General features: G+C 41.0%; 93 protein-coding genes and 1 pseudogene (1 of these 94 running past the window's edge). 70 read left to right on the top strand and 24 right to left on the bottom strand.

The features are described from left to right. The 4 genes from Q4557_RS05715 to hrpA form a co-directional block, all read left to right on the top strand. A protein-coding gene (locus Q4557_RS05715; protein ID WP_102439883.1) for a transporter substrate-binding domain-containing protein crosses the window boundary here: on the top strand, window positions 1-794 show its 3' portion. The gene continues 130 nt to the left of window position 1, outside the view; 794 of the gene's 924 nt are visible here — the last part of the coding sequence; the start codon falls outside the window, past its left edge; the stop codon is at window positions 792-794. Window positions 795-800: 6 nt separating this feature from the next. Further along, entirely contained in the window at window positions 801-3,131 is a 2,331-nt protein-coding gene (locus Q4557_RS05710) for a bifunctional diguanylate cyclase/phosphodiesterase (protein ID WP_102439882.1), read from the top strand. A gap of 432 nt (window positions 3,132-3,563) precedes the next feature. Beyond that, the gene (locus Q4557_RS05705; RefSeq protein WP_076539977.1) at window positions 3,564-3,980 is read left to right on the top strand and encodes a CBS domain-containing protein; all 417 of its coding nucleotides are present in this window, start codon (window positions 3,564-3,566) and stop codon (window positions 3,978-3,980) included. 81 nt (window positions 3,981-4,061) lie between these two features. After that, window positions 4,062-7,937 (top strand): ATP-dependent RNA helicase HrpA, encoded by a 3,876-nt coding sequence (gene hrpA, locus Q4557_RS05700; protein ID WP_303411282.1) that lies wholly within the window; start codon window positions 4,062-4,064, stop codon window positions 7,935-7,937. Window positions 7,938-8,544: 607 nt separating this feature from the next. On the opposite strand, the gene Q4557_RS05695 is transcribed toward hrpA, so the two are convergent. The 3 genes from Q4557_RS05695 to ackA form a co-directional block, all read right to left on the bottom strand. Next, window positions 8,545-8,994 (bottom strand): hypothetical protein, encoded by a 450-nt coding sequence (locus Q4557_RS05695; protein WP_102439878.1) that lies wholly within the window; start codon window positions 8,992-8,994, stop codon window positions 8,545-8,547. Window positions 8,995-9,799: 805 nt separating this feature from the next. Beyond that, the gene (pta, locus tag Q4557_RS05690) at window positions 9,800-11,947 is read right to left on the bottom strand and encodes a phosphate acetyltransferase (RefSeq protein ID WP_102439877.1); all 2,148 of its coding nucleotides are present in this window, start codon (window positions 11,945-11,947) and stop codon (window positions 9,800-9,802) included. Window positions 11,948-12,018: 71 nt separating this feature from the next. Then, entirely contained in the window at window positions 12,019-13,218 is a 1,200-nt protein-coding gene (gene ackA / locus Q4557_RS05685) for an acetate kinase (protein WP_102439876.1), read from the bottom strand. 177 nt (window positions 13,219-13,395) lie between these two features. Between ackA and yfbV the strand changes: the two genes are divergently transcribed. Further along, window positions 13,396-13,839, top strand: coding sequence for a terminus macrodomain insulation protein YfbV (yfbV, locus tag Q4557_RS05680; RefSeq protein WP_102439875.1), 444 nt, complete (start codon window positions 13,396-13,398; stop codon window positions 13,837-13,839). A gap of 55 nt (window positions 13,840-13,894) precedes the next feature. Here yfbV and pflA read toward each other — a convergent pair whose 3' ends face one another. Together pflA and pflB are read right to left on the bottom strand one after the other, a co-directional pair. Next, the gene (gene pflA / locus Q4557_RS05675) at window positions 13,895-14,626 is read right to left on the bottom strand and encodes a pyruvate formate lyase 1-activating protein (RefSeq protein WP_102519459.1); all 732 of its coding nucleotides are present in this window, start codon (window positions 14,624-14,626) and stop codon (window positions 13,895-13,897) included. An 88-nt stretch (window positions 14,627-14,714) separates the two neighbouring features. Continuing rightward, window positions 14,715-16,997, bottom strand: a complete 2,283-nt coding sequence (gene pflB / locus Q4557_RS05670; RefSeq protein WP_102439873.1) for a formate C-acetyltransferase — start codon at window positions 16,995-16,997, stop codon at window positions 14,715-14,717. Between the two features lie 531 nt (window positions 16,998-17,528). Here pflB and focA point away from each other — a divergent pair. Both focA and yfcC read left to right on the top strand, forming a co-directional pair. Next, window positions 17,529-18,443: a formate transporter FocA gene (gene focA / locus Q4557_RS05665; protein ID WP_303411275.1), complete on the top strand. Its 915-nt coding sequence runs from the start codon at window positions 17,529-17,531 to the stop codon at window positions 18,441-18,443. A 352-nt stretch (window positions 18,444-18,795) separates the two neighbouring features. Beyond that, window positions 18,796-20,322, top strand: a complete 1,527-nt coding sequence (yfcC, locus tag Q4557_RS05660; RefSeq protein ID WP_102439871.1) for a putative basic amino acid antiporter YfcC — start codon at window positions 18,796-18,798, stop codon at window positions 20,320-20,322. 115 nt (window positions 20,323-20,437) lie between these two features. On the opposite strand, the gene Q4557_RS05655 is transcribed toward yfcC, so the two are convergent. Next, a complete protein-coding gene (locus tag Q4557_RS05655; RefSeq protein ID WP_303411273.1) occupies window positions 20,438-21,514 on the bottom strand; it encodes a methyltransferase in 1,077 nt (358 codons plus the stop codon). 277 nt (window positions 21,515-21,791) lie between these two features. Next, the gene (gene cysK, locus Q4557_RS05650) at window positions 21,792-22,757 is read right to left on the bottom strand and encodes a cysteine synthase A (RefSeq protein WP_102439869.1); all 966 of its coding nucleotides are present in this window, start codon (window positions 22,755-22,757) and stop codon (window positions 21,792-21,794) included. A 357-nt stretch (window positions 22,758-23,114) separates the two neighbouring features. On the opposite strand from cysK, the gene Q4557_RS05645 reads away from it, so the two are divergent. After that, window positions 23,115-24,236 carry a beta-ketoacyl-ACP synthase III gene (locus tag Q4557_RS05645; RefSeq protein ID WP_102439868.1) on the top strand — a complete coding sequence of 374 codons (1,122 nt, stop codon included), beginning with the start codon at window positions 23,115-23,117 and terminating at the stop codon, window positions 24,234-24,236. Window positions 24,237-24,375: 139 nt separating this feature from the next. Here the strand turns inward: Q4557_RS05645 and Q4557_RS05640 are convergent, their stop codons facing one another. Next, window positions 24,376-26,772, bottom strand: coding sequence for a carbohydrate binding family 9 domain-containing protein (locus tag Q4557_RS05640; protein WP_303411269.1), 2,397 nt, complete (start codon window positions 26,770-26,772; stop codon window positions 24,376-24,378). Window positions 26,773-27,114: 342 nt separating this feature from the next. Beyond that, entirely contained in the window at window positions 27,115-27,879 is a 765-nt protein-coding gene (cysZ, locus tag Q4557_RS05635) for a sulfate transporter CysZ (protein ID WP_076540003.1), read from the bottom strand. Window positions 27,880-28,083: 204 nt separating this feature from the next. On the opposite strand from cysZ, the gene Q4557_RS05630 reads away from it, so the two are divergent. The 16 genes and pseudogenes from Q4557_RS05630 to Q4557_RS05555 all read left to right on the top strand — a co-directional run bounded on the left by Q4557_RS05630 (window position 28,084) and on the right by Q4557_RS05555 (window position 51,563). After that, on the top strand, window positions 28,084-31,509 hold the full coding sequence (locus Q4557_RS05630) for a chromosome segregation protein SMC (protein WP_303411268.1): 3,426 nt from the start codon (window positions 28,084-28,086) through the stop codon (window positions 31,507-31,509). Window positions 31,510-31,538: 29 nt separating this feature from the next. Further along, entirely contained in the window at window positions 31,539-32,603 is a 1,065-nt protein-coding gene (gene zipA / locus Q4557_RS05625) for a cell division protein ZipA (RefSeq protein ID WP_303411266.1), read from the top strand. A 65-nt stretch (window positions 32,604-32,668) separates the two neighbouring features. Then, window positions 32,669-34,675 carry an NAD-dependent DNA ligase LigA gene (gene ligA / locus Q4557_RS05620; protein ID WP_303411264.1) on the top strand — a complete coding sequence of 669 codons (2,007 nt, stop codon included), beginning with the start codon at window positions 32,669-32,671 and terminating at the stop codon, window positions 34,673-34,675. A gap of 149 nt (window positions 34,676-34,824) precedes the next feature. Continuing rightward, a pseudogene (locus Q4557_RS05615) lies at window positions 34,825-35,277 on the top strand (DUF2919 domain-containing protein); the annotation flags it as partial. A gap of 282 nt (window positions 35,278-35,559) precedes the next feature. Then, on the top strand, window positions 35,560-36,765 hold the full coding sequence (locus Q4557_RS05610) for an HD-GYP domain-containing protein (RefSeq protein WP_303411262.1): 1,206 nt from the start codon (window positions 35,560-35,562) through the stop codon (window positions 36,763-36,765). Window positions 36,766-36,795: 30 nt separating this feature from the next. Further along, entirely contained in the window at window positions 36,796-37,617 is an 822-nt protein-coding gene (locus Q4557_RS05605) for an SDR family oxidoreductase (RefSeq protein WP_303411260.1), read from the top strand. 88 nt (window positions 37,618-37,705) lie between these two features. Continuing rightward, on the top strand, window positions 37,706-37,939 hold the full coding sequence (locus tag Q4557_RS05600; protein WP_102440416.1) for an RNA-binding S4 domain-containing protein: 234 nt from the start codon (window positions 37,706-37,708) through the stop codon (window positions 37,937-37,939). 10 nt (window positions 37,940-37,949) lie between these two features. Then, on the top strand, window positions 37,950-38,342 hold the full coding sequence (locus Q4557_RS05595; RefSeq protein WP_102440415.1) for a ribonuclease E inhibitor RraB: 393 nt from the start codon (window positions 37,950-37,952) through the stop codon (window positions 38,340-38,342). 131 nt (window positions 38,343-38,473) lie between these two features. Continuing rightward, window positions 38,474-40,459, top strand: a complete 1,986-nt coding sequence (locus Q4557_RS05590) for an NERD domain-containing protein kinase family protein (protein WP_303411250.1) — start codon at window positions 38,474-38,476, stop codon at window positions 40,457-40,459. A 107-nt stretch (window positions 40,460-40,566) separates the two neighbouring features. Further along, a complete protein-coding gene (locus Q4557_RS05585; RefSeq protein ID WP_102440413.1) occupies window positions 40,567-41,034 on the top strand; it encodes an N-acetyltransferase in 468 nt (155 codons plus the stop codon). 372 nt (window positions 41,035-41,406) lie between these two features. After that, window positions 41,407-41,760 carry a hypothetical protein gene (locus Q4557_RS05580; protein ID WP_102440412.1) on the top strand — a complete coding sequence of 118 codons (354 nt, stop codon included), beginning with the start codon at window positions 41,407-41,409 and terminating at the stop codon, window positions 41,758-41,760. A 558-nt stretch (window positions 41,761-42,318) separates the two neighbouring features. Next, entirely contained in the window at window positions 42,319-43,698 is a 1,380-nt protein-coding gene (locus tag Q4557_RS05575) for a DASS family sodium-coupled anion symporter (RefSeq protein ID WP_102440411.1), read from the top strand. 249 nt (window positions 43,699-43,947) lie between these two features. After that, window positions 43,948-44,709: a TSUP family transporter gene (locus Q4557_RS05570; protein ID WP_102440410.1), complete on the top strand. Its 762-nt coding sequence runs from the start codon at window positions 43,948-43,950 to the stop codon at window positions 44,707-44,709. 76 nt (window positions 44,710-44,785) lie between these two features. After that, entirely contained in the window at window positions 44,786-46,045 is a 1,260-nt protein-coding gene (gene sbcD, locus Q4557_RS05565; RefSeq protein WP_303411248.1) for an exonuclease subunit SbcD, read from the top strand. Further along, on the top strand, window positions 46,045-49,842 hold the full coding sequence (locus Q4557_RS05560) for an AAA family ATPase (protein ID WP_303411246.1): 3,798 nt from the start codon (window positions 46,045-46,047) through the stop codon (window positions 49,840-49,842). Before sbcD ends, Q4557_RS05560 begins: the two co-directional genes overlap by 1 nt. 446 nt (window positions 49,843-50,288) lie before the next feature. Continuing rightward, on the top strand, window positions 50,289-51,563 hold the full coding sequence (locus Q4557_RS05555; RefSeq protein ID WP_102440407.1) for a peptidoglycan DD-metalloendopeptidase family protein: 1,275 nt from the start codon (window positions 50,289-50,291) through the stop codon (window positions 51,561-51,563). Window positions 51,564-51,623: 60 nt separating this feature from the next. Here Q4557_RS05555 and Q4557_RS05550 read toward each other — a convergent pair whose 3' ends face one another. The 4 genes from Q4557_RS05550 to Q4557_RS05535 all read right to left on the bottom strand — a co-directional run bounded on the left by Q4557_RS05550 (window position 51,624) and on the right by Q4557_RS05535 (window position 54,769). Further along, window positions 51,624-52,058, bottom strand: coding sequence for an HNH endonuclease (locus Q4557_RS05550; RefSeq protein WP_102440406.1), 435 nt, complete (start codon window positions 52,056-52,058; stop codon window positions 51,624-51,626). Window positions 52,059-52,099: 41 nt separating this feature from the next. Beyond that, window positions 52,100-52,783 carry a M48 family metallopeptidase gene (locus Q4557_RS05545; RefSeq protein ID WP_368506488.1) on the bottom strand — a complete coding sequence of 228 codons (684 nt, stop codon included), beginning with the start codon at window positions 52,781-52,783 and terminating at the stop codon, window positions 52,100-52,102. A gap of 101 nt (window positions 52,784-52,884) precedes the next feature. After that, window positions 52,885-53,322, bottom strand: a complete 438-nt coding sequence (locus Q4557_RS05540) for a DUF3010 family protein (RefSeq protein ID WP_102440404.1) — start codon at window positions 53,320-53,322, stop codon at window positions 52,885-52,887. Between the two features lie 79 nt (window positions 53,323-53,401). Next, on the bottom strand, window positions 53,402-54,769 hold the full coding sequence (locus Q4557_RS05535; protein ID WP_102476081.1) for a DEAD/DEAH box helicase: 1,368 nt from the start codon (window positions 54,767-54,769) through the stop codon (window positions 53,402-53,404). A gap of 118 nt (window positions 54,770-54,887) precedes the next feature. On the opposite strand from Q4557_RS05535, the gene rssA reads away from it, so the two are divergent. The 6 genes from rssA (at window position 54,888) to Q4557_RS05505 (ending at window position 61,124) form a co-directional block, all read left to right on the top strand. Continuing rightward, window positions 54,888-55,862 carry a patatin-like phospholipase RssA gene (rssA, locus tag Q4557_RS05530; RefSeq protein WP_102476082.1) on the top strand — a complete coding sequence of 325 codons (975 nt, stop codon included), beginning with the start codon at window positions 54,888-54,890 and terminating at the stop codon, window positions 55,860-55,862. Between the two features lie 429 nt (window positions 55,863-56,291). Next, window positions 56,292-58,412 carry an anaerobic ribonucleoside-triphosphate reductase gene (gene nrdD / locus Q4557_RS05525; protein ID WP_102440401.1) on the top strand — a complete coding sequence of 707 codons (2,121 nt, stop codon included), beginning with the start codon at window positions 56,292-56,294 and terminating at the stop codon, window positions 58,410-58,412. 146 nt (window positions 58,413-58,558) lie between these two features. Beyond that, window positions 58,559-59,032 carry an anaerobic ribonucleoside-triphosphate reductase-activating protein gene (nrdG, locus tag Q4557_RS05520; protein ID WP_303411241.1) on the top strand — a complete coding sequence of 158 codons (474 nt, stop codon included), beginning with the start codon at window positions 58,559-58,561 and terminating at the stop codon, window positions 59,030-59,032. Window positions 59,033-59,171: 139 nt separating this feature from the next. Continuing rightward, entirely contained in the window at window positions 59,172-59,528 is a 357-nt protein-coding gene (locus Q4557_RS05515; RefSeq protein WP_076540062.1) for a YibL family ribosome-associated protein, read from the top strand. A gap of 86 nt (window positions 59,529-59,614) precedes the next feature. Further along, complete coding sequence (ribA, locus tag Q4557_RS05510; protein WP_076540064.1) at window positions 59,615-60,229, top strand: GTP cyclohydrolase II; 615 nt, start codon at window positions 59,615-59,617, stop codon at window positions 60,227-60,229. A 28-nt stretch (window positions 60,230-60,257) separates the two neighbouring features. Continuing rightward, entirely contained in the window at window positions 60,258-61,124 is an 867-nt protein-coding gene (locus tag Q4557_RS05505; protein WP_102476085.1) for a hypothetical protein, read from the top strand. 118 nt (window positions 61,125-61,242) lie between these two features. Here Q4557_RS05505 and Q4557_RS05500 read toward each other — a convergent pair whose 3' ends face one another. From Q4557_RS05500 to suhB, 5 genes are all read right to left on the bottom strand, one after another. Then, a complete protein-coding gene (locus Q4557_RS05500; RefSeq protein ID WP_102476086.1) occupies window positions 61,243-61,593 on the bottom strand; it encodes a VF530 family DNA-binding protein in 351 nt (116 codons plus the stop codon). Between the two features lie 114 nt (window positions 61,594-61,707). Further along, window positions 61,708-62,373, bottom strand: a complete 666-nt coding sequence (locus Q4557_RS05495) for an AAA family ATPase (RefSeq protein WP_303411235.1) — start codon at window positions 62,371-62,373, stop codon at window positions 61,708-61,710. A gap of 42 nt (window positions 62,374-62,415) precedes the next feature. Further along, the gene (locus tag Q4557_RS05490; RefSeq protein WP_102440396.1) at window positions 62,416-62,718 is read right to left on the bottom strand and encodes a PilZ domain-containing protein; all 303 of its coding nucleotides are present in this window, start codon (window positions 62,716-62,718) and stop codon (window positions 62,416-62,418) included. A 147-nt stretch (window positions 62,719-62,865) separates the two neighbouring features. Then, the gene (locus Q4557_RS05485; protein WP_076540074.1) at window positions 62,866-63,273 is read right to left on the bottom strand and encodes a phosphate-starvation-inducible protein PsiE; all 408 of its coding nucleotides are present in this window, start codon (window positions 63,271-63,273) and stop codon (window positions 62,866-62,868) included. 194 nt (window positions 63,274-63,467) lie between these two features. After that, entirely contained in the window at window positions 63,468-64,271 is an 804-nt protein-coding gene (gene suhB, locus Q4557_RS05480; RefSeq protein ID WP_076542340.1) for an inositol-1-monophosphatase, read from the bottom strand. A gap of 149 nt (window positions 64,272-64,420) precedes the next feature. Here suhB and trmJ point away from each other — a divergent pair, with 149 nt between their 5' ends. From trmJ to Q4557_RS05405, 15 genes are all read left to right on the top strand, one after another. Beyond that, window positions 64,421-65,158 carry a tRNA (cytosine(32)/uridine(32)-2'-O)-methyltransferase TrmJ gene (trmJ, locus tag Q4557_RS05475; RefSeq protein WP_102440394.1) on the top strand — a complete coding sequence of 246 codons (738 nt, stop codon included), beginning with the start codon at window positions 64,421-64,423 and terminating at the stop codon, window positions 65,156-65,158. Between the two features lie 24 nt (window positions 65,159-65,182). Continuing rightward, window positions 65,183-66,004 (top strand): serine O-acetyltransferase, encoded by an 822-nt coding sequence (cysE, locus tag Q4557_RS05470; RefSeq protein WP_303411231.1) that lies wholly within the window; start codon window positions 65,183-65,185, stop codon window positions 66,002-66,004. A 313-nt stretch (window positions 66,005-66,317) separates the two neighbouring features. Further along, window positions 66,318-66,779, top strand: coding sequence for a Fe-S cluster assembly transcriptional regulator IscR (gene iscR, locus Q4557_RS05465; protein ID WP_076542338.1), 462 nt, complete (start codon window positions 66,318-66,320; stop codon window positions 66,777-66,779). 79 nt (window positions 66,780-66,858) lie between these two features. Beyond that, window positions 66,859-68,073, top strand: a complete 1,215-nt coding sequence (locus tag Q4557_RS05460; protein ID WP_102440392.1) for an IscS subfamily cysteine desulfurase — start codon at window positions 66,859-66,861, stop codon at window positions 68,071-68,073. 39 nt (window positions 68,074-68,112) lie between these two features. Then, complete coding sequence (iscU, locus tag Q4557_RS05455; protein WP_076542320.1) at window positions 68,113-68,496, top strand: Fe-S cluster assembly scaffold IscU; 384 nt, start codon at window positions 68,113-68,115, stop codon at window positions 68,494-68,496. A gap of 14 nt (window positions 68,497-68,510) precedes the next feature. Further along, complete coding sequence (iscA, locus tag Q4557_RS05450) at window positions 68,511-68,834, top strand: iron-sulfur cluster assembly protein IscA (protein ID WP_102440391.1); 324 nt, start codon at window positions 68,511-68,513, stop codon at window positions 68,832-68,834. 60 nt (window positions 68,835-68,894) lie between these two features. Beyond that, window positions 68,895-69,419, top strand: a complete 525-nt coding sequence (gene hscB, locus Q4557_RS05445; RefSeq protein WP_102440390.1) for a co-chaperone HscB — start codon at window positions 68,895-68,897, stop codon at window positions 69,417-69,419. 89 nt (window positions 69,420-69,508) lie between these two features. Beyond that, window positions 69,509-71,371, top strand: a complete 1,863-nt coding sequence (gene hscA / locus Q4557_RS05440) for a Fe-S protein assembly chaperone HscA (RefSeq protein ID WP_303411227.1) — start codon at window positions 69,509-69,511, stop codon at window positions 71,369-71,371. A gap of 8 nt (window positions 71,372-71,379) precedes the next feature. Further along, window positions 71,380-71,715, top strand: coding sequence for an ISC system 2Fe-2S type ferredoxin (fdx, locus tag Q4557_RS05435; RefSeq protein WP_102440388.1), 336 nt, complete (start codon window positions 71,380-71,382; stop codon window positions 71,713-71,715). Window positions 71,716-72,002: 287 nt separating this feature from the next. Continuing rightward, the gene (locus Q4557_RS05430; protein WP_102440387.1) at window positions 72,003-72,410 is read left to right on the top strand and encodes a GFA family protein; all 408 of its coding nucleotides are present in this window, start codon (window positions 72,003-72,005) and stop codon (window positions 72,408-72,410) included. 15 nt (window positions 72,411-72,425) lie between these two features. After that, window positions 72,426-72,908: a Rid family detoxifying hydrolase gene (locus tag Q4557_RS05425; RefSeq protein WP_102532190.1), complete on the top strand. Its 483-nt coding sequence runs from the start codon at window positions 72,426-72,428 to the stop codon at window positions 72,906-72,908. Window positions 72,909-73,000: 92 nt separating this feature from the next. Next, the gene (locus Q4557_RS05420) at window positions 73,001-74,404 is read left to right on the top strand and encodes an amidohydrolase family protein (protein ID WP_102440385.1); all 1,404 of its coding nucleotides are present in this window, start codon (window positions 73,001-73,003) and stop codon (window positions 74,402-74,404) included. A gap of 126 nt (window positions 74,405-74,530) precedes the next feature. Continuing rightward, the gene (locus tag Q4557_RS05415) at window positions 74,531-75,178 is read left to right on the top strand and encodes a TetR/AcrR family transcriptional regulator (RefSeq protein WP_102519477.1); all 648 of its coding nucleotides are present in this window, start codon (window positions 74,531-74,533) and stop codon (window positions 75,176-75,178) included. Window positions 75,179-75,326: 148 nt separating this feature from the next. Further along, entirely contained in the window at window positions 75,327-75,758 is a 432-nt protein-coding gene (gene ndk, locus Q4557_RS05410) for a nucleoside-diphosphate kinase (protein WP_102440383.1), read from the top strand. A gap of 824 nt (window positions 75,759-76,582) precedes the next feature. Next, window positions 76,583-79,303: a TonB-dependent receptor gene (locus Q4557_RS05405; RefSeq protein ID WP_303411213.1), complete on the top strand. Its 2,721-nt coding sequence runs from the start codon at window positions 76,583-76,585 to the stop codon at window positions 79,301-79,303. Window positions 79,304-79,467: 164 nt separating this feature from the next. Here Q4557_RS05405 and Q4557_RS05400 read toward each other — a convergent pair whose 3' ends face one another. Continuing rightward, complete coding sequence (locus Q4557_RS05400) at window positions 79,468-79,830, bottom strand: TraR/DksA C4-type zinc finger protein (protein WP_076542304.1); 363 nt, start codon at window positions 79,828-79,830, stop codon at window positions 79,468-79,470. A gap of 333 nt (window positions 79,831-80,163) precedes the next feature. After that, a complete protein-coding gene (locus Q4557_RS05395) occupies window positions 80,164-81,120 on the bottom strand; it encodes a tRNA-dihydrouridine synthase (RefSeq protein WP_102476091.1) in 957 nt (318 codons plus the stop codon). A gap of 314 nt (window positions 81,121-81,434) precedes the next feature. Here Q4557_RS05395 and Q4557_RS05390 point away from each other — a divergent pair, with 314 nt between their 5' ends. The 16 genes from Q4557_RS05390 (at window position 81,435) to nadE (ending at window position 97,069) form a co-directional block, all read left to right on the top strand. Next, window positions 81,435-81,845 carry a hypothetical protein gene (locus tag Q4557_RS05390; protein WP_303411207.1) on the top strand — a complete coding sequence of 137 codons (411 nt, stop codon included), beginning with the start codon at window positions 81,435-81,437 and terminating at the stop codon, window positions 81,843-81,845. Window positions 81,846-82,000: 155 nt separating this feature from the next. Next, the gene (locus Q4557_RS05385) at window positions 82,001-82,834 is read left to right on the top strand and encodes a DUF692 domain-containing protein (protein ID WP_102436342.1); all 834 of its coding nucleotides are present in this window, start codon (window positions 82,001-82,003) and stop codon (window positions 82,832-82,834) included. After that, complete coding sequence (locus tag Q4557_RS05380) at window positions 82,834-83,583, top strand: DUF2063 domain-containing protein (RefSeq protein ID WP_102436340.1); 750 nt, start codon at window positions 82,834-82,836, stop codon at window positions 83,581-83,583. Before Q4557_RS05385 ends, Q4557_RS05380 begins: the two co-directional genes overlap by 1 nt. Window positions 83,584-83,932: 349 nt before the next feature. Further along, window positions 83,933-84,298 (top strand): YbaN family protein, encoded by a 366-nt coding sequence (locus tag Q4557_RS05375; RefSeq protein WP_102436336.1) that lies wholly within the window; start codon window positions 83,933-83,935, stop codon window positions 84,296-84,298. A gap of 158 nt (window positions 84,299-84,456) precedes the next feature. Next, window positions 84,457-85,008, top strand: a complete 552-nt coding sequence (gene apt / locus Q4557_RS05370) for an adenine phosphoribosyltransferase (protein ID WP_303411203.1) — start codon at window positions 84,457-84,459, stop codon at window positions 85,006-85,008. A gap of 219 nt (window positions 85,009-85,227) precedes the next feature. After that, window positions 85,228-87,942, top strand: coding sequence for a DNA polymerase III subunit gamma/tau (gene dnaX, locus Q4557_RS05365; RefSeq protein ID WP_303411201.1), 2,715 nt, complete (start codon window positions 85,228-85,230; stop codon window positions 87,940-87,942). A gap of 130 nt (window positions 87,943-88,072) precedes the next feature. Continuing rightward, window positions 88,073-88,402 (top strand): YbaB/EbfC family nucleoid-associated protein, encoded by a 330-nt coding sequence (locus tag Q4557_RS05360; protein WP_076542292.1) that lies wholly within the window; start codon window positions 88,073-88,075, stop codon window positions 88,400-88,402. Window positions 88,403-88,523: 121 nt separating this feature from the next. Continuing rightward, window positions 88,524-88,925 (top strand): GFA family protein, encoded by a 402-nt coding sequence (locus Q4557_RS05355; protein WP_303411199.1) that lies wholly within the window; start codon window positions 88,524-88,526, stop codon window positions 88,923-88,925. 107 nt (window positions 88,926-89,032) lie between these two features. Then, the gene (locus Q4557_RS05350) at window positions 89,033-89,530 is read left to right on the top strand and encodes a hypothetical protein (RefSeq protein WP_303411197.1); all 498 of its coding nucleotides are present in this window, start codon (window positions 89,033-89,035) and stop codon (window positions 89,528-89,530) included. Next, the gene (locus Q4557_RS05345) at window positions 89,523-89,753 is read left to right on the top strand and encodes a helix-turn-helix transcriptional regulator (protein WP_102436328.1); all 231 of its coding nucleotides are present in this window, start codon (window positions 89,523-89,525) and stop codon (window positions 89,751-89,753) included. The genes Q4557_RS05350 and Q4557_RS05345 overlap by 8 nt, the downstream gene beginning before the upstream one ends. A 219-nt stretch (window positions 89,754-89,972) precedes the next feature. After that, window positions 89,973-90,572: a recombination mediator RecR gene (recR, locus tag Q4557_RS05340; protein WP_076542258.1), complete on the top strand. Its 600-nt coding sequence runs from the start codon at window positions 89,973-89,975 to the stop codon at window positions 90,570-90,572. A 295-nt stretch (window positions 90,573-90,867) separates the two neighbouring features. Continuing rightward, the gene (htpG, locus tag Q4557_RS05335) at window positions 90,868-92,781 is read left to right on the top strand and encodes a molecular chaperone HtpG (RefSeq protein WP_102435782.1); all 1,914 of its coding nucleotides are present in this window, start codon (window positions 90,868-90,870) and stop codon (window positions 92,779-92,781) included. Window positions 92,782-92,855: 74 nt separating this feature from the next. After that, a complete protein-coding gene (locus tag Q4557_RS05330) occupies window positions 92,856-93,728 on the top strand; it encodes a tetratricopeptide repeat protein (RefSeq protein ID WP_102435780.1) in 873 nt (290 codons plus the stop codon). A 120-nt stretch (window positions 93,729-93,848) separates the two neighbouring features. Further along, window positions 93,849-94,493 carry an adenylate kinase gene (gene adk, locus Q4557_RS05325; protein WP_076542252.1) on the top strand — a complete coding sequence of 215 codons (645 nt, stop codon included), beginning with the start codon at window positions 93,849-93,851 and terminating at the stop codon, window positions 94,491-94,493. 249 nt (window positions 94,494-94,742) lie between these two features. Then, window positions 94,743-96,047: an inosine/guanosine kinase gene (locus Q4557_RS05320; protein ID WP_102435778.1), complete on the top strand. Its 1,305-nt coding sequence runs from the start codon at window positions 94,743-94,745 to the stop codon at window positions 96,045-96,047. Between the two features lie 191 nt (window positions 96,048-96,238). Further along, a complete protein-coding gene (gene nadE, locus Q4557_RS05315) occupies window positions 96,239-97,069 on the top strand; it encodes an ammonia-dependent NAD(+) synthetase (protein ID WP_303411190.1) in 831 nt (276 codons plus the stop codon). A gap of 17 nt (window positions 97,070-97,086) precedes the next feature. Here nadE and Q4557_RS05310 read toward each other — a convergent pair whose 3' ends face one another. Next, the gene (locus Q4557_RS05310; RefSeq protein WP_303411188.1) at window positions 97,087-97,686 is read right to left on the bottom strand and encodes a hypothetical protein; all 600 of its coding nucleotides are present in this window, start codon (window positions 97,684-97,686) and stop codon (window positions 97,087-97,089) included. 118 nt (window positions 97,687-97,804) lie between these two features. Between Q4557_RS05310 and Q4557_RS05305 the strand changes: the two genes are divergently transcribed. After that, window positions 97,805-99,250 carry a carboxylesterase gene (locus Q4557_RS05305; protein WP_303411186.1) on the top strand — a complete coding sequence of 482 codons (1,446 nt, stop codon included), beginning with the start codon at window positions 97,805-97,807 and terminating at the stop codon, window positions 99,248-99,250. Between the two features lie 65 nt (window positions 99,251-99,315). On the opposite strand, the gene Q4557_RS05300 is transcribed toward Q4557_RS05305, so the two are convergent. Continuing rightward, window positions 99,316-101,436, bottom strand: coding sequence for a diguanylate cyclase (locus Q4557_RS05300; protein WP_303411184.1), 2,121 nt, complete (start codon window positions 101,434-101,436; stop codon window positions 99,316-99,318). Window positions 101,437-101,881: 445 nt separating this feature from the next. Here Q4557_RS05300 and Q4557_RS05295 point away from each other — a divergent pair, with 445 nt between their 5' ends. From Q4557_RS05295 to Q4557_RS05280, 4 genes are all read left to right on the top strand, one after another. Further along, the gene (locus Q4557_RS05295) at window positions 101,882-102,148 is read left to right on the top strand and encodes a DUF4212 domain-containing protein (protein WP_076542242.1); all 267 of its coding nucleotides are present in this window, start codon (window positions 101,882-101,884) and stop codon (window positions 102,146-102,148) included. A gap of 10 nt (window positions 102,149-102,158) precedes the next feature. Beyond that, window positions 102,159-103,877, top strand: a complete 1,719-nt coding sequence (locus tag Q4557_RS05290; protein WP_102435770.1) for a sodium:solute symporter family protein — start codon at window positions 102,159-102,161, stop codon at window positions 103,875-103,877. A 243-nt stretch (window positions 103,878-104,120) separates the two neighbouring features. Continuing rightward, a complete protein-coding gene (locus tag Q4557_RS05285; protein WP_303411179.1) occupies window positions 104,121-105,971 on the top strand; it encodes a DUF294 nucleotidyltransferase-like domain-containing protein in 1,851 nt (616 codons plus the stop codon). A 73-nt stretch (window positions 105,972-106,044) separates the two neighbouring features. Then, window positions 106,045-106,722 (top strand): exonuclease domain-containing protein, encoded by a 678-nt coding sequence (locus tag Q4557_RS05280; RefSeq protein ID WP_241900982.1) that lies wholly within the window; start codon window positions 106,045-106,047, stop codon window positions 106,720-106,722. A 96-nt stretch (window positions 106,723-106,818) separates the two neighbouring features. On the opposite strand, the gene Q4557_RS05275 is transcribed toward Q4557_RS05280, so the two are convergent. Together Q4557_RS05275 and Q4557_RS05270 are read right to left on the bottom strand one after the other, a co-directional pair. Beyond that, window positions 106,819-107,892 (bottom strand): ketoacyl-ACP synthase III, encoded by a 1,074-nt coding sequence (locus tag Q4557_RS05275; protein WP_102435766.1) that lies wholly within the window; start codon window positions 107,890-107,892, stop codon window positions 106,819-106,821. An 86-nt stretch (window positions 107,893-107,978) separates the two neighbouring features. Beyond that, the gene (locus Q4557_RS05270) at window positions 107,979-108,650 is read right to left on the bottom strand and encodes a GntR family transcriptional regulator (RefSeq protein WP_303411174.1); all 672 of its coding nucleotides are present in this window, start codon (window positions 108,648-108,650) and stop codon (window positions 107,979-107,981) included. Window positions 108,651-108,806: 156 nt separating this feature from the next. Between Q4557_RS05270 and gmhB the strand changes: the two genes are divergently transcribed. The 4 genes from gmhB (at window position 108,807) to Q4557_RS05250 (ending at window position 114,857) form a co-directional block, all read left to right on the top strand. Next, window positions 108,807-109,361, top strand: a complete 555-nt coding sequence (gene gmhB / locus Q4557_RS05265; protein WP_303411172.1) for a D-glycero-beta-D-manno-heptose 1,7-bisphosphate 7-phosphatase — start codon at window positions 108,807-108,809, stop codon at window positions 109,359-109,361. A 145-nt stretch (window positions 109,362-109,506) separates the two neighbouring features. After that, entirely contained in the window at window positions 109,507-111,432 is a 1,926-nt protein-coding gene (locus Q4557_RS05260) for a hypothetical protein (RefSeq protein ID WP_303411170.1), read from the top strand. Between the two features lie 48 nt (window positions 111,433-111,480). After that, window positions 111,481-113,949 carry a hypothetical protein gene (locus Q4557_RS05255; protein WP_303411168.1) on the top strand — a complete coding sequence of 823 codons (2,469 nt, stop codon included), beginning with the start codon at window positions 111,481-111,483 and terminating at the stop codon, window positions 113,947-113,949. 38 nt (window positions 113,950-113,987) lie between these two features. Further along, entirely contained in the window at window positions 113,988-114,857 is an 870-nt protein-coding gene (locus Q4557_RS05250; protein ID WP_102528390.1) for a toll/interleukin-1 receptor domain-containing protein, read from the top strand. The last annotated feature ends 486 nt before the right edge of the window (window positions 114,858-115,343 follow it).

Below are 115,343 nucleotides of genomic sequence, written 5' to 3'. Positions count from 1 at the left end.
GCGTTCCCTATGCAAACTTTGTCATTCAATACCCACAAAACGAGAAAACAGTCCTAACAGGTCTCGATGTGGAGCTTATGCAAGGCTTTGCAGAATATTTAGATGTTGAATATCAATTTGTTGAAGCATCTTGGAGCAACCTAATTGGTAAAATTAATGGCCAAAATGCAATCTTTGTAGACAAAAATATTCAGTTAGGATCAAAAGAAGCAATACAAGGCGATGTTATTTCTAATGGATATACCATTCTTGATTGGAGGACTCAACTTGTCGATTTTTCCGAAGTGTATTTTCCATCGGCAGTATGGCTAGTCGCGCGGACAGATTCTAGCTTACAGCCAATTAAGCCTAGTGGTTCGATTACTACTGATATTCAAACGGTAAAATCAAAGCTTTTGGGAAGAGATGTTTTGGCAATGAAGCAATCTTGCTTAGATCCAGATTTATATAATATGGCGCAAACAGGGGCCAATATTATCTTGCCAGTAAAGGCGCGCAAGCTAAATGAAATGGTTCCCGCTATTCTAAATCAAGATGCTGAAAGTACCTTGCTTGATGTACCAGATACACTGATTGCACTGCAAAAGTGGTCGGGCGAAATAAAAGTCATTGGCCCAATATCTGAAGAGCAGCGTATGGCTGTCGCATTCCGTAAAAATTCACCTGAATTACGAAAAGCATTTAATACTTATTTTAAAACAACATTAGTTGACGGCAGTTACATAAAGTTAGTAAAAAAATATTATCCCGATGTCTTCTATTTTTATCCTCAATTTTTTGAAACGTTAGATTAATAGCTGATGAAAGTGATAAAGTTTTTTAGTACTAAAAGTATCATCATAATTGGTGCCGCTATTCTGATTGCGTATCTTGGGTTAATTCTTACTGTCACTCATTTTGGGCAGAGTAAACTCCAAAAATCTCAGGTTAACGTATTGCAGCTTGAGGTCAGTCAATATGTAAAAACCATTGAGTTTATTCTTTCAGTGAGTCAACAATATGTCATTGATTTAGAAGATGATAAAACGGTTAGTACTTTTTTTGCTAATCTCCATTCCGGTATGTCTATGGAGTATGGGCTTGGTTCAAGTTTAACTAATTTACAAAGGCAGTTAGGTTCTTTTGTTGTAAATAGTCAATTAGATGAGCATAAAATATTCAATCGTGTGGTGTTAATTGATTTGTCTGGCAATGCAATCGCAGATACTCATACTGATTTATTTTTTGATAAGGCGAACATTTCAAAGGAAAAAAGCCTAGAACAACAAAGTGAGATTTTTGTAGTAGAAGGTTCCAACGGATTAAAAATACAGTTACATAAAACCGTTTTTCATCAAAGAAAACCTGTTGGAGTATTTGTTGCTGACCTTAATTTACACTTGGTCATCAATCAACTTAAATTACAAAATACTGCTGACCGTCATAGTCGTTTGCAGCTGACAGCCCCTAATGGTAAATCATTACTCATCTGGGACTCTATTTCATCTGACAATAAAAATAATCTCACTTTAAAGCCTGAATTAGCCAATAACATTGCAATTGATAATGAAATTGCAGGTGTTGATTTGTATTTAGAGAGTTGGTTTGAACCTATTTTTGATCAAGATATTCTTACTTCTTCTAATTTCACTTTAATCCTTTCTTTTCTTGCTATCCCCTTGTTATTTGGTCTTTATTACTTATTGAAAATTGATAAGAGTAATACCATTTTACGCACTCAAATTAATGTTTCGGTTGAAGAGCAAGATAAATTAAGTCAGCAAAATGTTTTGTTAGAACGTGAAATAAAAAGGCGTAAACAGTCGGAAAGTCAACTCGCTTATCAAGCAACCCATGACGAACTTACCGGCTTGGTAAATAGGAATGTTAGTCATACATACTTAAGTCAAACTATTCAGCAATCACAAATAAACAACACTGAAATATTAGTCATGTTTATTGATTTAGATAACTTTAAGAAAATTAATGACACACTAGGCCATGCAGCTGGAGACGATATCCTTAAAATGGCAAGTCGTCGCCTACTTGATACCGTGTATGAAACGGATATGGTTGCCCGGTTGGGAGGTGATGAATTTTTACTCATTGCTCAGTCTCAAATGAATATAGGTAGAGCAACAGATCTGGCAACTAAAATTCTTAGTATTTTTGATGAACCATTTATCGTAAATGACTTTGAATTTTTTATAACGGCGAGCATTGGCATGTCTATGTATCCAATGGATGGATATGACCCTGAAACATTGCTGAAAAATGCAGATATGGCCTTGTATCGTGTGAAAGACTCTGGCCGGAATGACTTTAGTTTTTATGACTCAAGTTTAAATGAGTCTTTACAGCAGAGTGTTTTATTAGACAAGCGTTTACGCTTAGCCATTAACAATAATGACATTGAGATGTACTATCAACCGATTATTGAGCTAAAAAGTGGCAAAATTGTCGCAGCAGAAGCCCTTATGCGATGGCATGATAACGAGTTAGGCTTTGTTGCACCTGATATATTTATACCGTTGGCAGAAAAAAACGGTTTGATCCATCAACTTGGTGAATTGGCACTTTTGCAAGCTTGCTATAATACGGCAGAATGGCAAGAAATTACCCCAATAAATATAGCGGTTAATTTTTCTAGTGTGCAATTTAGGTATTGTAATGCTCTCCTCGAAAAAATTGAAACAGCCTTAAATGAGAGTCAACTCCCTGCAGATAAATTGACCATTGAAATTACAGAAAGTCTCTTGATCGATCATAATAAAGACTTACTTAATATGCTTAATAAGGTTGATAAACTTGGCATCGGTCTGTCTATTGATGATTTTGGTGTGGGGTATTCATCATTAAGTTACTTACAAAAATTTCCATTTTCAAAACTTAAAATAGACAAAGCATTTATGGATGGTTTGCAAACGAATGCAGCTAATCGGTCATTAGTGACAGCAATATTCGCAATGGCAAATGCACTAAATTTAAAAGTGATCGCTGAGGGAATAGAAGAGCCATATCAAGCGAAATATTTAGCCGATATGAAATGTGAATTTGGTCAAGGGTATCTGTTTAGTAAAGCGGTAACCGCTGATGAATTTAAACAGTTATTACTTAAAGATAAACAACACCCTTTAGGCTTGGTCATTTAACCAACGGATTATACATGGCTTACATAGTCATTTTATATGATTCAGCTAGACCCTTTCTAACTCCTATTGAATCTAGTCGTCATTCAGTGGTTTAGCGATTATCCATTTGCGACTATCCATTTGCGATTAACTGGCCAAAGGGGGTAGCGAATCAAAGTGACCAAACGTGTCTATCTAAATATGAGTTTTAACTAACTTCTCAAGCGGACAAAACGTAAACTAAACTCCCCCATGTATTCACAAACACAAATTCCTGTTACCGCAATCGACTTATTCAATCAACGAATGTTGTTAAATTTGACTACACTAAATAAGTGAACCGACAAATAGCAGTCACTGACGATCTCATTTTAGCCTGTTGAATTTAATGAATTAAGCTTCAGTGGTTCGGTCAAGCGTAAGCGCATAAAAACGATTTAAGGGGTAAATATTATGGATTCAATAAAAATATCTGATTATATGGATCGACAACCCGTACTGTTAAAAGCCGATATGTCACTGGCTACAGCTGTGGAGCATTTATTAAGCAACAAAAAAGCGGGCGCCGCCGTTATTGATAATAGCGGCGCATTGGTAGGCTTTTTATCTCAGCAAGATTGTATGTCGGTAATGCTTAAAAGTAGTTATCACTGCGATATGACAGAAACTGTGAAAGATTGCATGCAAACAGAGGTACTAACCGCATCGCCCGATGGCAGTATTTTACAACTTGCAGAGCAAATGCTGGGGGCGAAACCTAAAATTTATCCGGTAGTAGAAGGCGGTAAAGTGATTGGCACCATTAACCGAACCAATGTACTAAGTGCGATGAATTTGTACATGCAGCAATGTTATTTAACCCCAGCATAGGCAGGAAAAGTCTAAACTAATACCATTCAGTCTAGTTCCTTGCTAGGATCGCATTTTTGAAATACTTGCTAGGAATTAGATTTGAATTCAGATCAACACCCGCTCTCTAAAGCATACCTAAACTCATGTTATCAAACCGATGCGGCTAAAATTCGTCGTCGGTTGTTTCAGTTAAAAAAAGAGCCGCAATCTGAAAAGAAAGATCAACTCCTGGCTAAGTTATCAGAGCAAGCCGTTAAAGCGTTTGATAAAGCCCAATATAGGCTTAATAACATTCCTAAAGTGAGTTACCCTGACTCGCTACCTGTATCGCAAAAACGTCATGATATTGCCTCTGCCATTGCCAATAACCAGGTGGTGATAGTGGCGGGTGAAACCGGCTCAGGTAAAACCACTCAGTTACCAAAAATTTGTTTAGAGTTAGGCCTTGGTACCCGTGGCTTAATTGGTCATACCCAGCCAAGACGATTAGCCGCAAGAAGTGTGGCAAATCGCGTCGCTGAAGAGATAAACAGCCCGCTAGGCGAGGTTGTTGGCTTTAAAGTCCGTTTTGCTGATGCCATTAGTCCAGATAGTTACATCAAGCTAATGACCGACGGTATTTTATTAGCGGAATTGACCTCTGATAAGTTCTTGAATCAATACGATGCCATCATCATTGATGAAGCTCATGAGCGTAGCCTCAATATCGATTTCATTTTAGGCTACTTAAAACAAGTGCTTAAAAAGCGTCCTGATTTAAAAGTTATTATTACCTCAGCAACCATTGATGTTGAGCGCTTCTCGAAGCATTTCAATCAAGCCCCTGTCATTGAAGTATCTGGACGTACTTTCCCGGTTGAGACTCGCTACAGGCCATTAGTCCGTGATACCGATGCAGACCTAGATGTCAGTGACGGTATTTTTTCTGCTGTTGATGAGTTAATGGCAGAAGGCCCTGGTGATATCTTGATTTTCATGAACGGTGAGCGAGAAATTCGTGATACCACCGAAATGCTGCGTAAGCAAAACTATCGCGATACAGAAGTGCTGCCGCTATATGCGCGTTTATCCTATGGCGAGCAATCAAAAGTCTTTAAAAGTCATGTAGGCCGCAGAATTGTATTGGCAACCAATGTCGCTGAAACATCATTAACGGTACCTGGGATTCGCTATGTTATTGATCCCGGCACAGCGCGTATTAGCCGCTACAGTTACCGCACAAAGGTGCAGCGTTTACCGATTGAACCAATATCACAAGCCAGTGCTAATCAGCGCCAAGGTCGTTGTGGTCGTGTTGCGGCGGGTATTTGTATTCGTTTATACGATGAAATGGATTTTATGCAGCGTCCGGAATTTACCGACCCTGAAATCCTGCGTACTAACTTAGCATCGGTTATTTTGCAGATGTTAGCCATTGGTTTAGGCGATATCGCTGGATTCCCGTTTATTCAGCCGCCAGAAGAGAAACACATCCGTGATGGTTTCTTATTGCTTGAAGAGCTACAGGCGGTTAAAAAGCAGCGCAAAGATCTGGTGCTGACAAACTTGGGTCGAAATCTCGCTAAAATCCCGTTAGATCCTCGCTTAGCCCGTATGGTGCTTGAAGCAAAAGATATGAATTGTCTACATGAAGTGATGGTTATTGCTGCTGGTTTGTCGATTCAAGACCCACGCGAAAGACCCATAGATAAGAAGCAAGCGGCGGACGAGTGTCACATACGTTATACCGATAAAGACTCTGACTTTGCCAGTTGGGTTAATTTGTGGAATTACATTAAAGATCAAAAAAACGAGTTATCGGCAAGCCAATTTAGAAAGCAGTGCCGTGAAGAATATTTAGCCTATTTACGGGTACGTGAATGGCAAGATTTATACACCCAGCTTAAACAAGCCGTGCATGACTTAAAGTGGCGTTTAAATGATACCCCTGCAAGTTATGACAACCTGCATAAAGCCTTATTGTCAGGTTTGTTGAGTCATATTGGTTTTAAAGATGCCAATAACGAGTACCTTGGTGCCCGTAACCGTAAGTTTTTTGTGTTCCCGGGGTCACCACTGGCTAAAAAAGGCCCTAAGTGGATCATGGCAGCAGAGCTAACTGAAACCTCGCGTTTATTTGCTCGCTGCTGCGCCAAAATTCAGCCTGAATGGTTAGAGCCTCTTGCTGCGCATTTGATTAAGAAAAATCATATCGAGCCGCACTTTGAAGCCAAACCCGCCAGTGTTATCGCTTTTGAAAACCAAGTGCTTTACGGCTTAACCGTGGTTAATCGCCGCCGAGTGCAATATGGCCCGATAGAACCTGTGGAAGCGCGGGAGATATTTATTCGCAGCGCATTAGCAGAAGGGCAGTTACAAACCAAAGAACCGTTTTTTGTTAAAAACCAGCAGCTACTTAATGATATTGAATCCCTAGAGCACAAATCACGTCGCCGCGATATTTTAGTTGATGAACAAGTGCTGGTGGATTTTTACGAACCGATAATTCCGCAAGGGATTTATAACGCGCCACTATTTTTTAAATGGTGGAAAGAAGCCCGTAAAGCCTCACCTGAGTTACTTGATTTTAACCAAGAGCTGTTAATGCAGCGCAGTGCTGACCATGTTTCAGCATTGGATTTTCCTGAGATTTGGCATAAAGCCAACTTGGGCTTAAAAGTGAGTTATCACTTTGAGCCCGCGGCGGTTGATGATGGCGTGTCTATTCATATTCCTGTGGCGTTAATTAACCAAATTGATACTGCAGACTTTGATTGGTTAGTGCCGGGGTTACGCGAAGAAAAAGTAGTGGCGCTGATTAAATCATTACCTAAAACCCTGCGTCGTAATTTTGTACCCGCACCTGATTATGGCCGAGCTTGTGTACAAGCGATGGAGCCGTTTGCAATGCCAATGCTTGATTCTATGTGCAAACAGTTATTAAGAATGACAGGGACCCGTATTAGCGCTGATGATTTTGATTTAAGCCAGTTAAGCGCGCATTTGACAATGAATTTTAAAATTGAAGATGATAAACATCGCTTGGTAGATCAAGGTAAAGATCTCGATGCCTTGAAAGATAAACTGCAAGGTGTGGTGGCTAAAGCCATTCGCAATGTCGCTGAAGATGGCATTGAAAAGAAAGATATTACTACTTGGTCATTTGGCGACTTACCTAAGCAATATCAAAAACGCAGGGGCAACTATGAAGTTAAAGCATATCCAGCGCTAATTGACGAGAAAAGTCAGGTGTCGATTAAACTGTTTGATGATGAATTTGAGGCAGAGCGTTATCATAGAGCAGGTTTAAGACGCTTATTGCTGATTAACATTCCGTCACCGGTTAAGCATTTACAAAAAGCATTGCCTAACAAAGCCAAGCTTGCGATGTATTTTAATCCGTTTGGACAAGTACAGTTGTTAATTGACGATATAATTTCGGCATCAGTGCAGCAACTACTTGATGAAAAACAATTAGATGTGCGCAATGAACAGCAATTTGAGCAAGCTAAAGATTGGGTTAGACAAGAGCTTAATGGCTATGCTGAACAAATCTCACTGCAAGTGGAGCAAGTGCTGACTATCTATCAACGCATCAAAAAACGCTTAAAAGGCAAGATCAGCTTAGATATTGCCTTTGCGATGAGTGACATCAACAACCAGCTTGATAAGTTAGTGTTTAGAGGTTTTGTTGAGCATTGCGGTTGGAAACGGCTCGCTGATGTCGGCCGTTACCTTAAAGCGATAGAGAATCGCCTTGAAAAGCTGCCTGTTGACCCAACCCGTGATCGCTTACATATGGTGAGCATTAGTAAACTTCAGGACTTACTTTCAGCGCAATTAGCCAAGGTACCTAAAACTCAACCAGTGCCAGAAGCACTGCTTGAAGCCCGCTGGATGATAGAAGAATACCGAGTGTCTTGCTTTGCGCAGGTACTTGGTACAGCTTATCCTATTTCTGAAAAACGGGTCGTCATGCATATAAAGCAGGCATGATGGGTGACTAATCCTGTTTGTTAAGTTTAAATACCAATAAAAACGCGTAATTTACGCGTTTTTTTATGGGTAAATTTTGCGCCGCCGCGAGTGACAAGTGTTTAAATGCCCTGACAGTGAAATCTGTTGTTGAAGTTAAAATTCTAACAATTTAATGCTAATTTGTGATCTTTTATGAAAGACTTTCAGTTTTAGGAGCGTAAAAATCGTATATAAACGAATATCTTGTATGTTGAACATACGATTTGGTAAGTTTTTCGTAATTATTGGTATCATTAAAAGTGTTGGCTTGCTACAATTAGCCTTAAGAAGACCGATGGTTGCGCTTCTCTGTATTGGTAAATGTCACCCCTAATTATAGACATGCCATGCACCTTACAAACGACCTAAGATTGATAGGAGTTATTATGGAAGTTCATGAATATGATAATGCTTATTACCAAGTAAAAGACGATGTTTTAGAGTCGTTACCTACTGAAGAAGAATAAGCGGATCGAACTAATAGTATTAGCTCTTTCACAAGCATAAAAAAAGCAGCCTCAGCTGCTTTTTTTATGCTTAAAATTGGCGAGTCGAGCTAGCTTAACTCACGTTGGCTAAAGACCGCTTACAGGTCAATGCGGCCCTTTTCAGTTATTACGCCAGTGATGGTCCAACGGTTACCGTTTTTAATGAGTTTAATGGTACGGTCATCAACCCAAGGGTTGCCGCCTTTTAAGCCTTCCATTTTAACTTTTACATCAACTTCATCGGTAAATTTGCGGAAAAAGTCGATATTGATATCGTCAACACTCATATTAACCTCTGTCATGGACAGCCCCAACACATGGCGCTGTACTGCTGAGGCAATATGGTAATGGGAGATGATATCTTTTAATTCTTGATTGACATAAATCATGGCTTGATTGATATCTCTATCAACATAAATAGCATTAAAGAATCCCAATGATACTTCTTCAGGGGAGAGTGGTTTTTCTAATCGGCCTTGAGGGTTTTGTTCAGAAGGACTGCAGGCACTTAAAAGTAATAAACAGATAATAACAACGATTTTATGCATGATGAGTTGATAAGGTAAAATAAGATGATTGAGTATCGCTATTTAAAGGCTCAGACACAAGAATAACGCAAATATTCCAGAAAATATTAAATAGATCTTGACTGAAAAACTCAGCCGTGGCATATCTTAGTAACTCAATACTTCGACTGCTATGTATAACTTCATGTTATCCACAAAATCTGTGGACAACTATGTTGAAGACTATATTCTGCCTGCGTAACGTCATGAAAATTAACAGTTATCAATGCTGGTTAAAAAATAACATCATAATTTCCCTCTCGAATCTTTTTACTTTTCACTTGCTTTTTTATCATTTTATCCTTGCATTTGGGTAATAAATCCTTTTAGGTCGTTGAAAATTCAACCCTTGTTTAATGCTGAAACCCTATGCAGATTCATGTCATAAATGCAGTGTGAATAGCGGCGTTCTTGCTGGGGATATTTAGTGGCTTACAGACCACAACAGATTTTTATTACTCGATGACGTATGACGTGCATGGATGAGCAATTTACTGATAATGGCATAGGTTTTTTACCATAGAAGGTTACTGAGGTATTTTTAAGGTGGTAGCGGTTAATGGCAGGGTATTTTAAGTAGGGGAAGTGAGAGTAGCAAGTTGTAAAGTCGCCTGCTTGTTAGCTTAAATTTTGGTTTTACAGCCTAATAACAGTGCTGTCATTGTTCAGCTTTTGTAATTACGGCTTAGTTTTAAATGAATTTGGCCCAAAAAAAAGCACTAGCGTTAGACGTTAGTGCTTTTCGGCTTAAAACTTAGCGCAGCTTACATCGCGCTACTTAAAGTCATTAAGCTTGTTCGTTTTGTTTAGCTTGAATCGCAGTCAATGCTATGGTGTAAACAATATCATCGACCAATGCGCCGCGTGATAAATCGTTTACTGGTTTGCGCATACCTTGCAGCATTGGACCAATACTGATCAGATCAGCACTACGCTGTACCGCTTTGTAAGTCGTATTACCAGTATTTAAGTCTGGGAATACGAATACCGTCGCTTTACCAGCTACAGGGCTGTTAGGCGCTTTAGAACGGGCCACATTTTCCATCACTGCCGCATCATATTGTAATGGACCGTCAATGACTAAGTCAGGGCGTTTTTCTTTCGCGATACGGGTTGCTTCACGTACTTTATCAACATCAGAACCGGTACCTGAAGTACCCGTTGAGTAGCTGATCATCGCAACGCGCGGCTCAATACCAAATGCAGCAGCAGATTCAGCTGATTGAATGGCAATATCTGCTAATTGATCAGGGTTTGGATCTGGGTTAATCGCACAGTCACCATAAACAAGTACTTGATCAGGCATCAACATAAAGAAGATAGATGACACTAAGCTTGAGCCTGGCGCTGTTTTAATTAACTGCAGCGGTGGGCGAATGGTATTGGCAGTGGTATTTACTGCGCCTGAAACGATACCGTCAACTTCATCTTGCGCCAGCATCATGGTGCCTAACACCATGTTATCTTCTAACTGCTCTTTAGCGACAACTTCAGTAAGGCCTTTGTGACGACGTAAATCAAGCATACCTTCTACATAGCGCTCACGTGCTTGCAGTGGATCGATGATTTGTACGCCTTCACCTAAAACCACATCTTGTGATGCAGCAATACGTTGAATTTCTTCTGCATTACCTAAAAGTACACAACGGGCAATGCCACGTTCAGCACAAATAGCGGCAGCTTTAATGGTTCTTGGCTCTTCACCTTCAGGCAGGACAATGGTCTTTTTCGCAGCGCGAGCAAGTTCAGTTAACTTGTATCTAAATGCTGGTGGCGATAAACGATGTTCTCTTGGCGAGTTTTCAGTAACGCTTTCAATCCAGCTTTGATCAATATGACTGGCAACATATTCTTGAACGTAGTCAATACGTACAGCGTCATCAACCGGTACTTCATGGTCAAAACGTTGAATATTAAGCGATGTCTGCCATGTGTTACTGTCTACAAGGAATACCGGTAAACCGGTATCAAAGGCACGTTCACACAATGCCATGACTTCTGGTTCAGGCTCGTAACCACCAGTCAGTAATAACGCACCAATTTTCACGCCGTTCATGGCGGCAAGACAGGCTGCGACAATCACGTCAGAGCGATCCCCTGAGGTGACCAATAATGAGTCGGTGCGCATATGAGTAACCATGTTTGGAATACTACGGGCACAGAAGGTCACTTTACGTAAACGACGGGTGTTCATTTCACCGGCATTGATGATTTTGGCATGTAAATGCTTGGCTAAATCAGATGCACGTGGAGACACTAAGTCCAGGTTATATGGCACGCTACCTAAAATGCGTAATGGGCTTTTACCTGGCAGTTGGAACATCGCTGATGAATCAGCTTTGTTAATGTCGGTGTGATCAAATATCTCTGATAAGTCAGGACGTGTTGCGCCTTCTTCATCAACAGGTGCACCAATTTTATTGATGATAGAACCAATAAGACGTTTGTTTTTAACGCCGCCCCAAGAGTTATAAGCGATTTCTAAGCGGTTCATTAGACCGTTAGGTGAATCGTTACCCGGAGTCGCGATGAAAATGATATCCGCATCTAATGCTTTAGCAATTTCAAAGTTAATGTCATCTGAGAAAGGGTGGTTACGCGTTGGCACTAAACCTTCAATAACGATGGTCTCAGTGTTTGATGCACATTCACTCGCGCGAGCAATGATTTGCTCCATGAGTACATCAATTTGCTCTGCACGGATCAGGTTCTCAGCATGTTCCATTGAAAATGGCTCAAGCGGGTTAACCGTTGGAGAGTGACTTAAAATGGTGGTTGAACGTTCAGGGCCGGTATCGCCGTTACGGATTTGCGCGATAGGCTTGAAAAATTGAACTTTAACACCTTTGCGCTCTAAGGCACGTACCATCCCAAGGCTTAATGAGGTTAAACCTACACCTGTGCCGATTGGAATTAACATGATATTACGAGACATAAAAACCTCTAATATAAATTGAACAAAGCCTGTTTAATAACAGGCTTTAAAAAGAATTAAGCAATTAACGATTAAGCAGTGATCAGCTTGATAGCATCTTCTGCGATAACCCATTCTTCGTTAGTTGGGATAACCATCGCAACTGTGCTGCCTTCTTCAGTGATAATACCTTCATTACCGAAACGCGCTGCAGTGTTCTTTTCTGCATTCACTTGGAAGTTGAAAATTTGCAGCATATTAAGTACTTTTTCACGGATGAGATCTGAGTTTTCACCGATACCACCAGTGAAGATAACAGCATCTAAACGACCTAATGGCACAGTGTAAGAAGCAATGTACTTAGCTAAACGGTAGCAGAAAATTTCTAATGCTAAGGTTGCGCCTTTATGGCCATCTTTATAACCGTCTTCAATACCGCGGCAGTCGTTAGTCAGCTCTGAAATACCTAATAAACCACTTTGCTTATTGATTAAGTTATGAACTTCATCAAGGGTGTAACCTAATTGGTTCACTAAATGGAACACGATTGAAGGATCCATATCGCCACAACGTGTACCCATTACTAGGCCTTCAAGTGGTGTTAGACCCATTGAAGTATCAACGCTCTTTCCGCCTTTAATGGCAGTAACAGATGCACCGTTACCAAGATGGGCAACGACAACATTAGTATCAGCAACGTCTTTGTTTAATACTTTAGCGGCTTCGCGGCTAACAAATAAGTGGCTAGTACCGTGCATGCCATAACGACGAATACCATGTTCACGGTATAGTTTGTAAGGAAGTGCATAAACATAAGCACGCTCAGGCATGGTTTGGTGGAAAGCTGTATCAAATACCGCAACTTGAGGAAGTTTTGGGAATGATGCAATAGCAGCGCGGATACCAATTAAATGTGCAGGGTTATGAAGTGGTGCCAGTGATGCACAGTCTTCGATACCTTTGATCACATCTTCAGTGATAAGCACTGAACGAGAGTATTTCTCTCCACCATGAACAATACGATGACCAATAGCTTGGATTTGAGCAGCAAGTTCTGGCTGACCAGCAAGAATATCTTTAACAATAAATTCAACCGCTTCACGGTGAGCAGTAAATGCACCTAAACTAGCTTCATTTTTCGCGCCGTTTACTTTCCATTTAATACGTGAATCTTCTAAACCGAAACATTCCGCAAGACCAGAGATATAATCATCACCTGAAACGGCATCAATAACGGCAAATTTTAAAGAAGAGCTACCACAGTTGAGAACCAATACGAGTTTTTCTGACATGTTGAGACCTTTACATTCTAATCGAACAAAATTTAAATTGATGTGAAACCTTGTTATTTCAACAATCAATCATAGTTAATGATTTACAAATTAGCCGATAAATTTAGCTGAAATTTGGGGCTAAATAGGGCTGTGTGCTATTGTGCATGTATCTATTAATTGATTTAGGGCATACCGTTGAACGTAAAAGTATTCAAAATCATCGGCGATGGTCGACGTTATATGAAAACGTGGCCAATGATCCGACAACTTGGGTTTTATTTCCCTGAATACCGCGTTGTAAGGGCAACCCATTTAGGCATCATGTTCATGCCTTTTTTTGCTATTTTGGCTGCAATGAGCCAAGTGTATGTCAATGGATGGGCGTTTTTGCCCCAAGCCATTGCCATTTTATTATTTTTTATCAGCTTACCTGTTCAAGGCTTGCTGTGGTTGGGCTGGCGTGCAAGACACCCGTTGCCACTGACCTTATTTGATTGGGCTAACCAACTCAGTGCAAAGCTAACCGCAATGGGGATTAGCAATAAACCGTTGGGCCCTAAAGCGTGTTACTTAGATATGGCAGTGATTTTAAAAGTGGCCTTTGACCGTTTAGATCGCAGTTACTGGGAAGAGCTATAGCCTTCAAGGGTTACACACTTTAAAAATGACTGAGTCAATCATAAGTTAGCGAAACTTAATAATTGGCACTTATTCCACGCTCGACGAATACCGCTTTAATGGCTTCCATCGTTTCTTTACTTGGCGGCTCTACACCTTCTAACGGATAGGTTTCACCGAAAGCTTCCCACTTATGGGTGCCAAGCTGGTGGTAGGGCAGTAATTCAACTTTCTCAACGTTTGTCATCGGCTTGATAAAATCTGCCAAGGCAATGGCTGAGTCGATATCTTCAGTAAAACCGTTAACCACAACATATCTAACCCAAGTTTTTTGCTGACGCTTAGCAAGGTGCTGTGCAAATTGCAGTGTGCGTTGGTTGCTCACTTTGGTTAAATCAATGTGTTTGGCATCATTCATTTGCTTGATATCAAGCAATACTAAGTCGGTGTTATCGAGTAGTTCATCGATAATCGGTGTGTATTTTCGAACGAAACCATTGGTATCGAGACAGGTATGCAAATCGTTTTGTTTACAGGCTTTAAAGAGCTCGTTTACGAAATCAGCTTGAAGAATCGCTTCTCCACCAGTTGCTGTAACGCCACCTGATTTTAAGAAAGGTTTGTAGCTGATGATTTGGCTCATGAGTTCATCAACACTGACCTCTTTACCACCATCTAAATCCCAAGTGTCACGGTTATGGCAGTATTGGCATTTCATTAAGCAGCCTTGCATAAAGGCAACGAAACGAATGCCTGGGCCATCTACTGTGCCAAAAGACTCGATTGAGTGAATGCGACCTGTGGTCATGAGAACTCCGAACAAACAAATGAAAAAAGGTTGTGCTAATTAGCAATAGTGACATCACTTATATTAGCACAACCGATTTTAGTTGATATTACATGCTTTTAGTAAAGGTACGTGTAATAACATCTTGTTGCTGTTCAGGTGTTAACGCGTTGAAACGTACCGCATAACCAGACACACGAATGGTTAACTGTGGGTATTTTTCAGGGTTAACAATCGCGTCTTCAAGCATTTCGCGGTTCATTACGTTAACGTTTAAGTGTTGACCACCTTCACTGTTAGCGTTGCTCATGAAGTAACCATCCATCAATGATGCAAGGTTAGCACGACGTCCAACTTCATCTTTACCTAGTGCATTTGGCACGATAGAGAATGTGTAAGAAATACCGTCTTGTGCGTGAGCAAATGGCAGTTTAGCTACTGATGTTAATGAAGCGATTGCGCCATTTTCATCACGACCATGCATTGGGTTAGCACCCGGAGCAAATGGTGCGCCAGCTGGACGACCATCAGGTGTAGTACCCGTTTTCTTACCGTATACAACGTTAGAAGTAATAGTAAGAATAGACTGTGTTGGAATCGCATTACGGTACATTTTCATGGTACGGATCTTAGCCATGAAACGTTCAACTAAGTCACAAGCGATGTCATCTACACGTGGGTCATTGTTACCAAATTTTGGATATTCACCAGAAATATCAAAATCAATTGCAATGCCGTCTTCGTCACGGATTGGCTTAACAGTACCGTATTTAATTGCAGATAGTGAATCGGCTGCAATTGAAAGACCTGCGATACCACATGCCATGGTGCGACGTACATCACGGTCATGTAATGCCATTAATGAAGCTTCGTATGAATACTTATCATGCATGTAATGGATAGAGTTAAGTGCTGTCACGTATTGTGTCGCTAACCAATCCATTAAGCCGTCTAAACGACCCATTACATCATCAAATTCTAATACTTCTGATGTGATTGCATCTGCTTTAGGTGCAACTTGGATTTTTAGTTTTTCATCAACACCGCCGTTGATAGCGTAAAGCATGGTTTTCGCTAAGTTGGCACGGGCACCGAAGAACTGCATATGTTTACCCACAATCATTGGGCTAACACAACAGGCAATTGCGTAATCATCTGATTCGAAATCAGGACGCATTAAGTCATCATTTTCGTACTGGATTGAGCTCGTATCGATTGATACTTTTGCACAGTAGTTTTTGAAACCTTGTGGCAGCTCATTTGACCATAATACGGTAATGTTTGGCTCAGGGCTTGGGCCCATGTTGTAAAGCGTGTGTAAGAAACGGAAGCTTGATTTAGTTACCAAAGTACGACCGTCTAAACCCATACCAGCAATTGATTCAGTTGCCCAGATTGGGTCGCCTGAGAACAATTCATCGTATTCAGGAGTACGTAAGAAACGCACCATACGAAGTTTCATTACGAAATGGTCAACCATTTCTTGTGCTTGTTCTTCAGTGATAACACCGTTAGCGATGTCACGTTCAACGAAGATATCGATGAAAGTAGAAGTACGGCCCAATGACATTGCTGCGCCATTTTGGCTCTTAACAGCTGCAAGGTAACCAAAGTAAGTCCATTGGATTGCTTCTTTTGCATTCGTCGCAGGAAGAGAAATATCACAGCCGTATTTTGCTGCCATTTTCTTGATTTGACCCAATGCACGATGTTGCTCTGCAATTTCTTCACGCAGTTGCATTGTGTAAGTTAAATCTTCGCCAGCTTCAAAACCTGCTTGAAGTGAAGAGAACTGAGCGTATTTATCTTGCATTAGGTAGTCAATACCGTAAAGCGCGATACGACGGTAATCACCAATGATACGACCACGGCCATATGCATCAGGTAAACCGGTTAAAATACCAGATTTACGACAAGCCATAATTTCAGGAGTATAAATATCGAATACACCTTGGTTATGGGTTTTACGTAATTCAGAATAAGTGTATTTAACGTCTGCGTTTAATTCGCGGCCATAAGCTTTACAAGAGCCTTCAACCATACGAATACCACCATTTGGCAGCATTGAACGCTTAAGCGGCGCATCAGTTTGCAAACCAACGATAGTTTCTAAATCTTTATTGATGTAACCAGCATCATGAGAAGTAATGGTCGAAACCATTTCTGTGTCGAAATCAACAGGTGCGTGGGTTGCATTTTCTTGCTTGATGCCAACCATCACTTTTTCCCAAAGTGATTCAGTAGCTGCGGTAGCGCCAGCTAGGAAAGATTCATCACCTTCATATGGGTTGTAGTTTTTCTGAATAAAGTCACGAACGTTGACTTCTGTTTTCCAGTCGCCAGCTTCAAAACCTTGCCACGCATTTGCAAATAACTCTGTTTTATCGGTCATGGTAATTTACCTTCTCGTCAATTAACTGCTGCTGAACTGCGACTTGATGTTAGTTGATGTCTATTACAAACAAGTTAGCAGAACAAAAATTGAGATCCCTATTGATGGATGATCGCAAGGGCATCTAATCCGTTGGCTTAACCGTTATCGTAATAGCGATTAAGCTAAATTTCCCACTTATCTAAATTGGTAAGACCAATTTACCCTGCAAAGATTAACATAGCTTTTGGTTAACTTCACTTAAAAAAATAAAATTTGACTATGCGAACAGTGAAACTGTTAAGTGCTTAACAGTTTCTGAGCAAAAAGTTTTTTATTTAATCAATTGGGTCTATTCTTGCTAACCTTTTGCAAGCGTGCTGCTAAGGCTGCTTAGCCCTATATTGCTTGCTATACTGATTTATAGCACCTTTTAGCAAAACTGATACTTAATTAGTGGCTGTTAATCTAATTGGGTCATGGTGCTGGTAGATTTTTTAATCTTTGCTCTTGGTCATACCAATTTAACTTATAGTTTTACTCGGGGTTTTTATGAAAAATGCATCTGGCGATCAACAGCAAATTGCTGCGACGCCAACCACCTTCCAAAATGCTGAAGCATTTGGTTTAGCTAAAGTTGCTAAAAGCCCTTGGCAATCATTTATGTTATCGATATTTGCCGGTGCATTTATTGCGATTGCATTTGTGTTTTACATTACAGTGACTAACGGCAGTACTATGGGCTGGGGCATGACACGCTTTATTGGCGGTATTGCGTTTAGCTTAGGATTAATTTTAGTGGTGGTGTGTGGCACTGAGTTATTCACAAGTACCGTGTTAACGTCTATCCCTTGGGCACAAAAGAAAGTTAAAACAACCACCCAATTACAATGTTGGGCTAGAGTTTATGCGGGCAATTTAGTCGGTGCGCTGTTAATGGTGCTGTTGATCATGGGTGCGCGCATGTTTGAACTCAATGATGGCCAATGGGGCTTAAGTGCAATTAAGCTGGCACAGCACAAAATTCACCACACCTGGTCACAAGCATTTACCTTAGGCATTTTATGTAACATGTTAGTGTGTTTAGCTGTGTGGATGACCTTTGCCACCAAAGATCTCCTGACGAAATCCTTACTGATGATCCTGCCTGTAGCCATGTTTGTGAGCAGCGGTTTTGAGCATAGTATTGCCAACATGTTTATGGTGCCAATTGGTATTGCTATCCATTCATTTGCACCGGATAGTTTTTATGTAGCACTTAACCTAGACCCGCAACAATTTGCCGATCTTACTGTGAGTAACTTCGTGTTTCATAACCTGATCCCTGTAACCTTAGGTAATATAGTGGGTGGTGGGGTGTTTGTTGGCATCGGCTTTTGGTTAGTTGAACAAGGTAAATTAACCCTTGGCACTGACGGCGCAAGTCACGGCACTATTACAAGCCGTGTTGAGCCTAAAAACGATTAAGCCCCTTAGAGTATGAAGTCTGCATAGAACTACTGTCAGTCTTAATTTGAATGCCCAGCCTTTGCTGGGCATTTTTGTAGCTAGCCTTTTTTACCAAAGCAATTTCAAACTCAGCAGCATTTGATATCAAGCAATAATATCATCAGGCTTTTATTGTTGACTGGTTTTTATTCGATTAAACTTTTTCAATAACAAACGAATATGCGTTAAGGCTACTTTTTAGGCGCTAATATATTGTTAACCTGCCATTTTTAGATATTTTAACTAAAAGTCTGCAATATTTAAGACTATTTAAATGCTAGTATTTTATAAATAAAACCTACCTGATAATAACAATAACAGTGGTAATGAAATGTTAGAGCAACAAATAGCCAGTAATCCCCCCCAAACAACCAAAGTAATGCCTGATACCTTAGTGATCATATTCTTTGTTGCCTTTGCTGCAGCACTGTTGACCTATGTGGTGCCCATTGGCTCCTTTACTACCCAAGAGGCACATTATGTTGTCGATGGTGTGGAAAAGACACGCAGTGTTGTCGACCCTAATTCGTTTAGCTATGCAACAGATGAACAAGGTGAGCCACTACTTAGCCCAATGGGGCTATTTAAAGGTGATGGTGGCATGGGCTTTTTTAACTTCGCCTTTGAAGGCTTAGTTTCTGGTTCTAAGTGGGGCAGTGCCATTGGCGTGATTATGTTCATGTTAGTGATCGGCGGCTCATTTGGAGTGGTGATGGCCACTGGCACCATTGATAACGGTATTTTACGCTTAATCGATAAAACCAAGGGCAACGAGCAGTTATTTATTCCGGTTATCTTTAGTTTATTTTCTTTAGGCGGGGCGGTTTTTGGTATGGGCGAAGAGGCAATCGCCTTTGCAATTATCATTTGCCCGTTAATGATCCGCCTTGGTTACGACGGCATATGTACCGTGATGGTGACTTACGTTGCGACACAAATTGGTTTTGCCAGTTCGTGGATGAACCCATTTAGTGTGGCGATTGCTCAAGGCATTTCAGGGGTGCCGGTATTATCTGGGGCAGGGGTACGCTTTGGGCTTTGGGTTGGCTTTACCCTCATTGGTATTATTTTTACCATGCGTTACGCCAGCAAAATTCAAAAGCAACCCAGCTTGTCGTTTAGTTTTCATAGTGATCAGCATTTTAGAGATAACCAGCAAGGAACAGTAAAAGACAGTCGCTTTAATATGGGTGACATATTGGTATTACTAACCATTGCAGCAACCATAGGCTGGGTTATCTGGGGCGTGATTGCTCATGCGTGGTTTATTCCTGAAATTGCCAGCCAGTTTTTTACCATGGGCATTGTGGTCGGTATTATTGGCATATTGTTCAACCTAAACGGCTTAACCATGAATAAAGTAGCTCAAAGCTTTAAGCAAGGTGCAGGCACCATGCTCGAGCCTGCACTATTAGTGGGTTTAGCTTCTGGCATTTTATTATTAATTGGCAGTGGCGGGGCAACAGAACCGAGCGTGCTAAACAGTATTTTGCACAGTGCAGGTAGCGTGATAGGCCAGCTACCGAATGCCTTATCTGCTTGGTTTATGTTGTTATTCCAGTCGGTATTTAATTTCTTCGTCACCTCAGGCTCAGGCCAAGCGGCGTTAACCATGCCATTGATGGCGCCACTGGCAGATCTTGTGGGCGTGACTCGTCAAGTATCAGTACTGGCGTTTCAGTTAGGCGACGGCTTTACTAATGTGTTAGTGCCGACTTCAGCGTCGCTGATGGCGACTTTAGGGGTATGCCGAGTGGATTGGGGTGATTGGGTTAAGTTTATTTGGCGCTTTATGGTCGCGCTAATGGTGCTTTCGAGCATTGCAGTGATTACGGCCCATTATTTAGGTTTCAGTTAAATAAGGCGCGATATTATTTATTATAAATGGCATTAATAAAAAACGGCATCAATGAATTGATGCCGTTTTTTTAACTGAGATAACGACTAAATAAGTAATTAACTTAAAAATGAGCTTAACAAGGCTTTTTCTTACAGCGTAACAAGGTATGACCTATGCCAATGTTATCTATATCTTCATCCACATAAAGGCCTGCTTCACTGATCATTTTTAGCATATCTTTACTGTGATACATGCGGCTATTACCATTCGCTATTGCAGTAAAATATAATGAGGTGGCGTTAACACAGTAGGCACCCGCTTCGTATGGTTGTCTGTCCCAGTAAGTCTCTAAGATACACAACTCACTATCAGAGCGCATTGCAGCAGCGGCGCGTTTTAAAATAGTGATAATTTGCTGTTTTGAGAAACAATCCAAGAATTGGCTCATCCAATATAAATCAGCATGTTGATAGAAAGGTTTATCACTATCAAGCAAATCTGTTTCAAGTGGATGCACACGATCGGCAACCTGATTTATCTTGGCATTTTCCATCGCTACAGTTAACTGACCCGGCAAGTCCATAATGGTGATGTTGACTTGGTCATCATAGCCTGTGCAAGCAAACGCCCACTTACCTGTATTGCCGCCCACATCAACAATATGTTGAGGCTTAGATCGAAAAATTAACGGTAAAAGGCTATCAAACGCATGATCGGAATAGTAATGGTCAAACTCAAACCAGCTGCGTTTAACCTGTTCAGGTAATTGGCTTAATCCCGGGTAAATGGTGTCCCAATCGCCAAGGTATTTTAAGCCTTCAGCTTTGCCATTACGAAGAGATGCTTCTAATTCAAACAAACCTTGGTAACAGACATCGTGAATAAAGTTAAGATTCTTTGCAGCCATATCATCATGTAATAAGAAATGTCCTGTTTTATCTAAGCGGTAAAGCTCATCTTTGCACCAAAGTAGACCCATACTTAGACCCATATCTAGCAAAACATGAATAGCATACTCAGATACGTCAGCATCATTTACTAACTGCGCTAAGCTAATGCCTTGATCGCCTGCTGCATCAATTTGTGCCAGTAGGCCGAATTGGCTAAGGCAACGGGCCACTTGAAAGCTTACAGGTGCGAAGGCTATTTTTTGTGCTTCGAATTTAGCATCGTAGGCGGATATTTTTTTCGGTGATTGATAAAAAGACATAAAATGAAGATTGCTCTAGCAGCAGGAGAAAAAGTGCTGCGATATTAGCAAACACTATTAAATAGGAGCTTGATCTAGATCTAGATGTTGAGCTTGTTAACGACATGCTAGGGCGGGATAATGCATTTTTGGGACACACGCCTTAGAAGTTGCAGATAGTTGAATTGAAACTTACTTATGTGCAGGTAGTTACGTTTGTTTAAACCAATAAAAAGCTCTGCAAATGCAGAGCTTTTAAAGTGTTTAGCGATTTTTAGCAATCAGTCACTAAATATGGTTACTGTACGTTTTCGCTATCGCTAAATTCGCCAGCAAATAGTGCTGATGATAAGTAACGCTCTGCAGCTGAAGGCAAAATAACAACAATATTTTTGCCTGCATACTCTGGCAGTTCAGCAATACGATTCGCTGCAACTACAGCTGCACCTGAAGAAATACCCACTAAGATACCTTCTTCTTTCATTAAGCGGCGCGCCATATCAATTGCATCTTCATTGCTAACAGCTTGCACAAGATCAACCAAATCTAAATCTAAGTTGCCAGGGATGAAACCTGCGCCAATACCTTGAATTTTGTGCGGTCCAGGTTGCAGAGGCTCACCTGCTTTAGCTTGAGCAATAACTTGAGAATCAACTGGCTCAACCGCCACTGACACAATATCTTTATTCTGACTTTTTAAGTAACGGCTCACACCCGTAATAGTACCGCCAGTACCAACACCTGCTACGAATACATCGACTTTACCATCGGTGTCATTCCAGATTTCTGGGCCTGTGGTTTTTTCATGAATTTCTGGGTTCGCAGGGTTACTGAATTGACCGAGAATAAGGTACTTTGAAGGATCAGATAAACGAATTTCTTCTGCTTTATCAATCGCGCCTTTCATGCCCTTAGCGCCTTCAGTTAACACAAGGTTAGCACCTAATGCTTTTAATAATTTGCGGCGCTCAAGGCTCATGGTGTTTGGCATAGTAAGTGTTAGCTGGTAACCGCGCGCGGCAGCAACATAAGCTAGTGCAATACCAGTATTACCTGAGGTTGGCTCAACTAATTCGATACCAGCTTTGAGGGTACCTTTCTTTTCGGCATCCCAAATCATGTTGGCACCGATACGACACTTAACACTGAAACTTGGATTGCGTGCTTCTATTTTTGCTAGCACATTACCATTGCTTACTCGATTAAGGCGCACTAGTGGGGTATTACCTAGCGTATATGAATTGTCTTCGTAAATGTTGCTCATGGTTTAGCTCCTTGTTTGCATTGTCTAATGATAATCGGTTTAGGTGGCTTTAACAGTGACAGTTAGTTATTCGTTATTCCTTTTAGTTATTAAAGCAAACTCTACTATAATAATAAAGCATCTTCTTAATTAACAATCATTTACTTTTGCTGCAACAGTTAAGCACATTATTACTCGCTTAGATGGTCAGACCTTTAGCAAATCGTCAATTAGTGCTTAGCGAAAATGCCAGAACCCAATAGACTTGTTTTAATTGTAAAATTTTCCCTGTATTAACCAGATGGCCAAAAGTTATCAGTATGGCAATGTCGAGGTGGGAAACTTGTTACTCCCCAATACCTTAATGGCAGATATAATATGAACAAAGTGGTGATTTCAGGAAGTGGACTTTACACCCCACCCCATAGCATTAGTAATGAAGAGCTAGTAACAAGCCTTAATCGTTACGTCGACCAATATAACAGCCAGCATGCTAGCTTAATCGCGAATGGTGAATTAAACGCATTAGCCCACTCATCGGCTGAATTTATCGAAAAAGCCTCAGGAATTAAGCAGCGTTATGTGATGGTCAAAGAGGGCATTTTAGAGCCTGACATCATGATGCCTTTGATAAAAGATCGCCCAAGTACCGAATTATCTATGCAGGCTGAAATGGGTATCGCGGCGGCGAATAAAGCCTTAGAACAGGCTAAACTGCTCGCCAGTGACATTGACTTAGTGATTGTTGCCTGTGCTTATACTCAGCGCTCATACCCTGCAATTGCTATCGAAATTCAGCAAGCCATGGGCACAAAGGGCTTTGCCTACGACATGTTGGTGGCGTGTTCGTCAGCTACATTTGCCATAGTCAATGCGATCAATGCCGTGCAGTCAGGTACAGCATCTAGGGTATTGGTGATTAATCCTGAAATATGTTCGCCGCAGGTTAATTATCGCGATCGCGATAGCCACTTTATTTTTGGCGATGTCGCAACCGCAGTTGTGGTTGAAAAAGCGAACAATGCTCACACTGAGTTTGCTTTTAATGTGCTGTCGAGCAAATGCGTTACTGATTACTCTAATAATATCCGCAGTAATTTTGGCCATATGAATCGCTGTGATCCGCTCAATGCTAACAGCAGTGATAAGTTGTTTCATCAACAAGGGCGCAAGGTATTTAAAGAGTTGTTGCCAATGATTTATCAGCATTTAGACAAGCAACTCGAACAAGAGCAGATACAAGCTAATGAATTTAAACGCTTGTGGTTACATCAAGCCAATATCAATATGAATCAGTTTGTGGTGCGTAAACTGCTTGGTGACAATGTGGATGCAGCGCAGGCACCAGTGGTATTAGATGAATACGCAAACACGGCTTCAGCGGGCTCGATTATTGCTTTTAATAAATATAATCAGGACTTTAAAACTGGTGATTTAGGTCTGCTTTGCTCGTTTGGAGCAGGCTACTCTGTTGGCAGTATTATTTTAGAGAAGACTTAATTTTAACTGTGTGTACTTTCAACTAAATCAAAAAGACTGCCAAGGCAGTCTTTTTGATCATCAATGGGTAAAATCTTAAACAACTAACAACTAACAACTAACAACTAACAACTAACAACTAACAACTAACGACTAATAACTACAGTAACCAGGCATAACTTACTTTCATAAAGTAGGTTTTATCTTTTTGGGTTAATGAATCGATTTCATCGGTAGCAACCAAGCCGTCGGAATAACCCAGATAAAATACACTTTGTGGATTTAGCTTATAGCCATATAAAATTTCATTGCCTAAATTCTGACTTTGCTTATTCGGCGATTGGTATTGATATAAACTTGGATCGCGCTCAATATCGGTATAGACACTGCTTAAACGTAAAAAACTATTTAAGCTGATTTGCCAATTGAGACGTAAATCAGTCAGGTTAGCGGTAAACAAAGTACCTTCATCAACATCAAGGGTTTGGTAGCGATGATTCACATCTAAGATGATTGACTCAGTCACCTTCCACTCCACCGCTGGGTTAAACATAGTCACAGTAGCCGCACGGTCGTTGGCGTAATCAATATCATCACCGTAGTTCATATCAATTTCTAATTTCAGTGAATGTATCGGGGTAAAGTTGGCGTACAACCAATTGAAATTAATATCGTACATGGTGGTATTGCCATCAATGGCCAGTGATGAGCCATCATGGCGTCTACCTACGCGGTCTTTGTGAACAAAACCGGTTGAGATGTAACTTTGTAAGCCGCCGTTAAACTCAATATACACCTCAGCTTCTTGTTCAATTTTTTCATTATTTTGATTGTGGGTAATGTCCCAATCGCCGCCAAATACCACTTTGTTGAAAAAGTTTTCCATTGGGTACCAAACATAATTACCGCCGACGACAAACTTACTGGCATCAATTCGGTCAATAAAACCTAAGTCAGCTCTAAAGTCTTCACCAATGGATTCATAACGGCTAAAGGCGCGCCAGTTACGACGAATATGGTCGTAGCTTACCCGGTACATACTGTCGGAAAAGTTATCTTGCTTGTTAGTGCGTAGCACGCGTTCATTGTATTCACAATTACCCAACTCACAGCTTTGTGGCGGTGCGCTGCAATCCTCGCCTTGGCAAAACTGTTGAAACAAATCATCAGGATATTGCGTGTCTGAAAATACATATTGCCCGGTAAAAGTATCTTGCTCAGTGGGCTGATACTTGATATCAACACTGGCAACATAGTTATGGTAATTCTCTGAGGTTTTAGCGGTAACCAGACCACCAAAAGATAGCTTCTTGTTGGGATCAAAGCGGTACCTTGCTGCAAGGTTATAGCTTTCTTCGTTAATGGTGGCGATATCTGAGCTTAAGTTACCCGGGATTAAAAACTGGGTATTTTCGTCATTAGCCGCCAACACAGCTAAAGTGTGATCATCAGTTTTACTGGTAAGCTTTACCCCATAGTCGGGTGAGGCAATATTACGAGTGTGTAATAGGCTTAATTGGGTATCGAAATAATCTTTATTATCTAAAAAGAAAGCACGTTTTTCAGGGTAAAATAACGCAAAAGTATTGTTAACATCTAGCTGACCAGAATCGGCTTCTACTTGGGAAAAGTCAGGATTAATGGTGGCATTTAATAACGTTGTAGGGGTGATGCCCCAACGTAAATCGAGCCCAGCTTCAACATGATTATCATCTTCCCAAGGCTGGTTAGGATTAAGATTACGTTGATTATTACTGGTTGCCACCACTGATGGCGTAATTTGAATATCTTTACCTTGCTTAGCGCCTTCAAGGCCTGTTGCGGTGCCGAGTTGGCATAATTGACATGACACATTACGATCAATTTTATGGCTTGATATACGATGGGTTTCATTTCTTGGGTAAAAGCGAATTAATTCAATGCCCCAAGTTTGCAGGTCTTTATTGTCATCAAAGTTAAATAGTCTTAATGGTAGCTCTAGTTCAACTTGATAACCTTGGGCTGTGATCTGACCACTAGCATACCAAATACCGTCCCAGGCATCACTTTCTTCACCTGTTAACTCATTTTCAATAGAGTCATTTTGAACCCCATAAGGGTTGATAAAAAACTGATAGGCAAGGCGGGCATTATTAAAGGTGTCGAGCTTAATACCCACTTGATCATCACCCCATGAGCTATCGCGGTCACGTAAATTACTGCGGATCTGTTCAGGGTTTGGGTCATTAGCCAAAAAGGCAACAAACAAACTGGTTTCTGTGGCAAATATTTTCGCTTCAGTGCTAACGGGGGCGGCAATGTTTTCACCCGGTGAGGTTTCATATTTAAGCTGCATAGTGGCAGCTTGTTGCCACTGTGGCTCATTCAACTCGCCATCGATTTCTACAGCCTCGGATAAGGTTGGAATGGCGATATTAAATTGACTTGCATCACCAGCGATAACAGAAGCAGGGAGCAGAAAAGTGCTAAAAAACACGCTTAAAATAGCTGCGCTTCTAATGGTGGAATTTGATAGAAACAAAGGTGCTGTCAGGTATTTTTTCACAATACTTCTCATGATGAATCTGTAACTTATTGTTAGTTTGCGAGATTGTCGCAGAAAGTCATACTAAAGTCGTTAATTTTATGTGATTAAAATGTTTTTAGTTGTTACTTGCGTTTGAGGGCTTGGAATTAACAATTGATAAATATTTACTTGTTAAAAACTAGGATGACGCATGCTCGATAGGCCGCTTCCTAACGTTAGCCTCATATGCATACTTAAAGGCAACAGCAAATAATCAAAGTATTAGTCACAAACCTCAGTAAGAGACAGATATACAATAAAAAGCCTCAACAAAATGTCGAGGCCTCTTGATATCAATACCGCAGAATCAACAACGGTATTCTCATTGCGAAACTATTCAGGTGCTATTTCTGGATGCTTATAAGCATCACGGTATTTATCAACCCACATGGCGGTAGCGCCGCAAATAGCTACTGGCATGACGATAAAGTTCACTATCGGGATCATTGAAAACAGCGTTACTGTGGCGCCAAAGGTGTAGCTGGTGCCTTTAGTTTGATTGAGGGCAAACTTCATATCCTCAAACGGCACTTTATGGTTATCGAATGGGAAGTCGCAATACTGAATTGCCATCATCCATGCACTGAATAAAAACCATAAAACGGGCGCGGCGGTTTGGCCAACAACAGGCACGATAAATAACACTAGAAACAGTAATGCTCTAGGCAGGTAGTATTTTAATTTAGTCCACTCTCGGCCCATTATTCGCGGCAAATCTTTAATTAAATCTACCGTTGTGCCAGAGTTAAGTGACTTACCGGTTAAGTGCATCTCAACTTTTTCAGCCAGCAGGCCATTAAAGGGCGCAGCTATCCAGTTCATCACTGAGCTAAAGATAAAAGACATCACCACTAATAAGCTAACAACCGCCAGTGGCCACAGGAAAAAATTTAACCATGTGAGGTATTCGGGGATTTGGCCGTTCATCCAAGCAAACATTTCATCTAATTTACCAATGGCAAAATAAATGACCGTTGAGAATAAAACTAAGTTAACCATTAATGGAATGAAGACAAAGGTTCGTAGCCCCGGTTGTTTTATGAGCTTAAACCCATCCATAAAATAATTAACACCACTTTTCATTGGTTTAATTGGCATCGATTACATCCTTGAAAAAACTAGTTATGATGATTGTGGTGATGCATTGAGCGGAAAACAAGCCTTAAAGTGTGTTTAAGTCATAAAAATCGTTACAAAATGCAGCGCGATTGGTAAAGTTGTACTTTATCCGTCTTACGCAGACGAGATGATTATTCATCGACGCTTCTTAATCAATCTCACTGGAACAACTTCACAAGCACAATGCGATTAAAACAAATAAAACTTGCTGGCTTTAAGTCGTTCGTTGACTCCACCAAAATTCCCTTCAACCAACCTTTAACGGCCATTATAGGCCCCAATGGATGTGGTAAATCCAATGTCATTGATGCCGTGCGCTGGGTGCTAGGCGAAAGCTCTGCTAAGCATTTGCGTGGCGACTCGATGATGGATGTGATTTTTAATGGCTCTAGCGCCAGAAAACCCGTGTCAGTTGCCAGCATTGAGTTGAGCTTTGAAAATCTCGATGGTCGATTAGCAGGCCAATATGCCAGTTATCAAGAAATATCGGTAAAAAGACAAGTCAGTCGCGATGGTGACTCAAATTACTTTTTGAATGGTCAAAAGTGTCGCCGTAAAGATATTACCGATTTATTTATGGGCACAGGTTTGGGCCCACGAAGTTATGCCATTATCGAGCAGGGGACGATTTCGCGTCTTATTGAATCTAAACCCCAAGAACTGCGGGTTTTTATTGAAGAAGCAGCAGGCATTTCCCGTTATAAAGAACGCCGCCGTGAAACTGAAAACCGTATTCGTCATACGCGTGAAAACTTGGAGCGATTGGGCGATATTCGCTTAGAGCTCGGTAGCCAAATCGACAAGCTTGAACAACAAGCGCAGGCCGCCAAGCAATATCGTGAGTTTAAGCAACAAGAACGTGACTTACATGCGCAATTGTTGGTGATGCGCTATCAAGAGCTTAAAAACCAAAGCGACAATATTGCCCAAGAGATTTTACAACTTGAAGTTAATTTAGCTGCTGCCAATGCTGATGGTGAAACCACTGAATTAACCCTTACTCAGCTTAAAACCCAAATTGCAGAATTAACCGCTGCTGAGCAACAGCTGGTGGCCGAGTATTATCAAGCAGGCACAGAAATCGCTAAGCTTGAACAACAGCTTAAACATCAACAGCTACAAGATAATCAGCTGGAAAAACAATTAGCAGATCTCATTTCGCAGCAGCAAGTTGCTAGTAATGCGTTGCAAACCTTGATGCTGCAAGAGCAACAATTAACGGCGCAGTTAGCTGAGGGCAAACCTGAACTTGTTGCAGCAGAACAAGCGCTGGGCGTTATTGATGCTCAGCTGCAAGATGTTGAGCAAAAAGCGGCAGACTTACAGCAGCATTTATCGGTGTTATCTGATGGCGCGGCGAATGCCAAAATGGCAGCGGCACTAACCCAGAGTAAATTGCAGCATCAACAACAAATGCTGTCGCAGCAACAAAAGCAGTTAATCGAACTTAGTGCTGAGCAGCAGCGAAATACTGAGTCTGACTCACAAGCTGAATTAACCGCACTTGACCTCAAGTTAACCGCCCTTAAAGAGCAACTTGAATTAGAAGATGAAATCAAACATCAACTCACTGATGAACTTGAAGATAAGCAACAACAGCTAGCTCAGGCAAGTGAAGATTATCAGCAGCAAAAACAGCAGTTATCGTCACTAAGCGCCAGAAGTGAGCTGATTGAGCAATGGCTAACCAGCAATGACGATGATCAGCAAGCTTTATGGCAAACCATTGAGGTAACGCCAGGCTGGGAAAAGGCTGTTGATGTATTACTGCAAGGCATTTTAGCCACCAAAGTGATTGATGCTGGTGGTGCAATTGGCCCATCAGTGAGTGGTTTTATTGCCACAGGTGAGGTGAGCGCGCTGAATCACCAAATTAGCGCTGCGGTTAATTTATCCCCTTGGCTTCACCATGTAAGCTGGTGCGCCAGTGTTGATGAGGCAAAAGCGCAGCTTAAGCAGTTAAGCTCAGATGGCATTTTTGCCACTCAAGATGGTTATTTAGTGGGTCATGGCTTTGTCTTTAAAAAAGCCGACTCTAAGCAATCACAGCTGGCACTTAAAAATGAGTACCAGCAATTACAAATACAAATTAGCCAATTAAATGAGCAATTGTTGCAGTTGCAGCAGCAAGTGAGCTTACAAACTCAGCAAGTTGGCGATGCTCACGCGCAATTGAGTCAATCTCAACTTAAACATCACCAGTTGCAATTAGATTGCAGTAAGCTTGATGCTCAGAGCCACAGTTTGGTGCTGCAGCAACAAGACAGATTACGCCGACAAAAAAGCCTTGATGAACAAGTGGCTCAGCTGCAAGGACAAATTGGCGCAGGTCAACAAGCGATAGAGCGATTAACTGCCGAGCTTGAGTTATCCCAGCAAACGCATCAACAGCAGTTGGCAACCCAGCAGCAAGTAAATCAAGATTGGCAAACTGCCAGTCAGCAGTTACGAGATTATAAAGCTAACCGCAGTCAGCAAGAGCGTGATAGCAATAGTTGCCGGCAAAAAATGCAACAATTGCACACTCAAGTAGCAGTATTACAAGCCAATATTAGCCAGCAAACCCAGCAGAGCGAGTCCACCACAGCGCAAATCAAGCAGCTGCGGGAATCTTCGCAGCAAACTAATGCCAGTTTAGGTGAGCAGCAATTACAACAGCTGCAAACACAATTAAACGCGCAACTCGACATTCAGCAAGCTAAACAACAATTACTGAATTCAAATCGTACACAGCAGGCAGAGTTACAAACTCGGCTCGATAGTGCGGTATTGATTCAAAAACAACAGCTTGGTGCACTGCAAAACTTGACTCAGTCTCTCAGCGGGTTAAAGTTACGTCGTGAAGGATTAAAAGGTCAGGCCGATGGCCAATTTCAGTTACTTGAAGAACAACAGATAAAGATTCAAGATGTGATAGCGCATATTCCTGAAACAGCTAAAGTCATTGTATGGCAGCGAAACCTTGATAAAGTAAGAGCTCAAATCAGTCATTTAGGGGCCATTAACCTCGCGGCAATCGAAGAGTTTGAGCAGCAAAGTGAACGTAAGGCTTATTTAGATAATCAAGATAATGATTTAAATAAAGGCTTAGCCACACTTGAAGAGGCCATTCGTAAAATCGATAAGGAAACTCGCACTCGATTTAAAACCACTTATGATGCGGTCAATGCGGACTTATCAAAGTTATTCCCTAAGGTTTTTGGCGGTGGTAAAGCCTATTTAGCCTTAACGGATGATGATTTACTTGAAACGGGTGTGACCATTATGGCGCAACCACCCGGCAAGAAGAATAGTACTATTCACCTTCTTAGTGGTGGAGAAAAAGCCTTAACCGCTTTATCATTAGTATTTGCCATATTTAGACTAAATCCAGCACCATTTTGTATGCTTGATGAAGTTGATGCACCCTTAGATGATGCCAACGTTGAGCGTTTTTGCCGCTTATTAAAAGAGATGTCACAGAGTGTGCAGTTTGTTTATATTAGCCATAATAAAATCACCATGGAAATGGCTGATCAATTAATAGGTGTCACTATGCATGAACCGGGCGTTTCACGTATAGTCGCAGTCGATATCGAAGAAGCGGTGGCACTTGCCGACGCTGAATAAATAGAATAAATAGGATTACAGGGTCACCAATGGAAGATTTTCAACTGGTTTTGTCAATACTAGGCGCAATAGCGATTATCGCAGTATTGGTACATGGGTTTTGGTCTATTCGTAAACAACAACCTAAAACGTTAAAAGACAACCCAATGACGGGGTTTTATAAAGGCCAAGCAGAGCAGCGTGACTCACAGGGGTTTGACGCTGATGGTATTGGTGAAGTGAGACGGGTTAAAGCTGACGAGGTCTCAGTTGAGCCTGTTATGAGACAGTCGAAGGTTAGCCCACATTTAAAGCCTAATGTAAGCAGCAGTCAACTTGATAGTGCAGAGCTAGAAATTACTGCAGCGGGTTCAAAAAAGGGCATTGGCCTACAAAACCAATCAGCAGTGAATGTGCAAGCGCCAAGTTACCATCCGGGTAGAAAAGATCCCGTAATGACTACCGCTGCCAAAGAACCAGAGCATATACCAACCCAGCAAGCGCTGTTTGGTGAAGAGTTTAATGATGACTCTAATGAACCGTTTATTGACGACCCTATTGAAAAAGCCTCAGTAACCAAAGCTGAATCTAATGTGAGCTCTGCAAGTGTTCATTCGCCAGAACAGCAAACCTTAGCCCAAGAGCAACCCGCTCAAGTTATCGACACTGCACCCGTGGCTGAACCTGTAGAAGAGCCGCTTGGCGAACCACAAGATGTATTAGTACTGCATGTGGTTGCCCGTGAGGGTGAACAATTACAAGGGGCTGAGCTATTACCTTGTTTGTTATCGCTTAACTTTAAATTCGGCGATATGGATATTTTCCATCGTCATCAAGATAATGCCGGTAATGGAAAAGTGCTATTCTCCATGGCTAACATGTTAAAGCCTGGGGTATTTGACCCTGACAATATGGAACAGTTTTCCACTCAAGGTGTGGTGTTATTTATGACATTGCCTTGCCATGGCGATGCGTTAAGAAATTTCTCAATTATGCTTAATTCAGCCCAGCAACTGGCTGATGACTTAGGCGCTGAAGTGTTAGACGACAAGCGTAACGCCTGGACTGATACTAATAAACAAGCATACTTAAGCCGAATTCGAGCCGTTTCTTAAATTTTATTATATTTTACAATGAGGCCGCACTTGCGGCCTTGTTTGCTTTTTAGATGAGTGATTTTATGCAAGACATTAAAACAGAAATACTGCAAATTAGCAGTGAACTACACCGTCATAATATTCTTTATTATGTGGATGATGCGCCGAGTATTCCTGATGCTGAGTATGACCGTTTAATGCAGCGCCTTATCGCGCTTGAAACGGCTCATCCTGAGTTGATTAGCATTGATTCTCCCACCCAAAGAGTTGGCGGCGCGCCACTGGCCAAGTTTGATCAAATTACCCATTTAAAGCCGATGCTCAGTTTAGATAATGCCTTTGAGCAAGCAGACTTTGAAGCCTTTAATAAACGTATTAGTGATAAAGTAGATACGGTCAGTTACTGCTGTGAGCCAAAGCTTGATGGTCTAGCGGTGAGTATTTTATATCGTAATGGCGTATTAGAGCGCGCAGCAACGCGAGGCGATGGCAGCGTAGGTGAAGACATCACAGATAATGTGCGCACCATTAACTCGATTCCGTTAAAGCTTCGGGGTGATGATTTCCCTGAACTGATGGAGGTGCGTGGGGAAGTGATCATGCCTAAAGCAGCATTTGATGCGCTTAATCAGCGTCAACAGGCCAAAGGCGAGAAGACTTTTGTTAACCCACGTAATGCCGCCGCTGGCAGTATTCGTCAATTAGACAGCAAAATCACCGCCACGCGCGCATTAGGCTTTTACGCTTATGCCCTAGGTGTGGTCGAAGGTGAAAGCTCGCCAATGGCACAGAGTCACTTTGGCCAGCTTACCCAATTAAGACAATGGGGCTTACCTGTTAGTCAAGAAGTTAAAGTCTGTGACAGCTTACCTGAAGTGTTTGCTTACTATAGCGATATTATGACGCGCCGCAGCAGTTTATCTTACGAGATAGACGGAGTGGTAATTAAAGTAAATGATATTGCCAAACAAACAACCTTAGGCTTTGTCGCTAGAGCGCCGCGCTGGGCAATAGCCTATAAGTTTCCCGCGCAAGAAGAGATGACGCTACTTGAAGAGGTTGATTTTCAAGTTGGCCGCACTGGCGCAGTAACCCCAGTTGCTCGTTTAAAACCGGTGTTTGTTGGCGGTGTTACTGTATCAAATGCCACGCTTCACAATGCTGATGAAATTGCGCGTTTAGGCGTAAAAGTCGGCGATACGGTGATTATTCGCCGCGCGGGTGATGTTATCCCGCAAATTGTTGCCATTGTGGCTGAAAAGCGCCCTGATGATGCTAAAGAGATTACCTTCCCGACAGCATGCCCAGTGTGTGACAGTTTAGTCGAGCGGCTTGAAGGTGAAGCGGTAGCACGTTGCAGTGGTGGCTTATTTTGTGAAGCCCAGCGTAAAGAAGCCATTAAACATTTTGCCTCTCGCAAAGCATTAAACATCGATGGCATGGGCGACAAAGTGGTTGAGCAACTGATTGATAAAGAATTAGTACAAAGCCCTGCTGAGCTGTTTACCCTTACAGCATCGATGATCACCATGCTAGAACGTATGGCAATGAAGTCGGCGACTAAGCTGGTTGCCGCCATTGATGATGCCAAAACCACTACCTTATCAAGATTTATTTATGGCTTAGGTATTCGTGAAGTTGGTGAAGCCACCGCAGCCAATTTAGCCAGCCATTATAAAACCCTTGATGCCATTAAAGCGGCCAGCATTGATGAGTTAATTGAAGTGGATGATGTGGGCGTGATTGTTGCCAAACATATAGCGCATTTTTTTGCTCAGCCCCATAACCTTGAAGTGATTGATAAGTTAGTCGCTGCGGGTGTAAATTGGCCTGCTCTTGAAGCCGTTGATGAGTCAGCCTTAAGCCTTAAAGGCCAAACCTGGGTATTAACAGGTACCTTAACTCAGTTAAATCGCAACGATGCTAAAGCGCAGTTACAAGCGCTGGGGGCAAAAGTGGCCGGCAGTGTTTCTAAAAACACCGACTGTTTAGTCGCGGGGGAGGCTGCAGGTTCTAAGTTAACCAAAGCCCAAGACTTAGGCGTGAAAGTGATTGATGAACAAGGCTTATTAGATTTGCTAAGTCACTAATTATTAATTAATAAACACTAATCACTAACAATTAGTCGCTTTAAATAATCTTAAAAAGTAGCTACTGGCAATTTATTAATAGCATAAGTTAAGGCTTACCTAGCTTCGAACTAAGCAAGTAAGCCTTTACCTAATAAACTGGATACCCTGTGAATTTTAGCAATATCACTTGGCTTGATGACAAGGGCCATATAAAACCGCCGATATTTTTGTATTTAATGCTGATCTTTCTCGCCCGTGGTTGGTGTGTCTTTATTGCATCGTTAACCCAATTTAACGATCGCACTGGGCTCGTGAGACTATTTTATCCTGAAAAAAGCGATTTTTTACTGGCATTAGCGAGCGGGGTTGGTGCGGTAATTATTTATGGATTAGTGATTGCGGAGCGAAAACGCAGCCCACAGGTATTAAGGCCGCTATTTAATCAGATTAAGTACATTCTATGGCTACTACTGATTGTTGATGCTTTATTACTTAGCCAACGCCTGGTTCACGATCATTTTGTTTTCAAAGTCAGCTTTGCACTTGATGCATTATTTATCTTTTGGTCAGCTATTTATTTATTAAAATCAAAACGATTGCAGCATTATTTTAAAGATTGGCAAAATGAAGCCGATTATATGGCAGTAGAAGCTGAACTTGCCATGGCGAAAGAACAACAAGATGCTCAACTTTATGAGCCAGATGAACAGTCACAAGCCGCGCAGCATACTCAAAAGATTGTCGAGTCAGCCAAACATAATCGAGGCGTGTCTAATAAAGTTATTGCAACAGAAATAACCGACTCGATAAAGGTGAATAAGTAAAACATGTTAAGTCATAGTAGCTGACAGAAATAAAAACCAATACCAGCGGCTGCTATGGCGGTTAAAAAGGATCTTATCTTGGCTAAAGTAGTGGCTAAAACTGAGCCTATCAATATACCGTTATCACAACTGGTGGTCGGTATGACGGTAAAACTGCCGTTATCGTGGTTTAATAATCCGTTTTTTCGTAATAAAGTACTGATTAGCTCCCAAGCAGAAATTGAACTGATTAATAGCTTAGGCATTAACTATGTGACTGTGATTGACGGTCAGCATTTATTTGTTGAGCCCGTTATCAGTCAACCTGTGGTTGCTGCGGAAGTGGCCCCCGCGTTTGATATTAACGCCATAATCAAAAAGTCAGTAAATACAAGTCGAGTTCGCTTCAGTAAAGCCTGCAGTAATCTTCGCCCCGCATATAGTAAAGTCATTAGTGATCCGCCGGTATCACATCGAGAAGCAGTGACAGTCGTGGAGTTACTATTAACCCATTTACATGAAACCAAACAGCCACAAATTGGATTAGTTAACTGTGCTGATAAAGAAATAAACATGGCTCAGCATGGGATCTCGGTTGCTGTGTTATCCATTTTAATGGGGCACAGCCTTGAGTTAGCCCCTGCGCAAATGCGAGATCTTGCGTTAGGCTGTGTGTTTCATGATATTGGCAAATTAAAAATACCTGATGCCATACGTCGCAAACGCATTGATTTAACTAGTCACGAGCGAAACTATATAAAGACCCATCCCAATATCGGCTATGAAATGCTAGATAGAAGTGGTTTATTCCCTAAAGCCATGTTGGATATTGTGCTACATCATCATGAGTATATCGATGGTAGTGGTTACCCCAATAAACTCACCAAAAATCACATTCCTTTATTGACCCAAATCGTGATTCTAGCGAATGACTATACGGTATTGTTAGAAAGCACAGGCTCAGCACAATTGGCATTAGGCACCTTATTTAAAAGCCGTGCTGATAAACATGATAAAGCCTTGATTAGCATACTAGTGAAAACGTTAGGCGTTTTTCCTCCGGGCTCCATTGTTAAATTGTCCGATGGTAGTATCGCCAAGGTAATGATGACATCAACCGCATCTAAGCAGCCCCATGTAGCTAGTTGTTCAGCTCATGGTACTCAGGCCAGTTTTAGATGCTTAATTGATGAAGGGGTAACGATTGTTGAGACGGTAAAACTAGAAGATTTATCAAAAAAACTAGCTAACTTGCTAGAAGTTCACGCCCCTGTATGTTTTTATGTTTGCCATATTAATGATTAATTTTAGCGTTTTTTAACCCGTAGGATTTTCATGAACTGTATTGCAATTATCGGCTGTGGTTGGTTTGGCCTGCCATTAGCGACAAGATTAGTTAAACAAGGTTATCAGGTTAGCGGCACTAAGCGAACCCAAGCCGGTTGTGAGCAGTTATCCTCACTGGGTATTGATGCTTATAAGCTAGATTTAAGTGAGCAAAATATTGAAGCAACACAGCTTGATGGCTTACTTGAAGCCGATGCGTTAATCATTAATATTCCGCCGGGCCTGCGCCGAGGTGAAAGTCATTATCTTGAGCATATTCAAACCTTGGTCAACTTGATTGCACCGCGCCAATATCAGCGGGTGATTTTTATCAGTACCACAGGGGTTTATCCTGCTAAAAATCGCATAATGACCGAAGCGGATGCTGCGGCATATGATGATAAAAGTGCAATATTATTGGCTGCGGAGTCGTTAATTGCTGCAATGGATAATGCTTGTATCGTGCGCTTTGCAGGCTTAATTGGCCCTAAGCGCCATCCGGGTAAGTTTTTTGCTGGTAAAACCGATGTTAGCGGCGCAAATGTCGCGGTTAATTTGGTTCATCTTGATGATTGCATTCAGGCAATAGAGGCCATATTGGCGGCGACGAGCTCAGGGAAAAATGTGTCGAGCTATTACAATTTAACTGCGCCGAGTCATCCTACTCGCGTTGAGTTTTACCAAGCAGCGACTGCTGACTTGGGCATAGCAGCGCCGCAATTTAATCAAACCCAATTAGCCAGTAAAGTAATAAATGGTAATTTGATTTGCCAACAGCTTAATTTCAACTATATTCATCCCGATCCGCTAAAAATGCTAGCAGCTTGTTAATTGATAACTCGTTAGCGGCGAGATGGTTGGTATTAAGCAGTGATCAGGTATAATGCAACCCATATTTATGATTAAAGGCCAAAATTGAATGAGCAGCCAAGTTGCACAATTCGCACTTTTGAGTGGCGATGAGTTTGTTGAGTTATATAAAGTATTAAAAGTACAAGGTTTAGTCGATGGTGGCGGTGCAGCTAAGCATGTCATCTCTGAAGGCTTAGTCACAGTAAACAACGAAGTTGACACACGTAAGCGTAAAAAGTGTGTCGTTGGTGATGTCATTGAATTTAATGGCGATAAAATTCAAATTGTTGCCACAGCATAAGGATACAAGCATGCAATTCCCTGATGATGACAATGGTAAAATGTTAGCCGCAATGGCTGAGTCTGGTATTGACTTAACTGTAGCACTTGATGTTGATTTCTTTTTGATTTTTGATGATCAACGCGATGCAGAATCAGCATTAGAAGCACTCGCAGCAATGGGCTCAAATGGTGAGTTAGAGCTTAACTTTAGCGAAGAAATCGAAAAGTGGGAGCTGATTGTTTGTTTAAACATGGTGCCAACTTATGATGACTTGGTGGCTAAAGAACTTGAGTTAAACACCTTTGCCCAAGAGTTTGACGGCATGACAGATGGATGGGGCGTAATGCAACATCAAGAAGGTGATGACGAGTTTGCTGATGATGAGCATCAATGTGACGACAACTGCTCACACACCCACTAGTTAGCCTGTTAAAATATTGAAAACAAAAACCACCAATTAGGTGGTTTTTTTGTGTCTTTATATTATAGGATGGAGCCATATGCAGTTAAGGGAAGTTAATATCCCGCAGTATTTATGGAGTCGCATTTTAAATGGCAAGACACATTAGCTTTGGTACCCCAGTCAATGATGCCGAACGTTGGGCATTTTCTCTTTTATCTGACGAACTTCCTGAAGATTATCTCCTTTTAACCAATGTAGAAATTCCTACTCAAACTGGCCAAGCAATGGAGGTTGACGCCTTAGTTGTCGGTGAGTTTGGTGTGTATGTGGTTGACGTAAAAGGCTACATTGGTCGCTTAAACGCTGGTTTACATGCTTGGTCACTGGATGGTCGTCATGTGGACAATAGTTTATCAAAAGCCAATTATGTCGCCCGAGTATTAGCGGGTAAATTAAAGAACAAAATTCCTGTGGGCGTTTATGCTCCTTGGTGTCAGGGCATGGTGTTTGTTACTGGGCGTAAAGGCGAAGAAATTCTGGTTGAAAAAGATACCGGTAAACTGAGTATTTATACCCCTGCAAAAATCATCGCCGCGTTAACCAAAGAGTGGGGCTTAACGGCGCCGCATATTCATCCTGTGACCGACACTCAAAAAGAAATGGTATTAGACACCATAGGCCAGGTGGCACTGGTTGAGCAACGTAACAACAAAATTCAAGATTTCATTAAGCTCAAATGTTTATTCCTGCAGCAAGGCTTGGAAGTTTGGCAATCAGAATATAATCCGGGTGGCTGGACCGCGCCATGGCTGTTGAAAATACTGGTGACCAGTGAGTTTGACGACAGTATTGATGCCAATTATCACGAGCAAAAATTGCGTGATGAATTTAAACGGATTCAGTCACTTTCAGGTTGTAGCTGCGTGCCTTTTTGCGCGCCACTTATTCAAGATGGTGAACAGGTGGTCTTGCCCATCAGAATGCCCCGTGGTGTGCCACTGAATATTTTTGATATTGGACAGCAAACCACTTATCAGCTGTTAGAAATTCTGCGCCGCAGTGTCACCGGCTTACAGCAAATCCATCGCCGCGGTTACACCATAGGTGGCTGGGAAGATAATTGTATATTTATCTCAGATGACGCTGACGTTGAATTTATTGATATTAAAGATTCACTTAATACCAGTGAAGATATACAAGCTTATGCCACGGCCTTTTTAGAATTAGCTGAAAAAACCGTACAACCACGTATTTACCAATGGTATCGCGCTGCAGCCAAAGGCAGCACCATTGACCTTGACGCGATTCGTTGTGATTTATCTGCAGTTATCGATTTAGGTGTGTGTGACACTTTACCGCACAAAATCGTTATCGAGCAGGGCGCGGTGGTTGATCATCATTACCGCCTCGATCACTTTATTTCAGCAACGCCTCGCAGCCAGCTATGGCGGGCATTGCATTTACAAGGGAACTTCCCATGCTGCGTCAGTGTTTATCAAGATGTGGATAACCAATGGCACACCCTGAGTAACATGTATCGCAGCCTGGCTAAAATTTATCATCCACATGTTGAGCGTGTGCTGGCATTTGGGCAATTGCCACAGTCGGATAATTTATTCATTGCCAGAGATTGGGTACAAGGAGTCGCGCTAGATGAAGTGGCCACAATACAAGTGGGTCAACCCAGGTTGTGGTTTATTCAACTATTAACAGCACTACAATACTTGCACAGTTTAGATATTCACCATGGGGCCATTTGTCCTAAAAATATCATTTGCCGAGACGGTAAGGCTACCTTAGTAAACTTTGGTATAGGTTCTGATATAGCTGCCAGCCATTACGCTGCGCAGTATGCCGATCCGACTATGTGGTCTGTAGAAGGCGATGCTGAAAAAGATTTATATGGCTTGGTCGCAAGTGTTGTCGATGCGATTTCTCCAGAGTCGATTAAACAAGGCAGTGGCGCAGATGCCATGATTAACGCCTTAATGAGCTTTGATAAGCAGTGGCTTGGCGAAGGCTTTTTTGAGGCTTGCTTAAGTATTTTGAAATTTGAATTTCGTATCGTTCCTAACCGCAGTTATGCCGAGCAGTTAGGGCTCGATGAAGTTGAGTATCAAAACTCTGGCTTGTAGTTATCTTGATTTATAGCCCTTCAGGCTTATGTTAAGGATGTTTGCCCCAAAAGCCGGTACAAGCCGTATTGGCTTATATGATTCGAGGATAATGTAAGAGGGATCCCATGATTATTAAACGCATTACTGCTGAACGACTTGATGATGTTTTGCCTCTGTTTAGCCAATATATGCATTTTTACGGGGTTGAGCAAGCCGTGACTGAGTATGCTACCTATTTGCTGGAACGGTTAAATAATCAAGAAGCGTTTATTTTTGGGGCTTACACTGAAGCGGATAAAGCGATTGGTTTCGTGCTTAATTATCAAAGTTTTTCATCCACAGAGCTAGGTAAAGTATTAGTGTTAAATGATCTATTTGTTGAGCCAGACTATCGAAATCAAGGCGCCGCTAATTTACTTATCCGATGCTCTATTGAATTGGCTCGCGGTATTCAAGCCGTAAGGGTTGAGTTAAGCACCGCGAAAGTGAATTTTCCTGCTCAATCTGTCTATGAGAAAATTGGCTTTGTAAAAGATAGCCGCTTTTTTTCGTATAGCTTGTCGGTTAAAGATCATCCTTTGCTAAATGAATAGGCACAAGTGATGTGTAGCTTAGCGTGACTTTATAATTTTCTTGTTGGTTACTTTAACTAGAACGGCACTTCTTGGCTGATAAACTCGAAAAATACAGCGCCCCTATAAAGCCCATCAGTTTTTAGGCATGACACCACTAAAGGCCTTTATGAGTAATGATGTGATTAAAAAACGAATATCGATAGCGATGTTGGCCAATATAAAGCCCATTTAAGCGGCCTATTTGAAGGGTGAATCATCGCCAGTATTCTTATACTACACTTGAGTCATGCAAATTAGCTTGTGGTAGGGTCATATCCTTCATATGGGATTTATTCAATTGCTGTAAGTTGATTAAAATAGCTATAACTTACGATATTGAGGTAACACCTGATGAGCTCTTTTAAAAAAACACTACTCGTTTCAACTTTGAGCATCGCCGCGCTGACAGGTATGGCGCATGCAAGTGATCTATCATGCACTGTTGCTGGTGGTGATGATATCACCATGGCTAATATTGATATTTTACGTTCAAATGAACCTGTGGTTAACATTGATGGCTATAAATCGCCGATCTTAAGTAATATTTATCGCATCGATGCAGTTGATGGCCAGGACATCAGCGAAACACCCACTTACCTTTTATACAATCATTACCCGCTAGCTGATCATAAGTTATATGCCAAGGTTCAAGTGCACGGTGAAGAGGCCGTTACTGGTTACTGCATTGTGACGGGTGAAATCTAAGCTCGCGTTATTGCATCGTATAATCGCATAACGACTAATACTCAGTAAGGCGGATGTGCCTTACTGAGTTTTTATTTTACTTTTTTAACGCCCCTATTGAGCATTCCTGCTGCTAAAGGATCTTTTTTGCTAAGCTAGTTTTACTATTAATAGCCCGTCACCCGTCACCCGTCACCCATCACCCATCACCCATCACTATTTTATCATTTCTCTAAGCGGCATTTAAAACCACTTATGGTTATTACAGATCACGAAACGCTAATTAACTTTGTCTTATTACAAGTTTATCCTGGGCCAGCTAGATCTATGTCACATTATTTAAACGCTAATAAACATTCAGTTTGAGAGTACTAAATGGCGAATTCCGTCAATTTGAAACTTAATAACCACAATACATCTAGTGTTACTATTGTTGCGCGTCACAACAGTGGCTGGTAATGGGATTCATCTCACGCCGCGCAGGCTTGACTATGTAATCAAGCAACCAAAAACAATGCTTTATCTTACCTATTACTCTGTTTACATTGTTGTCATTAAAAAATAAGGGAGAACGCTTTAATGGAAAACTGCCCAACAAAGTCGACGACAACCAAAAACAATAAAACTGACTTCATCATCTTGTTTGGCAACATTGCCTTGTTTGCCTTGCTATATCATTTATTACCCTTTGAACAAGGGGTCAATACCGGTCTATCGCTACTTATTTTTGCAGCTATTCTATGGTTAACCGAAGCGATTCATATCAGTATAACCGCCATTTTAATTCCGATATTAGCGGTGTTTTTGGGGGTGTTTGATACTTCCACCGCCATGAGTAATTTTGCTAACCCGATTATCTTCTTATTCTTTGGTGGTTTTGTGTTGGCGGCGGCGCTAAATCATCAGGGCATTGACCGCTTAATTGCGCAAAAGGTGTTGCTGCTGTCTCAAGGTAAGTTGAGTATTGCTTGTATGTTACTGTTTTTAGTGACCGCAGTGCTGTCGATGTGGATCAGTAATACGGCAACAGCCGCAATGATGCTGCCACTAGCCTTGGGTATTTTGCATCAACTGGATTTTAAACAGTACCGTAAAACCTATTTGTTCGTGCTACTGGGAATCGCGTATTCTGCCAACATTGGTGGAATTGGTACCCTAGTGGGCAGTCCGCCTAATGCCATTGCTGCGGCACAAGTGGGCTTAAGCTTTAGTGATTGGCTCGAGTTTGGTTTAATCACTGTGGCTATTATGTTACCAAGCATGTTAATCGCGCTTTATCTATTTTTAAAACCTGATTTATCGACTGTGTGTGAGATAAAAACAGAAAATGTAAAAATGACCGTTAGTGCAAAATTAACCCTGATTATATTTTTAGCTACAGTTTGTGGTTGGATATTCAGTAAACCATTAGCCCAAGCACTTGGTGGGATCAGTAAGTTTGATACCATTGTTGCTTTAGGTGCGGTAGTTGTGCTTGCCAGCCTTAAATTAGTGGACTGGAAAAAAATCGAATCGACCACGGACTGGGGAGTACTTATCCTGTTCGGCGGTGGCCTCACGTTAAGTGCAGTGTTAAAAGCCACAGGCACCAGTGTGTTTTTAGCCCACTTTGTGACAGATATTTTTGGCGATGCCCACATGGCGCTATTTATGATTGCAGTGATTACCTTTGTGGTGTTATTGACTGAGTTTGCCAGTAACACGGCTAGTGCAGCATTGCTGGTGCCAGTTTTTGCTGCAATTGCTGAGCCCTTAGGTTTATCGCCAGTGATGATTTCAGTGGTGATTGGTATTGCAGCTTCTTGCGCCTTTATGTTGCCTGTCGCCACCCCGCCTAATGCCATTGTCTTTGGCTCAGGTTATATCAAGCAATCTGAAATGATGCGTGCAGGTATGATTATTAACTTCATAAGTATGTTGGTGCTGTTTTTAATCACCAACTTGTTCTGGGGCTTTTAATTGCACTGTTAATCACAGTTAAAAAGCGCAATCTCTTTACTCACTAATAAAAAGGTAACTTAGGTTACCTTTTTGCGTTTTTTAGCCGATATCTGTCAACAATTATTAAATGTTCACAGGCTCAGTGTTATTAAAAATAGCGACGTAAACGTTTGGATAAACTAAGGCACAATCTAATGCAGATAGCTTTTGAATTTTGCCATTAAAGCAGGTCTAATAGCGTATTATTTTGATTTATAGACCTATCTAATGTTCGAGTTAACCCTACAAATTGCTGTTATATTATTTTTCGTCGCCATATTGGCGGGTTTTATTGATGCCATTGCCGGTGGTGGCGGTTTACTCACTATTCCTGCATTGATGTGGGCGGGTTTACCGCCAGCTGCGGCTTTAGGTACTAATAAGCTGCAAGCTTGTGGCGGCAGCTTTTTTGCTAGTTTGTACTTTATTCGCAAAGGCATGGTTGACTTAAAGCAAGCACGCTTATCCATTGTGTGCGCGTTTATTGGCGCTGCAGTGGGCACCATTATTGTACAAATGATTGATGTCACCGTATTAGAACTGGTATTACCATTTCTTATCCTCGCCATTGGCTGTTATTTTTTGTTTTCTAAAAAAATCTCAGAAGAAGATAAACAACAAGTGCTGACACCTGCCATGTTTGCTTTTACTGCCGCTCTTGGGGTGGGGTTTTATGATGGATTTTTTGGACCCGGAACCGGCAGTTTCTTTGCTTTAGCCTTTGTGTCACTGGCAGGTTACGGACTGGCTAAAGCCACCGCCCATGCCAAAGTGCTTAACTTTGCTACTAATGTGTCATCGTTAATCTTTTTTATGATTGGCGGCCAAGTGGCGGTTTTATTAGGGCTTATTATGTTAGTCGGGCAAGCTATCGGCGCAACTTTTGGCTCACGCTTAGTGATGACCAAAGGGGTAAAAATTATTAAACCGCTGGTGATCACCATGGCATTTTTAATGAGCTTTAAATTATTGTGGGCGCAGTACGGGTAAGTGACTTATATCTCCAGACTAATTAAGCGTTTTATGACAGATTTCAATAACAACACATCGAACAGAAAAGGTTTTCATGCGCATTATTCACACATCTGATTGGCACCTTGGTCAAAACTTTTACGGTAAAAGTCGCGCTGTTGAGCACAAGGCATTTTTGCAGTGGTTGTTAGCACAAATTAGCCAGCATCAGGTTGATGCACTGATTGTCGCTGGCGATATTTTTGATACTGGCACGCCGCCAAGTTATGCCCGCAGTTTGTACAATCAATTTATTGTCGATATTCAAGCAACAAATTGTAAGCTTATCGTTCTTGGTGGTAATCACGACTCTGTTGCTACCTTAGGTGAGTCAAAGCAGTTGCTGGCGTGCTTAAATGCCACGGTTATCCCAGGTGCGCTTGATAACGCAGCTGAGCATGTGTTGTTAGTGGCTGATAGTCATGATCACCCCTGCGCGATTGTATGTGCGCTGCCGTATTTACGCCCTAGAGATATAGTATTAAGTGAGTCGGGTGAGTCCAGTGAAGATAAACAGCGCAAGTTAGCTAATGAAATCGCCGATTTATATCAGCGCTGTTTTGCTCATGCCCAAGCAATTAATAACCAGCAAACTACGCCATTACCCATTATTGCCACAGGGCATTTAACCACAGTGGGTGCCAGCACCAGTGAGTCGGTGCGAGACATTTATATTGGTAGCCTTGATGCATTTAATGCCAACTTGTTTCCTGCAGCGGATTACATTGCACTAGGCCACATTCATCGACCGCAAAAAATCGCCAAAACAGAGCATATTCGCTATAGCGGCTCGCCAATCAGTTTAAGTTTTGATGAACTTAACAGTCAAAAAAGTGTGTATTTGGTTGAGTTTGATAAGGCTAAATTAGCCGAGGTCAGTGCCCTTGAAGTGCCCAAGTTTCAAGCCATGGCAAGTGTAAAAGGCAGCTTGGCCGAAATCGCATCCCAGCTTGAAACCTTAGTTGAGCAAGGCAGTGATCAAGTCACTTGGCTGAGTATCGAAGTGGCCGAGCAAGACTTTTTAACCGACTTACAAAGCCGAATAGCCGAATTGACCGACGCCTTACCTGTAGAAGTACTGCAACTTAAGCGTGCTCGTAGCCAGCGCCAACAGCAAATTCAGCAAATGGATAATGAAACCTTAACTGAATTAAGCGTCACAGAAGTGTTTGAGCGCCGTTTAGCCCAAGAAGACTTTTCAGAACCCGAGCAGCAACAGCGACTTGAACGGGTAAAACAACAGTTTGATGTTATCCTTGATGAAATGAATGAGCAGCTTAATGGCACAGCGCAACATGTTGAGGAGGCAAAATAATGAAAATCCTTAGCCTGCGTTTTAAAAATATTAACTCATTAAAAAATGAGTGGAAAATTGATTTTACCCAGTCGCCATTTAAAGAAAACGGCCTGTTTGCCATTATTGGCCCTACAGGCTCGGGTAAAACAACCATTTTAGATGCTATCTGCTTAGCGCTGTATCATCAGACCCCGCGCTTAGGGGTAATTTCAAAAACCACCAATGAGCTCATGACTCGTGGCACCAGCGATTGTCTGGCCGAGGTTGAGTTTGATGTGAAAGGTAAGGCGTATCGCGCCTTTTGGAGCCAACGACGCTCCCGTGGTCAAGTTGATGGCAATTTACAAGATGCCCAAGTTGAGTTAGCGCAACTTGAAGATGGTAAAATTCTTGCCAGCCAAATTAAGCATAAAACCGAATTAACCGAAGCCATTACCGGATTAGATTTCGCGCGATTTACTAAATCGATGATGTTATCCCAAGGTCAGTTTGCCGCCTTTTTAAATGCCAAAGCTAATGAACGGGCTGAGTTACTTGAAGAGCTTACCGGCACAGAAATATACGGGCTTATCTCAGAGCAAGTACATCAAAAATTTAGCCAATCAAAGCAGGAGCTTGCCTTGCTTGAAGCTAAATCAAACAGCGTTGAATTACTAGATGATGACAGTATTAGCCTTAAACAAATAGAGCAAACTCAGTTAATTGAGCAAGCCGATTTATGCCAGCAACAACTGCAGCAACTGCAGCTGCAAGTCACGTGGGCTAAGCAGCTTGAGCAAGCAACTGAGCGACATCTTGCCAGTGAGCAACAATTACAACTAGCGCAGACTGAACTTAAAGCCCAGCAAGCCAGTTTAGCTAAGTTAGCTGCCAGTGAGCCAGCTGAAAGCTTAATTCCGTTATTCGAAGGCATGAGCAAACTTGAAAACAGCCATGCACAGTTGCAAAAGCAGTTACAGCAGCGCAATACTGAGCTTGAACAGGCCAGCGCACAATTAAGTCAAATCGCCACTGAGCAACAGTTGCAGTCTCAGCACTTTAGTTTAGCTAAGCAGCAACATACGGATTTAGTGACGCTAATTGATACTCAGGTGCAGCCACTTGATAATCAAATTGAGCAAGTGAGCTTTAAACATGCTCAGCAGTTACAGTCTCAGCAGCAACAAACCCAGCTGCTAGAGCAATTACAGCAAAAGCAGCAGGCCATCGGCGGACAAATACAAACCGTTACGGCATTACAAGCCCAGCAGCAGCAAGTCATCAACCAATATCCCCAGGGCAAGTTGATCCAAACTCGCCTTGGTGTGTGGCAGCAGCAATATGCTAACTACGCCGAGCAAGTGACTCAGCAAACTAAGTTGACGCAACAAATTGCCCGTTTTCAGCAACAGCAAATTCAGCTCCAACAGCAGCAAAGCACACTGACAGCGCAAGTAACCAGTGAGCAACAGTTACTTGGACAATATCAACTCAGCCGCCAACAAGCCCAGCTGCAATTACAGACCTTGTTAGCCGGTGATGAAGAAGCACTCATTGAGCAGCAATATAATGACATAGTGACTCAGCAGCCAAAGCGCAGTCAGCTTGAACACTTGTCGACCCGTTACAGTGAATTGCAATTAGATCTTAATCAACATCGCCAGCAAAACGCGCAAACCCAACACGATATTGAGTTAAAGCAAGCTGAGTTAACCCAAATACGAGTCTTGTGGACAGATAAAAATCAGCAGTTAAAAGACTTAACAAGCTTGCTAAAACAAGAGCAACATATTGCTGATTTAACCCAGCATCGGGCTAAGTTAGTAGAAGGTGAGCCATGCGCCTTATGTGGCTCGTTGGATCACCCTTTAGTGAGTGAATATCAAGCGGTTGATTTGTCGCAAACAGAGCTGCGCCATCAACAAACTAGCGCGCAATTAGATAAGATTAAAACCCAAGGCGAGCAAGCTAAATTGGCATTGCAAACCTTGCAGTTACAATATGAGTCAGCCTCACAAGCGGTGGCTAAGCTAACGGCGCAGAGTCAGCAATTACAACAGGACTGGCAGCAAACTTGTCAGCAACTTGGAATTGCATTTGCTATTGATGATAGCCAGCTGAGTGATTATGTAGCGCAAATGGCGCAGTTGCAGCAAAACTTATCCCAGCGATTAGCCGATATCAGGCAGGCTAAAACTCACCTGCAACAACAAAACGATCAGTACCAGCAAGCGAATAACGCCGCTGAGCAACAACAGCACCAATTAAGCTTATTAGCCCAAGAGCATACAAGCTGCAACAATGGCTTACAGGACGCTGAGCTGCAGCTTATTGAGGTGAATAAAACCCTTAATAACCTAGTGACTGAATTAAGCGATTCAATTGCGCAAACCGCAGAGTCTATGCCAGATATGGCTGGGTTTAAAGCGTGGTTAAGCGCCCTTGAACAACAAATAATGCAGTGGCAGCAAGCAAGCGATCAGCAACTTGAAGCACAGCAGCAATTACAATTATTGCAGCAGCAACAGCAAACCCAGGCGAGTCAACTAGAAGAGGCGTTGCAGCAATCACAGTCGCGGCAAGCGCAATTAACTGAAGTTGCAGCGGAGTTAGCCAAGTTGACGAGCCAAAGGCAGCAGCTATTTGCCGATAAGCAAACATTAACTGAAAAGCAGGCTAGCCAAGCCATGCTTGAGCAAGCAGAAAGCCAGTTAACAGCGCTACAAAGCCAATTGAATCAATATCAGCAGCAGCAAGATAATGTTAAGGCGCATATTGAAGCCGTTAATAAACAAATTGCAGTGGCATTGACTGAGTTAACCGCGGCAACCGAGCAGTGGCAGCAGCAATTAAGCCAAAGCCCATTTGCTAGCCAAGCGGAATTTGAGCAAGCCATTATTCCTCAGGCTGAGCGTGAGCAGTTAATTAACTTGCAGCAGCAACTTAATGAGCAGCAGTTAAAAGCGCGCACCTTGGTAGAACAAGCCAAGCAGCAATTAACAGCGTTAATGGCCCAAGCAGAGCAATTTGGTTATGAGCAGCTAACGACTGAAAAGCAGCAACAAGGCTCAGACAAAGTCTTACTTCAAGGGGCTGATCTAGATTCAGAGCTAAAGTCAGAGCAAGAATCTGCACAAGGCTATTTAGCACAGGTCAGTTTGCAGCATCAACAAGTCGAGACCCAGTTAGGTGAGATAAAACAAACCTTATGGCAAGTGAACCATTTACTGGATGACGATAAACAAAAGCGCCTAAGTCAGCAGCAAATGCTGTTAGAGCTTAACCAAGCCAAACAAGCTTATGATGATATCGCCTATTTACACTCACTCATCGGTTCGCAAAAAGGCGATAAATTCAGAAAGTTTGCCCAAGGGCTGACATTAGATCATCTGGTTACTTTGGCTAATCGGCAGCTGGATAGGCTTCAAGGACGCTATTTGCTTGAGCGCAAACAATCAGTAGATCTAGAGCTGCAAGTATTGGATACCTGGCAAGGCGATGCAATTCGAGATACTCGCACCTTATCAGGTGGTGAAAGCTTTTTAGTCAGTTTGGCATTAGCGTTAGCGTTATCGGATTTAGTCAGTCATAAAACCAGTATCGACTCGTTATTTTTGGATGAGGGCTTTGGCACTTTAGACAGTCAAACCTTAGATACCGCCCTTGATGCGCTAGATAACCTTAATGCTTCAGGCAAAATGATTGGTGTGATCAGCCACATTGAAGCGATGAAAGAGCGCATTGGGGTGCAAATTAGAGTGCATAAAATGAATGGACTTGGAGTCAGTAAGTTGCAGAGTGAATATAAAGTTAATAGCGATGTCGAATTGGCTTAAGTTTGTCTCTAAAGCTTATCGCTCAGACTCGCGGCTAGGCTAACAACTAAACCGTCACTTGAGGTTAATGCAGCCGCATTAGCCTCATTATTTGCTTTGGGGTAGGGTTATTTTTAGGTCAATAAATTCTAATGATAAATCAACCATGCTGAGTAAAAAGCTGCCATTGTTGCAGCGCTTTTAGGTTAATTAAGCGAGTAATAGATGTAAATTAAAAACATCATGACTGATAACAGTCTTTTCCCATCTCAGTTACTTTCAATTGCCTAGTTCAAAGTTATGCAGGCGTGGTGAGTTTTTATATTTGTATTTGCAGTCTTTTTTGATATAACTCCCCCTTGGTATATAGTACTTAAGCACTCATTAAACTAGTGCTTAAGTATACATTCTTTTATACGTATATTAATACGTGCAGTAGGGCGGACACGAGATTGCTTTCAGCTCAAATGGATAAGCTACAAACGCTGGTTGGTAAAGCGCAAAACTTACCCACATTACATCGAAAATTATTGCTAGCAAGCGTGTTTATTGTCGCGGCGGCATTACTGTGGCCAACCCCGCAAGAATTTGCCTCACAGCGGATCCCTGTTGCCCTTGATATCGAAGCCTTGATCCCACAGGTAGCCAATCATACTCCGGTTGAAATTAGTGAGCCGGTTGCGCCGACATTTGAACGTATTATTGAGCAAGGTGACACCTTAAGTCAGTTATTTGAAATAGCTGGTATTGGTCAACAGACCATGTACAAAGTGCTTGAAGCTGATTTAAATGTACTGGCATTAGATACATTATCGCCGGGTAATCGTATTCGATTTTGGCAAGACGAACAGCAAAAACTAACCAAACTAGAGTTGTATTTTAATCCAGCTTACCAAGTGGTATTTAGCCGTTTTGACGATGGCAGTTACGAGGTTAATGAGGTCAATATAGAAGGCATTTGGCAAAACCGCATTATTAGTGGGGATATCAATGGCTCATTTTATTTATCGGCCCAGCGCTCAGGTTTAACTGCAGCGCAAATACAAACCATAGAAACGCTACTTTCAAGCAAGCTAAATTTCTCCCGTGATTTGCGTGCAGGTGATCAATTTTCAGTATTAATGAATGATCAATTTATTGAAGGCGTATCCACCGGAGCCAGTAAATTAGAAGCAGTGCGTATTGAAACCAGAGGTAGAAATATTAGCGCCTTTCAAAATGTGGATGGTAATTTTTATGATGACAAAGGCCAAGGTCTAGCCAGTGCCTTTCAGCGAATACCGCTGGAAAGGCAGTATCGCTTATCTTCACATTTCAATCCGACCCGTAAGCACCCTGTTACTGGTAGAACCTCGCCACATAACGGTACTGACTTTGCCACTCCTACTGGCACCAGAGTGGTAGCGCCGGGGGATGGTGTGGTGTCAATGGTCACTAATCATCGCTTTGCAGGCAAGTATATTGTGATTGAACACGACAATAATGTTAGAACCCGCTATTTGCATATGTCGAAGTTCTTGGTCAGAAAAGGCCAGCGGGTTAAACGCGGGCAGGTGATTGGCTTATCAGGCAGCACAGGTCGGGTGACGGGACCACATTTACATTATGAGTTTCATGTTAATGGTCGCCCAGTTAACCCAATGAAGGTGAGTATCATTGAAGCCTCGGTATTGCCTAAAAAGCAAATGAACGCCTTTAAGCAACTGGTGAAAACCAAACAAATGATGATGGATTTAGGTTAACCCATTTAATCTTTTTATCGTTAAATTAAAACCACTTTTAATTCGTTTGAAAGTGGTTTTTTATTTGCGCCATTTGGTTTCTGAGTGATTTGATTTACCAAGGTTACATTGATCGCATAACACTTGTAGGTTATCGATATCGAGCGCAAGTTCAGGATATTTGGAGCGAGGTTTGATGTGGTCAACGTGCATGACTGCGCCATGTTGTGGGCTAGTGCCGCAGCACTGACAAACTGAGCCGTACTTTTCAAAAGCGTTTAGACGCAGGCTTAACCATTTTTGAGATGAATAAAAAGATACCGATTTGGGTTCTTCAAATGGGATTAACTCCCAATCATTAAATTCGCATGGCGCCAGATCGGGTCCCATCAAACCCACCGAAAACCCTTTAAGTTGATTATCCTTAAGCCAATTACGAATGGCTTTCATGGCTGCTTTTTCGGTTTTGTATTTTCGAGTGCGACGATTGTCGCCCCTAAAGCTTGCTACATACATTAATACCCTCCTAAGAAAATAGGTTTATGAATATCTTAAGCTTAATAAGGGGCTTTTCCTAGCTCAATACAGGTCAGTAATAAGCGTAAGTCGAATTCCAGCTGGTGGTAATCGCTGGTCATATATTCGCACAGTTGATAAAAAGCTTTGTTGTGATCTTTTTCTTTAAGGTGGGCTAATTCGTGCACCACCACCATTCTCAGTAATGGCTCAGGCACATGGCGTAGTCGTGATGAAATTCGAATTTCATTCTTAGCTTTGACCTTACTGCCTTGTACGCGATTGGCGTAGGTATGTAGGCCTAAGGCTTGATGACTGAGGGTGATTTTGTCGTCAAAAACCACTTTAGAAAGCGGCGCAGACTGTTTTAAGAATTGCTGTTTAAACACCATGGTGTAGTCATAAAGCGCTTTATCAGTGCGTATATCGTGCACACTTGGGTAACGCTTTAATAGCACGGCAGCTAAGCTGTCATTGGCAATATAGCCTTTTACCTGTTCGATGGTTTGGGCTGAATAACCGGCAATGTATTTAAGCTGGGCTGTTTGCTGTTTTTTGGCCTTTACCTCATCACTGGTTACCAGGCTTGCTAGGGCTTGCTTAGCCGCCAGTTTAGTCGCTGTAGCTTGATTAACCGCTTTTACCGTCATTTGCGGCGGCGCACTTGGTCTGACTTTTTTTGATGAAACAGGAGTGGAAAATGAGGCGGATTTTCTTGAATTCATAGGGATATTTATTGCTTACTTTAAGCTTATCAGTAAGCTGCTTTTACCCACAAACAGGCCATAAAGCAGCTTACTCACAAGAAAATCTAATTCAAACTGAGTTAGATTTTGCCATACATGTGGCGGTTTTGCTGAGCGTATGCGGCTTCAAAAGCAGGTAATTGCACACGTTTAAGCTCAAGGGTATCAAGATCGGCTTGTGGCGGATTACGCTTTAGCTCTTCTTTGATAGTCACTGGGCTAATAATCGCTACTGGTAATTCAGTAATTTGAATTGCTGCTTCAAGTTTAAAGCTAGTAGCAGAGCCGGAGAACTTGCCTTTTTGTTCACGTTCAATAATCACGATTTCATCAACTTTGTAATCTTCCATTAATTTATGGAAAGCAAAATGAAATTCACGAATTGATTCTGTTTCAACAGATTTTGAAATGCTGAACGAGATTTGACGACATTCCGGTACGTTGAATGACTCTTTCTCATAATTTAATAAGCTGATGATGGCTTCGCCACCTTTTAATTCTACACCACAAATCTTCATGTTATACCTTACTTAGAGCGAGTTTATTTGGCATGTTGTTGAGCTGTGCTCAAATATGTTCATGCTGTCAAAATTACGGTTATTCTTCGTCACTGACAATTGAATCATCAGTTTCGATAATTTTTGCTGGTTTTGCTTTACGGCGCATTGGTGCGTCACCAATATCAATACCGGTGGCAAAGCGCTTGTCGCGTTTAGGTGCCACTTTTGGCTTCTTGCTAGCGACACGCTTGGCATTACCTGTATTGGCATCAGCTGATTTTGCATTGGCGCTTGATGCCTTAGGCTTGTCTCTTAAGCCTTTAAATTTAGCTTCAAGGCCTGCGATAGTTGAGAAGTCAAAGTTCTTACGTAAGAACACCTGTACTTTCTTAAAGCTATCCCAGTCTTTCGGGCCTACTAATGAAATAGCATCGCCTTTAGCGCCTGCGCGGCCAGTACGGCCAATACGGTGAACATATTCTTCTGCAAACTTTGGCATGTCAAAGTTAATTACTAATGACACATTTAATAAGTCTAACCCGCGAGAAGCAACATCTGTGGTGACTAAAATCTTTTGTTGGCCACGGCTGAATTTGTCCATAATTTGATTACGTGCTGACTGACTTAAGTCACCACTGAGCGCAGCGGTTTCGAGCCCTTCAGCAGACAATAGTTTGGCGAGTCTGTCAGTGTCTGAGCGAGTTGCAGTAAAAATGATCACTTGCTTGTGTTGCTCATGTTTTAAAATATGCTGCAGCAGGGCTTGTTTGTGATCAAGGTGGTCAACTAAAAAGATGCGCTGAACAATATCTTTATGCTCTGCATGCGATGCGCCAATAGCCACATGGCTAGGGGTCTTTAATAATGTTGCGGCGATATCATTGATGTCATCGTGATCTAATGTCGCTGAAAACATCAAGGTTTGTCTGCGCTTATGATCTGCAGCGTCATTAATGGCTTTAAGTTGTGGCGCAAAACCAAGATCTAACATGCGATCGGCTTCATCAAGTACCAGTAACTCTAAGCCATTTAGGTATAAGTGGCGCTGTTGAAGATGATCGGCAATACGCCCAGGTGTTGCCACAATAAAGTGTGGGTCACGAGATAGCGATTTTGCTTGATCGTTAAAGTTCTCGCCACCTAAAATACTAATGGCTTTATATTGGGTATTGGCAACCAGTAAACGTAATTGACCATAGACTTGCTGAGCAAGTTCACGGGTTGGCAATAAAATCAGAACGCGAGGGTCTTTTTTAGAGAGGGCCCTAGTCGATATTACCCGCTGCAAAGCAGGTAATAAAAACGCCAGGGTTTTACCTGAACCGGTTTTAGATGATGCCATTAAATCTTTACCCGCTAGGGCAATTGGCAGGGCTTGCTGCTGAATTTCTGTTGGCTCAGAAATGCCCATATGCTTTAGACTGTCTAGTAAGCGTTTATCTAAAGAAAAATCGGTAAATAACAAAGGTAAATCCCCTAAAAAATGATAGCCAGATATTATAACGTGTAAGCGACTTGATAGCCAACAGCTTAAGCGTAAGATAAGCTACTTAGGTGTGCAAAAATGGTTAAGGGTTTGGTAAATGTCTAAGGCTTCAAAAGAAAATAAATCATCACTTCGTGTTGGGATCGCCCTCGGTAGTGGCGCGGCTAAGGGCTGGGCTCATATTGGGGTGATAAAAGAGCTGGCCGCCATGGGGATCCACCCTGAAAAGATTGCTGGCTGCTCTGTTGGGGCTCTGGTGGGCGCAGCTTATGCTAATGATCATTTAGAAGAGTTACATGAGTGGGTGAGTGGGTTTTCTAGTTGGGATGTTTTAGGCTTAATGGATTTAAGCTGGCGCAAAGGTGGCTTAATCAGTGGTGAAAAAGTATTTGATGTTTTAGCTGGTCGAATAGGCGATCTAAAAATAGAGCAATTGCAAAAGCCGTTTGCGGCAGTGGCGACCGATTTATATTCTGGCCAAGAAATTTGGTTCAAAGAAGGCGATTTACGTCATGCGGTAAGAGCCTCGTGTTCAATGCCGGGCTTTTTACCCCCAGTACAATTGCATGATCGCTGGTTAGTGGATGGCGCAGTGGTAAACCCTGTGCCAGTGTCAATGTGCCGCACCATGGACGTTGATGTAGTGATTGCAGTGGACTTAAATGGTCACCGCCGTAATAGTATGCATATGTTGCCTCAACAAATGACCAGTTGTGCGCCCACTGAAATTGAAAAGCAATTAGTGGCCAAAGAGCCAGAGTCGGCGTTTATGGATCTGCTAGGTAAAGGTAAAGAGTATATAAATAGTTTTTCAGAAAAGTTTTCCACAAGCACGAAATCTCACCCTGGGATGATTGCGGTGATGTCGCAATCAATGGATATTTTGGAGCAGCGCCATAAACGCGCCAGATTAATGGGCGATCCACCGGATGTGTGTTTAGTGCCACAGCTTGCTGATATCGGTACCATGGAGTTTCATCGTGCTGATGAAGCGATAGAAGCAGGCCGTCAATCTGTGCGCCAATCTGCGCATTTAATTTATGCAGCCCTTGGTATTAGCCCAAATGATTAACGCCAATTAAAGCGCTTTGCTTTAATCATACTGATTTTTAACGGTTGAAATGACCTGTTTAAGCATCAATATACCAGTATAAATCTGTGATAACTATTTGTATAAATCTGTGATAACTATTTGTATAAATCTGCGATAACTATTCGTATAAGCCTGCAATTACCAGTTTAAATCTGTAATAAATAGCAATCTATTTATAGGCGTTTCAGCACTCAGTAGCTGCTTTTTATAACCTGGTCAAGTTCAACTTTTCTAAATAGTGTTGAGCTTGGCAGTAATTTTTTTCATTTTGTTCCCCTTCATCAAAACATGATCTAGATCATGGATTTTTAGTGCCTATTATTGCCTAATGCACCATATATTGTGTTTGTTGATAATTATGTGTGGATATATAGTGTTTATATCCTGTGCATAAAAGGAGTAAAAGTAATGCCTGTAGTAATTAAAAGGGACGGTTGTCGTACTCTATTTGATGAGTCGCGGATCAAGGATGCCATTGTTGCAGCAATGGAAACTGCTACAGGTAGTGCTGATGAAGACTATGCTTCAACAGTCGCTTGTGTGATTAGAGATCAAGTTGCTAACGATGAAGAAGTTGAGATCCATCATTTACAAGCTTTAGTTGAAAACTTATTAATGGAAGGTCCTCATAAAGAGGTTGCGCGTCATTATATTGAGTATCGTCACGACCGTGATATTTGCCGTGAAGCCAAAAGTAAATTGAACTGCGAAATTCGTGGTTTGGTTGAACAAAGCGACGCGTCGATTTTAAATGAAAATGCCAATAAAGACGCTAAAGTTATTCCAACTCAACGGGATTTACTTGCTGGCATCGTGGCCAAACATTATGCCAAGTCGCATCTATTGCCAAAAGATATTGTTGCTGCACATGAGTCAGGTCAACTGCATTATCACGACTTAGACTATGCACCATTCTTCCCAATGTTTAACTGCATGCTAATTGATTTAGCAGGCATGTTAACCCATGGCTTTAAAATGGGTAATGCTGAAATTGATACCCCTAAATCAATTTCAACTGCGACTGCAGTAACTGCGCAAATTATTGCCCAAGTGGCTAGCCATATCTATGGCGGCACCACCATTAACCGCATTGATGAAGTATTAGCTGAGTTCGTTCAAAAGAGCTATCAAAAGCAGTTGGTTATCGGTAAAGAGTGGGGCGTAGCAGATGTTGAAGCCTTTGCCATGGCGCAAACTGAAAAAGAATGTTACGACGCATTCCAGTCTTTAGAATATGAAGTAAATACCCTTCATACCGCCAATGGCCAAACGCCATTTGTGACCTTTGGTTTTGGCTTAGGCTCGTGCTGGGAAGCGCGTTTAATTCAAAAGTCGATTCTTAAAGTACGTATGGCAGGTCTAGGTAAAAACCGTAAAACAGCGGTATTCCCAAAACTGGTTTTTGCTATTCGTGATGGCCTAAATCATAAAGCTGCTGATGCTAACTACGATGTGAAGAAGTTAGCATTAGAGTGTGCCACCATGCGCATGTATCCAGATATTCTTAATTATGAACAAGTTGAACGCGTTACTGGTTCATTTAAAACGCCAATGGGTTGTCGTTCATTCTTAGGAACTTATGAAGAAAATGGTGAGTTAATTCATGAAGGGCGTAACAACTTAGGTGTTGTCAGCTTAAACTTACCTAGAATCGCCATTGAAGCCAAGGGCGACGAAACCGCTTTCTTTGCCTTATTAGAACAGAGAATGACACTCGCTCGTAAAGCACTCGATACCCGTATTGCCCGCTTAGTGGGTGTAAAAGCGCGTGTTGCACCAATCCTATATATGGAAGGTGCTTGTGGTGTTCGTTTAAATGCAGATGATGATGTGTCTGAAATCTTTAAAAATGGCCGCGCGTCAATCTCATTAGGCTACATTGGCTTACATGAAACCATTAATGCACTTTATGGTACTGATGAGCACGTGTTTGATAGCGAGCTGTTACGCACTAAAGCCATTGAAATTATCTCAGTGATGAAGCGCGCGACTGAAGCGTGGAAACAAGAAACAGGTTATGGCTTTAGCCTATACAGCACCCCAAGTGAAAACTTATGTAGTCGTTTTTGCCAGCTAGATGCCAAAGAGTTTGGTGTGGTTGCAGGGGTTACTGATAAAGGTTACTACACTAACAGTTTCCATTTAGACGTCGAAAAGAAAGTCAATCCATACGATAAAATTGAGTTTGAATTACCGTACCCAGAAATCACCAATGGTGGCTTTATTTGTTACGGTGAGTTCCCGAACATGCAGCACAATATTGAAGCATTAGAAAACGTCTGGGATTACAGTTACACCAGAGTGCCTTATTACGGTACCAATACCCCAATCGATGAATGTTATGACTGTGGTTACGTTGGTGAGTTTAACTGTACCAGTAAAGGTTTTGTGTGCCCTAAATGTGGCAACCATGAGCCAAGCCGTGTGTCGGTAACCCGTCGTGTATGTGGTTATCTAGGCAGCCCTGATGCAAGACCATTTAACTATGGTAAGCAAGAAGAAGTTAAACGCCGCGTTAAGCATTTATAAATAGCAAATTCATGAAGTTAGCAAAGCTAATTCCGTGATTAACCCAACAAGGCGCTTTAAGCGCCTTGTTTTGGTTTGGCCTTAGTGATGCAAATAGGTTTACAGCGTGAGTGTTTACGCGACAATGAGCAGTAAGAGAAGTGATTATGAATTACCATCAGTATTTTCCTATCGATGTGATCAACGGCCCAGGTACCCGCGCGACCTTGTTTGTTTCAGGTTGTGAGCATCAATGCCGTGGTTGTTATAATCAGTCTACTTGGGATCCTCGTTCAGGCCATGAATTTAGCCAAATGATGGAAGATCAAATTATTGCTGATTTAAATGATACTCGTATCAAGCGCCGTGGTTTATCACTTTCTGGTGGCGACCCATTATTCCCAGCTAATCTCGACAGCATTTTGTCTTTGGTTAAACGGGTAAAACAACAATGCCAAGATAAAGACATTTGGCTATGGAGTGGCTACAAGCTCGATCAAATGTCCCTCAAACAACTGCAAGTATTAGACTATGTAGATGTGTTAGTGGATGGCAAGTTCGAGCAAGATTTAGCGGATCCCAGTTTGAAGTGGCGTGGTAGCAGTAATCAAATTATTCATGATTTAGTTCAAATAGATTAACCATAAGCTGCTGTGGATAATGTGTTTCGTCTAACGAACTGTTATACTTCGCCTCCGTAAACGTGTTGGATTGATACAAGTGCTGTGTTTGAGCATGTTATTGTGTCAGTGGCACAATGTTGAAATTTAAGGTAACACAATGAATTTAAAAGAAGAACTGCAAGCATTAAACGATAAAGCAGAAAAGTTTCGCCGTAAACTTGCTGCTGCACAAGCCCGTGAAGATAAAGCGGTTATCATGCAGTTTAAAAAAGAGATCGCGACAGTAACAAAACGTATTGCAAGTTTGAAAAATCAGCAATCACGTCAATTAAACAAAGCCGGTAAAGATGTAAAAGAACTAAAATTTAGTCGTGTGCTGACCAAAGCGGAACAAGCAGACATGGGTAAATTAAAAAAATCAGTTAAAGGATTAGTTGTTGTACATCCAATGACTGCGCTTGGCCGCGAAATGAATATTAAAGCAGTAACTGGTTTTGCCCCAGCAAAATTCTAATCCAGTTTATCCCTATTAGTTATGACGTAAGTCAGTTGCATGGATGATGAGACTCATAAATTGAGCGTTGTCTGAAAGGTTGGTCAATGTCGATTAAATATATCGCCACTTCTAAGTTACCTACGCCTTGGGGCGTATTTGCAATGCATGGTTTTGAAGATACCGAAACCGGTAAAGAACATGTTGCGCTAACGTTTGGTGAGCTAAATGCTAATGAGCCAATGTTAGGTCGTATTCACTCTGAATGTTTAACCGGTGATGCCTTGTTTAGTTTGCGTTGTGATTGTGGTTTTCAGCTGCAAACTGCAATGCAAAATATTGCTGAATTAGGCCAAGGTTTTATTCTTTATTTAAGACAAGAAGGCCGTGGCATTGGTTTACTGAATAAAATCCGAGCCTACGAACTGCAAGATCAAGGCGCCAATACTGTTGAAGCTAACGAACGTTTAGGTTTTGAAGCTGATATGCGTAAGTACGATATGATTGAACCTATGTTAGCTCAAATTGGTGTTAGCAAAGTGAAGTTAATGACCAATAATCCACGTAAAGTGAAGGCCATGCAGGCAGTTGGCATTGAAGTGAGCGAAAGAGTTCCATTGCAAGTGGGCAAAAACCGTTACAATGAAGCATATTTAAAAACCAAATCAACCGAGTTAGGTCATATGATGACAGAACACCATTTTATTGATGACAATAAATAACACTTGACGAAATAGCGTAGATTAAATCATGTTACTGAGTTGGTTTACTGGTTTTAAAGCAAATCAATTTCCATTATATAAAAGCGCTGTAATAGCTATTGCAGCGCTTTTTGTTGTTCAACCTTGTCAGGCTCAATTTGATGCTGACAACCCCGATCTTTCCCATTACGCTTTTGCAAATTATATTGGCAGCGGGATTTATCGCGCTTCTGGCCAGAGCGCTGCAGTGGCCAATATTCCTTTCGCATTTGATATTGAACAGGCCGATGATCACCTGCTGACCCTAAGGTTGCCAGTTTCATTGGGCTTTTTTAATTACTCTTTTAGTGACTTGCCAGAAGGTGAACTACCCGATGGTGTCGGCACTATGACCATAACCCCAGGGATTGAGTACAAATGGTTTTATGACGAGCAGCTCACCCTAGAAACCTATTTAGATTTGGGCTACGGGCATAACTTTTCAAATTCCAGTAATGTGGGGATTTTCTCTACTGGTTTTTCAGCGTTATATGAATTGGCACAACCCAAATATAATCCGGTGTGGGTTAACCGAATTTATTATGCTGGCTATAAAAGCAGTATCAATGACAGCTCTGATGGCTATTCTGTATTGCAATCTGGCATTGATTTTGGCTTAAATCAACGCTGGGATTGGGGTGAGTATACCGTTGAGCCACGCTTGTTTGTAGCGGGGCGCTGGTATTTCGATAAACTTAAGTTTGTTACCCCAGTGCAAGAAAATGTGCTTACGCAATATTCCTATGAAGTGGGAGTGACATTAGCCTTGTCTAAGCCGTTAGGTTGGGGATGGTTCAGTACAGACCGATTTGGTATGAGTTATCAAACTGATGGGGAGTTACAGGTGTGGCGATTAATTTTTGAATTCCCTATGTAGTTTCATCGGTTACAAAAAAGCCTGATGGTTTAACTAAACTATCAGGCTTTTTTGTATTATTTACCGAATAAACAGGTAGTTAGAGGTTTGTTTCAGACCGCTTGTTTATCAATGGTGTTTATTTGCCCCAAATATCAGCATTAACACCTGCAGTGCATTTATTATTTTGCGCTTTGGACACAGGTTTGGCACCCGAGCCTTGATGAGCCTTTGTCGTTGATTTTGCTGCATCATAAACTTTAGGAGCAGGCAAAGGCAGCTTGTTGGTTTTTAGCCATAAGTATTCAACTTTATCACGGGCCCATTCGGTTTTTCTTAAAAACTTGAGGCTGGATTTAACACTTGGATTATCTTGAAAACAGCGAATATTAATGCGGCTGCCTAATTCTTCCCAGCCATACTTTTCCACTAATTCAGTGACAATAGTTTCTAATTTAATTCCATGAAGAGGATTGTTTGCTTGAGTCATGTACGCAGCTTAATTTACCAATTTGCCGACATTATAACATTGGCTTGCTGATGACGTTAGTGCTGAAATGTTTCAGTGCTAAGTTAACCACACTGAAACTTCAGCATATCAGACCTAAAACTCGAAGCTATTATCTGGTGGAATGGCAAAAAGCTCTTCGGCTATGGCGCGAATTTCTACTGCTGCTTTACCTTCAGGGCCAATCTCAAGCACTGACGAGCCACTTTCTTCGCTGTCATCATAAATATTACGATTGAAGGTAATGGCATTTAGCGCTTTTAAGCCAAATGATTGCACTACTTCCTTGGCCTCTAAAATACGCTTAAATTGCGATGGCAGAGCAGGGCATTGACTGACGACTATTGCAGCCACCATTTTTGGGTTGACCATTTTACAGGTGCTTAGCATGTCCTCCATGTGTGGAAGCGTTTTTAAATCACGTCTTTTGGGCCTAAGCGGAATGAGTACGTAAGTGGCGACTGACATCGCTGCGCGCATGGCAAGGTTATCTTGACCACCGCAATCGACAATAACGTATTCAAAGCGCTCATTAAGACTAAGTAAGTCATTACGGATTTTGCCGTATAATTGAATGCAATTAATGGGTTTTAAACTGGGGTGTTCATTTCTAGCTTGGATCCAATCTGAGGTGGTTTTTTGCGGGTCACAATCAACCATCAATACACTGGCATTGAAGGTTTCGGTTACATATACAGCGAGGTTTTGCGCTAAACAACTTTTGCCACTACCACCTTTTTCGCCGCCGACTAATATAATCATAGTATCACCTTAATGTTAAAGATATTGCACTGCTTTAAGCGTTTAAAGCAACTGCATGGCAATATGATAACTCTGTGGATTTGACTCAAGGCAACGACATACTTGGCCTTTGATGGTATTTTGTTTGTCAGTGTTATGGTTGAAGGTGACTGCGATTAAGTCGCCTAAGGCAAACGGCGCTTTATAGTCGATTAAAATTCCTTTACGGGCTAAATCGATACAAATGCCAGCATCTTCCTGGGGCTGGCCATTAGCGTCAATCCAATGCAATAAAACTCGCTCGGCTTCCATATCGACTCTTAAAGAAGCTCTTTTTTCTTCAAACCCTATAGGCTCATTTGACATAACCTTATCGCTCCCTGTTTGCTTAATCCATCATAAGTATTAGTCATTATTAGTGATAGTAATCAACATCGTTAAAAAAAGCGATAAGTAAGTCACTTATCGCTTTATTTGTTGATATAAATTAACAAAGGTGTCTACTCTGTGAGCTTAGTCGAAATCTTTGCTTTTAGGGTAGGGCAGTTTCAGTTGTCCCCAGCGAATGACAATGACCGTGGCTGCTAGCACAATCGTTGAAACAGAAATCGCCAGTATGCGCCAGTCATCCATATCTTTCATATCAAGAATTAAGTAACGGGCCAGTGCCACAATAGCAATATAAAGTGGCATGCGGATAGGTAGCTTACCTGACTCGAGGTAATTGACCACCATGGCTAAGACTTCAAGATAAATGAAGAGTAGTAGCAAATCGGCAAGTTCTACGGTTCTAATATCGAACATATGCATCACCTCTTCGCCAATGGCAAAGACGGTCGCAAGAGAAATAATGAAAAGAACGATATGTTCGACGCCTTTAAGGCTTTTAACACCTATTTGGCGGAGTATAGGGAGTGGCATGATTATTACATCTCTTATTATAAATTTGATTGATAATTCAGTATATTCTGCTAAATGGAATAATACTGAGTGATCTAGTTCAAATAATATAAATTTATCCCAATATCATCACTATTTAGCAGTGCCATTGAAGGCTAAAGAACTGCAGATACAAAAAAGCCGCCATAAAAGGCGGCTTTTGGCGTTAATTGAAATTAGCGTTTTAAGCCTTCATTTAATAAAGGACGCATAATTTTAACTAACTCGGAAGTCACTTTAGGAGAACCTGCAACAATATTACCTGAAGTCATATAGTTATGGTTTCCGGTAAAGTCAGCTACAGTACCGCCAGCTTCACGACAGATTAAGTCGCCTGCTGCGATGTCCCAAGGCTTAAGACCGATTTCAAAGAAACCGTCAAAACGACCCGCGGCAACATAGGCTAAATCAAGTGCTGCTGAACCGGTGCGACGAATGTCTGCACATACAGGGAATACTTCACCTAAGATGTTTAGGTAAGATTCAGTGTGTTGGCGAGCTTTGAACGGGAAACCAGTACCAATAATGGTGCCATCAAGTGTTTTAACATTAGTTACACGTAGACGGAAGTCATTAACTTTAGCGCCTTTACCACGAACGGCAGAGAACAGTTCTTCGCGTACAGGATCGTAAACAACGGCAACTTCAATTTTGCCTTTGTATTGAACAGCGATAGAAACTGCGAAATGAGGGATACCACGAACGAAGTTGTTGGTACCATCCAAAGGATCAACTATCCACACATAATCTTTATTGGTGCCACGGTTTTCACCGTTTTCTTCGCCAACAATCGTATGATCTGGGTAAGATTTACGAATTTGGTATGTAATGGTAGATTCAGCTTCCTTGTCTACACTCGTAACAAAGTCATTTAGACCTTTTGAATCAATCTCAACATTGTCGAGTTCAGTGTAGGCGCGCATAATAGTTTGGCCCGCAGCGCGTGCAGCGCGCGTGGCAATAGTCAGCATCGGATGCATAGCAATCCCCTGGATGTTAAAGAACGAATAAATCAGCGGCATATTATACGCTTTTTGACAGTTATATCAAATGCAGATTTTCATATAACGAATTAATTGCTGCTTGTGTTACTATTCCAAAATAGTTTTTTAAAGAATAAAGTAGTTTCATGCTGAGTAATATACGCGTTGTTTTAGTGGGTACATCACACCCTGGTAATATTGGTTCTACAGCAAGAGCCATGAAAACCATGGGGTTATCAAATTTATATTTGGCTGAACCAAGAGTTGAGCCTGATGGGCAATCTATTGCACTTGCTGCTGGCGCAGCAGATTTAATCCGAGATATCACTATTGTTGATTCTTTAACGGATGCAATCAAAGACTGTAGCTTAGTCATTGCAACCAGTGCCAGAAGTCGTACTTTAGATTGGCCAATGCTAGTGCCAAAAGAAGCAGGTGAAAAACTTGCTCTTGAAGGGATAAAAGGGCCAGTAGCGATTGTCTTTGGTCGTGAGAACCACGGGTTAAGCAATGAGGAATTACAAGAGTGTCATTATCATGTAGCCATACCTGCAAATCCAGAATATAGCTCATTGAACTTGGCGCAAGCGGTACAAATCATTTGTTATGAAACCCGTATGGCCCACCTTGCGTTAGATGAAAAAGCAACGGTTGAAGAAGAATACCCGTTAGCAGAAGACTTACAGCGTTTTTATGTACACCTTGAGTCAACACTAACAAAAACTAACTTCATTATTAAGAATCATCCAGGGCAGATTATGACCAAACTTAAACGTTTATTCGCCCGTGCAAGGGTTGAAACTGCGGAGATGAATATTCTGCGCGGTATATTGACTTCAATCGATAAAAAAGTCGCGAAATCAGACGAGAACAAAGATTCATAACGTTAACGTATTAAGGATTGTTATATGAGCGTGATTGCGCGACTAAAAGAAGATATTGAATCTATATATCACCGCGATCCCGCGGCGAACAGTAGTTTCGAAATATTAATGAACTACCCTGGTATGCAGGCAATTTGGATCCATCGCATCAGTAACAAGCTTTGGAATGCAAATTGGCGTCTGCTATCTCGATGTTTGTCTACTTTTTCGCGTTGGTTAACAGGGGTCGAAATTCATCCTGGTGCGACTATTGGCCGTCGATTCTTTATCGATCATGGTATGGGCGTTGTGATTGGCGAAACAGCCGAAATTGGTGATGATTGTACGCTTTATCATGGCGTTACCTTAGGTGGCACAACATGGCAAGCGGGGAAACGTCACCCAACACTGCAAAATAATGTGGTGGTTGGTGCTGGGGCACAAATTCTGGGGCCTATTACGATGCATGATGGCGCTAGAGTTGGCTCAAATTCAGTAGTGGTTAAAGATGTTGCTAAAGACACTACTGTAGTGGGTATACCTGGCCGCGTGGTATCAAGTCCTTCAGCGCAATCGAAAGAACAAACTGAGCGTAGAAGCGCCATGGCGAAAAAATACGGCTTTGATGCCTATGCAGTGTCGCCAGACAACCCAGATCCTGTTGCCAGCGCGATAGGGCAAATGCTTGATCATATGCATTTAATGGACTCTAAAGTACAAGAGATTTGCCAAGCGGTGCAAACCATGGGCGGTGAAGTCTGTACTGAAAAGCTACCAGAGTTGAATGTTGACGACTTTACTGAAGCTGAACAAGAAGCGGCTGAAAAACGTACTCAAGAAATTGATAAGTTTGACCCGATTATATAATCAGTAGACTTGAAAATGACACAATCGACACCCACTTATCTGGGTGTCGATTTTTTATTTCTGTACTGCAAATTTTAACAACTGAAGCATTTTTGTAAAAGTAGGACGAATTTATCACAAATTAGGGCTTTTAATGGCTCGCTGGCATTGAATCTTGCACTATAAAAAGGTTAAATAGCCCTGCAAATTTTAAGACCTAAATTGTTAGATGTGAACGAGAGATAATACTTGAGTAAATTACTTGGTTAAATACTTGACTAAAATACTCGGGTATGGTGAAATTGCTCTATGGTTTATGGGAGCAAATAACGTTATGAAACTGACATCAAAAGGTCGCTACGCAGTGACAGCTATGCTGGACGTTGCAATTCATTCAGCTACCGGGCCAGTTCCCTTAGCGGATATCTCTGAAAGACAGGGAATATCGCTTTCCTATCTTGAGCAACTTTTCGCCAAGCTTCGTAAACATGGTCTTGTATCAAGCGTTCGTGGTCCTGGTGGCGGTTATCGCCTAGGCCAAGAAGCCAATGATATCTCTGTAGGCATGGTTGTCCATGCTGTTGACGAGTCTGTCGATGCGACTCGTTGTCAGGGAAAAGGGAACTGCCAAAGTGGCACCCGCTGTCTAACCCATTCGCTATGGGGTGACTTAAGTAAACAAATTTCAGATTTCTTAGATGGCATTACACTTGCTGGATTGATGCACAAACGAGATGTTCAATTTATCTCACTAAAGCAAGATGAAATGCAGAATGAACATAGAGTTAGTTTATAATTTCCTGTTCATATATTGATAACTATTTATATGTACGTTGTTAGTAGCCTCCTTTGGGCTACTCAGTACGGAGTGTATGATGAAGCTTCCTATCTATTTAGACTATGCCGCAACAACCCCTGTCGACAAACGCGTTGCCGATAAGATGGTGCAATTTATGACAATGGACGGTGTGTTTGGTAACCCTGCATCTCGTTCTCATCGTTATGGTTGGCAAGCCGAAGAAGCAGTTGATATTGCTCGTAACCAAGTAGCAGATTTAATCAACGCTGATCACCGTGAAATTGTATTTACATCTGGTGCGACTGAATCAAGTAACCTTGCCATTAAAGGTATTGCGCATTTCTATCACAAGAAAGGCAAGCACATCATCACTAGCAAGACAGAACATAAAGCAACGTTAGATGTATGTCGTCAGCTTGAACGTGAAGGCTTTGAGGTCACTTACCTTGAACCAAGTGCAAACGGTTTAATTGCATTGTCAGTGATTGAAGCTGCCATGCGTGAAGACACTATTTTAGTGAGCATCATGCATGTAAACAATGAAATTGGTGTGATTCAAGACATCGAAGCCATTGGCGAATTATGTCGCTCAAAAGGTATTTTCTTCCATATGGATGCAGCACAAAGTGCTGGTAAATTACCGATTGATGTACAAGCAATTAAAGTTGATTTGATTTCAATTTCTGGCCATAAAATGTATGGGCCTAAAGGCGTAGGTGCATTATATGTGCGCCGTAAGCCTCGTATCCGTTTAGAGTCACAAATGCATGGTGGCGGACATGAACGTGGTATGCGTAGTGGTACATTAGCGACACATCAACTTGTTGGTTTAGGCGAAGCAGCCGCGATTGCTAAGCAAGATATGATTGAAGACAGTGCCCGTATCCTTCGTCTACGTGACAAGTTATGGAATGGCATTAAACATATTGAAGAAACTTATATTAATGGTGACATGCAGCAACGTTATTGCGGCATTTTCAACGTCAGCTTCAACTTTGTTGAAGGCGAGTCATTAATGATGGCGCTTAAAGATTTAGCGGTTTCATCAGGGTCTGCATGTACTTCAGCAAGCCTAGAACCAAGTTACGTATTACGTGCACTAGGCTTAAATGATGAAATGGCACATAGCTCAATTCGCTTCTCAATCGGTCGTTTTACCACTGATGAAGAAATCGAGCATGCAATTAAAGTAATTGATGAATCTATCGGTAAATTACGTGAAATGTCTCCATTATGGGAGATGTTCAAAGATGGTATCGACCTTGATCAAGTTCAATGGGCACATCACTAATACATTATTATCGATAGCGATAAACGGAGCAGAATTGTTATGGCTTACAGCGAAAAAGTAATCGAACATTATGAAAATCCACGTAACGTTGGTTCATTTGATAAAAATGATCCATCAGTGGTAACCGGAATGGTAGGTGCACCCGCATGTGGTGATGTAATGAAATTACAACTTAAAATAGGCGAGAATGGCATCATTGAAGATGCTAAATTCAAAACTTATGGTTGTGGTAGTGCCATTGCATCAAGCTCATTAGTAACAGAATGGGTTAAAGGCAAAACTGTTGAAGAAGCCGCTACGATTAAAAATGCAGACATTGCAGAAGAGTTAGCGCTTCCACCAGTTAAAATCCATTGCTCAATTTTAGCTGAAGATGCTATTAAAGCAGCGTTGGATGAGTACAAATCAAAGCAAGATAAGTAATACCTGGAGTTAAGATGGCAATTACAATGACCCCAGCTGCGGCTGATAGAGTTAAATCTTTTCTAGTAAATCGTGGGAAAGGTTTAGGTTTACGCCTTGGGTTAAGAACATCTGGTTGTTCAGGTATGGCTTATGTCATCGAGTTTGTCGATGAAATTAATGACGACGATGAAGTTTATGACATCGAAGGCGTAAATATCATCATAGATGCCAAAAGCTTTATTTATCTGCAAGGTATAGAGTTAGATTTTGTTAAAGAAGGCCTAAACGAAGGTTTTCAATTTAACAACCCTAATGCCAAAGGTGAATGTGGTTGTGGTGAAAGTTTCACTGTTTAGTTAATCTATACTATGAAGCTTGTATCGCAAATCACCAATCAAAGAGCATGATATCTGCCAATGAATTATTTTGAGTTATTTCAATTTTCACCTTCCTTTGATATCGATATCGCCCAACTTGCAGAACGCTACCGCGAACTGCAACGGGCGGTTCATCCCGATAAATTCGCTAATGGATCTGAGCAACAAAAATTATTATCCGTGCAGCGTACTGCACAAGTTAATGATGGTTATCAGACTCTCAAGAATCCGCTCAGACGTGCCGAACACATATTGAGCCTTCGTGGTATTGATATAAGCCATGAAACCACCACAGTTAAAGACACTGCATTTTTAATGCAGCAGATGGAATGGCGTGAAGCATTAGAAGATATCGAGCACAGCCAGCAACCCGACGACTTAATCAGTGACTTATTTGACTCTTTTGCTGATTTTGAAAAGTCACTCTCGCAAAGCCTTGCTATTTTACTGGTTAAAGACACCGATAATGATAATTTATTAGCGGCAGATCAGATCAGAAAGCTAAAATTTATGGCAAAATTGCAAGATGAACTCGCTAAAATTGAAGATTCATTACTAGACTAATGGATTGGTAAACTTAATGCTCTGTTTTTAACAGAGCATTTTGTTTTGATTTAATCGATGAATGTTCACTAATAAACTATTGGATTACTATGGCCCTTTTTCAAATCGCTGAGCCCGGTCAAAGCGCCGCGCCCCATCAGCATCGTCTCGCTGTTGGTATCGACTTAGGTACCACAAACTCTTTAGTAGCGGCTGTTAGAAGTGGCGAAGCATCAACATTAGTTGATGATAACGGACAGCATTCTCTTCCTTCTGTGGTCCATTATAATGCCGAATCTATTGATGTTGGTGTTAATGCGCAAGCACAATCTGCCCAAGATCCTAAAAATACCATTGTTTCAGTAAAACGTTTTATGGGTAGAAGCCTTGCTGATATTCAAGCAAAAGAGCAACAGTTACCCTACGACTTTAGCTCAAGTGACAATGGCTTACCGATTTTTAATACTGCTTTTGGCGCTGTTAACCCCGTGCAAGTCTCGGCTGAAATTTTAAAGCCTCTTATTGCTCGCGCCGAGTTGACATTAGGTGGCAATCTTGAAGGTGTGGTGATTACCGTACCGGCTTATTTTGATGATGCCCAGCGTCAAGGCACTAAAGATGCAGCAGAGCTATTAGGTGTTAAAGTATTACGTTTACTCAATGAGCCAACGGCAGCAGCAATTGCCTATGGTTTAGATTCAAAACAAGAAGGTGTGATTGCCATTTACGACTTAGGTGGCGGCACATTTGATATTTCAATACTGCGCCTAAATCGCGGCGTGTTTGAAGTATTAGCCACTGGTGGTGACTCTGCGTTAGGTGGTGATGACTTTGACCATTTATTGCAATCACATCTACAGCAAGCTTTTGGTTTAACTGATTTGTCTGCCACGCTTTCACGTCAATTATTGATTGAATCGAGAAGAGTTAAAGAGCACTTAACCACATCTGAGAGCTGCATAGCATCGATTACGTTAGATAATGCTGAGCGCGTAGAAACACAAGTGACTAAAGCTGATTTTGAAACATTGATCAGTTCACTGGTGAAAAAAACCATTGCCAGTTGTCGCCGCACGTTACGTGATGCCGATGTCAGTACTGATGAGATTATCGAAACTGTAATGGTTGGTGGTTCAACTCGCGTGCCTTTAGTACGTGAACAAGTTGAAAATTTCTTTAAGAAAACCCCGTTAACCTCAATCGATCCTGATCGCGTGGTTGCCATTGGCGCTGCGATCCAGGCTGACATTTTGGTGGGTAACAAACCAGAATCTGACTTATTATTACTTGATGTTATTCCATTGTCTTTGGGTATCGAAACTATGGGTGGGCTGATTGAAAAAGTCGTCACCCGTAACACCACCATTCCAGTGGCGCGAGCTCAAGAGTTTACCACCTTTAAAGATGGTCAAACGGCGATGGTATTTCATGTGGTGCAGGGCGAGCGTGAAATGGTTGACGATTGTCGCTCATTAGCGCGCTTTACCTTAAATGGTATTCCAGCACTTGCAGCCGGCGCTGCGCATATTCGCGTGACCTTCCAAGTGGATGCAGATGGTTTACTTAGCGTAACCGCTATGGAAAAATCAACCGAAGTGAAGACCACGATTCAGGTTAAACCTTCATTTGGTTTATCTGACTCTGAAATAGCGACTATGCTGAAAGATTCAATGAAGCATGCTAAAGATGACATTAGCCGTCGTATGCTAGCTGAGCAGCAAGTTGAAGCGTCTCGAGTAGTGGAAACACTAACCGCAGCATTAGCAAAAGATGCGGACTTATTAAATGAGCAAGAGCGCAGTGCTATTTATAGCGCCATTGAACAGTTACAAGTGACCGCTCAAAGCGATGATACTGACGCGATTGAAAAAGCGATTGAAGCGTTAGATGCACAAACCCAAGAGTTTGCTAATCGTCGTATGGATAATTCAATTCGAACAGCACTGAAAGGCCAGTCTGTCGATAATATATAGGTGAACAAATGCCGCAGTTAGTATTTTTACCCCATGAAGAGCTGTGTCCTGATGGAGCAGTTCTTGAAGCAGAAATAGGCGAAACGATTTTAGACGTTGCTTTAAAAAATGGCATTCATATTGAACATGCTTGTGAAAAGTCATGTGCCTGTACCACTTGTCATTGTATCGTCCGTGAAGGCTTTGATGAGCTAGAAGAAAGTGATGAATTGGAAGATGACATGCTAGATAAAGCTTGGGGTTTAGAGCCTGAAAGTCGTCTAGCTTGTCAGGCTAAAGTGGTTGATACTGATATGGTTATCGAGATACCAAAGTATACCGTTAATATGGTCAGTGAAGGCTAGAATCTTCAAATACAGTTAACGGGTGTAATAAATTGAGCAACGTCTATATCTATAGAGGTTGCTTTTTTTTGGACAATTTTTAGAAACAGTTAACTTTTCTTTGCGTCATTATTCATATCCCCCTTCGCTCGATATTCTTTATGTTCGTTATGCTAATTATCTCTAAAGCAATTTACTTCTTTACTCATTGACACGATTTTAAGTTGCAATGTTGAATTAATGTAACTATCTTGTTTGTGAATTTGCATTCGCAAACTAAGTTGGCATCATTTTATCTAGAGGACTATATGAACATCACCGGACATTGCCATTGTGGTGAGTTAGTTTTTACTGCCAAGGTTTTACCAGAAAAAGTTGTCATCTGTCATTGCACTGATTGCCAATTACTATCGGCTAGCGCCTTTAGGACGGTAGTGATGTCAGAAGTTGACGGTATGAATTTTATCAAAGGCACGCCAAAGGAATACATCAAAGTTGCCGAAAGTGGTAATCAACGAGCCCAAGGTTTTTGTCAGCAATGTGGCTCAGCAATGTACGCCACTTCCGTTGGTGATAAGTCTAGGGTGTATGGAATTCGTTTAGGGGTTGTGGATCAAAGAAATGAATTAACGCCGGTTATGCAAATCTGGCATCGTTCAGCACAACCTTGGTTGAATACTTTAAATGACATAAGCACATTTTCAACAACACCATAATATTAAGGGATGACAATGAAATTGATCGTCAGTTTATCTATTTTAGCGAGTTTTTATGTTAATGCTGTGCAGAGTTCTGAACAGAAAGTGCTGCCAGTAAATCTTGGTAGCTATTCAGAGGGTGAAGTTAGTTTTTTAAATACCCAGCAAGGTGACATGACCTTGCCATTTTCTGAAGGGGTGAAAGTCGGCGGGACTGTCTATTTATCTGGTCAAATAGGATTTAACCCTGAGACTAAGACCTTAGTTAAAGGTGGCATCGTTGCGGAAGCTCAATCGACATTATTAGGCATTAAAGGGTCTTTAGGTCGAATGGGTTATGAAATGAAAGATGTGGTTAAGTGCACTGTGATGCTTACGGATATTGAAGATTTCTCAGCATTTAATCAGGTATATAAGCAGCATTTTAGTTCCCCATATCCCGCAAGAAGTACTATGGCAGTCAAAGGTCTCGCTCTTGGTGCCAGCATTGAAATTGAATGTATTGCTGCAAAATAACAATAAAAACCGCCCCTAATGTGAATCTAGATTTACATAAATCTGTTTGCACGATATCATCTTGTTCAAACTAAATTTGAATAAGGTTAAGGATGAATCAATCTAAATTGTTTTGCACATTAGGTATGCTGCTTTACAGTATTTCTTTAAGTGCTGTGGCGAGTGGTTATGTATCATATGATCAACCTAAAATTGCAATTACCAATGTCAATATCATCGATGGCACTGGCAGTAAAATTAAGGAAGCGCAAACTGTTGTTATTGAGGCTGGGAAAATTAAAACGATAATGGCTTCTGCTTCGACAACGATTGCAGAGGACGTCACTATCATCGATGGTAAGGGAAAAACCTTAATTCCTGGCCTGATCATGATGCATGAGCATATGTTTTATCCCACCGGAAATGCCCATTACACCGAAATGCTCCACAGCTTTCCCAAACTTTACCTAGCTGGCGGTGCAACCACGGTAAGGACTGCTGGCACCACTTCACCTTACGGGGATTTAAATGTAAGAGATGCCATTAACTCAGGTGACACTATTGGGCCTGCTATGGATGTTACTGCGCCGTATTTAAATGGTCCTGGGCTGCCAATTCTAAAACTCAAAGCGCTGCGGGATGCAGAAAATGCTAAGGCAATGATAGATTACTGGGTTTCTGAAGGGGTAACGTCATATAAAGCCTATATTAATATTCGTACAAAAGAGCTTGAAACAGTCATAGAGCAAGCGCATTTGCGGGATCATAAAGTGACAGCACATCTTTGCTCTATTACTTACCGAGAAGCCGCTGAGATGGGAATTGATAACCTTGAACATGGTTTCTTTGCCGCAACTGATTTTGTTAAAGACAAACAGAAAGATATGTGCCCAGAAGGGGCACATCAGTCATTAGTTGATTTAGATATTGATTCACCTGAGGTCAATGATCTCATTGCCTATTTAGTCGAAAAGAAAGTCGCTATTACTTCTACGCTAACTATTTATGAAACGTTCACAAAAGGGCGACCACAAGCCTACCCATTAGCATTAGAAGCGCTTATTCCACAAGTTAGGGAGCAGTATCAAAATCGTTGGCTCACTATCTCTCAGCAAGAAGATGCTACTTGGCCTGTCGTGTTTAATAAAATGATGCAATTAGAAAAGAAGTTTGTTGCAGCTGGCGGCTTGTTGATGGCCGGAACGGATCCTACCGGTTATGGCGGGGTCGTCGCTGGATTTTCAAATCAACGTATGATTGAGCTACTTTATGAAGCAGGCTTTAGTGTCGAAGAAGTGATTAAAATCGCCACCTTGAATGCAGCAAACTATCTTAATAAGCAGCAAACTATTGGCTCAGTTGAGGTCGGTAAAAATGCTGATCTAGTATTAATAAATGGCGATTTGAGTGTTGATATTAGTCGTATTCAAGACATGCCAGTAGTATTTAAAAATGGCATTGGCTATGACACTAAAAAAATCGTTGCTGATAATAAAGCGATAGTAGGGTTACATTAACTTAACAGCGCAGTAAATGACCTGTTGAATTAGAGTTTAGCCAGTAGAAATTGTATGATGCTTAAGGTAACAATACACTGGGATTGTTACCTTGGTTTCCTCCCTGATTTCGAACTGGAAAAATGCATGTCAGCCATAGATTTACGCCCAAAACAAAAACGTAGCCAAGTGACTCATGATAAATTTCTGCAGTCTTTACAAGATGCATTAAAGGTTAAGTACTTTGAACATATCAGTATTAAAGAATTAGCTGAAGGTGCAGGGGTGTCTGTAGGGACGTTTTATCGTCGATTTGAGAACAAAGAAGCCTTGTTGCCTTTGTTATACGATGACTTTGGGCGCGAATTATCTCAATGGGTTGATGAATTAGAATTGATAGAGTGTGAAACCTTAGAACAGCAAGTTTTGTTGATGTGTCAGCAAACATTTGATTTTCTTGATAGCAGACGCAGTGTTTTTAGAACTATTCATCTTAATGCGCGATTGCATCCGGACACTATTTTTTCTAATCCTACCTTAAGCAGGAATGAAACCTATAATCGACTTTCTAAGCTGTTGTTGAAGTTCACTGTGACCATAGCGCCATCAAACGTTGAGCAACAAGCAGCCGATATGGTTATTTATATGCTGATAAATAGTTTGCTGGATAAGATCTTATATCCTACATTGACCCCAGCAATTGCATGTTCGATGTCTAGTGCTAAATTTGTGGAGCAGTTACCTAAAATGCTATTGGGCTATCTTAATCAATCTTTCCAACAGCATTCGTTGTAAGTATGAGTTTAATCACAATTTTTGTATAACCTAGCTCACATGATTACAATTTGGTTATGTGACGCCGATAACACTATGCATTACAGGCTAAATTACGTATAATCCGCGCGAATTTTAAAATATATTTGTTATTTAAAGGAAGCTCACAATGGCGATCGAACGCACTTTTTCAATTATTAAACCAGATGCAGTTGCTAAAAACCACATCGGTGCTATCTACAACCGTTTTGAAACTGCTGGTCTTAAGATCATCGCTTCTAAAATGGTGCACCTTACTAAAGAGCAAGCAGAAGGTTTCTACGCTGAACATAGCGAGCGTCCTTTTTTCGGTGCTTTAGTTGCATTCATGACTTCTGGTCCTATCATGGTTCAAACGCTTGAAGGTGAAAACGCTGTTCTAGCTCACCGTGAAATCTTAGGTGCGACTAACCCAGCTGAAGCTGCTGAAGGCACTATCCGTGCAGATTTCGCAGAAAGCATTGATGAGAACGCTGCTCACGGTTCTGATTCTGTAGCATCTGCTGAACGTGAAGTTGCTTACTTCTTCAGTGCAGAAGAGTTGTGTGCACGCACACGCTAAATTCTACATTGATTTTAAAAAGGAGCCTTATGGCTCCTTTTTTATGCCTGTCTATCCAGCAACGTAGAGATGCCCTTATTTCTGACTTACCCAAGCTTGTTGCTTACTTCGTAATTATCACCCCAGCCATAACAACTCAGTAAAATTACTCTTCTATAAAACCCCATTCTAACTTTTACTTCATCGTCTCAAGCCCCAGGCCCGAAGTTCCAAGTTCCAAGTTCCAAGTTCCAAGTTCCAAGTTCCAAGTCCAGTTCGAACTATCAAGATTAAGCTAGATATATTTCACTATCGCCAAGTGAAAAGTCATACAAAATTGAAACCAAACGCACTTTTGACTGAAGAGATTGAACTAAAATGCTATCTAAATGTTAATTTTAAAGGGCGATTTAATAATGAAATAAAATTAAACTATAATAAATAAAGGTTACTTAAGTTAATGGTTTGTTATAAGTGTTGATTTATATGATCTTGGTGTTACTTTTAATTGGTGTTTAATCTATTTATTTAAGCTGAGCTGTTCGTTTATTGATCCTTTTTAATGTTACCGATTACAACCTGGTAACATTAGTATCGGTTGGCGGTAACATTGTTTGTTTTTTTAAACATAAGGCGTTGTAAATAAAAGGTTTACTTATTATGTAATTATTACTTACTTGTTTTGTATATAGATGCTCAAGTGGTTGTTTATTTATTTGTAAAAGATGTTGACTAATTAGTCTTTATTTAACAATATTAACCTTAGTTAATAGGAGCTATTAACTTAAAAAATAAAAAATATAACGTTGTGGCTTTATTTAGAACATAACGAAGGGAGTATAATAATGAGTTCATTATCTTTGACAGCTAAGGCTATTCGCCGTGGTTTATTAACTGTAGCTGCAACGGCAGTTGCAACAACTTCAACTTTTTCTGTTAGCGCTGCAGAAGAAGCTCAAAAAGTAGAACGGATTGAAGTAACGGGTTCTCGTATCAAGCAAGTTGATATGGAAACTTCTTCACCAGTTACCGTATTAAGTGCTGCTGATATTGCATTAACAGGTGAGAAAACAGTTGCTGATGTATTAAACAACTCTTCTATAAATGCATTTGGCTCATGGCGTGGTACGTCTGGTTATGGTTCAGGTGCAAGTGCAACAAGTTCTGTCAACATGCGCGGGCTGGGCGCTCAAGCAACGCTAGTACTACTTGATGGTCGTCGTATGCCTGGTACTAGTTCAAGTTCAGGTGCCACTGCTGATACCTCACAGATCCCATTAGCTATTGTAGAACGTATCGAAATCTTACGTGACGGCGCTTCTGCTGTTTATGGTTCTGATGCTGTTGCTGGTGTTATTAACATTATTACTAAAAAGGAATTTGATGGATTCCAATTAGATTTCAGTACCGAGCAACCTTCAGTTGAAGGTGGTGATGCTAACCGTTTCTCAATTGCCACAGGCTTTAATACTGATAAAGGCAATATCACTTTTACTTATGAGTACTATGATACTAAATCAGTCATGGACCGTGATATTTGGAACATGGATGATCCATCTTATGGTGATTACAGTTCATTCAGTTCTGTGCCAAATGGTTATTATAACACTGGTGTTCAAGACACTAATGAAGATGGTACTCCAGCCTTTGATGATGATGGTGAACCAATCTATGTTTACGATTTTTATTCAAACTCTGACATGTGTGACCAAACTGAGAATGTCTCAAATGGTATCGGTGAAGACAATAGTGGCCGTTGTTACTACAGTTATGGTGAAGTAACCAAATTATTTGGTGATATGGAACGTAATTCGTTCATGACCAATTTTAATTATCAAATCACTGATGACATTCAATTCCGTGGTCGTGGTTCAGCATCGCTAAGTGAAACAAATACTCGATATGCTGGTACGCCAGTCTCTACTAATTACCCTGTCTTAGCTGCGGATAACCAATACAATCCGACTGGTAAAGACATGACGCTGTACATGCGTTCGGTACAAATCGGTGAACGTGATACGTTAACAGAAACCAACAACTTTGATATTTTAGGTGGATTTGTAGGTTTTGCTGATGTGGGTAATGGTATTGATTGGGAATTAAATGCCCAATACTCTGGTTCTACAACTAACTCGTTTAATTACAATTTGATAAATGACAGCATTATTCAAAGAGAGTTAGATACAGGTAATTACGATATTTTCAATACTACCGGTATGAGCTATGAAGATTGGGATCAGCAAATGACAGCGCTTTACAGTGCTGCGAATCATACTGGTGTTTATCAAGGTCAATTTGATAGTACTCAAATTGACGGTTTAGCTTCAACATTATTAGTGGAAAACGATACCATTTCTTTAGCAATGTTAGTTGGTGCTGAATATGAAATGATTAACTTCAAGCAAATGTCAGATCCTGAATCTGCTTCAGGTATTATTTCAGGCGGTTCAGGTGGTGATGATGTTGATGCTGAGCGTGATCGCACCGCAGCATATACTGAAATTCAATTAGGCCTACCAGCGAATATTGATGTATCTATGGCTGTTCGTTATGAAAGATACGAGCAATCAGGTACGTTAACTGGCGCGAGTGGTGAAATCGTTAATTCTTCAACATTTGATGCAGTAGTACCTAAGTTAGGCGTCAGTTGGAGACCGGTTGATTCATTACTTGTTCGTGCAAGTTATGGTGACTCCTTCCGTGCGCCAAATATGGGTGAGATGTTCTCTTCACAATCACTTAGCTTTGAAACCGCGTATGACTCAGTTTGGTGTGAGGCTAATAATGACTCTGACGCTAACTATTGTGCAACAGCTAATCAGCATAAAACCTGGTTTGGTGGTAACCCAAATCTAGAAGCTGAAGAAGGTAACTCGCTAACTTTAGGTGCAGTTTGGAATGCGACTGATGCTTGGAGCATTGAGCTTTCTTACTATGACATTACCTACGACAACAAAATCGAAGCGGTTAGTGCAACAGATGTTATCCGTGATGAAAAAATTAACGGTAGTTCAGAGTTAGTTCACCGTGGAAGTGATGGAAAAATTGAGTACCTAGAAAGTGGTTATATCAATATGTCATCAGTTAAAACCTCAGGTTTTGACTTTGCAACCACTTACAATGTTGAAACAGGTTTTGGTGACTTCAACTTTAAAGTTGATTTAACTCATATCCTAGAGTTTGAAGAGCAAGCGAATGCAGAGTCTGAAGCAATTGACCTAGCTGGTATTCAAGATTATCCAGAATGGCGTGGTAACTTTGCCGCAGCTTGGTATTACAACGACTTTAATGCAGCTTGGACTACTGTTTACATTGGCAGTCAGTCTGGTGATTACTGGCGTGATCTTGGCTACAGCTATATCACAGATACTCCTGATTACTTTAAGCATAATTTCCAAGTCGGTTACACACATGACTGGGATGGCACTGTAACAGTAGGTGTTAACAACCTGTTTGATGAAAAAGCGCCAACTTGGTATGACTTTGCGGGCTATCGTGATGTGAACACAGGTCTATATGATGTATTAGGTCGTACTTATTATGTTCGCTTAAGCCAAAAGTTCTAAAATAGTTTCTCCTCCCTGAAACCCAAAAACCTCCGCTTGCGGAGGTTTTTTTTATTTGCGAATAACAACTTTGTGGCTGGATTAGACTATAAATCTGGGTCGGACCATAAATGACGATGAATTGCTATCAAGAATAGAAAGCACTTTAAACCATTAATCAAGCTTTAATGACTTAGCTTAAGCTCATGACGATGTTGTTGGTTGTACTTTTCAGCGCAGTGAGCACAGCGCTGCTCTGTGGGATCGGCGGCCAAGCGCTCCGCTTCAATGTCAGACTCACAGTCAGAACATAAACCATAGAGGCCAAGTTCAAGCTGGCAAAGAGCGGCATCAAGACGGGTTAGTTGTCCAAATAGAGGGGTGTCAGTTAATCGCTGCTCACTCATGAGTTCAATCAACTCGGTCAAACTCATATTAAATTGAACTTGAGCAGAAGGCTGAGTTTGTTGGTTTAATTGATGTACAAGTTCATATTTTAACTGTGCTTCTCGTTGCAATAATATTTGTTGTACGTCTTGAGTGTTCACAAGATCACCTAATTAGTTTGTTCATTTCACTGGTTATCCAGTCTACCGTTAATCAATATGCTTACTATGATGGAGATCAATTGAGAGTTAATTTAGGATTTCAGTATTAGGCTTTATTTATATAGTGTGAACTAAGTAGGTAACTAAACGCGCAAAATCTTATATTTTGTGCTGTAAATTAAGCAAGATAGCGAAGGGGATAGCTCAATGATGGTCTGTATCGGGGCAAATTGCTGACTCAAAAAGAATAATGCAGTTTGTTTAACCGAAAACCCATCACAGAAATGAGTTCTCAGTTAATGAAAGCTGTTAATGCTAAAAAGACTGCTTAAGTTAGCCGTTAGTCGCTAACTGTTGTTCATGGGCTTTTTCTAAAATGGCAATGATACCTTCAGCCGTTTTAAGCACTCTGAGCTCTCTGAATAACACATCAGCTTCAGGGTACTGTTTATTCAAATAAGTAAACCATTGCTTTACTCGGGCAGGGTAATAATCAATTTTCTTGTTAACCAACTGCTTTTGGGTGTAGTTCAGTAACAAATTTAGCGTTTGTGACCAAGTGTAAGGCGCTTCAACGCCTTTTATGGTGGCAGCAAGGTTTGGCAGAGACATTGCCCCGCGCCCCAGCATTATGCTGTCACAGCCTGTAACTGCCATACAGCGCTTAGCATCATCACTATTCCAAATCTCACCGTTAGCAATAATAGGGATAGGTAAACGCTCACGCACCTCGGTTATGTATTCCCAATAAGCTGGCGGTTTATAGCCGTCAGTTTTACTGCGAGCATGAATAGCAAGCTCGGTAGCACCCGCTTCATACACAGCGATAGCGTTTTCCATAAATAATGATTTATCTTCGTAACCGAGACGGATTTTAGCAGTAACAGGTTGATCTGCTGGTACTGCATCACGCATCGCTTTGACTATATCGTGAATTTTATCCGGGTATTGCAGTAATACTGCGCCGCCATTACTGCGGTTAACCATTTTAGCGGGGCAACCAAAGTTAGCATCAACACCGCATGAGCCTAGCTCAACCGCGCGCTGGGCGTTTTCTGCCATCACTTGCGGATGTTGCCCTAATAATTGAATTCTTACCGGGGTGCCTGATGCGGTCAAACCGCCATTACGCAGCTCAGGGCATAATTTATGATAAACCTTCTCAGGAAGTAACTGATTAATCACCCGCACAAATTCGGTTACCACCAAATCATAAGGGTTGATTTCAGATAAAATTTCTCGCATCAAATCATCAATGACGCCTTCCATCGGAGCTAAGACTACGTGCACAGTACTACCTGGTTAACTATAAAAGGAGCGCTATTCTAGCGAGTTTAATTTTTTATACAAATTCATTTCAAGTATTTGAATTCACTGTTATCTGCCGCAACTGAATATTTAATCTTTTATATCAAGTTGATAGATGAATATTTTGTCCTATCCTTAATCATTAGAGAACTTCTCTAGCAATATTTTTAATAAAAAATGATAATTTAGATCAATTAATGTGAAATAAAAGTAGCAGGTTGTAGGTCTATTCATCTGTAAGCCAGCACTGTTTGTTGTTGGTCATCATTATTAAGTTTGAATTTAAGGAAATTATTATGAACTCAGTAAAGCAAACAACAGTCGCATTGGCATTAGGTGCAGTCGTATTAACCGCTGGCGTATCTACGTCTGTAGAGGCTAATCCATTTGGTTTTGAGCAAATGAATTCAGGTTATCAGTTAGATGGCGGCGATAAAAAAGCTAAAGAAGGCAAGTGTGGTGAAGGTAAATGCGGCGGCGATATGAAAAAAGCCAAAGAAGGCAAATGTGGCGAAGGCAAGTGTGGCGGCGATATGAAAAAAGCCAAAGAAGGCAAATGCGGTGAAGGTAAATGCGGCGGCGATATGAAAAAAGCCAAAGAAGGAAAATGTGGCGAAGGTAAGTGCGGCGGCGAGATGAAAAAAGCGGCTGAAGGTAAAGCCAAAGAAGGCAAATGTGGTGAAGGTAAGTGTGGTGGTGCTAAATAATCAATCTGATTATTAGCAGGCTGATTTAGCAGCAGAAATCGATTTATAGCTTTCATGCCGATTAAATCTACGCCAATATAAGGCCTGTTATACAGGCCTTTTTAGTTGATAACTTTCATTAATTTAACTGATTAATTGTGTGTTTGAGGTGATAAATGGCAAAACAAGCAACAGTGGGACTGGGTTTGCGCCGAGAAATGCTTGATGAGTTTTGTCAGCATGTGCCTGATGAAATAAACTTTTTCGAAGTGGCGCCTGAAAACTGGATGACCCTAGGCGGTAAGTTTGGTAAGCAGTTTAGGCAACTTACAGAGCAACATGAATTTTTTTGCCATGGTTTATCTTTATCTATCGGCAGCCCACATGCGTTAGATACTGAGTTCGTTAAGCAAGTAAAACGCTTTTTAGATAGCCATCAAATCAATATCTACTCTGAGCACTTAAGTTATTGCTCTGGTAGCGGCCACATGTATGACTTAATGCCGATCCCCTTTACCGAAGAAGCGGTAACTTATGTTGCAAAGCGTATTAACCAAGTTGAAGATATTTTAGAGCGGCCGTTTATTTTAGAAAATGTGTCTTTCTACGCTGCGCCCGGCGCGAAAATGACTGAGCAGCAATTTGTTAATGCTGTGCTGGATGAGGCAGATTGTAAACTGCTGCTTGATGTTAATAATATTTATGTAAACTCAATAAACCATCAATATGATGCCGCTGAATTTCTCAGCTCAATGCCGACCAAGCGGATTGAATATATGCATATCGCGGGTCATTATGAAGAATCATCCCAGTTAATGGTCGATACCCACGGCGCTGATGTGATTGATCCTGTTTGGCAATTATTGCAACAGAGTTATCAGCAACATGGGGTGTTTCCGACATTATTAGAGCGTGACTTTAATATCCCCAAAACCGCTGAATTACTGCAAGAGATCAATCAAATTCATCGCTATCAACAAGCCGCAAAAGCGATCAAAAGGAGTGCTTAATGGATTTTATTAACACTCAACAAGCCTTTATGGATTATATTCGCGATCCCAGCAAGCCACTGCCACAAGGCATGACATTTGAGCGAATGAATGTTTACCGTGAGCTATTTTTCAATAACATCAATGGCTTTGTGTCAGGCGCGTTTCCGGTACTGAAAAGTCTTTATACTGATGATGCATGGACCAAACTCATTCAACAGTTTTTTGTAAGTTTTGACTGTAAAACCCCCATATTTATTGAAATATCCCAAGAGTTTATCTGTTTTTTGCAAACTCAATATCAGCCTGCGGATTACGACCCTGCCTTTATGTTGGAGCTAGCACATTACGAATGGCTAGAGTTATATATTGCCACTGTTTTCGATGATGTTAATGAGCAGCCAATTGCCAAAGACTTGATTACCGAGCTACCGCTAAAGCTGTCAGTGACCGCCACTGTGGCGCAATATCAATATGATGTGCAGCACATCAGTGTCGATTACCAACCCACAGAGCCCAGTGAGCAGGGGCAAAGCTTTTGTGTTTATCGCGATGAACATGATGAAGTTAACTTTTTAAAGTTAAACCCATTAACAGCCCAAGTGTTAGCCTATATTGCTCAAGCCGAGCAATGTTACTTTAATGATGTATTGACATGGCTTAGCGAGACCTACCCACAGATGACGCCGGAAACCTTATCTAATGGCTGCTTGCAAATGTTGCAACAATTGGCCGACAAAAGGGTTATCTGTTCGTTAACACAGGCTTAAACAGTGGATAAAACTCCTACTTAATTTGTGGTTTATATTAAAAGTCTTTTTACATACAATAGCGCGAATTTTGTGATCCAGTTCACGCTGCTGTAAGGCGGCCAACATTACTGTTAGGAAGTAAAAACTATGAGTCAGCCGTTTAAAGACCCATTTAACATTATGTATTTAATTGGTTTTATTCTTGTTTTATTGTTACCAACGCTACCAGCGTCTCTATCTGCCTTGCGACTTGCAGGCTTAATTTAACTGCCAATCTCAGTTATTATACCGCTCAGTTAAGTCATAGAGTCGGTTATCCAAAAACCATTCTATTGAATGGTTTTTTTTGATTTGGGCTTGGAGTCATATGGCGTTAAAACGAGGCTTGTTCCTCATTACTGGTTTAACGAGCTTAACGCTTGGCACCATTGGTATTGTGGTGCCCTTATTACCAACAGTGCCTTTTATCTTGCTGGCTGCTTATTGTTTTGCCCGCTCAAGTACGCGGATGCATCACTGGTTGATGACTCATCCTTGGTTTGCTCAAGGGTTAAATGATTGGCAAGATAAACGAGCAATCAACAAACGGTTGAAGAAAAAAGCCATGATAATGACCACCTTAAGCTTTGTTGTGAGCATTTTAATTGTGCCATTAGTTTGGGTGAAAGTGATGCTCGCTTGCATGTTATGTTGCCTACTGGTTTATCTGTGGCAGATCCCAGAGTTAGATTAAAAGTTACCTTTAATTTGCTCGTTAGTTGCAACTATCTTAAAACATGCTTAGTATCACTGCCATTGAGTGATATGCCAGAAACTATATTTTCAATTTCAAGCTAATGATATTGAAAATGATGGCTATTAAAACATTCCTTTTACAATAGATTATCTAATATGACTATGAACTCAGAACGTTTAGCGCTTATCAAAAACAGTATTAAAGCTATTCCTGATTACCCAATCCCAGGCATTATGTTTCGTGATGTCACTAGCCTTTTAGAAGACTCGCAAGCTTATAAAGCCACTATCGCTTTATTTGTAGAGCATTATAAAGATCAAGGTTTCACCAAAGTTGTCGGCACTGAAGCGCGTGGGTTCTTATTCGGTGCGCCATTAGCCTTAGAGCTTGGGATTGGTTTTGTACCAGTGCGTAAGCCAGGCAAACTACCAAGAAAGACGATTTCGCAAACTTACGATCTTGAATACGGTAAAGACACCTTAGAAATTCACGTAGATGCGATTACCCCTGAAGATAAAGTACTGGTCATTGACGACTTACTTGCAACAGGTGGCACCATTGAAGCAACGGTAAAATTAATTCGTGAATTAGGCGGCGAAGTAAAACACGCGGCATTTGTTATTTCTCTGCCAGATATTGGCGGCGAAAAACGTCTTGAAGGTTTAGGGGTTGAGTTATTGACCTTATGTGAGTTTGAAGGCGAATAAGCAAGAACGTCTTCAATGTTAGCGGCTTTGTTGAGGTTCACTCAATAAAGCCTAAGTTTTGCTCTGCATCGATTGAATCTTCAGCAAATCATCCACCCCTTTAGAGTAGCAATAGCCTGTGATTGATGAGCATGCTATTGTTATTTTTATTTTCGGGTACAATTAATTACCATTGGTATTATTTAGATCATCCCGTTTCATTAAAGCTTGGGGAATTCCATGTCTTATCAGGTGTTAGCCCGTAAATGGCGCCCTGCCAAATTTGAAGAAATGGTAGGGCAGTCACATGTTCTACTTGCACTTACAAATGCACTCACACAGCAACGATTACATCATGCGTATTTATTTACCGGCACCCGAGGTGTTGGTAAAACCAGTTTAGCGCGCTTATTTGCTAAGGGGCTTAACTGTGAGCAAGGGGTCACTTCGACACCTTGTGGCGTGTGTTCAAGTTGTGTTGAAATTGCTCAAGGCAGGTTTGTTGATCTCATTGAAGTGGATGCGGCCTCAAGAACTAAGGTCGATGATACCCGTGAGCTACTTGATAATGTGCAATATAAGCCTTCAAGAGGCCGTTATAAAGTCTACTTAATCGATGAAGTGCATATGCTGTCTCGAAGTAGTTTTAATGCCTTACTTAAAACGCTTGAAGAGCCGCCTGAGCATGTAAAATTTCTGCTGGCCACCACAGACCCGCAAAAATTGCCGGTTACCGTGTTGTCTCGCTGTTTACAATTTAATTTAAAAAGTCTGTCTCAAGATGAAATAACTAAGCAGCTAGATTTTATCTTAACTCAAGAGCAATTAACCTTTGAGCCCCAAGCATTAACGCTATTGGCGAAAGCGGCTAACGGCAGTATGCGTGATGCCCTGAGCTTAACCGATCAAGCGATTGCCTTTGGTAGCGGCCAAGTGATGCACCAACAGGTGCAAACCATGCTTGGCAGTATTGATGCCCAGCAAGTCTTAGTGCTGTTAAAAGCTTTATGTGATGCCGATATTGCTAACTTAATGCAAACCATCCAGCAAGTGCTGAGTTTTGGCGCTGATGCCGATGAAGTGCTGCGCAGTTTATTGGAATTACTCCACCAAATTACCTTAACGCAATTTGCGCCAGCAGCCGCGCAGCAGTCGTTATATAGCGAACAAATTTTAGCCTTTTCTCAGCAATTAACCCCTGAACAAGTTCAGCTGTATTATCAGTTATTGTTAACGGGTCGCAAAGAATTAAGTTTTGCTCCTGATCCTAAATCAGGTCTTGAAATGGCGTTACTTAGAGCCGTGGCATTTGTACCTGAAAAGCCCGTTAAACGTTGGCACACCGATGAGCCAGTAACGATTTCATTGACGCCAGACCCCGTGACCCCAGAAACGGTTAAATCGGCGCCGGTTAGCTCGAAGGCTGACACTGCTACAAATAATGCAGGCGCTTCAGTTGCAGACAATGAAGCAATAACGGCTACTAAGCCAGCCCAAGTAAGCAATACTGCAGTTGATAGCAGTTCTGTGTCTGTGGCAATAACGCTGCCACAAACTGCAAGTATCGCAGCTGAGGACGATAATCTAAATGCTGCTCCCGAGATAGCCGCAGAGCAAGCTATTATCCTTAGTCAAGCTGACAGTTTAGGTTTCAATCAGCAAGCAGCGACTGAAACGCAAGCAGTTGACTCAGGCGTTATTGCAGCGCCAGCAGTTAAAGCCGCTGCAGTAGAAACACCTAGAGTAGAAACGCCAGCAATTGAAACTCAGCCTGTCACATCAACAACATCGTCAAATGAGATGCCCATTGATGCCTACGAGCAGTTTGCTCAGGCAAGTGACGAATCTTATGCTGAATTTGATAACGACGATCACAATCAATATCAGCAGGCAGAAGCAAGTACTCCGCAAGCTAATGTTCAGCAAACTAGTGCCGCGCAAGCTAAGCTTGAGCAAACAACCGTTGATACTACAGAAGCTGACTTAAGCGACATGGATGCTTTACTTGATGCTGTGCTCGCTACCAATGATTCATTAAAGGCGGAATTAAATTCGCTAGCCGAAGAAGGTGAACAAGCAAAAAAGCAACAGGCGGTAGCCAATCCAAGTATTAAAATTCCTGCACCCAAAGCGAAAATGCAGTCGATTGAAAATATCGCCACAGTTGATGCTACTATTGATGTAACCACGCAAGTAAACACAAGTGCAGCAAATGATGCAGCAGATAGACCGCCATGGGAAAAGCCCACTGAATTACCTGCAGCTTCAGTTTTAACTGCAATAGCAACAACTGAGCCTGAGGTGAGCCATAGTGCAGCAACTAACATGGCAGTTGACAATGCACAAACTACTATCGCCGCCGTTGAAGTGCCAACAAGCGCTGTTAATGAGGAGCCGGGAAGTCGTCAGCATGCACACACTGCCATAGCGTCAGCTGAGAATAATGCCCCAGTGGCTGAGACAGCAGTCGCTCACGTATCGACTGAAGTGGCATTAAACGGTCACCATGAAATCTCAGGTGATAGCCTAGATTTGCACTGGTACAAAATTATGTCGCAGTTAAGCATAGGCGGCAGGGTAAGACAGCTCGCCGTTAACTCGGTATGCCAACGACTGGACAATCCGATCCCGTTATTACTTAAACCGGATCAAAAACATTTATCCGCCGAAGTGGCGATTGAGCAATTACAAATTGCCTTATCGGAGCTTTTGGGCGAAGACACAAAGGTGCAAATTCAGGTTGGGCTTGATCCACAACATGAAACCCCACTTGAATTGCGTAAAAGATTTCATCGAGAGTTATTAGCTAATGCAAATTACGCTTTAATTAACGATGACAAAGTACAATGGATGTTTACTCGTTTAGCGGCTCAGCTAAATCCAGATACTTTAGTGTATCCGGTTGAAAAGCTACAGGCGATAGGGCAACAAATTCCAGCATTGACTGTTCAATAAAACAGCTAAAGCGTTATAGGCGTCAAAACTTTGATAGCAATAGCCGCGGATTTATTGCCAATTTATTTTTTTTCAGTAAGATTAGCCCCACTTTGGCTGCTTGCTAATAACCTAATTAAGAGAAAAGACTATGTTTGGAAAAGGCGGTATGGGCAACTTAATGAAACAAGCCCAAATGATGCAAGACAAAATGGCTAAAATGCAGGAAGAAATCGCACGCACTGAAATGACCGGTGAAGCGGGTGCAGGTTTAGTTAAAGTGACCATGACGGGTTCACACAACATTCGTAAAGTTGACATCGACCCTAGTTTGATGGAAGACGACAAAGAAATGTTGGAAGATCTTATTGCTGCAGCATTCAATGACGCAGCACGTCGCATCGAAGAAAACCAAAAGACTAAGATGGCTGAAGTCACTGGCGGTATGCAATTACCTCCAGGAATGAAAATGCCATTCTAAATCTTAAAGGTTTTAAGATTCAAAAGCCCAAGTTTATCTTGGGCTTTTTTGATCGCGTTTCGTTCAGATTAAATTTTCTGCTAAATTGTACCGCCATGTCAGAGTCTTATAAGGATATATTATGCTAACCAAGGTCGGTGAAACCGTTATAAAGTCGAAACATCGAGCCAGTTGTCATTGCGGCGCGGTTGTATTATCACTTTCATTACCCAATGGCATTGAAAAGCCAAGACGCTGTGATTGCTCAATTTGTCGCAGAAAAGGCGCCATTGTAGGTTCTGTCCCATTAGACGGCATTGAAATCTTAAAAGGTGAAGACCTACTTAAGCTGTATCAATTTAATACCCACACCGCTAAACACTATTTTTGTTCTCAATGCGGAATTTATACCCATCATCAACGTCGCTCTAACCCCACTGAATATGGCTATAATATTGGCTGTTTAGAAGGTGTTAATCCTTTTGATATTGATGATGTCACCCTGAATGATGGCGTTAATCATCCCGCAGATAGCGAGCTATAAAAGTATTACTTTGTTAACCCGAGGTTAAAAATATTTGACATGGTTATTTATTAGTCTAGGCTATAGGTGTGTCAAAAATATTTAACATCAAGTGGGGTTTAATTAACATGAGTAATGCAAAAAAATTACTGCAATGGCTGCAAGAAACGAGCTTTCGAGAAGTCACTTTATCCGTTGATTTACTGGTAACGGGCTATATTTTCTATTTTTATGGTAGCAGCTTATTTCATGCTAGCCCTGAAGAATTAGCTTCAATACAGTGGATTTCAGGTATCTTTTTAGAAATTATAATTTATTCAGTAGTGCTAATGGTGGTGAGCTACATTGCTCTGGCATTAATCACAGACGATGAACTGTCACAACCTATGGATGTACGCGAAAAACAAATTAATCTCATTGGCTATAAGTATTCAGCGATTATTTTGAATGTAGGCGTGATACTGGCCATAGTGCAATACAGTGTTGAAGCCAATGACCTTGGTCTATCACAATTGGGCTTTGCTCATGCGCCGCTGCATATTTTAGTGGTGTCTTTTTTGTGTGCTGAGCTGGCATTTTATGGGGTGCAGCTATACAAGGGGCGTACAGGTGATATTTATGAGTAAACCGGCGATTTCTAACGCTATCCGCACCTTGCGTTTTTTAAATGGTGAAATGACACAAAAGCAGCTTGCTGAATTAATAGGTGTCACTAGGCAAACCGTGATGGCCATTGAGTCTAATAAGTATTCACCCACTCTTGAAGTGGCTTTTAAAATTGCTGAAGTGTTTGAACTGCCGCTAGATCAGGTATTCAGTTATCACCCCGAAAGTGATACTAAGTCCTAGCACTAATAGTTAGCAAGCTAGCTAGCCTTGGCAACAGTTAATACTGACAAAGAAACGCTAACCGAACTGACGAGTTCTGTGTTGTGAGTAGCATTAGCAATAACATCATTCTTTTGTCGCAATCATAATTACAGTACCATACGCACATTGATGCTGATTGAATGGTTTATTAACTTAAATCAGCACGCTTAATTAATAAAATAAGGCAATGAAGTATTTATGAAATTTAGTCCACTGGTTGATGAGCTTATCGAATCTTTGCGCTGCTTACCGGGTGTCGGACCAAAATCAGCCCAACGCATGGCGTTTCAATTATTAGAGCGTAACCGCAAACAGGGCCATAAATTAGCCAGTGCGTTAGAACGTTCAATGAGTGAAGTGGGGCATTGCCAAGCCTGCCGTACCTTTACAGAAGAGCAGCTATGTCCGATCTGTAGTAGCCCTAAACGGGGTAATTCAGAAGTAATTTGTGTGGTTGAAACCCCAGCTGATGTGTTAGCCATTGAAGCGGGTGGCCATTTTAGCGGCCGCTATTTTGTGTTACTTGGGCATTTATCACCCCTTGATGGTGTGGGCCCTGAAGAGCTTGGCTTAGCGTTATTAGAGCAACACCTTGCATCAGATGATGTCACAGAGTTGATTTTAGCAACCAACCCCACAGTAGAAGGTGATGCCACGGCGCATTTTATTGCTGATATGGCCCGTAGACATAATGTAGTGATCAGCCGAATCGCCCACGGAGTCCCTGTTGGTGGTGAGCTTGAGTATGTTGATAGCACCACGTTAGCGTTGTCATTCAATGGTCGTATTCCGCTGTAGTTGCGAACTGTAGTTATAAATGATAGTTGCGAACTATAGTTGTGAATTTGTGTCTTATTTTAAAGCCCAGCTTATGAGTGAGTAAGCTGGGCTTTTTGTTTCCAATATTAGCCGTTATTAGCTCAAATCGATTGCTAATCGCCAGTTATTTCGCCAGTTCATGGTTTTTTTTCAGCAATAAAATAATTTCCCCTTGAATTCTATTTATCGCGCCCCATTTCCTAGGTAACAAAGATTTTTATACCGTGTTGGATACAACATGGTTGATGTATTAACGTAAACAAGGGAAATTTTCATGTCTCAACAAGAAACACATGGCTTTCAAACCGAAGTAAAACAGCTTCTACATCTGATGATCCATTCTTTATATTCAAATAAAGAAATTTTCTTACGTGAACTAGTCTCAAATGCTGCGGATGCGGCAGATAAGCTACGTTACTTAGCATTAACTGATAACGCATTATATGAAAGCGATACTGAACTGCGTGTTCGTATTAGTACCGATCAAGAAAAAGGCACTGTTACTATTGAAGATAACGGTATCGGTATGACACGTGATGGTGTGATTGAACATTTAGGTACGATTGCAAAATCAGGTACTGCAGACTTCTTTAAAAACTTATCAGGTGAAGAGTCAAAAGATTCGCAGCTTATCGGTCAATTTGGTGTAGGTTTTTATTCTGCCTTTATCGTTGCTGATAAAGTCACTGTACGTACCCGCGCAGCAGGTGCAGCAGTTGATCAAGCGGTTCTGTGGGAGTCAGCAGGTGAAGGTGACTTTACCGTTGATACCATCACTAAAAATAGCCGCGGTACTGAAATTACCCTTCATTTACGTGATGAAGAAAAAGAATTCGCTGATGATACTCGTTTGCGCTCAATCATTACTAAGTACTCTGATCATATCTCAGTACCAGTAGAAATGTTTGAAGCTGGCCTACCAGAAACAGATGGCGAAGATGGCGAGAAAATCCCTGCTACTGAAGGCGAGTGGAAGCCAATGAACAAAGCCACTGCGCTTTGGACTCGTAGCAAATCAGATATATCAGATGAAGAATATCAAGAGTTCTACAAGCATATTTCTCACGACTATGCTGATGCAGCAACGTGGTCTCACAACCGTGTTGAAGGTAAGCAAGAATATACCAGCTTATTGTATATCCCAACCAAAGCCCCTTGGGATATGTTTAACCGCGACGTTAAGCATGGTCTAAAACTATTCGTTCAACGTGTATTTGTACTAGATGATGCTGAACAGTTTATGCCAACTTATTTACGTTTTGTTAAAGGCTTAATCGATTCAAATGATTTGCCACTCAACGTATCGCGTGAAATCTTACAAGATAACAGCGTAACTAAAGCATTGCGCACTGGTGTGACTAAGCGCGTTCTTGGCATGCTAGAAAAAATGGCTAAAAACGATGCTGAAAAGTATCAAGCTTTCTGGGCTGAATTTGGTCAAGTATTAAAAGAAGGCCCAGCTGAAGATTTCGCTAACCGTGAGCGTATTTCTGGTTTACTGCGTTTTGCTTCAACCCATAACAATTCACCAGTGACAGATGTGTCATTAGATGATTACATCAGTCGCATGAAAGAGGGCCAAGATAAGATTTACTATATCGTGGCTGATAGCTATGAAGCGGCAGCTAACAGCCCGCATTTAGAGCTACTGCGCAAGAAAGACATTGAAGTTCTATTAATGTCAGAGCGCATCGATGAATGGCTAATTAACCACTTAACTGAATTTAAAGACAAGAAACTTCATTCAGTTACTCGCGGTGATTTAGAGCTAGGTGAACTTGAAGATGCTGCTGAAAAAGAAGCTCAAGAAAAGTTAGCTGGCGAAGCTGAGTCATTAGTATCACGTATTAAAACAGCGCTAGAAGGTAAAGTATCAGATGTTAAAGTGACTTCTCGCTTAACGGATACCCCTGCATGTGTGGTTGCCGGTGAAGGTGAAATGTCATCGCAAATGATTAAGCTTATGCAATCAGCAGGTCAGCCTGTACCTGAGTCTAAGCCGACATTTGAAATTAACCCACAGCATCCGCTGGTTGAGCGTCTAAATGACGAGCAAGATGAGCTAGCATTTGCTAACTGGGCAGATTTGTTATTACAACAAGCTCAGCTTTCAGAAAAGGGCAGCTTAGCGGATCCATCGGCATTCATTAAGTTAACCAACCAAATGCTAGTGGCGAGCTTAAAATAGTCATTAGTATTGCAATAAAGCGGGCTTAGGCCCGCTTTTTGTTAGCTATCACGAAATAGTTAAAAGGAATCAATATGGAACATATTATTAATTTAACTAAAGAAAATATTCAGCAAATTGTTGATGCTTCGATGGATAACTTTGTGGTGATGTCTTTTTGGGCACAACAGCAACCGCAAAGTGTACAAATGCTACAAGTGATGGAACAGATTGCCAATGAGCAAGCTGGGCGCTTTATCCTTGCGAAAGTGAATTGTGAAGCTGAGTTAGAAATTGCTAATTACTTCCAAATTCAGAGCTTACCTACCCATCTAGTGCTTAGTAAAGGTCAGCCGGTTGATGGTTTCGCTGGGGTGCAAAGTGCAGCGCAAGTGAATGAATTACTTGATAAGCATCTTCCTGCGTTATGGGTAACAGATTTTAATGCTGCAAAAGCGATTTTGGTTGAAGCAGGCATTGAAAAGCCAAGCGACGAAAAACTTGAACAAGCCTTAGCATTACTGAAAAGTGCCTTTGCTGAATCTCAGCAACAAGCAGAAGTGGCCTTAGTGCTTATCGATGTTTATTTACAATTGGGCATACTGGCTGAAGCTAAGACCTTATTAGATACGATAGGGCTTGCAGATCAAGACAGTTACTATCAGAACTTAAAAGCCAAGTTAGCCCTAGCAGAAGACGCTGCAGATACCCCTGAAATTCGTCAGTTACAACAATCATTACAACAGCAGCCTGGTAATATTGAACTGACTATCGATTTGGCCAAAGCATTGAATCAAGCTAATCGTGGCGAAGAGGCACTTGAGTGTTTATTTGCCATTTTAGAGAAAGATTTATCCGCTGCGGATGGAAAAGTTAAACAAGTGTTTATGGAAATATTGACAGCACTAGGGCAAGGCAACGCCATAGCCAGTCAGTATCGCCGCCGTTTATACAGTTTACTGTATTAAACACGGAAAATTTTCGTATTAGATATTGGTCTAAATCTTGAGGTTTTACCTTCTAAAGACCGTCTAAATGTGCGAAAATCGCCGCCTAAAAATATGAAAGCAATATAGAGGACTTTTGAGATGCGCATTATACTATTGGGTGCCCCTGGTGCCGGTAAAGGTACACAAGCTCAGTTCATTATGGAGCAGTACGGTATCCCACAAATCTCAACTGGTGATATGCTGCGTGCAGCAATTAAAGCTGGCACTCCGTTAGGATTAGAAGCTAAATCAGTGATGGATGCGGGCCAGTTAGTATCAGATGACCTAATTATTGGTTTAGTTAAAGAACGTATTGCCCAAGATGATTGTGCAAAGGGTTTCTTACTTGATGGTTTCCCTCGTACTATTCCTCAAGCAGACGCTATGGTTGCTAATGGAATTGAAATCGATCACGTGATAGAAATTGATGTGCCTGACGAAGAAATCGTTAAGCGTATGAGTGGTCGTCGTGTTCACTCAGGCTCTGGCCGTGTTTATCACATTATCTTCAACCAACCTAAAGTTGAAGGTAAAGATGACGTCACTGGTGAAGACTTATCTATCCGTCCAGATGATGAAGAATCAACTGTACGTAAGCGTCTTGGTATTTATCATGAGCAAACTAAGCCGCTAGTAGAATACTATGGTAAAGTCGCAGCTGCTGGTAACACTCAATACACTAAGTATGATGGTACTCAAACTGTTGCCGCTGTTAGCGCGCAAGTAAAGCAGTTGTTAGGTTAATACCTACAAAGTAGTATTTTTATACTGTTGAATTATAAAAAAAACCTGCATTGCAGGTTTTTTTATGTCATAAATAAAATCATCGTCACAAAAACTGAGAATGATTGACATCTATCTTGGTGTTGATTGTATTTGTGTTAAAATTAGCGTTTGGTAATAAGAACGTTTCTATTAAAGCGTTACTGTTTTCAAAAGCTGTGAATAACCCATAATCCTTATTGCATGGATGCCTACTCAAGAGAGTTTAAGATGAAGTTCCCTGGTCAACGCAAATCTAAGCACTATTTCCCAGTAAACAACCGAGACCCATTATTGGCTCAGTTAACCCAGCAAGAGCAGTCTGTATCTACCTATATTTGCGGTATTGACCAAACTCTTGTGGATATTGAAGCAAAAGTCGAAGATGAGCTACTGGGCCGTTACGGGCTTCCAAAAGGCAACTCAACTCTTATTGATGATCAGCAAGCTCACGAACTTTATAATGAACTAAAAAACAATGAGATGATCAGCGATGAATTTGCTGGTGGCACCATTGGTAATACCGTTCATAACTACTCAATTTTAGCTGATGACCGTTCGGTATTATTTGGCGTTATGAGCCAGAATATCATGGTCGGTAGTTATGCCTATCGCTACCTTTGTAATACCTCCTCTAAAGTGGACTTAAACTACCTGCAGCCAGTAGATGGCCCTATCGGTCGTTGTTTTACTTTGATCTCTGCTGAAGGTGAACGTACCTTTGCGATTAGCAAAGGTGCAATGGATAAGCTAACCCCAGAATATATTAATAAAGACGTGGTTCAAGGTAGTTCAGCGCTAGTTTTAACTGCGTATTTAATGCGTGCCAGCGAAGGTGATTTAATCACTGAAGCGGCAATGAAAGCGATTGAATATGCTAAAGAAGCCGATGTGCCAGTGGTATTGACCTTAGGTACCCGCTTCTTAATTCAAGAAGACCCTAAATGGTGGCAAGATTTCATTTGCGATAATGTAACAATTTTGGCGATGAATGAAGACGAAGGCGAGGCCTTAACGGGGTTCAGCGATCCGCTATTAGCCAGCGAAGCGGCCTTAGAGTGGTGTGATATGGTGTTGTGTACTGCAGGACCGTTAGGTTTATATACAGCAGGCTATACTGAAGACTCTGAAAAAAGAGCCACAGCCCATTTATTATTACCGGGCGCAATTCCTGAATTTAACCGTTACGAATTCTCGCGTCCTAAACGTAAATCAGACTGTACTACACCGATTAAAGTGTATGCTCATATCTCGCCTTATATGGGTGGACCAGATTATATCCGCAATACAAACGGTGCCGGAGATGGAGCGTTATCAGCATTACTGCATGACTTAGCAGCTAATACTTTCCATAAAACCAATGTACCGGGTTCAAGTAAGCATCAGCGTGATGGCCTGTGTTATTCATCTTTCTCGCAAGTGTGTAAATATGCTAACCGCGTCGCTTATGAAGTATTAGCCCAGCATAGCCCAAGATTATCTCGTGGTTTACCTGAGCGTGAAGATAGTTTAGAAGAGTCATACTGGGAAAGATAACCAGACAGGTTTTCCGTTTATATAATCAGTGACTAAATCAAGGGCAATCACCAAGTGGTGATTGCCCTTTTTGTTTGCATCAAGATAAACAAGTACTTGGTAGACGCTGAAAAATTCAGTAGGATGTTGAATATGCAGAAACATACCTCATTTTAAGTAATTCTGGTTTTAAAAATACATTGGAGAGCATTGTGAAGGGACAAATCTTAAGAGAAATGAAAGTACTTAAGGCGATTGAACCTGCTTATGAAGTCGAGCGCCGCGTAGCATTTCTTAAAACCAAATTGGTCGAGACTCACAGCCATTGTTTGGTATTAGGGATTAGTGGTGGCGTTGACTCATCTGTAACCGGCAGATTATGCCAGTTAGCGGTAGACAGCTTAAATGCTGACAATCCACAGCAGGCTTACCAATTCATTGCGGTGCGTTTACCATATCAAGTACAAAAAGATGAAGATGAAGCTCAGCTTGCATGTCAATTTATTCAACCCTCAAAGCAGGTAACAGTGAATATTGCTGATGGGGTTATTGGTGTGCATAACGCAACGGTTTCAGGACTTGAGGATGCCGGTATTCAAGTCGCTAATAATGATAATGTTGATTTCATTAAAGGTAACGTCAAAGCCCGTATGCGAATGATTGCTCAATATCATATTGCAGGCCTAACTGGCGGCTTAGTCATTGGCACCGATCATAGTGCAGAAAATATTACCGGTTTTTATACTAAATTTGGTGACGGCGCCTGTGACTTAGCACCCTTGTTTGGTCTTAATAAGCGTCAAGTTCGCCAATTAGCCAGTTACCTTGGAGCGCCAGATATATTAGTGACCAAAGCGCCAACGGCAGATTTAGAAGACGATAAACCGCAATTAGAAGATGAGGTGGCATTAGGGCTAAGCTATGATCAAATCGATGATTTCTTAGAAGGCAAAGAGGTTGATAGCTTTGTTGAAGATAAACTTATTGCGATTTACCAGCGCACCCAACATAAGCGTCAACCTATCCCGACGATTTATGACTAATTTAACTTCCCGCTAGCTTAGAGCAAGGATTGTTTAAGTGGGCTTAAATAGCGCCTTAGCTGCTCAATTAACACATTGGGAAACTGGCGGTAATCTAAATATGGCGTGATGAGTATCTGCTCATGCGCCATTATTTTTTGGCTTTCATCTATGGCGGTTAACGCAGATATAAACGATTGATCGCTTATATTAGCGAATGCAGCTTGGCCACAAATGATATGAATATGGCTATTCACACTAAGCTTAGTAGCATTAATGATAATGTTACATTGACTAAAATCTACCCGCTTTAAATCATCAGTAGCTTGCGGATTAAATAATTGGTTGCGGCAATCTCGCCATGTATCTGGCGCTTTATCAGTAACAGCAATCTTGGCCATGATAGTAAATATTTTTCGCCAATGATTGCCATTATCGTTAATGATTTGCTCGATAGCATTTGTATTTTGCCAATGCCATGCTTTGGAGACTTTAGGTGGCGTTGGCAAATAGAATGTGATTTCAGCTTTTTCAGAGCCTAATAAAATAGCTTTTGAGCTAAGCTCGGCGTTTGGCTTAGTCGCGTTATTTGTGATAACAGCAGGCTTTGTATGAATGCTTGGCTGAGTTGATTTCATTGTGGGTTTGCTACTCAATATTTTCGGCCTGATGGCATATTATTATTTGTAAATTCAGACTCTTTTTAGACTATCATTAAAACTATACGGACAAAAATTAATTCCATAGGACTGGCGAATGAAAGCAATAGTAATCGGTTCGACTAAACATCTGTTATTTTTTGCTATTTATGGTTTTATTGCCAGTTTACTGCTTTTTATCGCCGCCGTGGTGTGGTTTTTAACGGCTCGCTCTGAATTAGAGATTTGGCATACAACACGCTTGAAAAGTGAGTATCATCAACAGTCTGGCTTAACAGACTTTTCCCAGTATCTTGCTCTTGAAGACAAGCTATTTAATGAGTTAGACCGCAAAATATACCAACAATATACTCCTAAGCTGGCTTCACCTATTAATCGTTACGAAGCCAATAGCTTATCAGATCCAAATCATTGGGATGTAAACTGGAATCGCTCTTTTGAGTGGTCAAACCCCGATGCCAATTATGGCATTTTATTTCTCCATGGTATGTCAGACTCCCCTTATGCGATTTCAAACCTAGCGCGACATTTTAGCGCTTCAGCCGATGTTTTAGGGCTACGTTTACCAGGGCACGGCACTATTCCTGCTGGCTTAGCAGATATCACTTGGCCAGATTTAGCCAGCGCAGTAGCATTAGCGACTCAGCACATGAAGCAAAAATTGGCCGGTAAACCGTTATATGTCGTGGGCTTTTCTACCGGTGCAGCACTGGCATTAAACCTTCAACTAGAAGCAATTGCTGTTAATAACCCTACAGATTATCAAGCAATGATGTTTCTTTCGCCAGCTATAGGGTTAGCGCCCATTGCAGCAGGCGCAAAGTGGCAAGCGAGGTTAGGGCGTTTAATTAATCAAGAAAAACTGTTTTGGAATACCATTGAGGTTGAATACGACCCTTTCAAATATATCTCATTTGCAGTGAATGCCGGTGACGTTGTTTATCAACTGGCTGAAAGAAATCAATATTTAATAAAACAATTTGATCAGCAGCAATTAGCCAATATTCCTCCTATTTTAACCTTCCAGTCAATTGCAGATGATACCGTTTCTACTAACGCGGTGGTCGAGCATTTGTATCAATATTTACCCTCAGATAAGCATAGCTTAGTGATATTTGATATCAATCGTAACCGTAATAATCATCAATTGATCACTAAAAACTTGTTAAACGAAATGGGGCCACTTTGGCTCAACATGCCCATGAACTACCGTTTAAGTTTAATTGAAAATAGCCAGCAATCTGAGTATGGCGTGCAAGAGCAAAACTTGGTTGAGAGCGAAGAGGGAGCAACAGTAGACTTAGCACTGAAATGGCCAGCTGGGGTGTATTCATTATCGCATGTTGCCTTGCCTTTTCCTGAAAATGACCCCTTATACGGACCACATTATCAGCCTCAAAGTCAGCATATTCAGATAGGGCAGGCAATCTTTAAAGGTGAGCGGGGATTGTTTGGGATCCCCGCAGCAGAGATGTTAAGACAGAAATGGAATCCATTTTATCCGTATATGTTAGATAGATTGGAGCAGTTTATTGAGCCGTGATTATCGCGGTAGCTAAACTCGTCACTAGCTTAGCGATTATGGTTTTGATATAAAACGTTAGTGGGCTATTCTGGGTCACTTGGATCATTAATCACATCAATAATGACTTTATTTCGCCCTTGCTCTTTTGCTTTGTATAGGTTGTCATCTGCAACTTTTATCCAGTGATCAATGTCTTTAGAAAAGTTGGCGTTAGCCGTTATCGCGCCAATACTGGTGGTGACTGAAAAGTGCTGTTCATCCGTTGGCGAGTTAATTATTACTTTGGCTAACTGTTCTCTAAAATGATTGAGATGCTGCTCAATTTTAAGGGCATTGGATAAAGGCAATATCAAAATAAACTCTTCACCACCATAGCGAGAAACGATATCGGTATCGCGTTTAAATTGCTGTTTTAATAGTTTAGATACGACTCTTAAGCATTCGTCCCCAGCCAAATGACCGTAGCTATCATTGACCTGTTTAAAGTAATCTAAGTCAAGGATAACAATGGTAATGGCATGCTCACCTCGCAGACAAAAATCCAGCAAGCTATCAAATCTATCTTCTGCATAACGGCGATTATAAAGCCCCGTTAGTGGATCTTTATCCACTAATGCCAATAACTTTTGATTGGCTTTTTCAAGCTCATCGGTGCGAATCGCGACAGTTTCTTCTAGCTCCAGTTGGTGCTTAAGTAAGTCACGTTTACTGGCGGTGAGGCTCTTGTACAGGTTATATACTTCTTCTGATGTACTTTCATTATCAATTTGTTCTTTTAATTCAGTACCACTGATTTGTCCGAATTGATTAGCCACAATTTCTAATGAGTTAGTGAGTAAACGACACACTCTGGAGGAGATTAAAAAGGTCAAAATGATGGAGATGAATAGCATCAAGTAGGTGCCTAGCATTTGTGTTTCGGCGGTTTTAACTAACGGAGACAGTGGCTGTAATACATACAACTTCCAACCATTGTTTAGTCGATTACTGATGTACACGTATTCAGGTGATGTGGCGGTTAAGTTGTGAATATTGATCACATTTAAACTGGTGCGGTAATTTCCTTTTTCATTTGAATAGGTAAATTCTATCTGAGTGCTTAAGTTTAGAGAAGGGGTGGAATAAATGATGTTGTTATTGTTATCAACGATGATAATAAACTCTTTATCCCCTGTTCCATTTTGATTATCTATCTTAGAAAAGAACGCTAAATCCAGCGAGCCTTCAATAATTCCACTGACCTTTGATTGATCATTATTGTGATAAAAAGGGGCACTGATGGCGATAATTGATTCGTCACCAAAGCCGCGGCCTTTAAACACAGGCGAAACAAACAAGCGCTGATTATAAAAAGACTCAATAAAGTAGTCTCTATCTGAAATTGATAAATCCAGAGGTTGCCCTGTTTTATTGAGCATAATACTGCTGGGGCTTGCGGCAATCACTTGAGCATCAGTGTCTGCCAGCAGCATAGTAATAAAACTAGGATAATGCTGATGCAGTTTGATTAAAACTTGTTGTAATTCACTGTAGGATGACGTCGTTAAGCTGATTAAATCTGCTGCATAATCAATGACCATTTTATGTTCATTAAGGTATTGCTCGGTTGCCGTACTAATATGTTCGGTGGTGTCAGTTAAATTTCGCTTCAGTAACTCTTGTTGTTTTTCAAGAAACAAATAATTAAAAGTCAGTGCTGATAATAACAAGCAAAGGGTGATCATTAACGTCATAAAGTAGGTGACTTGAGCGTTAAAACTACGACGTTTTTGGTTGGTTTTTGTGTCATTTAACTGCCACGTATTAGGAATAAACAAGATGAACAGTGACGCCAAGCCAGCGTAAATTAAACCGTTGATGCTTTGCTTGATAATGGCGAATAACATGTGGCTATCTGGAAAATCAGCAAGTGTCACCATGTATATATAGGTTAATGGCATACCAAGAGCTAACCAATAAATACCACTGCTATATAAGGGAAACAGGCCTTTTCTGCGAGCAATGCCAATGAATATTGCTTCGGTACAAAATAGTAAATATACATGGGGGCTACCCCAAGTGAGCATTAATCCACTTGCGCTGAGTATGGCGGTGACTAAACCATACCAAGGGCCTAAAAGCACAGCTGAAATAACGGTAAAAGTATTACCTAGCACTAATTGGACATTGGCGAATATTGGAATGGGGTAGCAATTAATTACCATTCCTAATAGGCCAAAACAGAGTGCAATCAGGAGGTTTTTTTTATTTATTATAGGAAACTGCAATCGAATACCATGTGATCGAACTGTTATGTAAAAATTTTATACTCGTCAAGCATTTAACTCAAGTGGAAACGATATTGTGGCCCCCGTAATGTGAAAAATCTGAATTCTGCTTGTGAGCTCAATACCCATTTGAGGCAATACTTTCCTGCTGCTTATCTTAGTCAATCACTAAATTCAGTTCGACCTTGGTCTACATTAGCTTAATTGGTGATGTAGACATAACTTCAGCATTTCATAGGTTAAGTTGTTGTTAATAAGTAACTATTTTGTTTTTTCTATAACTGGCCAAACCAAATCTTAGACTAAGGTCGTGATTGTGGTCACATTTTGAGTTGTTAGATTAACTATCGACTTAAAAAATAATTAGCACTGGGGAGTCACTATGAGTTTCGAAAATCAAGATACAGCAAGTGGGTACTGGCGTGAGAATTTACGCTTAGTATTGGGGTTGCTGGCAATTTGGGCTGCAGTATCATTTGGCTGCGGTATATTACTGGTCGATGTTCTTAATGAAGTCCACTTCATGGGCTTTAAATTGGGATTCTGGTTTGCACAACAAGGTGCCATGTATGTGTTTGTTGCACTGATTTTTGTGTATGTAGCGAAAGCGAATGCTTTAGATAAAAAATATAACGTACACGAAGACTGAGGAATAAATCATGGATGTTCAAACTTTAACTTATATTATCGTGGGCTTGACGTTTGCCCTGTACATCGGTATCGCAATATGGTCTCGTGCTGGCTCAACTAAAGAGTTTTATGTCGCTGGTGGCGGCGTGCCGCCAGTTATGAACGGTATGGCAACAGCGGCGGATTGGATGTCCGCGGCATCATTTATATCACTTGCCGGTATTGTTTCATTTACTGGTTATGATGGTTCTGTCTATTTAATGGGCTGGACCGGTGGTTATGTTCTGCTAGCGCTTTGCATGGCTCCATACTTACGTAAGTTCGGTAAATTTACTGTGCCAGACTTTATTGGTGATCGCTATTACTCACAAGCTGCGCGAACTGTTGCAGTCGTGTGTGCGATTTTCATCTGTTTCACCTACATCGCCGGTCAAATGCGTGGTGTTGGGGTGGTATTCTCCCGTTTCTTAGAAGTCGAAGTTGAAACTGGGGTTTATATCGGTATGGCAGTGGTGTTCTTTTATGCTGTTTTAGGCGGTATGAAAGGGATTACTTACACTCAGGTTGCGCAGTATTGTGTGCTTATTTTTGCCTTTATGGTACCAGCCATTTTCATCTCGGTAATGATGACAGGTCATGTGTTACCGCAAATTGGCTTTGGTGCAGAACTTGTTGATGCAGCAGGTAATGGAACAGGAGTTTACCTGTTAGATAAGCTTGATGGCTTGTCGGCAGAACTTGGCTTCTCTCAATATACAGAAGGCTCAAAGAGCATGATTGATGTGTTCTTTATTACTGGTGCCTTGATGTTTGGTACCGCTGGTTTACCCCATGTCATCGTGCGTTTCTTTACAGTGCCTAGAGTAAAAGATGCGCGTGTATCAGCAGGTTGGGCATTAGTATTTATTGCTATTATGTATACCACAATTCCAGCATTGGCAGCTTTCTCTCGTGTAAATATGATTGAAACCATTAATGGCCCAGAAAAAACCGGTGTTGCTTATGAAACAGCGCCTGAATGGATTAAAAACTGGGAAAAAACTGGCTTAATTACTTGGGATGATAAAAATGCTGATGGCAATATCTATTATGCTAAAGGCGATACCAATGAAATGAAAATTGACCGCGATATCATGGTATTAGCAACGCCTGAAATTGCATCTCTGCCAGCATGGGTCATAGCATTGGTCGCTGCTGGTGGTCTTGCGGCGGCACTGTCTACATCTGCGGGTTTATTATTAGTTATTTCTACCTCGGTATCCCATGATTTATTGAAGAAAAACTTCATGCCAGATATCTCAGATAAGAAAGAGCTTTTATTTGCGCGAATTGCCGCGGCGCTAGGTATTGTCATGGCGGGTTACTTTGGTATTAACCCACCAGGCTTTGTGGCCGCGGTTGTTGCGATTGCATTTGGTCTAGCTGCCTCGTCATTGTTTCCTGCCATTGTTATGGGGATCTTTTCAAGAACCGTTAACAAAGAAGGTGCGATTTCAGGGATGGTTTTAGGTTTACTATTTACTGCAAGCTATATCGTGTACTTTAAGTTTGTTAACCCAAGTGCCAATAGCAGTGAAAACTGGTTCCTAGGTATTTCGCCTGAAGGTATTGGTATGCTAGGTATGATGATTAACTTTGGTGTTGCATTTGCTGTTAGCAAAGTCACTGCAGCGGTACCTGCTGACGTGGTTGCTATGGTTGAGTCAATTCGATTCCCGAAAGGCTCAGGTGAAGCGCACGACCATTAAGATTCATACAATATGAATTTTAAAATGTGAGTATTTAACTCTCGGATAAAAAAGCGCTTCGGCGCTTTTTTTATTGGTGACAGTGTTCAATTCTTTATGAACAAATGCTGTTAGCAAGTGTTTAATATTAGTGAGTTAAATATTGCCACTTATGGCCATTGGTCGAATATCAGCCTCAATATAATTTACGTATATTAAATTAATAAGACAGAAAATGATTTGGCAGTAAGTAAGAGGCCCGCGATGAAAGATGCCAGTGAACTGCAACCCATTGTTCAATTTATTAAAGAGTTAGTACCATTTGATAGTCTTTCAGAGACAAATTTAACGCGCTGCTGCAAGCAAATCACCATTGGTTATTACAGTAAAGCATCGGCTGTAGTGCCCTTAGATGTTAGTCATCCACAACTTTATATTGTTCGCTCTGGCGCATTTGAAGTAAGAGACAATCAAGGTGAGTTATTAGATAGGTTGGGCGAAGGAGACTACTTTGGTTTTCCGTCTTTGCTATCTGGTGAAAAAGTCAGTAACCAAGTGCAGATTTTAGAAGACAGTTTGGTGTATCACTTAGATCCCGAAACCTTTGATTTTTTGCGTAGTGAAAGCCGCAGCTTCGATCGCTTTTTTAATCGTGCCTTTGCCAGAAGAATGCGTCATCAAGCTAGATTTAAAGCAAAAGACTTAACCACAACCAATCGTATCAATAGTTTAATGTCTGCCGATCCTCTAATTATAAATTGTAATGCCAGTGTCAGTGAAGCGGCGAAAAAAATGCGTTTAGCCAGAGTGTCATCAGTGCTAGTGATGGATAATCAGCAATTGATTGGTATTCTTACCGATCGAGATTTACGTAATCGAGTGCTTGCTGAAGGCTTTGATGGCAATTTGCCGGTTCATCAAGCGATGACTCCCAATCCCACCAAACTTGAAGCTAACGCCTTAGTATTTGAAGCAATGCTGTTGATGAGTGAACATGGCATTCATCACTTACCCATTATGGAACAAGAAAATGTGGTGGGGATATTAACCAGTACTGATATTTTACGCGGCCAGAGTTCACAGCCCTTGTTATTAATCGGCGAAATCGAGCGGCAAACCAATATCGATAGCCTGATCAATGTCAGTAAACAAATTCCGGTATTACTGCAAAATCTAATCAGTGCAGATGCCCGAGCTGAAGAAGTGGGCAGGGTATTAACCTCGGTTACTGATGCATTAACCCGGCGATTAATTATTTTAAATCAGCAAATTTTAGGTGAAGCGCCAATGGCCTTTTGCTGGTTAGCGTTTGGCTCACAAGGCAGGCAAGATCAAGCGGCCTGTTCAGATCAAGATAACGGTATTTTGCTGGCCCATGAGCCTGATGAGCATGCAAAAGGCTATTTTGACGCCTTAACCCATGCGGTTTGTAAAGGGCTGGATCAATGCGGCTATATATATTGTCCCGGGGATATTATGGCGCAAAACCCCAAATGGCGTTTGTCACTGTCCCAATGGCAACAACACTTTGAAAAATGGGTGCTATCACCCGAACCTAAAGCCTTAATGCATGCCAGTATCTTTTTTGATATGCGCTCCGTTTATGGGCCGCAGAATTTATTTGATCAGTTACAACAGCACGTCTTAAGCAACACCAAAGATAATGATATTTTTCTTGCTGGAATGGCGGGTAACTCACTGGTTGAAACGCCGCCGCTAGGCTTTTTTAGAAAGTTTGTGTTAGAGCGTGACGGCAGTGAAGTAAAAGGTATGGATTTGAAACATAAAGGCGTAGCGTTAATCAACGATATCGCCAGAGTGTATGCTTTAAGTGCAGGTATTACTGAAGTGAATACGCCTAAGCGGATCCGAGCATTGATGGAAGCCAATATCATTAACCGTAAAGATGCCCTTAATCTAGCTGATGCACTAGAGTTTATTGCGCATATGCGGTTATCAAATCAAGGTCAGCAGCATACACAACAACAAGAAGTCACCAATTACTTAAAACCGCAGCAAATGTCATCGTTATTGCGACATCAACTCAGGGATGCTTTTAAAGTGGTTCATGATGCGCAATCTGGCTTAAGAATGAAGTTTATGCGAAGTTATTAATGGTATTTCTATGTGGGTTGGCCTGTGATGTTAATTTAGCTTGTGATGTTAATAGTGTGGAGTAAACAACTTAGTGAATGAGTTATGGCTTAAAACGCGCTTACAGTTAGAACTTCTCGGTCAAAAAGACGAGCTTGCGGCTTACCAGTCGAGCGTTAAGCCATGCCTTAGTGCTACGATTGCGGATCTACCGATTATGGCAATAGATCTAGAAATGACCGGGTTAGATCCTCATAACGACCAAATAATCAGTATTGGTATCGTGCCGATTGAGCATGGCGCCATTCCGTTATCAAAAGCCCTGCAAGTGATGGTGACAATCGATGGAAGTGTAGGACAGAGCGCAGCTGTGCACGGGATTATCGATAATCATTTAACAGAAGCGTTATCACTAACACAAGCCATGGCCTGGTTGCTTGCACAAACTCAAGGCTCAATTTTATTAGCTCATCATGCACCAATGGACATTAGTTTTATCCAAAGCCATTTAGAAAAAGTCTATAAAAGAAGCATTAAATTGCCTTTTATTGATACCTTAGCGATAGAAAAACAACGACTTTTACGCCAACATGATGTGCTGCAAGAAGGTAGTTTACGACTGGATGCTTGTCGAAAACGATACGGTCTGCCGACTTATTATGGCCATGATGCCCTCACAGATGCACTAGCGTGCGCCGAATTGTTTGTGGCACAAATAGCCTCTATTGGCGACAGTAAAACCATGAAGGCGGCGCAATTTATTAGTATATAAAGGCAGTAGCCTGAACTTAATCAAATCAGTTTAAATCCAGTAAATAGATATAAAAAAACCAGCACAAGGCTGGTTTAATGGTTTAGCAAGCTGAGTTTACTTTGATTTGTTCATGAAGAAATCAACAGCTGGCTTGATAAGCTCTAAGGCAGTGACTTCACAAGGTGGAAGCTCGGCTGTAGGTGGGTTAATCGGTGTAGTACGCTCACCCCATTTAACTAATGCAGCCGCTGAGGTTAAACCCGCGCCAAAGGCACATGATAAAACAGTTTGACCTGCTTTCAACTTACCTTGTTCAAGAGCATCACAAATCGCAATAGGGATAGTGGCTGCCGAGGTATTGCCATATTTTGCAATATTAACAAAGGCTTTTTCTTTTGGAATTTTCATGCGGCCGATTAAGGTATCAATAATACGTTCATTGGCTTGATGAGGAATAACAAAATCAACGTCTTCTTTATTGATATTGCACTTTTCAAGCACTTTAGTGCTTAGACCGCCCATGCCATGAATCGCGCGTTTAAACACTTCTTGGCCATTTAGATGAATGAAGAAATCTAAAGAAGATGAATCAAAGCGATCCATTTTGGTACCAAAACCAGAGGCTAAAATATCACGCGCAGCAGGGTCATTATTTAACTCGTAACCTAAAACACCGCCTGGTTGGTCGCTTACTTCTAATACCACCGCGCCGGCGCCATCACCAAATAATACGGCCGTTTCACGGCGAGACCAATCAAGGTAAAAAGACAAACGCTCTGCACCAATAACCAACACTTTTTTATTTTGACCACTTTTGATCATTGAACTACCAAGACCAAGACCGTATAAGAAGCCACTACAGGCCGCGTTGATATCAAACGCGCCGCAAGTTGCACCAATATTGGCTTGCACCGTTGAAGCAATGTTTGGAATTAAAGTGTCAGGGCTTGCTGTTGCTAAGATGATTAAGTCAATCTCACTGCCATCAATACCTGCCGCTGATAACGCATTTTGCGCTGCAACGGTTGCAAGTTCTGAGGTATTGACGTGGCTAATACGTCTTTCGCTGATCCCGGTACGAGTTTTAATCCACTCGTCTGACGTTTCCATAAATGTGGCTAAATCGTCATTGGTCAGAGTTGCTGGTGGGACACATTTTCCCCAGCCGGTAATATGAGCATACTGCATGTGGTGATCTCTCAAATAAAAATTAAAAAATAATCTGGTAATAAAATGTCTTCATTTAATAGAGGGACTGTTACTCCCCACTAAACCTACTTTAAATGCTGGACCACAAGTGCCTTAATGGCTTCTGCTGCATGTAAAATATGTAGTTGTAATAATTTGGTCGCTTTGCCGATATCTTTGCGTTTGCACAATTCGAAGAGTTCGCGATGCTCTCGTTCCGCCGTTGGTATTCCACCGGTTAAAAGTAGCTGTAAACGGATATAGCGATCACAGTTATTATTTAAACCATGGACAACTTCGAGAGTATGAGGTCGATTAGCGGCTTCATATAAGCACGTATGGAACTGAATATTGAGTTCGCTCCAAGTTGCAACTGAGTCCTCTTGCTTAAAAGCTGACTCGAGTTTGGCTAGCACCTTGTCAGCCCGCTCAAAATCATCATCTTGTAGATTAGGAATTGCTTTTGCAAGCAAATCACTCTCTATCATAGCGCGTAGCTCAAATAATTCTGTGACCTGCTCAACAGAAAGCATTGTCGCAGTGGCACCTTTATGGGCTTCAAACTTGACTAACCCTTCAGCCTCTAACTGTACTAAAGCCTCACGAACAGGAATACGACTGACATTAAGTTGTGCAGCAATTGCTGACTGTCTAAGCGGTTCACCCGCTTTGATATAGCCAGAAAGTAATTGTTCTCTCAAAACTTCTACTACAGCTTGGGTGCGAGTTTTATGAATTATTGGCGTTATTTGACTCATTACTTCTTATAATTGTCACAAAATATCTACGGAAGGGTAACCTTTACTGGCGTTATTATAAAGTATCGATGTAAAAAATCTTCCTTTTATAATACATGTGCATATTTAACTAAGTAGTGGGATAATCACTGTAATTGAAATTTTAGGAGTAGTACCGTGAATAAAGCCATTTTTTTAGACCGTGACGGCGTTATCAATATCGATAAAGGCTATGTGCACTTGGTTGATGACTTTGAATACATTGAAGGTGTGTTTGAAGCATGCTTAGCATTTAAAAAAATGGGCTACATGGTCGTGGTGGTGACAAACCAATCTGGTATTGCTCGCGGTATGTATAGTGAAGATGATTTTCACCATTTAACAGAATGGATGGATTGGAACTTTGCTGATAAAGGTGTGGAGTTGGACGGTATCTATTATTGCCCCCATCATCCAGAAAAAGGCCTTGGGGATTACAAACAAGATTGTGATTGCCGCAAACCTAAACCCGGTATGCTTAATAGTGCTGCAGAATTTTTAAAAATTGATATGAGTCAATCTATCATGGTGGGTGATAAAGCCGATGATATGCGCGCTGCTAAAGCGGCAGGCATTAATACCGCTATATTGGTACGAAGCGGCAAAGTTGTCGATGAAGCAGGAATTGAGCTTGCGACAGTAGTTGTAGATAGCATTGCGGATGTAGCATCATTTATACAAAATAACACTTAAACCAGCTTGTAAAAGCCCTTGTTTCTTTTGTGTTTCTTTTGTGTTTTTTTTGGGTAATTTGTTGATTTTTTTGAAGTGGGCGGTTTAAATATTGATGGTGTAAGTGTAACATCTTCCTATGTTTAATAGGGATATGAGAACTAGCATGGCTTTAAGTCGTCGCCATTTATTATCAAATTTACCATTTATTATTGGCTTCAGTGGGCATCGAGATATATTTCATGCGGATGAATCCATAGATTGTAATAAAAATATAAAAGAACAAGTTCGCTCGGTGATATTGCATTGGTTTAATCATCTAAATCCAACATCACATCATAACGCTTCAAATGAAATTACTACTCCAATCTGGATTTTAACCGGACTGGCGGAAGGCGCAGACTTACTCGCCATTGAAGTAGCTTTAGAGCTACAGACTGAGCTAGGTAATGATGCTATTCGTGTCATTGGTTGTTTACCTATGCCGCTGGAAAATTTCAAACAGGATTTCGAGTTTGAGTCTGATAATAGCTTAATATCGATTGAGCAATTCAACTTTCTTGTAAATGAGTTAAGACAGCCTTATAACGAGCTGATAGAAGTAAAACATGCTTTAACTGATGACGAAATGCATCAGGCTGTAAATGATGTTAACTATGGTAGCCTTAGGAATAGTTTATATCTTAATCAAGGTCTTTTTATTGCAAAGTATTGCAATGTATTAGTTGCATTGTGGGATGGAAAAAAAGCACAAGGCACAGGCGGTACTGCTGACATTGTCCGATACAAGTTGGGCTTTGATATCCAATGGCCATCAGGTACGGAACACTCAGCACTACAAGCAATATCAGAGTTTGACGGTCAGACGGCCGGACTTGTGCACCATTTGCCTACAGTACGCTTAAAAAACACTTCCGTTCAGAATGAAAATCAAAGTGTAATAATTGATACCCTAAGTGCAGATGATCAGGTATTGATTAATTATGAACCTCCCATTGGTAAATTATATTCCTATCATTATGAACAAAATGGTCAGCAAAGTGAGTTGACTTGCTTTATTTCAAAAGAATTCAATACGTTAGTTAATGAGCTGAAGTATTTTAATGAGTTTAGTGCTAACAAACTGTCAGAAATAACTGAACCTACCTATAAGTCACCACATAAATCAGGTTTATCTGTGTCTCAGCCAATCTTCGAAGCTGCCGACAACATCGCTCTTAAAGCTCAAACGAGTTATCGCAGTCTCGTTAAGTGGTTTTTTATATTCGCAATACCTGGTTTTGCTTGTTATGAAATCGCGGGTAATTTCGTTAATTCAATTACGGGTTCAACAATCATATCTGTCACATTATTGGCTATTGTTGCTTGTTCGCTAATTGTAACATTCGCAGCTAAACGAAACTTAAAATGGAAATATCAATTAGCTCGCGGAGTCGCTGAAGGCATCAGGATCAGAGGCTTTTTAAATCTTTCTAATATAACTCCGGCTGCAACTTCAATTATTCCGAGACGCTTTCGCAGTTTTTATCCATTATTTAATCATGCTATTTCAGTTGCTGAACTGGATTGGTGGCGCCAAAATGAAGTCGCTACTATGGATGAAATTAATGTCGGTTGGTTAGAAGATCAGCGCCTGTTTTTAAATTCTAAATTACAGCTTAACGCAAGCTCATTAAATGACATTTTGTATAAACGTCCTTTATACGCCAGCAGGTTATTTTCACAGGCAGCAAAAACCTGTTTTAGAGTATCAATTATTTTAGGAGCACTGCTCTTATTATCAATGATTAGTCAACAAGTACTGAAAGTAAATTTGTTCAATGAATCAAACAACTGGTTAATGTTAACTCTACAATACAGTTTAATGACAAGTGGCTTATTTGCTTTATGGAATGAACTTTGTGGTTATGAAGAAACGGCCAAGGGCTATCAAAGTTTATACGAACTTTATTGCCGAGCTCAGTCTTTATTTACTGGCCAAATGTCTCAAGCGAAATCTGTTATGTTGCAAGACTTAGCGAAAGAAGCAATGTTTGAACATGTCAGTTGGTCAAATGCAGAATCAAGTACTGATTTAAAGCAAAAAAAATAATACAAAACAAATAACACAGAAGAATATATTCAATTGGGAACAAGAAGAATGACTCAAGAAATCCAAAAGTATAAAACCCGAACAATAGACGAATTAAAAAAACACAAACAAGTGAAATTAGCTTTTGGTCGTTATCATTTAGAGTGGGATAGCGAAGGTAATTTAACTTGGTTTTGCCAAGAAGAAGATGCAAAGAAAGAAATCAATAGCCATATTGGTAGCATCATTGGCTTAATGGCGTTGGTTAACCAAAAGAATGTATCCCACTTTCTAACCGTAGATGATGCACATACTATATACATTGCCCAAAGCAGAGATGGACGTTTAATTAAACAACTTAACGGCCACGAAGGTCGCATCACTGGTTTACTTGAACTTGTCAATGGTAACTTATTGAGTGTGAGTGATGATGGCACCGTAAAATATTGGGATTTAAAAACCTACAAGTGTATTGCGACATTAGATGTGCATATTAAATCAGTTGACGATATTAAATTTCTTAAAGGGATTGAGCACACATTAATTATAAATGTTGGTAATGATACTCAGCTTTGGTCGCTTAAAGGTGATCTACGCGTTGAATTAAAAGGCCTTAAAGAAGAGATTCGATTCTATGGTCAATTAAAATCTGGTAATTGGCTAGTAAGGCCAATGAAAGGTAATCCAGTTATTTGGTCATCAGATGGCAAGCCGATTTGTAAATTTAAATTTAATTTTTCAGTAAGCAATGGATTTATTGAACTTGAGAATGGCCAGTTGCTAATTAAAGACCAATCAAATGTTTTGCAAATTTGGACTCAGTCAGGGGAACTAGTAGAAAAACATGCAAGTGATAAAGTTATTGCTGAACATTTTGATGACCTTGCAGTAGCTAATTTCGAAACTAATGTCTGGCTGTATCAGCATCGTTCAAGTGATGATTATCCACAAATAACAAATAGCTTTAATTGGTACAACATTGATCCAGATAAAGAAAATTCAGATAAAGAAAAAATAGATAAGCCAAATGAAAATAGCGGCTTTCCTAGATTAGAAAAAGGCGGTACTGTCGAACAGCAGAGGCAAGGCTTAAAACTAAAGCAGGGTTCTGATCAAAGAACTATTTGGGACTTCTTTTTCCGCCCGAATATCCGCAGTATAAAAATGGCTTTACGACAGCAAATTGATACAGCAAGAAGCGCAGAAGAAAATCTAACGAAGCAAAAAGAGCAGGCAGAATTAAAAATAAAAAAACACACGAGTAAACGAAAGTTTGCCAAGTTTGCAGCATTCTTTTTTGCGATACCTACAATATTAATGGGCTTAATAAGTTATTACAGTTATGCCATGCTCGAACCTTCGACGTTAATTACTCATACTGACTCTGCTGTTAACTCAATACTAGGTATGGTTTCCCCAAACGATGCTGGGACTTTTACAATAAACAGTGGGAATATTAGTGAAAGTGCACAACATATCCAAATTGCATTAGCGGGCATAAGTGGCTTTTTATTACTAATGACACTGTCTTGGTTTGGGCGTAATAGAAGCCAAAAAGCAAAACAGCTGGAGAATACCGGTAACTTGCAGCTTATCAATGTAATGATGGAAAACTTTGAAAAGCTAATCAACACAATTAAAAATCATCGAACTAGTATGCTTGAAACTGTTCCTGTGAATAAGAACCCTCGTTTGTTTGCCAGCGCGGATGTACACACCTTGATAGAAAATAAAATAAATAATGAAATTCAACAAATAGCATTACAAAAACTAAAACTTGATGAAAGTGAACTTATTCATAGAGATGGAGGCGCTGTTTTTCAGGATTGGTCGATTATCCAAACTGGTAAGCCAAAGAAAATTAATAGACAAAATGAAGTTTGCGTTCATTTTGATGGCCATGGAAACTTAGTTAGTGCTGTCAGAGTTATTCAATTTATCTTTTTAACAAAAGAACAAGTTAATGTTTTTTATACATATTATGATTTTATTGCAGATAAATTCATAAGAGAAGGGGAAACTGGCTTATCTCTTTTCTATACAGACATCAGTACTGTTATTCGCACCAATGTAGAAAGTAAATTGTTTAAACAGGATCTATCAAATACTGAAATTACGCTTTCGTTAAATAGTGGTAAGAACATTAGTTTAGTCATTCTTAAAGAAGAAAGTGTAAATGCACTATCCAGCGAATTGGTCTCTAATGAAGATGAAGCCGAAGTAATAGAAGAAGTGGATGATGAAGCTTCTTTAGAGCTTGTTCGAACATTACTAGAACAGGAAGAAGCTGAGATAGATACCCAGTTTGAAATAGATCTTCAAACTGCGAAAGAAGATAAAAACGATGAATTAGTTAACCAACTATCTAGAGCACAAGAGCAACTTGTTAATTATGTACAAAAGCAACAAGTGGTTGTTGATAATTATAACTCTGATGAAAGTGTATCTAACATTTCAAAAGATAATCTTGCAGATTTAACATACAGTAATATTAAAACTCAAATTGAAGCTAAGAAAAGTGAAGCTAGAGTGGCTTAATTAACCAAGATTATCATTAATAGAAGAAGTAAAATCAGATGAAAAAAATATTTGTTAGTTACAGCACTAAAGATAATGATGCAGCAAATAAAATTGTTGAAGGTATTAAGCTTGCTGGCCACGATGTATGGTTTGCACCAGATAAAATACTTGGTGGAGATAATTACGCTGAAAATATTGAGCAAGGTATAGAGCAAAGCGAACTGTTTGTGTTGTTAGCCTCTAAACATGCTATCGGAAATAAAGAGTTGAAACTTGAGGGCTCTGAAGAAGTCGCCAATGAAATTCAGCTTGCCAAAAAACATGGTTTGAAAATAGTACCCTTGAAACTGGATAACAGTTTAATTGTAGGAGCATCTGGTGGTAATAATTATCACTTTATTCGCAAACAATGGATAGATGTTGCCGCAGCTTTGGAAAGTGGTGATTTTGATTCGGTAGTGGAACAGATCGTTACCACAGCAGACTCTTTAACATCTAAAAGTATTGACGAAGCTTATATAGAAGAGGCAGAGCTTGCATTACTTGTCGGGGATACTCAACAAGCAATGGATGTTATGGCATTACATAGCTTTTCAAAGAGCAATAGAAGCAGAGCAGAATTTGTTAAGCTTTTAGCCAAATTGCTAAAGTCAGGAGTTAAAGGTTTAGATATCGATAAAGCGAATACGATAGCGACAACCTTACAGCGACTTCGAGATAGCGATATTAAACCAAGTGCTACCTACTTGCTTGCCGTTTTAAATGAGTTCTGTTTCCGGAAAAATGGTTTTAAAACTTCGATTGAGCCTTTCAACTTACTTAAAGACTCAGTAAAGACCCATGAAACAGTACCATTAAAGTACCGAGCTATCATTGATAAACTTTTACCACATGAAAGCCAGTTCGCTGTTGAGTGGTTAATGTAAATATAAACCATAGGGCGTTTAAAGTGACTTAAATCACTTTAAACGCCCTGTTTGTTTGTTATTTGTTCGGTTGAGTGCTTTTTTTTAAATTAATTAATAAAAGCCCTTGCGGGATAAAATCATTTCCCTATAATGCGCAACCACTGACACGGAACAAGGCGTCTAACGCTAGTTACCGAGTCCGCTCTTTAACAATTTATCAAGTAATCTGTGTGGACACTCACAGGTGTTGAGTTAATCGAAATTGTCACTTAGGTGGCAATCAAAATTATTATCAATATTTTCTGAATCACGTAAGTGATGAGTGTTCATAGCAATATGTAACAAACAGGATGTAGATTCTTCCGAGTCTGCATAATGTAATCAGAATTCATTGAGCCGAAACGAAGCTTTTATTTATAAGAGTGGTTGTTTCAACAAAACTTTAATTGAAGAGTTTGATCATGGCTCAGATTGAACGCTGGCGGCAGGCCTAACACATGCAAG

Source organism: Shewanella sp. 5_MG-2023 (assembly GCF_030547465.1).
Lineage (GTDB): Bacteria > Pseudomonadota > Gammaproteobacteria > Enterobacterales > Shewanellaceae > Shewanella.
Note: the sequence above shows the minus strand (reverse complement) of the source record. Positions and strands in the feature narration are given on the sequence as shown.

Excerpts from the sequence above, each read along its gene's own strand:
- Q4557_RS05430 (WP_102440387.1), top strand. The coding sequence starts at position 72,003 with ATGAACATCACCGGACATTGCCATTGTGGTGAGTTAGTTTTTACTGCC.
- Q4557_RS05555 (WP_102440407.1), top strand. The coding sequence starts at position 50,289 with ATGGATAAGCTACAAACGCTGGTTGGTAAAGCGCAAAACTTACCCACA.
- trmJ (WP_102440394.1), top strand. The coding sequence starts at position 64,421 with ATGCTGAGTAATATACGCGTTGTTTTAGTGGGTACATCACACCCTGGT.
- Q4557_RS05575 (WP_102440411.1), top strand. The coding sequence starts at position 42,319 with ATGGAAAACTGCCCAACAAAGTCGACGACAACCAAAAACAATAAAACT.
- Q4557_RS05285 (WP_303411179.1), top strand. The coding sequence starts at position 104,121 with ATGAAAGATGCCAGTGAACTGCAACCCATTGTTCAATTTATTAAAGAG.
- Q4557_RS05310 (WP_303411188.1), bottom strand. The coding sequence starts at position 97,686 with ATGAAATCAACTCAGCCAAGCATTCATACAAAGCCTGCTGTTATCACA.
- Q4557_RS05375 (WP_102436336.1), top strand. The coding sequence starts at position 83,933 with ATGGCGTTAAAACGAGGCTTGTTCCTCATTACTGGTTTAACGAGCTTA.
- pflB (WP_102439873.1), bottom strand. The coding sequence starts at position 16,997 with ATGACCGATAAAACAGAGTTATTTGCAAATGCGTGGCAAGGTTTTGAA.
- ndk (WP_102440383.1), top strand. The coding sequence starts at position 75,327 with ATGGCGATCGAACGCACTTTTTCAATTATTAAACCAGATGCAGTTGCT.
- Q4557_RS05355 (WP_303411199.1), top strand. The coding sequence starts at position 88,524 with ATGCTAACCAAGGTCGGTGAAACCGTTATAAAGTCGAAACATCGAGCC.
- pta (WP_102439877.1), bottom strand. The coding sequence starts at position 11,947 with ATGTCTCGTAATATCATGTTAATTCCAATCGGCACAGGTGTAGGTTTA.
- Q4557_RS05505 (WP_102476085.1), top strand. The coding sequence starts at position 60,258 with ATGTTACTGAGTTGGTTTACTGGTTTTAAAGCAAATCAATTTCCATTA.
- nrdD (WP_102440401.1), top strand. The coding sequence starts at position 56,292 with ATGCCTGTAGTAATTAAAAGGGACGGTTGTCGTACTCTATTTGATGAG.
- Q4557_RS05695 (WP_102439878.1), bottom strand. The coding sequence starts at position 8,994 with ATGCATAAAATCGTTGTTATTATCTGTTTATTACTTTTAAGTGCCTGC.
- rssA (WP_102476082.1), top strand. The coding sequence starts at position 54,888 with ATGTCTAAGGCTTCAAAAGAAAATAAATCATCACTTCGTGTTGGGATC.
- iscR (WP_076542338.1), top strand. The coding sequence starts at position 66,318 with ATGAAACTGACATCAAAAGGTCGCTACGCAGTGACAGCTATGCTGGAC.
- Q4557_RS05640 (WP_303411269.1), bottom strand. The coding sequence starts at position 26,772 with ATGAGAAGTATTGTGAAAAAATACCTGACAGCACCTTTGTTTCTATCA.
- adk (WP_076542252.1), top strand. The coding sequence starts at position 93,849 with ATGCGCATTATACTATTGGGTGCCCCTGGTGCCGGTAAAGGTACACAA.
- Q4557_RS05605 (WP_303411260.1), top strand. The coding sequence starts at position 36,796 with ATGAACTGTATTGCAATTATCGGCTGTGGTTGGTTTGGCCTGCCATTA.
- Q4557_RS05270 (WP_303411174.1), bottom strand. The coding sequence starts at position 108,650 with ATGAGTCAAATAACGCCAATAATTCATAAAACTCGCACCCAAGCTGTA.
- Q4557_RS05320 (WP_102435778.1), top strand. The coding sequence starts at position 94,743 with ATGAAGTTCCCTGGTCAACGCAAATCTAAGCACTATTTCCCAGTAAAC.
- Q4557_RS05580 (WP_102440412.1), top strand. The coding sequence starts at position 41,407 with ATGAGCTCTTTTAAAAAAACACTACTCGTTTCAACTTTGAGCATCGCC.
- ligA (WP_303411264.1), top strand. The coding sequence starts at position 32,669 with ATGCAAGACATTAAAACAGAAATACTGCAAATTAGCAGTGAACTACAC.
- Q4557_RS05550 (WP_102440406.1), bottom strand. The coding sequence starts at position 52,058 with ATGTATGTAGCAAGCTTTAGGGGCGACAATCGTCGCACTCGAAAATAC.
- yfcC (WP_102439871.1), top strand. The coding sequence starts at position 18,796 with ATGTTAGAGCAACAAATAGCCAGTAATCCCCCCCAAACAACCAAAGTA.
- Q4557_RS05705 (WP_076539977.1), top strand. The coding sequence starts at position 3,564 with ATGGATTCAATAAAAATATCTGATTATATGGATCGACAACCCGTACTG.
- Q4557_RS05250 (WP_102528390.1), top strand. The coding sequence starts at position 113,988 with ATGAAAAAAATATTTGTTAGTTACAGCACTAAAGATAATGATGCAGCA.
- hscB (WP_102440390.1), top strand. The coding sequence starts at position 68,895 with ATGAATTATTTTGAGTTATTTCAATTTTCACCTTCCTTTGATATCGAT.
- ackA (WP_102439876.1), bottom strand. The coding sequence starts at position 13,218 with ATGTCAGAAAAACTCGTATTGGTTCTCAACTGTGGTAGCTCTTCTTTA.
- Q4557_RS05350 (WP_303411197.1), top strand. The coding sequence starts at position 89,033 with ATGAGTAATGCAAAAAAATTACTGCAATGGCTGCAAGAAACGAGCTTT.
- Q4557_RS05570 (WP_102440410.1), top strand. The coding sequence starts at position 43,948 with ATGTTCGAGTTAACCCTACAAATTGCTGTTATATTATTTTTCGTCGCC.
- Q4557_RS05485 (WP_076540074.1), bottom strand. The coding sequence starts at position 63,273 with ATGCCACTCCCTATACTCCGCCAAATAGGTGTTAAAAGCCTTAAAGGC.
- Q4557_RS05600 (WP_102440416.1), top strand. The coding sequence starts at position 37,706 with ATGAGCAGCCAAGTTGCACAATTCGCACTTTTGAGTGGCGATGAGTTT.
- pflA (WP_102519459.1), bottom strand. The coding sequence starts at position 14,626 with ATGACCACAGGTCGCATTCACTCAATCGAGTCTTTTGGCACAGTAGAT.
- Q4557_RS05380 (WP_102436340.1), top strand. The coding sequence starts at position 82,834 with ATGGATTTTATTAACACTCAACAAGCCTTTATGGATTATATTCGCGAT.
- cysE (WP_303411231.1), top strand. The coding sequence starts at position 65,183 with ATGAGCGTGATTGCGCGACTAAAAGAAGATATTGAATCTATATATCAC.
- Q4557_RS05500 (WP_102476086.1), bottom strand. The coding sequence starts at position 61,593 with ATGACTCAAGCAAACAATCCTCTTCATGGAATTAAATTAGAAACTATT.
- nrdG (WP_303411241.1), top strand. The coding sequence starts at position 58,559 with ATGAATTACCATCAGTATTTTCCTATCGATGTGATCAACGGCCCAGGT.
- iscU (WP_076542320.1), top strand. The coding sequence starts at position 68,113 with ATGGCTTACAGCGAAAAAGTAATCGAACATTATGAAAATCCACGTAAC.
- Q4557_RS05545 (WP_368506488.1), bottom strand. The coding sequence starts at position 52,783 with ATGAATTCAAGAAAATCCGCCTCATTTTCCACTCCTGTTTCATCAAAA.
- Q4557_RS05540 (WP_102440404.1), bottom strand. The coding sequence starts at position 53,322 with ATGAAGATTTGTGGTGTAGAATTAAAAGGTGGCGAAGCCATCATCAGC.
- Q4557_RS05260 (WP_303411170.1), top strand. The coding sequence starts at position 109,507 with ATGGCTTTAAGTCGTCGCCATTTATTATCAAATTTACCATTTATTATT.
- Q4557_RS05460 (WP_102440392.1), top strand. The coding sequence starts at position 66,859 with ATGAAGCTTCCTATCTATTTAGACTATGCCGCAACAACCCCTGTCGAC.
- Q4557_RS05405 (WP_303411213.1), top strand. The coding sequence starts at position 76,583 with ATGAGTTCATTATCTTTGACAGCTAAGGCTATTCGCCGTGGTTTATTA.
- Q4557_RS05420 (WP_102440385.1), top strand. The coding sequence starts at position 73,001 with ATGAATCAATCTAAATTGTTTTGCACATTAGGTATGCTGCTTTACAGT.
- Q4557_RS05415 (WP_102519477.1), top strand. The coding sequence starts at position 74,531 with ATGTCAGCCATAGATTTACGCCCAAAACAAAAACGTAGCCAAGTGACT.
- Q4557_RS05515 (WP_076540062.1), top strand. The coding sequence starts at position 59,172 with ATGAATTTAAAAGAAGAACTGCAAGCATTAAACGATAAAGCAGAAAAG.
- hscA (WP_303411227.1), top strand. The coding sequence starts at position 69,509 with ATGGCCCTTTTTCAAATCGCTGAGCCCGGTCAAAGCGCCGCGCCCCAT.
- iscA (WP_102440391.1), top strand. The coding sequence starts at position 68,511 with ATGGCAATTACAATGACCCCAGCTGCGGCTGATAGAGTTAAATCTTTT.
- dnaX (WP_303411201.1), top strand. The coding sequence starts at position 85,228 with ATGTCTTATCAGGTGTTAGCCCGTAAATGGCGCCCTGCCAAATTTGAA.
- Q4557_RS05645 (WP_102439868.1), top strand. The coding sequence starts at position 23,115 with ATGAACAAAGTGGTGATTTCAGGAAGTGGACTTTACACCCCACCCCAT.
- Q4557_RS05490 (WP_102440396.1), bottom strand. The coding sequence starts at position 62,718 with ATGTCAAATGAGCCTATAGGGTTTGAAGAAAAAAGAGCTTCTTTAAGA.
- Q4557_RS05330 (WP_102435780.1), top strand. The coding sequence starts at position 92,856 with ATGGAACATATTATTAATTTAACTAAAGAAAATATTCAGCAAATTGTT.
- Q4557_RS05305 (WP_303411186.1), top strand. The coding sequence starts at position 97,805 with ATGAAAGCAATAGTAATCGGTTCGACTAAACATCTGTTATTTTTTGCT.
- Q4557_RS05385 (WP_102436342.1), top strand. The coding sequence starts at position 82,001 with ATGGCAAAACAAGCAACAGTGGGACTGGGTTTGCGCCGAGAAATGCTT.
- Q4557_RS05295 (WP_076542242.1), top strand. The coding sequence starts at position 101,882 with ATGAGTTTCGAAAATCAAGATACAGCAAGTGGGTACTGGCGTGAGAAT.
- Q4557_RS05630 (WP_303411268.1), top strand. The coding sequence starts at position 28,084 with ATGCGATTAAAACAAATAAAACTTGCTGGCTTTAAGTCGTTCGTTGAC.
- cysZ (WP_076540003.1), bottom strand. The coding sequence starts at position 27,879 with ATGCCAATTAAACCAATGAAAAGTGGTGTTAATTATTTTATGGATGGG.
- Q4557_RS05425 (WP_102532190.1), top strand. The coding sequence starts at position 72,426 with ATGAAATTGATCGTCAGTTTATCTATTTTAGCGAGTTTTTATGTTAAT.
- Q4557_RS05345 (WP_102436328.1), top strand. The coding sequence starts at position 89,523 with ATGAGTAAACCGGCGATTTCTAACGCTATCCGCACCTTGCGTTTTTTA.
- focA (WP_303411275.1), top strand. The coding sequence starts at position 17,529 with ATGAAAAATGCATCTGGCGATCAACAGCAAATTGCTGCGACGCCAACC.
- Q4557_RS05300 (WP_303411184.1), bottom strand. The coding sequence starts at position 101,436 with ATGGTAATTAATTGCTACCCCATTCCAATATTCGCCAATGTCCAATTA.
- Q4557_RS05290 (WP_102435770.1), top strand. The coding sequence starts at position 102,159 with ATGGATGTTCAAACTTTAACTTATATTATCGTGGGCTTGACGTTTGCC.
- Q4557_RS05560 (WP_303411246.1), top strand. The coding sequence starts at position 46,045 with ATGAAAATCCTTAGCCTGCGTTTTAAAAATATTAACTCATTAAAAAAT.
- Q4557_RS05710 (WP_102439882.1), top strand. The coding sequence starts at position 801 with ATGAAAGTGATAAAGTTTTTTAGTACTAAAAGTATCATCATAATTGGT.
- htpG (WP_102435782.1), top strand. The coding sequence starts at position 90,868 with ATGTCTCAACAAGAAACACATGGCTTTCAAACCGAAGTAAAACAGCTT.
- cysK (WP_102439869.1), bottom strand. The coding sequence starts at position 22,757 with ATGAGCAACATTTACGAAGACAATTCATATACGCTAGGTAATACCCCA.
- Q4557_RS05595 (WP_102440415.1), top strand. The coding sequence starts at position 37,950 with ATGCAATTCCCTGATGATGACAATGGTAAAATGTTAGCCGCAATGGCT.
- Q4557_RS05255 (WP_303411168.1), top strand. The coding sequence starts at position 111,481 with ATGACTCAAGAAATCCAAAAGTATAAAACCCGAACAATAGACGAATTA.
- Q4557_RS05585 (WP_102440413.1), top strand. The coding sequence starts at position 40,567 with ATGATTATTAAACGCATTACTGCTGAACGACTTGATGATGTTTTGCCT.
- sbcD (WP_303411248.1), top strand. The coding sequence starts at position 44,786 with ATGCGCATTATTCACACATCTGATTGGCACCTTGGTCAAAACTTTTAC.
- recR (WP_076542258.1), top strand. The coding sequence starts at position 89,973 with ATGAAATTTAGTCCACTGGTTGATGAGCTTATCGAATCTTTGCGCTGC.
- Q4557_RS05275 (WP_102435766.1), bottom strand. The coding sequence starts at position 107,892 with ATGCAGTATGCTCATATTACCGGCTGGGGAAAATGTGTCCCACCAGCA.
- suhB (WP_076542340.1), bottom strand. The coding sequence starts at position 64,271 with ATGCATCCGATGCTGACTATTGCCACGCGCGCTGCACGCGCTGCGGGC.
- apt (WP_303411203.1), top strand. The coding sequence starts at position 84,457 with ATGACTATGAACTCAGAACGTTTAGCGCTTATCAAAAACAGTATTAAA.
- fdx (WP_102440388.1), top strand. The coding sequence starts at position 71,380 with ATGCCGCAGTTAGTATTTTTACCCCATGAAGAGCTGTGTCCTGATGGA.
- Q4557_RS05495 (WP_303411235.1), bottom strand. The coding sequence starts at position 62,373 with ATGATTATATTAGTCGGCGGCGAAAAAGGTGGTAGTGGCAAAAGTTGT.
- ribA (WP_076540064.1), top strand. The coding sequence starts at position 59,615 with ATGTCGATTAAATATATCGCCACTTCTAAGTTACCTACGCCTTGGGGC.
- Q4557_RS05390 (WP_303411207.1), top strand. The coding sequence starts at position 81,435 with ATGAACTCAGTAAAGCAAACAACAGTCGCATTGGCATTAGGTGCAGTC.
- Q4557_RS05590 (WP_303411250.1), top strand. The coding sequence starts at position 38,474 with ATGGCAAGACACATTAGCTTTGGTACCCCAGTCAATGATGCCGAACGT.
- Q4557_RS05360 (WP_076542292.1), top strand. The coding sequence starts at position 88,073 with ATGTTTGGAAAAGGCGGTATGGGCAACTTAATGAAACAAGCCCAAATG.
- Q4557_RS05655 (WP_303411273.1), bottom strand. The coding sequence starts at position 21,514 with ATGTCTTTTTATCAATCACCGAAAAAAATATCCGCCTACGATGCTAAA.
- zipA (WP_303411266.1), top strand. The coding sequence starts at position 31,539 with ATGGAAGATTTTCAACTGGTTTTGTCAATACTAGGCGCAATAGCGATT.